At 63.0% G+C, this 112,383-nt stretch carries 104 protein-coding genes (1 of these 104 cut by a window edge); 55 read left to right on the top strand and 49 right to left on the bottom strand.

What is annotated here, in order from left to right; all coding sequences use genetic code 11:
* From motB to msrB, 4 genes are all read right to left on the bottom strand, one after another.
* Positions 1-874 carry the 5' portion of a flagellar motor protein MotB gene (motB, locus tag XpruCFBP8353_RS05310; RefSeq protein WP_101362220.1) on the bottom strand. Its footprint begins 266 nt before the window's first position, so only the first 874 of its 1,140 coding nucleotides appear in the window; the start codon lies at positions 872-874; its stop codon lies beyond the left edge, outside the window.
* Positions 875-884: 10 nt separating this feature from the next.
* Positions 885-1,739 (bottom strand): flagellar motor stator protein MotA, encoded by an 855-nt coding sequence (gene motA / locus XpruCFBP8353_RS05305; protein WP_101362219.1) that lies wholly within the window; start codon positions 1,737-1,739, stop codon positions 885-887.
* A 97-nt stretch (positions 1,740-1,836) separates the two neighbouring features.
* A complete protein-coding gene (locus tag XpruCFBP8353_RS05300) occupies positions 1,837-2,328 on the bottom strand; it encodes an MliC family protein (protein WP_101362218.1) in 492 nt (163 codons plus the stop codon).
* A gap of 307 nt (positions 2,329-2,635) precedes the next feature.
* Positions 2,636-3,100 carry a peptide-methionine (R)-S-oxide reductase MsrB gene (msrB, locus tag XpruCFBP8353_RS05295; RefSeq protein WP_101362217.1) on the bottom strand — a complete coding sequence of 155 codons (465 nt, stop codon included), beginning with the start codon at positions 3,098-3,100 and terminating at the stop codon, positions 2,636-2,638.
* Positions 3,101-3,381: 281 nt separating this feature from the next.
* On the opposite strand from msrB, the gene XpruCFBP8353_RS05290 reads away from it, so the two are divergent.
* Positions 3,382-3,810 carry a hypothetical protein gene (locus tag XpruCFBP8353_RS05290; RefSeq protein WP_101362492.1) on the top strand — a complete coding sequence of 143 codons (429 nt, stop codon included), beginning with the start codon at positions 3,382-3,384 and terminating at the stop codon, positions 3,808-3,810.
* A gap of 36 nt (positions 3,811-3,846) precedes the next feature.
* Here XpruCFBP8353_RS05290 and XpruCFBP8353_RS05285 read toward each other — a convergent pair whose 3' ends face one another.
* Entirely contained in the window at positions 3,847-4,326 is a 480-nt protein-coding gene (locus XpruCFBP8353_RS05285) for an Lrp/AsnC ligand binding domain-containing protein (RefSeq protein WP_101362216.1), read from the bottom strand.
* 148 nt (positions 4,327-4,474) lie between these two features.
* On the opposite strand from XpruCFBP8353_RS05285, the gene XpruCFBP8353_RS05280 reads away from it, so the two are divergent.
* Together XpruCFBP8353_RS05280 and alr are read left to right on the top strand one after the other, a co-directional pair.
* Positions 4,475-5,764, top strand: a complete 1,290-nt coding sequence (locus XpruCFBP8353_RS05280) for a D-amino acid dehydrogenase (protein ID WP_101362215.1) — start codon at positions 4,475-4,477, stop codon at positions 5,762-5,764.
* The gene (alr, locus tag XpruCFBP8353_RS05275) at positions 5,764-6,867 is read left to right on the top strand and encodes an alanine racemase (protein WP_101362214.1); all 1,104 of its coding nucleotides are present in this window, start codon (positions 5,764-5,766) and stop codon (positions 6,865-6,867) included. Before XpruCFBP8353_RS05280 ends, alr begins: the two co-directional genes overlap by 1 nt.
* A 363-nt stretch (positions 6,868-7,230) precedes the next feature.
* Here the strand turns inward: alr and XpruCFBP8353_RS05270 are convergent, their stop codons facing one another.
* The gene (locus XpruCFBP8353_RS05270) at positions 7,231-7,806 is read right to left on the bottom strand and encodes a DUF3016 domain-containing protein (protein ID WP_101362213.1); all 576 of its coding nucleotides are present in this window, start codon (positions 7,804-7,806) and stop codon (positions 7,231-7,233) included.
* Positions 7,807-8,055: 249 nt separating this feature from the next.
* Between XpruCFBP8353_RS05270 and XpruCFBP8353_RS05265 the strand changes: the two genes are divergently transcribed.
* The 3 genes from XpruCFBP8353_RS05265 (at position 8,056) to XpruCFBP8353_RS05255 (ending at position 10,921) form a co-directional block, all read left to right on the top strand.
* Entirely contained in the window at positions 8,056-8,502 is a 447-nt protein-coding gene (locus XpruCFBP8353_RS05265; RefSeq protein ID WP_162300946.1) for a hypothetical protein, read from the top strand.
* Positions 8,489-8,779, top strand: a complete 291-nt coding sequence (locus tag XpruCFBP8353_RS05260; RefSeq protein WP_101362211.1) for a hypothetical protein — start codon at positions 8,489-8,491, stop codon at positions 8,777-8,779. The genes XpruCFBP8353_RS05265 and XpruCFBP8353_RS05260 overlap by 14 nt, the downstream gene beginning before the upstream one ends.
* A gap of 105 nt (positions 8,780-8,884) precedes the next feature.
* Positions 8,885-10,921: a PAS domain-containing hybrid sensor histidine kinase/response regulator gene (locus XpruCFBP8353_RS05255; protein ID WP_101362210.1), complete on the top strand. Its 2,037-nt coding sequence runs from the start codon at positions 8,885-8,887 to the stop codon at positions 10,919-10,921.
* 90 nt (positions 10,922-11,011) lie between these two features.
* Here XpruCFBP8353_RS05255 and XpruCFBP8353_RS23345 read toward each other — a convergent pair whose 3' ends face one another.
* On the bottom strand, positions 11,012-11,218 hold the full coding sequence (locus tag XpruCFBP8353_RS23345; RefSeq protein ID WP_133125621.1) for a hypothetical protein: 207 nt from the start codon (positions 11,216-11,218) through the stop codon (positions 11,012-11,014).
* A 45-nt stretch (positions 11,219-11,263) separates the two neighbouring features.
* On the opposite strand from XpruCFBP8353_RS23345, the gene XpruCFBP8353_RS05245 reads away from it, so the two are divergent.
* Entirely contained in the window at positions 11,264-11,560 is a 297-nt protein-coding gene (locus XpruCFBP8353_RS05245) for a DUF3247 family protein (RefSeq protein WP_101362208.1), read from the top strand.
* Positions 11,561-11,660: 100 nt separating this feature from the next.
* Positions 11,661-12,998 carry a PQQ-dependent sugar dehydrogenase gene (locus tag XpruCFBP8353_RS05240; protein ID WP_101362207.1) on the top strand — a complete coding sequence of 446 codons (1,338 nt, stop codon included), beginning with the start codon at positions 11,661-11,663 and terminating at the stop codon, positions 12,996-12,998.
* 413 nt (positions 12,999-13,411) lie between these two features.
* Here XpruCFBP8353_RS05240 and XpruCFBP8353_RS05235 read toward each other — a convergent pair whose 3' ends face one another.
* On the bottom strand, positions 13,412-13,672 hold the full coding sequence (locus XpruCFBP8353_RS05235) for a hypothetical protein (protein WP_095522479.1): 261 nt from the start codon (positions 13,670-13,672) through the stop codon (positions 13,412-13,414).
* Between the two features lie 149 nt (positions 13,673-13,821).
* Between XpruCFBP8353_RS05235 and XpruCFBP8353_RS05230 the strand changes: the two genes are divergently transcribed.
* The 3 genes from XpruCFBP8353_RS05230 to XpruCFBP8353_RS05220 are packed head-to-tail and all read left to right on the top strand — an operon-like array spanning position 13,822 to position 16,276.
* Positions 13,822-14,889, top strand: a complete 1,068-nt coding sequence (locus tag XpruCFBP8353_RS05230) for a class I SAM-dependent methyltransferase (RefSeq protein ID WP_101362206.1) — start codon at positions 13,822-13,824, stop codon at positions 14,887-14,889.
* Entirely contained in the window at positions 14,886-15,599 is a 714-nt protein-coding gene (locus tag XpruCFBP8353_RS05225) for a pseudouridine synthase (RefSeq protein WP_101362205.1), read from the top strand. Before XpruCFBP8353_RS05230 ends, XpruCFBP8353_RS05225 begins: the two co-directional genes overlap by 4 nt.
* Positions 15,596-16,276 carry an HAD family hydrolase gene (locus tag XpruCFBP8353_RS05220; RefSeq protein WP_101362204.1) on the top strand — a complete coding sequence of 227 codons (681 nt, stop codon included), beginning with the start codon at positions 15,596-15,598 and terminating at the stop codon, positions 16,274-16,276. Before XpruCFBP8353_RS05225 ends, XpruCFBP8353_RS05220 begins: the two co-directional genes overlap by 4 nt.
* A gap of 295 nt (positions 16,277-16,571) precedes the next feature.
* Here the strand turns inward: XpruCFBP8353_RS05220 and XpruCFBP8353_RS05215 are convergent, their stop codons facing one another.
* From XpruCFBP8353_RS05215 to XpruCFBP8353_RS05190, 6 genes are all read right to left on the bottom strand, one after another.
* The gene (locus XpruCFBP8353_RS05215) at positions 16,572-17,378 is read right to left on the bottom strand and encodes an SDR family oxidoreductase (RefSeq protein ID WP_101362491.1); all 807 of its coding nucleotides are present in this window, start codon (positions 17,376-17,378) and stop codon (positions 16,572-16,574) included.
* Positions 17,379-17,800: 422 nt separating this feature from the next.
* Entirely contained in the window at positions 17,801-18,361 is a 561-nt protein-coding gene (locus tag XpruCFBP8353_RS05210; protein WP_065468479.1) for a DUF1415 domain-containing protein, read from the bottom strand.
* Positions 18,362-18,521: 160 nt separating this feature from the next.
* Positions 18,522-19,349 carry an alpha/beta hydrolase gene (locus XpruCFBP8353_RS05205; protein ID WP_101362203.1) on the bottom strand — a complete coding sequence of 276 codons (828 nt, stop codon included), beginning with the start codon at positions 19,347-19,349 and terminating at the stop codon, positions 18,522-18,524.
* On the bottom strand, positions 19,336-21,072 hold the full coding sequence (locus XpruCFBP8353_RS05200; RefSeq protein ID WP_101362202.1) for an ATP-binding response regulator: 1,737 nt from the start codon (positions 21,070-21,072) through the stop codon (positions 19,336-19,338). Before XpruCFBP8353_RS05200 ends, XpruCFBP8353_RS05205 begins: the two co-directional genes overlap by 14 nt.
* Positions 21,065-21,526, bottom strand: coding sequence for a hypothetical protein (locus XpruCFBP8353_RS05195; protein WP_101362201.1), 462 nt, complete (start codon positions 21,524-21,526; stop codon positions 21,065-21,067). The genes XpruCFBP8353_RS05200 and XpruCFBP8353_RS05195 overlap by 8 nt, the downstream gene beginning before the upstream one ends.
* Before the next feature lie 145 nt (positions 21,527-21,671).
* Entirely contained in the window at positions 21,672-22,157 is a 486-nt protein-coding gene (locus tag XpruCFBP8353_RS05190) for a YajQ family cyclic di-GMP-binding protein (protein WP_101362200.1), read from the bottom strand.
* 107 nt (positions 22,158-22,264) lie between these two features.
* On the opposite strand from XpruCFBP8353_RS05190, the gene XpruCFBP8353_RS05185 reads away from it, so the two are divergent.
* From XpruCFBP8353_RS05185 to XpruCFBP8353_RS05165, 5 genes are all read left to right on the top strand, one after another.
* Positions 22,265-23,161, top strand: coding sequence for a DMT family transporter (locus XpruCFBP8353_RS05185; protein ID WP_101362199.1), 897 nt, complete (start codon positions 22,265-22,267; stop codon positions 23,159-23,161).
* A 233-nt stretch (positions 23,162-23,394) separates the two neighbouring features.
* Positions 23,395-24,402 carry a methionine ABC transporter ATP-binding protein gene (locus XpruCFBP8353_RS05180; protein WP_101362198.1) on the top strand — a complete coding sequence of 336 codons (1,008 nt, stop codon included), beginning with the start codon at positions 23,395-23,397 and terminating at the stop codon, positions 24,400-24,402.
* Positions 24,399-25,094, top strand: a complete 696-nt coding sequence (locus tag XpruCFBP8353_RS05175) for a methionine ABC transporter permease (protein ID WP_101362197.1) — start codon at positions 24,399-24,401, stop codon at positions 25,092-25,094. Before XpruCFBP8353_RS05180 ends, XpruCFBP8353_RS05175 begins: the two co-directional genes overlap by 4 nt.
* A 214-nt stretch (positions 25,095-25,308) precedes the next feature.
* Positions 25,309-26,109 (top strand): MetQ/NlpA family ABC transporter substrate-binding protein, encoded by an 801-nt coding sequence (locus tag XpruCFBP8353_RS05170; RefSeq protein ID WP_101362196.1) that lies wholly within the window; start codon positions 25,309-25,311, stop codon positions 26,107-26,109.
* Between the two features lie 344 nt (positions 26,110-26,453).
* A complete protein-coding gene (locus XpruCFBP8353_RS05165; RefSeq protein ID WP_101362195.1) occupies positions 26,454-27,011 on the top strand; it encodes a DUF1453 domain-containing protein in 558 nt (185 codons plus the stop codon).
* Between the two features lie 275 nt (positions 27,012-27,286).
* Here the strand turns inward: XpruCFBP8353_RS05165 and XpruCFBP8353_RS05160 are convergent, their stop codons facing one another.
* Positions 27,287-27,973, bottom strand: a complete 687-nt coding sequence (locus XpruCFBP8353_RS05160) for an OmpW/AlkL family protein (protein WP_101362194.1) — start codon at positions 27,971-27,973, stop codon at positions 27,287-27,289.
* A gap of 140 nt (positions 27,974-28,113) precedes the next feature.
* On the opposite strand from XpruCFBP8353_RS05160, the gene XpruCFBP8353_RS05155 reads away from it, so the two are divergent.
* From XpruCFBP8353_RS05155 to XpruCFBP8353_RS05130, 6 genes are all read left to right on the top strand, one after another.
* Positions 28,114-28,674 (top strand): DNA-deoxyinosine glycosylase, encoded by a 561-nt coding sequence (locus XpruCFBP8353_RS05155; RefSeq protein ID WP_101362193.1) that lies wholly within the window; start codon positions 28,114-28,116, stop codon positions 28,672-28,674.
* Positions 28,675-28,901: 227 nt separating this feature from the next.
* Positions 28,902-29,660 (top strand): DUF2884 family protein, encoded by a 759-nt coding sequence (locus tag XpruCFBP8353_RS05150; protein WP_101362192.1) that lies wholly within the window; start codon positions 28,902-28,904, stop codon positions 29,658-29,660.
* Positions 29,661-29,789: 129 nt separating this feature from the next.
* Positions 29,790-31,568, top strand: a complete 1,779-nt coding sequence (gene aceF, locus XpruCFBP8353_RS05145) for a dihydrolipoyllysine-residue acetyltransferase (RefSeq protein WP_101362191.1) — start codon at positions 29,790-29,792, stop codon at positions 31,566-31,568.
* Positions 31,565-32,212 (top strand): hypothetical protein, encoded by a 648-nt coding sequence (locus tag XpruCFBP8353_RS05140; protein WP_101362190.1) that lies wholly within the window; start codon positions 31,565-31,567, stop codon positions 32,210-32,212. Before aceF ends, XpruCFBP8353_RS05140 begins: the two co-directional genes overlap by 4 nt.
* A gap of 16 nt (positions 32,213-32,228) precedes the next feature.
* Entirely contained in the window at positions 32,229-34,052 is a 1,824-nt protein-coding gene (gene lpdA, locus XpruCFBP8353_RS05135) for a dihydrolipoyl dehydrogenase (protein WP_101362189.1), read from the top strand.
* 112 nt (positions 34,053-34,164) lie between these two features.
* Positions 34,165-34,677 carry a hypothetical protein gene (locus XpruCFBP8353_RS05130; RefSeq protein ID WP_133125620.1) on the top strand — a complete coding sequence of 171 codons (513 nt, stop codon included), beginning with the start codon at positions 34,165-34,167 and terminating at the stop codon, positions 34,675-34,677.
* Positions 34,678-34,942: 265 nt separating this feature from the next.
* Here the strand turns inward: XpruCFBP8353_RS05130 and XpruCFBP8353_RS05125 are convergent, their stop codons facing one another.
* Positions 34,943-35,755 carry a hypothetical protein gene (locus XpruCFBP8353_RS05125; RefSeq protein WP_162300945.1) on the bottom strand — a complete coding sequence of 271 codons (813 nt, stop codon included), beginning with the start codon at positions 35,753-35,755 and terminating at the stop codon, positions 34,943-34,945.
* Positions 35,756-36,389: 634 nt separating this feature from the next.
* Here XpruCFBP8353_RS05125 and XpruCFBP8353_RS05120 point away from each other — a divergent pair.
* The 10 genes from XpruCFBP8353_RS05120 to XpruCFBP8353_RS05075 all read left to right on the top strand — a co-directional run bounded on the left by XpruCFBP8353_RS05120 (position 36,390) and on the right by XpruCFBP8353_RS05075 (position 44,664).
* Entirely contained in the window at positions 36,390-36,755 is a 366-nt protein-coding gene (locus XpruCFBP8353_RS05120) for a hypothetical protein (RefSeq protein WP_101362187.1), read from the top strand.
* A 25-nt stretch (positions 36,756-36,780) separates the two neighbouring features.
* Positions 36,781-37,581, top strand: coding sequence for a F0F1 ATP synthase subunit A (atpB, locus tag XpruCFBP8353_RS05115; RefSeq protein ID WP_016901015.1), 801 nt, complete (start codon positions 36,781-36,783; stop codon positions 37,579-37,581).
* Between the two features lie 72 nt (positions 37,582-37,653).
* The gene (atpE, locus tag XpruCFBP8353_RS05110; RefSeq protein WP_002814105.1) at positions 37,654-37,956 is read left to right on the top strand and encodes a F0F1 ATP synthase subunit C; all 303 of its coding nucleotides are present in this window, start codon (positions 37,654-37,656) and stop codon (positions 37,954-37,956) included.
* A 114-nt stretch (positions 37,957-38,070) separates the two neighbouring features.
* Complete coding sequence (locus XpruCFBP8353_RS05105; RefSeq protein WP_016901014.1) at positions 38,071-38,541, top strand: F0F1 ATP synthase subunit B; 471 nt, start codon at positions 38,071-38,073, stop codon at positions 38,539-38,541.
* A gap of 3 nt (positions 38,542-38,544) precedes the next feature.
* Positions 38,545-39,072 (top strand): F0F1 ATP synthase subunit delta, encoded by a 528-nt coding sequence (locus tag XpruCFBP8353_RS05100; RefSeq protein ID WP_101362186.1) that lies wholly within the window; start codon positions 38,545-38,547, stop codon positions 39,070-39,072.
* Positions 39,073-39,119: 47 nt separating this feature from the next.
* A complete protein-coding gene (gene atpA, locus XpruCFBP8353_RS05095) occupies positions 39,120-40,667 on the top strand; it encodes a F0F1 ATP synthase subunit alpha (protein WP_101362185.1) in 1,548 nt (515 codons plus the stop codon).
* A 193-nt stretch (positions 40,668-40,860) separates the two neighbouring features.
* A complete protein-coding gene (gene atpG / locus XpruCFBP8353_RS05090) occupies positions 40,861-41,724 on the top strand; it encodes a F0F1 ATP synthase subunit gamma (protein WP_101362184.1) in 864 nt (287 codons plus the stop codon).
* A 143-nt stretch (positions 41,725-41,867) separates the two neighbouring features.
* The gene (gene atpD / locus XpruCFBP8353_RS05085) at positions 41,868-43,274 is read left to right on the top strand and encodes a F0F1 ATP synthase subunit beta (protein WP_101362183.1); all 1,407 of its coding nucleotides are present in this window, start codon (positions 41,868-41,870) and stop codon (positions 43,272-43,274) included.
* A 166-nt stretch (positions 43,275-43,440) separates the two neighbouring features.
* Entirely contained in the window at positions 43,441-43,863 is a 423-nt protein-coding gene (locus XpruCFBP8353_RS05080; RefSeq protein WP_101362182.1) for a F0F1 ATP synthase subunit epsilon, read from the top strand.
* A 231-nt stretch (positions 43,864-44,094) separates the two neighbouring features.
* Positions 44,095-44,664 (top strand): chorismate mutase, encoded by a 570-nt coding sequence (locus XpruCFBP8353_RS05075; protein WP_101362181.1) that lies wholly within the window; start codon positions 44,095-44,097, stop codon positions 44,662-44,664.
* 509 nt (positions 44,665-45,173) lie between these two features.
* On the opposite strand, the gene XpruCFBP8353_RS05070 is transcribed toward XpruCFBP8353_RS05075, so the two are convergent.
* Complete coding sequence (locus tag XpruCFBP8353_RS05070) at positions 45,174-45,557, bottom strand: GtrA family protein (protein ID WP_101362180.1); 384 nt, start codon at positions 45,555-45,557, stop codon at positions 45,174-45,176.
* Between the two features lie 143 nt (positions 45,558-45,700).
* Here XpruCFBP8353_RS05070 and glmU point away from each other — a divergent pair, with 143 nt between their 5' ends.
* On the top strand, positions 45,701-47,065 hold the full coding sequence (glmU, locus tag XpruCFBP8353_RS05065; protein ID WP_101362179.1) for a bifunctional UDP-N-acetylglucosamine diphosphorylase/glucosamine-1-phosphate N-acetyltransferase GlmU: 1,365 nt from the start codon (positions 45,701-45,703) through the stop codon (positions 47,063-47,065).
* A 113-nt stretch (positions 47,066-47,178) separates the two neighbouring features.
* Positions 47,179-48,129, top strand: coding sequence for a right-handed parallel beta-helix repeat-containing protein (locus XpruCFBP8353_RS05060; protein ID WP_243391059.1), 951 nt, complete (start codon positions 47,179-47,181; stop codon positions 48,127-48,129).
* 133 nt (positions 48,130-48,262) lie between these two features.
* Here the strand turns inward: XpruCFBP8353_RS05060 and XpruCFBP8353_RS05055 are convergent, their stop codons facing one another.
* The 6 genes from XpruCFBP8353_RS05055 to XpruCFBP8353_RS05030 form a co-directional block, all read right to left on the bottom strand.
* On the bottom strand, positions 48,263-49,615 hold the full coding sequence (locus tag XpruCFBP8353_RS05055) for a sensor histidine kinase (RefSeq protein WP_101362489.1): 1,353 nt from the start codon (positions 49,613-49,615) through the stop codon (positions 48,263-48,265).
* 8 nt (positions 49,616-49,623) lie between these two features.
* Positions 49,624-50,967: a sigma-54-dependent transcriptional regulator gene (locus XpruCFBP8353_RS05050; RefSeq protein WP_101362177.1), complete on the bottom strand. Its 1,344-nt coding sequence runs from the start codon at positions 50,965-50,967 to the stop codon at positions 49,624-49,626.
* A 227-nt stretch (positions 50,968-51,194) separates the two neighbouring features.
* Positions 51,195-52,421, bottom strand: a complete 1,227-nt coding sequence (locus XpruCFBP8353_RS05045; RefSeq protein ID WP_101362176.1) for an ABC transporter permease — start codon at positions 52,419-52,421, stop codon at positions 51,195-51,197.
* Positions 52,422-52,484: 63 nt separating this feature from the next.
* Positions 52,485-53,783, bottom strand: a complete 1,299-nt coding sequence (locus XpruCFBP8353_RS05040) for an ABC transporter permease (RefSeq protein WP_101362175.1) — start codon at positions 53,781-53,783, stop codon at positions 52,485-52,487.
* Between the two features lie 83 nt (positions 53,784-53,866).
* Positions 53,867-54,589 (bottom strand): ABC transporter ATP-binding protein, encoded by a 723-nt coding sequence (locus XpruCFBP8353_RS05035; protein ID WP_101362174.1) that lies wholly within the window; start codon positions 54,587-54,589, stop codon positions 53,867-53,869.
* A 102-nt stretch (positions 54,590-54,691) separates the two neighbouring features.
* A complete protein-coding gene (locus tag XpruCFBP8353_RS05030; protein WP_101362173.1) occupies positions 54,692-55,963 on the bottom strand; it encodes an efflux RND transporter periplasmic adaptor subunit in 1,272 nt (423 codons plus the stop codon).
* 205 nt (positions 55,964-56,168) lie between these two features.
* Here XpruCFBP8353_RS05030 and glmS point away from each other — a divergent pair, with 205 nt between their 5' ends.
* Complete coding sequence (glmS, locus tag XpruCFBP8353_RS05025) at positions 56,169-57,998, top strand: glutamine--fructose-6-phosphate transaminase (isomerizing) (protein ID WP_101362172.1); 1,830 nt, start codon at positions 56,169-56,171, stop codon at positions 57,996-57,998.
* A 191-nt stretch (positions 57,999-58,189) separates the two neighbouring features.
* Here the strand turns inward: glmS and XpruCFBP8353_RS05020 are convergent, their stop codons facing one another.
* Positions 58,190-60,541 carry a hypothetical protein gene (locus tag XpruCFBP8353_RS05020; protein WP_101362171.1) on the bottom strand — a complete coding sequence of 784 codons (2,352 nt, stop codon included), beginning with the start codon at positions 60,539-60,541 and terminating at the stop codon, positions 58,190-58,192.
* A 781-nt stretch (positions 60,542-61,322) separates the two neighbouring features.
* Between XpruCFBP8353_RS05020 and XpruCFBP8353_RS05015 the strand changes: the two genes are divergently transcribed.
* Positions 61,323-61,796: a hypothetical protein gene (locus tag XpruCFBP8353_RS05015; protein WP_162300944.1), complete on the top strand. Its 474-nt coding sequence runs from the start codon at positions 61,323-61,325 to the stop codon at positions 61,794-61,796.
* A gap of 233 nt (positions 61,797-62,029) precedes the next feature.
* A complete protein-coding gene (locus tag XpruCFBP8353_RS05010; RefSeq protein ID WP_101362169.1) occupies positions 62,030-63,169 on the top strand; it encodes a hypothetical protein in 1,140 nt (379 codons plus the stop codon).
* Between the two features lie 131 nt (positions 63,170-63,300).
* Here XpruCFBP8353_RS05010 and XpruCFBP8353_RS05005 read toward each other — a convergent pair whose 3' ends face one another.
* Both XpruCFBP8353_RS05005 and XpruCFBP8353_RS05000 read right to left on the bottom strand, forming a co-directional pair.
* Positions 63,301-65,166 carry a peptidoglycan-binding protein gene (locus XpruCFBP8353_RS05005; RefSeq protein WP_101362168.1) on the bottom strand — a complete coding sequence of 622 codons (1,866 nt, stop codon included), beginning with the start codon at positions 65,164-65,166 and terminating at the stop codon, positions 63,301-63,303.
* A 106-nt stretch (positions 65,167-65,272) separates the two neighbouring features.
* On the bottom strand, positions 65,273-66,031 hold the full coding sequence (locus XpruCFBP8353_RS05000; RefSeq protein ID WP_101362167.1) for a hypothetical protein: 759 nt from the start codon (positions 66,029-66,031) through the stop codon (positions 65,273-65,275).
* On the opposite strand from XpruCFBP8353_RS05000, the gene XpruCFBP8353_RS23790 reads away from it, so the two are divergent.
* On the top strand, positions 65,961-66,368 hold the full coding sequence (locus XpruCFBP8353_RS23790) for a hypothetical protein (RefSeq protein WP_162300905.1): 408 nt from the start codon (positions 65,961-65,963) through the stop codon (positions 66,366-66,368). The two genes, XpruCFBP8353_RS05000 and XpruCFBP8353_RS23790, sit on opposite strands and share 71 nt — an antisense overlap.
* A gap of 9 nt (positions 66,369-66,377) precedes the next feature.
* Here XpruCFBP8353_RS23790 and gloA read toward each other — a convergent pair whose 3' ends face one another.
* From gloA to XpruCFBP8353_RS04975, 4 genes are all read right to left on the bottom strand, one after another.
* On the bottom strand, positions 66,378-66,902 hold the full coding sequence (gloA, locus tag XpruCFBP8353_RS04990) for a lactoylglutathione lyase (RefSeq protein ID WP_101362165.1): 525 nt from the start codon (positions 66,900-66,902) through the stop codon (positions 66,378-66,380).
* A 156-nt stretch (positions 66,903-67,058) separates the two neighbouring features.
* On the bottom strand, positions 67,059-68,165 hold the full coding sequence (locus XpruCFBP8353_RS04985; protein WP_101362164.1) for a copper resistance protein B: 1,107 nt from the start codon (positions 68,163-68,165) through the stop codon (positions 67,059-67,061).
* Positions 68,162-69,997 carry a copper resistance system multicopper oxidase gene (locus XpruCFBP8353_RS04980; RefSeq protein WP_101362163.1) on the bottom strand — a complete coding sequence of 612 codons (1,836 nt, stop codon included), beginning with the start codon at positions 69,995-69,997 and terminating at the stop codon, positions 68,162-68,164. Before XpruCFBP8353_RS04980 ends, XpruCFBP8353_RS04985 begins: the two co-directional genes overlap by 4 nt.
* An 86-nt stretch (positions 69,998-70,083) precedes the next feature.
* Complete coding sequence (locus tag XpruCFBP8353_RS04975; RefSeq protein ID WP_101362162.1) at positions 70,084-70,497, bottom strand: CopL family metal-binding regulatory protein; 414 nt, start codon at positions 70,495-70,497, stop codon at positions 70,084-70,086.
* Positions 70,498-70,628: 131 nt separating this feature from the next.
* Between XpruCFBP8353_RS04975 and XpruCFBP8353_RS04970 the strand changes: the two genes are divergently transcribed.
* The 3 genes from XpruCFBP8353_RS04970 to XpruCFBP8353_RS04960 all read left to right on the top strand — a co-directional run bounded on the left by XpruCFBP8353_RS04970 (position 70,629) and on the right by XpruCFBP8353_RS04960 (position 74,762).
* On the top strand, positions 70,629-71,732 hold the full coding sequence (locus XpruCFBP8353_RS04970; protein ID WP_101362161.1) for a PLP-dependent cysteine synthase family protein: 1,104 nt from the start codon (positions 70,629-70,631) through the stop codon (positions 71,730-71,732).
* 94 nt (positions 71,733-71,826) lie between these two features.
* A complete protein-coding gene (locus XpruCFBP8353_RS04965; protein WP_101362160.1) occupies positions 71,827-73,851 on the top strand; it encodes a M3 family metallopeptidase in 2,025 nt (674 codons plus the stop codon).
* Between the two features lie 140 nt (positions 73,852-73,991).
* Positions 73,992-74,762 carry an SH3 domain-containing protein gene (locus tag XpruCFBP8353_RS04960; protein ID WP_101362159.1) on the top strand — a complete coding sequence of 257 codons (771 nt, stop codon included), beginning with the start codon at positions 73,992-73,994 and terminating at the stop codon, positions 74,760-74,762.
* Positions 74,763-74,980: 218 nt separating this feature from the next.
* Here the strand turns inward: XpruCFBP8353_RS04960 and fabB are convergent, their stop codons facing one another.
* Both fabB and fabA read right to left on the bottom strand, forming a co-directional pair.
* Complete coding sequence (fabB, locus tag XpruCFBP8353_RS04955) at positions 74,981-76,189, bottom strand: beta-ketoacyl-ACP synthase I (protein WP_101362158.1); 1,209 nt, start codon at positions 76,187-76,189, stop codon at positions 74,981-74,983.
* A complete protein-coding gene (gene fabA / locus XpruCFBP8353_RS04950; RefSeq protein WP_101362488.1) occupies positions 76,189-76,704 on the bottom strand; it encodes a 3-hydroxyacyl-[acyl-carrier-protein] dehydratase FabA in 516 nt (171 codons plus the stop codon). Before fabA ends, fabB begins: the two co-directional genes overlap by 1 nt.
* 344 nt (positions 76,705-77,048) lie before the next feature.
* On the opposite strand from fabA, the gene dinB reads away from it, so the two are divergent.
* Entirely contained in the window at positions 77,049-78,128 is a 1,080-nt protein-coding gene (gene dinB / locus XpruCFBP8353_RS04945) for a DNA polymerase IV (RefSeq protein WP_101362157.1), read from the top strand.
* A gap of 142 nt (positions 78,129-78,270) precedes the next feature.
* Positions 78,271-78,921: a phosphoglycolate phosphatase gene (locus XpruCFBP8353_RS04940; RefSeq protein ID WP_101362156.1), complete on the top strand. Its 651-nt coding sequence runs from the start codon at positions 78,271-78,273 to the stop codon at positions 78,919-78,921.
* Between the two features lie 310 nt (positions 78,922-79,231).
* Here the strand turns inward: XpruCFBP8353_RS04940 and XpruCFBP8353_RS04935 are convergent, their stop codons facing one another.
* Both XpruCFBP8353_RS04935 and XpruCFBP8353_RS04930 read right to left on the bottom strand, forming a co-directional pair.
* Positions 79,232-79,630 carry a TfoX/Sxy family protein gene (locus XpruCFBP8353_RS04935; RefSeq protein ID WP_101362155.1) on the bottom strand — a complete coding sequence of 133 codons (399 nt, stop codon included), beginning with the start codon at positions 79,628-79,630 and terminating at the stop codon, positions 79,232-79,234.
* Positions 79,627-80,109: a GAF domain-containing protein gene (locus XpruCFBP8353_RS04930; protein WP_101362154.1), complete on the bottom strand. Its 483-nt coding sequence runs from the start codon at positions 80,107-80,109 to the stop codon at positions 79,627-79,629. Before XpruCFBP8353_RS04930 ends, XpruCFBP8353_RS04935 begins: the two co-directional genes overlap by 4 nt.
* Positions 80,110-80,430: 321 nt before the next feature.
* On the opposite strand from XpruCFBP8353_RS04930, the gene bioD reads away from it, so the two are divergent.
* A complete protein-coding gene (gene bioD / locus XpruCFBP8353_RS04925) occupies positions 80,431-81,105 on the top strand; it encodes a dethiobiotin synthase (protein ID WP_101362153.1) in 675 nt (224 codons plus the stop codon).
* A 114-nt stretch (positions 81,106-81,219) separates the two neighbouring features.
* On the opposite strand, the gene XpruCFBP8353_RS04920 is transcribed toward bioD, so the two are convergent.
* The 3 genes from XpruCFBP8353_RS04920 to XpruCFBP8353_RS04910 form a co-directional block, all read right to left on the bottom strand.
* Complete coding sequence (locus tag XpruCFBP8353_RS04920) at positions 81,220-81,555, bottom strand: phasin family protein (RefSeq protein WP_101362152.1); 336 nt, start codon at positions 81,553-81,555, stop codon at positions 81,220-81,222.
* A gap of 192 nt (positions 81,556-81,747) precedes the next feature.
* Positions 81,748-82,101, bottom strand: a complete 354-nt coding sequence (queD, locus tag XpruCFBP8353_RS04915) for a 6-carboxytetrahydropterin synthase QueD (RefSeq protein ID WP_101362487.1) — start codon at positions 82,099-82,101, stop codon at positions 81,748-81,750.
* A 117-nt stretch (positions 82,102-82,218) separates the two neighbouring features.
* Positions 82,219-83,604, bottom strand: a complete 1,386-nt coding sequence (locus tag XpruCFBP8353_RS04910; protein WP_101362151.1) for a DEAD/DEAH box helicase — start codon at positions 83,602-83,604, stop codon at positions 82,219-82,221.
* 306 nt (positions 83,605-83,910) lie between these two features.
* Here XpruCFBP8353_RS04910 and XpruCFBP8353_RS04900 point away from each other — a divergent pair, with 306 nt between their 5' ends.
* Both XpruCFBP8353_RS04900 and maiA read left to right on the top strand, forming a co-directional pair.
* On the top strand, positions 83,911-84,969 hold the full coding sequence (locus tag XpruCFBP8353_RS04900; protein WP_207759596.1) for a fumarylacetoacetate hydrolase family protein: 1,059 nt from the start codon (positions 83,911-83,913) through the stop codon (positions 84,967-84,969).
* A 43-nt stretch (positions 84,970-85,012) separates the two neighbouring features.
* Complete coding sequence (gene maiA / locus XpruCFBP8353_RS04895; RefSeq protein WP_101362150.1) at positions 85,013-85,675, top strand: maleylacetoacetate isomerase; 663 nt, start codon at positions 85,013-85,015, stop codon at positions 85,673-85,675.
* Between the two features lie 400 nt (positions 85,676-86,075).
* On the opposite strand, the gene XpruCFBP8353_RS04890 is transcribed toward maiA, so the two are convergent.
* Positions 86,076-87,209: a PilT/PilU family type 4a pilus ATPase gene (locus tag XpruCFBP8353_RS04890; RefSeq protein ID WP_101362149.1), complete on the bottom strand. Its 1,134-nt coding sequence runs from the start codon at positions 87,207-87,209 to the stop codon at positions 86,076-86,078.
* Positions 87,210-87,308: 99 nt separating this feature from the next.
* Here XpruCFBP8353_RS04890 and XpruCFBP8353_RS04885 point away from each other — a divergent pair, with 99 nt between their 5' ends.
* The 8 genes from XpruCFBP8353_RS04885 to XpruCFBP8353_RS04850 all read left to right on the top strand — a co-directional run bounded on the left by XpruCFBP8353_RS04885 (position 87,309) and on the right by XpruCFBP8353_RS04850 (position 98,463).
* On the top strand, positions 87,309-87,692 hold the full coding sequence (locus XpruCFBP8353_RS04885; RefSeq protein ID WP_010371890.1) for a DUF4398 domain-containing protein: 384 nt from the start codon (positions 87,309-87,311) through the stop codon (positions 87,690-87,692).
* Positions 87,689-88,579, top strand: coding sequence for a coiled-coil domain-containing protein (locus XpruCFBP8353_RS04880; protein ID WP_101362148.1), 891 nt, complete (start codon positions 87,689-87,691; stop codon positions 88,577-88,579). Before XpruCFBP8353_RS04885 ends, XpruCFBP8353_RS04880 begins: the two co-directional genes overlap by 4 nt.
* Positions 88,580-88,929: 350 nt before the next feature.
* The gene (locus XpruCFBP8353_RS04875) at positions 88,930-89,148 is read left to right on the top strand and encodes a YdcH family protein (RefSeq protein WP_003484103.1); all 219 of its coding nucleotides are present in this window, start codon (positions 88,930-88,932) and stop codon (positions 89,146-89,148) included.
* Positions 89,149-89,387: 239 nt separating this feature from the next.
* Positions 89,388-90,758, top strand: coding sequence for a pyridoxal-phosphate dependent enzyme (locus XpruCFBP8353_RS04870; RefSeq protein ID WP_101362147.1), 1,371 nt, complete (start codon positions 89,388-89,390; stop codon positions 90,756-90,758).
* 88 nt (positions 90,759-90,846) lie between these two features.
* Positions 90,847-92,043: a cystathionine gamma-synthase gene (locus tag XpruCFBP8353_RS04865; RefSeq protein WP_101362146.1), complete on the top strand. Its 1,197-nt coding sequence runs from the start codon at positions 90,847-90,849 to the stop codon at positions 92,041-92,043.
* The gene (locus XpruCFBP8353_RS04860; RefSeq protein WP_101362145.1) at positions 92,043-92,885 is read left to right on the top strand and encodes an ABC transporter permease; all 843 of its coding nucleotides are present in this window, start codon (positions 92,043-92,045) and stop codon (positions 92,883-92,885) included. Before XpruCFBP8353_RS04865 ends, XpruCFBP8353_RS04860 begins: the two co-directional genes overlap by 1 nt.
* Positions 92,875-94,194, top strand: coding sequence for an ABC transporter ATP-binding protein (locus XpruCFBP8353_RS04855; RefSeq protein ID WP_165786137.1), 1,320 nt, complete (start codon positions 92,875-92,877; stop codon positions 94,192-94,194). The genes XpruCFBP8353_RS04860 and XpruCFBP8353_RS04855 overlap by 11 nt, the downstream gene beginning before the upstream one ends.
* Positions 94,195-94,215: 21 nt before the next feature.
* Positions 94,216-98,463 carry a glycoside hydrolase family 99-like domain-containing protein gene (locus tag XpruCFBP8353_RS04850; protein ID WP_101362144.1) on the top strand — a complete coding sequence of 1,416 codons (4,248 nt, stop codon included), beginning with the start codon at positions 94,216-94,218 and terminating at the stop codon, positions 98,461-98,463.
* A gap of 129 nt (positions 98,464-98,592) precedes the next feature.
* Here XpruCFBP8353_RS04850 and XpruCFBP8353_RS04845 read toward each other — a convergent pair whose 3' ends face one another.
* From XpruCFBP8353_RS04845 to XpruCFBP8353_RS04800, 11 genes are all read right to left on the bottom strand, one after another.
* Entirely contained in the window at positions 98,593-100,155 is a 1,563-nt protein-coding gene (locus XpruCFBP8353_RS04845; RefSeq protein ID WP_133125619.1) for a hypothetical protein, read from the bottom strand.
* Between the two features lie 19 nt (positions 100,156-100,174).
* Positions 100,175-102,154, bottom strand: a complete 1,980-nt coding sequence (locus XpruCFBP8353_RS23340) for a hypothetical protein (protein WP_133125618.1) — start codon at positions 102,152-102,154, stop codon at positions 100,175-100,177.
* Positions 102,154-102,555: a GtrA family protein gene (locus XpruCFBP8353_RS04840; RefSeq protein WP_101362484.1), complete on the bottom strand. Its 402-nt coding sequence runs from the start codon at positions 102,553-102,555 to the stop codon at positions 102,154-102,156. The genes XpruCFBP8353_RS23340 and XpruCFBP8353_RS04840 overlap by 1 nt, the downstream gene beginning before the upstream one ends.
* Before the next feature lie 8 nt (positions 102,556-102,563).
* The gene (locus tag XpruCFBP8353_RS04835) at positions 102,564-103,871 is read right to left on the bottom strand and encodes an NAD(P)/FAD-dependent oxidoreductase (protein ID WP_101362142.1); all 1,308 of its coding nucleotides are present in this window, start codon (positions 103,869-103,871) and stop codon (positions 102,564-102,566) included.
* 23 nt (positions 103,872-103,894) lie between these two features.
* The gene (locus XpruCFBP8353_RS04830) at positions 103,895-104,839 is read right to left on the bottom strand and encodes an NAD-dependent epimerase/dehydratase family protein (RefSeq protein WP_101362141.1); all 945 of its coding nucleotides are present in this window, start codon (positions 104,837-104,839) and stop codon (positions 103,895-103,897) included.
* A 1-nt stretch (position 104,840) separates the two neighbouring features.
* The gene (locus tag XpruCFBP8353_RS04825; protein WP_101362140.1) at positions 104,841-105,569 is read right to left on the bottom strand and encodes an SDR family oxidoreductase; all 729 of its coding nucleotides are present in this window, start codon (positions 105,567-105,569) and stop codon (positions 104,841-104,843) included.
* A gap of 2 nt (positions 105,570-105,571) precedes the next feature.
* A complete protein-coding gene (locus XpruCFBP8353_RS04820) occupies positions 105,572-106,873 on the bottom strand; it encodes an FAD-binding oxidoreductase (RefSeq protein ID WP_101362139.1) in 1,302 nt (433 codons plus the stop codon).
* Complete coding sequence (locus tag XpruCFBP8353_RS04815; protein WP_101362483.1) at positions 106,873-108,261, bottom strand: UbiA family prenyltransferase; 1,389 nt, start codon at positions 108,259-108,261, stop codon at positions 106,873-106,875. Before XpruCFBP8353_RS04815 ends, XpruCFBP8353_RS04820 begins: the two co-directional genes overlap by 1 nt.
* A 102-nt stretch (positions 108,262-108,363) precedes the next feature.
* Complete coding sequence (locus tag XpruCFBP8353_RS04810) at positions 108,364-109,350, bottom strand: lysylphosphatidylglycerol synthase transmembrane domain-containing protein (RefSeq protein WP_101362138.1); 987 nt, start codon at positions 109,348-109,350, stop codon at positions 108,364-108,366.
* A 15-nt stretch (positions 109,351-109,365) separates the two neighbouring features.
* Entirely contained in the window at positions 109,366-110,310 is a 945-nt protein-coding gene (locus tag XpruCFBP8353_RS04805; protein WP_101362137.1) for an electron transfer flavoprotein subunit alpha/FixB family protein, read from the bottom strand.
* Positions 110,310-111,056: an electron transfer flavoprotein subunit beta/FixA family protein gene (locus tag XpruCFBP8353_RS04800; RefSeq protein WP_101362136.1), complete on the bottom strand. Its 747-nt coding sequence runs from the start codon at positions 111,054-111,056 to the stop codon at positions 110,310-110,312. The genes XpruCFBP8353_RS04805 and XpruCFBP8353_RS04800 overlap by 1 nt, the downstream gene beginning before the upstream one ends.
* 225 nt (positions 111,057-111,281) lie before the next feature.
* On the opposite strand from XpruCFBP8353_RS04800, the gene rfbB reads away from it, so the two are divergent.
* On the top strand, positions 111,282-112,337 hold the full coding sequence (gene rfbB / locus XpruCFBP8353_RS04795) for a dTDP-glucose 4,6-dehydratase (protein WP_101362135.1): 1,056 nt from the start codon (positions 111,282-111,284) through the stop codon (positions 112,335-112,337).
* The last annotated feature ends 46 nt before the right edge of the window (positions 112,338-112,383 follow it).

Raw genomic sequence — 112,383 nt, 5'->3', positions numbered from 1 at the left:
CTTGCCCCGCACCGGCCAGGGCCGCGTTTTCGGCGTCCTGGGTCATCACCACGATGCTGATGCGGCGGTTGATCGGGTTCTGCGGGTCGGTCTTGTCGAACAGCACCGACGACGACAGCCCCACCACGCGCGTGACCTTTGCATCGGACATGCCCCCGCCCACCAGCGCGCGGCGGGCGGCATTGGCACGATCGGCGCTGAGTTCCCAGTTGGTGTAGCCGGCATCGCTGCTGTAGGCAGTGATGTCGGTGTGGCCGGTGATGCTGATGTGGTTGGGCACTTGATTGATGAAGTTGGACAGCTCGTGCAGGATCGCGACCGTGTACGGCTTGAGCTGGTCGCGGCCGATGTCGAACATCGGGCGATTCTGCTTGTCCACGATCTGGATGCGCAGGCCATCCGGCGTGAGATCCAATAGCAGCTGGTCCTTGAACGGCTCCAGCGCCTGGCTCTTGTCGATGGCCTCTTTCAGGTCCTGCATCAGCGCTTCCAGACGCTTTTTGTCCTTGCTGCGGCTGTCTTCGTTGGTGTCCGCAGCGTTGTCGCGCTTGCGGCCCATTTCGTCCTTCTGCCCCTTGGCCATGTCGGCGGTGCCGCCGAGCTTGATCATCGAGGTGCTGGCGCCGCCAGGGCCGTTCATGCCAGGCGAGGGCGCGGGCGATTTGCCCGACAGCGGGCTGGGGTTGCGGAAGTATTCGGAGATCGCCGCGCGCTGTTCCTTGGTGGTGGCCGCCATCAGCCACAGCACCAGGAAGAACGCCATCATCGCGGTCACGAAGTCGGCGAACGCCACCTTCCAGGCGCCGCCATGATGGCCGCCGCCTTGCACCTTCTTGACCCGTCGGATGACGACGGTGGATTTGGCCTCGGGCATACCCGCAGCCCTACTTGATCGTCTTCAGGTGCGTTTCGAAATCGCCGAAGCTCGGACGCACATTGGAGGGCAGGGTCTTGCGGGCGAATTCGAGCGCGATCTTCGGGTTGTAGCCACGCAGGCAGGCCAGCAGCGCGGTCTTGACCGCTTCATAGATGCGCCCGTCCTGCTCGGCACGCGCTTCCATCGCCGCCGACAACGGCGCCACGAAGCCATACGCCAGCAGGATGCCGAGGAAGGTGCCGACCAGCGCGGCGCCGACGTGGTGGCCAATTTCTTCGATCGGACCGCCGATCGAGCCCATGGTGATCACGATGCCGAGCACCGCCGCCACGATGCCGAAGCCAGGCAGGCCATCGGACACCTTGCTCAGCGCATGCGACGGCGCCAGGGCTTCGTGATGGTGTTTTTCCAGTTCCAGTTCGAGCAGCGGTTCCAACTCGTGCGGCTCGATGTTGCTGCCGATCATCAGGCGCAGGCAGTCGGTGATGAAATCCAGCAGATGATGGTCGGCCACGACCTTGGGGTAGTTGCCGAAGATGGTGCTGTCCTGCGGCTTTTCGACATGGTCTTCCAGCGCCATGAAGCCGTCGCGGCGGGCCTTGTTCAACAGCTCGTAGATCAGGCTCAGGGTGTCCTTGTAGTCGTCGGACTTGTACTGCGGGCCCTTGAACACGCCCATGATGCTGCTGAAGGTCTCTTTGACGATCTTGCCCGGGGTGCTGACCAGAAACGCACCGAATGCCGCGCCACCGATGATCATCAGCTCGTACGGCTGCCACAACGCGCCCAGCTTTCCGTGCGACAGCACATAGCCGCCGAGGACACTGACGATGACGACGATGAAGCCGATGATGATGAGCATGGCGCAGCCGAAAGCAAACTGGGGTTGCTAATGGTTTCGGCTTGCGCAGCCGATTCTTGAAGCGCGCGGCGTGAAGAGGTGCCCTGTAACTGAACACTTAGCCGATTGTCATGGCGGCCTCATGCACGCATTTGATCGCTTCGCTCCCCGCCAGCGACAGCGTCGCTTCGCCCGCATGTTCCCAGAACTGGTTGCCCTGGGCATCGGCAAAACGTGCCCCGGATGCCGCCTGGGCACTGAGCAGGATCAGCCTGCGGTTGTCGAGCGTCAGCTGTAAGGCATCGGTGGCCGAGTCGAACCGTGTGGTGATCAGGCGCTGGCCGCAACGCCAGGCCATCACGTGCGCCGGAAGTGGCGGGGCGGCAGCAGGCGTGGTTTGGACCGGCGGCTTACCGGTCCGGGGCAGCGGGCCGGTCACGCTGGCGTCCGTACTCACGGCAGGTGGGCGGCTGTCGGCGCGCTTGGCGGTGGCTGGCTGGGTGTCTGCGGGCTTGGCCGCCTCTGCTGCCGGCGGCGGGCTGCCTGCGTTGCAGCCGGCGAGGGCGGTGGCCAGCAGGACGGTGAGCATCAGGGATGAGGACGTGTGCATCTGCGTACTCCTGCCTGGATGGGACCGACGCCGTACTGGCGACGGTTGGAATGTCGATGGCTGGGTGCCGGCGTTGCCCATATCGCTCGAAAAGATGTGCCGGGTCCGGTCAGGCTGCCTGCGGAAGACTGAACAACCTACAGCGTCGCGGTGGACCTGGAACCTGGTCTGCGTGTGGCCGCCCGTTTGAAAATCGAGCGCTGCGCGTGGCCCGCCCTGCCTGGCCTGTCGCGCAAAGCGCAGGGAGGCGTTCTTCAACACCTCCCAGGCACCACCATGGCCGTTGCCTGGCGGGCAGACGATGCCATCAGGCCGGCTGCGTCTCGGCGCCTTCGCGGTGCAGCGGGTTGGGCAATGCCTGGCCGTTTTCGGTGAAGCCCAGCGAGACCGAGTTCAAGCAGTGGCGCTCGCCGGTCGGCGGCGGGCCGTCCGGGAACACATGGCCCAGATGGCTGTCGCAGCGTGCGCAGACGATTTCGGTGCGGATCATGCCGTAGCTGGTATCGCGGATCTCGCGCACGTGCGCGGGATCGTAAGGCGCGAAGAAGCTCGGCCAACCGGTCCCGGATTCGAATTTGGCGCTGGACCGGAACAGCGGCAGGCCGCACAACCGGCAGGTGTAGACACCGTCCAGCTTGTTGTCCAGAAACACCCCGCAGAACGGCGCCTCGGTGCCATGCTGCAGCAGCACGCGCTGTTCCTCATCGCTGAGCCCGGCGATCAGGGTATCGCGTTGGGCGGGGGAGGGAGGGGTCAGATCGAACTGGCTCATGGGGCTCTCGCATGCGCTCGCCAGCGGGGTGCCGGCGCCTGCTCCAGTGATGTGGGCATTGTCGGGGTGGTTCAACCGGTGAGGGCGATCATCATGGTGCTGCGGAGGTGGCATCGCTGCATGCATAAAACTGCTGGCGTGTGCCCTTGCAATGGGTGGTGACGTTCTTCGCATCGCAACGACTTGGCGAAAGCGTTCATCCCCCGGCCGGTCGCGCGCATTGCCCCGGCACATCCGCGCCCCCATCGACGAAGTACCCTCGAACACGCATGGTGCCTGTCATGGCGATCCATCCATCAACCCGTCGCATCCTGCTGTGCGTGCTGCTGACGACGGCCGGAGCGGCAGCGGCGCAGTCGGCCACCACCACGCGCTCATCTACGACCTTGCAGCCCATCACCACACCGACGCCAGTGCAGCCCACGGTGACGCCGCCGCGCGCGCTGCAGCCGGCGCCTTCCGCCGCACCCGTGCCCTCGCAGCTTGGTCAGCGCCCGGTCGCGCCGACCATTCCGACGCGCGGGCCGGCACAGACCCCTGTCGCGCCTGCCGGCAGCCAGGTGGCGCCGACGAAGCCGATGGTCTACGACCGTAATGGCCGCTTGCTGCAGGGCATGCAGCCGGCCGGCGCCAACCGGGTGCTGGATACCAAAACCGGTCGCTACTACGACGCGGTACCGGCGGGCGATGGCATGCGCGTGGTGCGCTGATCGCGGCGCTGGGGTCTGTTGTCCCCAATCCCCGCTTCAATCGACGATCGGCAACGCCAGTGTCTCCTTGACCTCTTCCATCACGATGTAGCTCTTGGATTCGCGTACATGCGGCATGGTCAGCAAGGTGCTGCCGAGCAACTTGCGGTACGAAGCCATCTCGCTGATGCGCGCCTTGAGCAGGTAGTCGAAATCGCCGGAGACCAGATGGCACTCCAGCACGTTGGGCAGCTTCAGCGCGGCGCGGCGGAATTCTTCGAAGATATCGCCCGATTTGTACGCCAGGCTGATCTCGACGAAGACCAGCAGGCTGGCTTTGAGATAGTGCGGGTCCAGCCGCGCGTAGTAGCCGGTGATGGCGCCATCGCGCTCCAGCCGGCGCACACGCTCGGTGCAGGGTGTGGTCGACAGGCCGACCCGCTCGCCCAGTTCGGTAAACGAAATCCGCCCCTCCTGCTGCAGGATGCGCAGGATCTTGCGGTCGATCTTGTCCAGCTCACGGGCGCGGGTGGTCATGGCGTTTGTCTCGGCAAGATTTGGCAGGAAGTTTCACTGCAAAAGCGCCTCGATTCCAGAAATGGCACTGCCTGGCTCGCAATATACTGCGTCTAACCATCCCCATCAGCGCGTGGTTGTGGGGGAATGCCCTTTTCAGGAGAACGACATGCGTGTGCTCATTCTCGGCAGCGGCGTCATCGGCGTGACCAGTGCGTGGTACCTGGCGCAGGCCGGTTGCGAAGTGACCGTGGTCGACCGCCAGCCGGCTGCCGCGCTGGAGACCAGCTACGCCAACGCCGGCCAGCTGTCGTTCGGCTATACCTCTCCCTGGGCCGCGCCTGGCGTGCCCGGCAAGGCGGTGAAGTGGCTGTTCGAGCAGCATGCACCGCTGTCGATCCGCCCCACCCGCGACCTGCGTCAGCTGGCGTGGCTGAGCCAGATGCTGCGCAACTGCACCGCCGAGCGCTATGCGGTGAACAAGGCGCGCATGGTGCGCATGTCCGACTACAGCCGCGATTGCCTCAATGCATTGCGTGCCGAGACCGGTATCGAATTCGAAGGCCGCCAGCTCGGCACCACGCAGCTGTTCCGCACCCAGCAGCAGCTCGATGCGGCGGCGCAGGATATCGACGTGCTGGCCCAATACGGCGTGCCGTACGAGCTGCTGAGCCCGGCGCAGATTGCGCAATTCGAGCCCGGTTTGGCTGGCGGCGGCGCGCAGATGGCTGGCGCGCTGCGTCTGCCCGAAGACCAGACCGGCGACTGCCGGCTGTTCACTCAGCGTCTGGCCGAACTGGCCGCGCAGGCAGGCGTCAGGTTCCGCTACGGGCAACAGATCGAGCGGCTGGAGCATGCTGGCGGCCAGGTCACCGGCGTGCAGATCGATGGCCGCATCGAGACCGCCGACCGCTACGTGCTGGCGCTGGGCAGTTATTCAGCCGACCTGCTGCTCTCGCTCGGCCTGCATCTGCCGGTGTACCCGCTCAAGGGCTACTCGCTCACCATTCCGATCGTCGATGCGCAGCGCGCGCCGACCTCCACGGTGCTGGACGAGAGTTACAAGATCGCGCTCACCCGTTTCGACGACCGCATCCGCGTCGGCGGCATGGCCGAGGTGGCCGGCTTCGACATGTCCTTGAATCCGCGTCGTCGCGCCACCCTGGAAATGGTGGTCAACGACCTGTTCCCAGGCGGCGGTGATCTGGCCCAGGCCGAGTTCTGGACCGGCCTGCGCCCGGCCACCCCGGATGGCACGCCGGTCGTCGGCGCTACGCCGTATTCCAACCTGTTCCTCAACACCGGCCACGGCACGCTGGGTTGGACTATGGCCTGCGGCTCCGGACGCTACCTGGCCGACCTGATGCAAGGCCGCACGCCCGAGATCGATACCGAGGGTCTGGACGTGTTCCGGTACCTGTCGCCACGCAGTGCGCGCCCGCAGCGGGAGGCCGCGTAGTGCGTCCTGCGCAAGCGTCGATCGATCTGGAGGCATTGCGCCACAACTATCGCCTGGCCAAGCGGCTGGGCGGCAGCAAGGCGCTGGCGGTGGTCAAGGCCGACGCCTATGGGCACGGCGCGGTGCGCTGCGCGCAGGCCTTGGAACCAGAGGCGGACGGCTTTGCGGTGGCCTGCATCGAAGAGGCGCTGGAACTGCGCCAGGCCGGCATCCGCGCGCCGATCCTGCTGCTGGAAGGTTTCTTCGAACACGACGAATTACGCCTGATCGCCGAACACGATCTGTGGACGGTGGCAGCCACACCGCAGCAGGTACGCGCGCTGGCCGAATTCCAGAGCCCGCGGCCGTTGCGGGTGTGGTTGAAGATGGACAGCGGCATGCATCGGCTGGGCCTGTCGCCAGAAGATTTCCGCGCCGCATGGTTGCGCCTGCGCGGGTTGCCGCAGATCGCCTCGCTGGTGCTGATGACCCATCTGGCGCGTGCCGACGAATTGGACTGCAGCCGCACCGATGAACAGGCCGTGGCCTTTGCGCTGACCGCCGGCGGCATGCGCGCGGAAACCAGCCTGCGCAATTCGCCTGGCCTGCTCGGCTGGCCAGCGCTGCGCAACGACTGGTCGCGCCCGGGGCTAATGGTGTACGGCGCCAACCCGTTCGCGCAGGACACCGAGAACACTGCGCAATTGCGCCCGGTGATGACGCTGCGCTCGCGCATCATTTCGGTCCGCGACCTGCCGATCGGTGAGCCGGTGGGATATGGAGCCCGCTTTGTCGCCGAACGACCCACGCGCGTGGGCGTGGTGGCGATGGGCTATGCCGACGGCTACCCGCAGTTCGCGCCGAATGGCACCCCGGTGCTGGTGGATGGCCAGGTCTGCCCGCTGATCGGTCGCGTTTCGATGGACATGCTCACCGTGGACCTCACCGATCACCCGCAGGCCGACATCGGCACGCCGGTGCAACTGTGGGGCGATGCCCCGCAAGTCAGCCCGCTGGCCGCGCAATGCAATGTCAGCGCATATCAGTTGCTGTGCGGACTCAAGCGGGTGCCGCGGGTGTATGTTGGCGGTCTGCAGCAGTTTGAACGATCTTCAGCAGTTTGAACGACCCGAAAGCTTTGCCCCCAACCCCCGCTCCGCGCCCCAGTCCGCGTTCGCGACGCGGGCGCTCCAATGCACACGCGCCAGTGGCGCGCAAACCGTGCCTTGGAGCCCCCGACGGGAGAGGGCTTCAAGCGGCAGCTCGACTGCTTGTTCTTCTCCCGCCCGGCGGGAGAAGGTGGCGCGCAGCGCCGGATGAGGGTGCGCGCGAGGCCACCTGCAGCTTGAACGACACGAAAGCTTTGCCCCCGACCCCCGCTCCGCGCCCCAGCCCGCGTTTGCGACGCACGCGCTCCACGGCACACATGCCAGTGGCGCGCAAACCGTGCCGTCTCGCCCAGACGGGAAAGGGGCTCAAGCGGCAGCTCACACCCCAGCCGTACGACGATCGCCGCGGAACTGCTTGCGCACCCAGTCGTCGATCATCGCCTTCTCGAAGCGCAGCGGGTCGCTGTCGGTGAGCCGCGGGCCGCTCATCAGGAAGGCCGAGTCCACCAGCTTGCGTTCGCCCTGATCGATCACCCGGCCGCCGGCGTCAGTGAGCGTGTAGGTGAAGCTCATGCGCGGCGGGTAAATGTCCTTGACCACACGTACGTCCTGCAGGCGCGGCCCGTGCCAGGGCTCGTACTGGCCGGCGCGGCGGATATCGGTAATGGTGACGCTGAGGTGCTGGCCATCGGGCAGCTGGCGCGCTGCGCTCTGCTGAAAGTGGGTTGCCAGCTGGGTCACCCAGTCGCCGCGCTGCGCCTCCCATCGGTTGCCGCTGAAGCGCACTTCGGAGAACTGCGCCGGGTCGGTCCAGCGCACGTCCACCCTGCCATTGCTGCTCAGTGCGCGCGGCGCGTCGGGGTCTGTGACGTTGCGTACCCGGGCCTGCACACCGGTCGCCGCGAGCAAGCCAGCCAGCAGCAGGCCGGCGCCGGAAAGATTGGAAAGTTTCATTGAAAGCCTCCAAGCGGAAGGTACATGACGTACCGGGCATTCCCGCAGTGTGGGGGTGCGTCCGAGCGCCTGCAACGCGCCGCACGCCTGGGCACGCGACCACGTTGCCGCGCGGTTAATCCGCCCACAGCGCACCATGACGGCGGGTTCACTGCACCTGCGCCCGCGCTTCACGGCACAGCCCGGAAGATCGCCGGCATGGACACGCATTCTTTCCGCACAAAATCAGCGTCTTCGGCGCCGGCACACATGCCGTCTGACGTGCGTCTGCAATTCATCGACTGGGCCAAACAGCACGGGCATAACCCCGCATCCGGTGCGGCCGCCTTCGTTGCCCTGCAGAGCGAGGTCGACCTGGATCTGGCAACCCGTGCGCTGCACCTGGAGCCGGGCGCCGATCCACGCGCTGCGCTGCGCGAGCATCTGGCTGGGCTGGCGCGGCAGGTAGATGTGGCGGTGCAGTTTCCGCCGGTCTATACCTACACCGCTGCCAATGGCCTGGAGTATCGCTATTCGCTGATGCTGGTCATTGCCGAAGATTGTGTTGAGTGGACCGGCCGGGTCTGGCAGGACCTGGACTACCAGGGGATGCTCACCGGCCGTGGACAGGGTCCACGTGCTAACTACACCCAGCTGGCGCGCATGGCGCTGGAACATGAGCTTGATCAGGAGCGCCCCCGTTATGTCCAGGCATGAACTCGAACTGCAATTGCCGATGGACGTGCAGATCGCCAGCGGCGAAGACGGCTTCAGCCAGCGCTGCCGCGACGAATGCGCCCAGATGGGGGTGTCGCGGGTCCGCCTGTTGCTGCTGGATTCGGATTACGCACGCTCCACCGCGTGGCGCGAGGAAGCGCAGCGCTGGATGGACGAACAACTGCGGCGTGAGGGGGAATGGGTGTTTCGCGGCGTGATCGCCGGGATCGTGGTGCTGGCAAGCTGCATCGGATTCGCTGCCACCACCTTGTGGTGAGCGTGGAAATGGGCAATGAAAGCGTGAACTCAGGACGCCTGTCGTGCACCCGCTGACGACATCGGGCATGGTTTCATCTGTCCGTCATCCGCTCCGGCAGCATCCGTGGTTTCCGATTTGAGCACTCCTACTCCCAGCCCTTCGCTGGCTGCCGCCCTGCCGGCCGCCATTGCCGAGCCGTTTCTGGACCCGGCGATGTATCACGAAATCTTCCACAACATCGATGCTGGTTTCTGCGTCATCGACATGGTGTTCGATGGTGGGCAGGCGGTGGATTATCTGATCCGCACCACCAATGGCGCCTTTGAGCGCTACACCGGTCTGTCCACCAACGCGCTGAACGTTTCCATCCGCGACCTGCTCCCTGAGCAAGAGCAGGAATGGTTCGATCGCTATGGCCACGTCGCGCGCACGGGCAACCGCATCCATTTCGAAATGCAGGCCAAGGCGCTCAAGCGCTGGTATTCGGTGGATGCGTTCCGGGTCGGGCAACCGGAGCAGGGGCGGGTGGCGGTGCTGTTCATGGACATCACTGAGCGCAAACGCGTCGAACGCGAGCTGGCCGAAAGCGAGGCACGTTTCAGTGCGCTGGCCGATGGACTGCCGATGCCGGTGTGGGTGCTGGACGCGCAGGGCGTGGTGCGCTTCGTCAACAGCGCGTATGGCGAATTCTTCGGCCTGGATATTTCCAGCGGCACGGTGTCGGCGTGGAGCGAATTGCTGCATCCGGACGACCTGCCGACGTTCCAGTTCGAGCTGGCGGCATCGCTGCAAGAACAACGCGGCCTGCGCGCGCTGGTGCGCGCACGCCGCCATGATGGGCAGTGGCGCTGGATCGAGATGACCGCTACACCGCGCTACTCGGCCGATGGCCGCTTCATCGGCCTGGCCGGCAGCAGCCCGGACGTGACCGAACAGCGCGAGATCGAGCTTGCCCGCGAGCAATTGCTCGAATCCGAGCGCAGCGCACGCAACGAAGCCGAAAGCATGGCGCGGCTCAAGGACGAGTTCCTGGCCACGCTCTCGCACGAACTACGCACCCCGCTGACCACCATCCTGGGCTGGAGCGAGTTGCTGCTGCAGCGGGTGGAAGAAGGTCAACCCAATTACAAGGGCTTGTCGGTCATTGCCAGCAGCGCACGCGCGCAGAAGCGGCTGATTTCCGACATGCTCGATCTCAGCAGCATGTTGCTGGGCAAGGTGCAGCTGGAAGTCGAATCGCTGGATCTGGCCGAGCAGGTGCGCGAAGCCTTGAACACCCAGGAACTGGCCGCCGAAGGCAAGGACCAGATACTGGAACTGCACGTGCCGTCCACGCCATGTCTGGTGCTTGGCGATGCCACGCGCCTGCAGCAGGTGTTGTGGAATCTGCTTTCCAACGCGATCAAGTTCACCCCGGCGCATGGCCGTATCGACGTCAGTATCGAGCGCGACGAGGGGCATCTAGTGGTGTCGGTCTGCGACTCCGGCGACGGCATTGCAGCTGAATTCCTGCCGCATCTGTTCGGCCGCTTCCGTCAGGCCGATGGCACCACCACGCGCCAGCATGGCGGCCTGGGCCTTGGCTTGGCGATCGTGCAACAGCTGGTGGAAATGCATGGCGGCCAGGTCGGTGCGACCAGTGGCGGTCGCGGCAAGGGCGCCACCTTCACCGTGCGCCTGCCAGAACATATTCCCGATCAAGCCAAGCGCCCGCGTCGCGAATTGCGGCGGCGCCTGATGTCCGAACAGATCGTCGAAGCGCGCGCGTTGAACGGCCTACGCCTGCTGGCAGTGGAAGACCAACCGGATATGCTCGATTATCTGCGGCGCTTGCTCGAAGAGCAGGGCGCCGAGGTGGTCACCGCCGGCAGCGCCACCGATGCATTGGCCTTGATCGATCATCGCGGCCACGCCCGCTTCGACCTGATGCTGACCGATATCGGCATGCCGGGCATGGACGGCTACGGGTTGATTCGCACCGTGCGCGACAACCTTGGATTGGACGCCACCGCGCTACCGGCCGTGGCGGTGACGGCGCTGGCGCGCGAAGACGACCGCAAACGCGCGCTGGCGTCCGGGTTTCAAGAACATCTGGCCAAGCCGTATAGCGTGGCGCAACTGGTCACCGCCGTGCGTGCTGCGCGCCAAGCGGTGGAGTAACCCGCGCGCGGCGTGATTACCGCGCATAGGACGGGTACTGGCGAGTGGTGGACAGCGACACCGTCGGATGCCTGCAGCAGGCCGTCCGGATCAGGTGTGCTGCAGCGTCACCGCCGCCGCTACATTCGCAAGGAAAACAGCCGGCCGTTTCGCAACGGCCGGTTTTTTATGGATCTGTCGTCTCAACCGCCGCTCCGATCTGTCTGCGACGATGAAGACCACCTGCCGACGCAGGCACAGTGCGAACGCGATGCAGAAGCAGTCGCCAGCCAATGACGCGTTTTCTGCCTCTTTCACGTCGGCTGGCCTAGCGTGATGCGCTTTACTGGTGGAGATAGCGCAATGCCAAAACATGCCCCGCATGTGTATTCCGAACAGGTCCAGATCGCCACGCTCGAACATTGGGTGTCCCTGCTGGATGGTCAGGAACGCGTGCAGATCGAACTCGACGACGGCAGCGTGATCAGCGGCACGGTAGCCGTGCGTCCGAGTCTGCAGACCTACCTCGACGAACACGACAACGAAGGCGTCAACGGACAACTGCGCCTGGATCAGCTGGATGCCTCGCAAGAGCCGCACTGGATCTGGATGGACCGGATTGTCGCGGTGCACCCGATGCCGCTTGGCGCTGATCGATAACTGATGCCGTGAAGGCGGCGTGTTGACGATGTGTTTACTTCTCACCGTCGCGTTGGCGGCATGATGCTCAGCTGCCGCAGCCGTTCAGGATTCCGCCGCAATGAATGCACCCCCGTTGAAGTTTGCTCGCTGGCCGCTGTCGTTGATGGCGGTCGCCGTTCTTGCTGCATGTGGCGATACCGCTACCTTGGCCATCGAACAGGGGACGGGGCCGAATCCGCAATTGCCCGAGCCGGTGAAGCGGCTGATTCCCACGGTCAAGATAGCGCCAGTCACACGCTGGGCAGCCAATGCCAAGCCTATCGCTGCCGATGATCTGCAGGTTGCTGCGTTTGCGCGCGACCTGGATCACCCGCGGTGGATCTATGTGCTGCCCAATGGCGATGTGTTGGTGGCCGAAACTGCCGAGCCGGCCAAGCCCGAAGATGCCGAAACGGGCGGTGGACTGCGCAAGAAAGTGCAGGGCGCGATGATGCAAAAGGCCGGCGCGGCGGTGGCCAGCGCCAATCGCATCACGTTGCTGCGCGATGCCGATGGCGACGGTGTCGCGGAGGTGCGTACGCAGTTCGTCAGTGGCCTGTTTTCGCCGTTCGGCATGGCGCTGATTGGCGACCGTTTCTATGTCGCCAACGCCGATGCGCTGGTGAGTTTTCCGTACACGCCTGGCGACACACACATCACCGCCAAGCCAACCTTCGTGGCCAATCTGCCTGGCGGCATCAACCACCACTGGACCAAGTCGCTGCTGGCCAGCCCGGACGGCAGCAAGCTGTACGTGGGCGTCGGCTCCAACAGCAACGTCGCCGAAAATGGCATGGAAGCCGAGTTGAATCGCGCAGCGATTCTGGAAATCGCCCCGGCCACCGGCAACAGCCGCGTGTTCGCCAGCGGCTTGCGCAACCCGGTCGGCACCGCGTGGGAGCCGCAGAGCAAATCGCTGTGGGTGGTGGTCAACGAGCGCGACGAGATCGGCAGCGATCTGGTGCCGGATTACCTGACCTCGGTGCGCGACGGCGGCTTCTACGGCTGGCCGTATAGCTACTACGGTCAGCACGTGGACGAGCGCGTCGAACCGCAGAATGCCGAGCTGGTGGCCAAGGCGATCAAGCCCGACTACGCGCTCGGCCCGCATACCGCGTCGCTGGGCCTGGCCTTCGCCAACGGCACCTCGCTGCCTGAGCGCTTCCGCCAGGGCGCCTTCGTCGGCCAGCATGGCTCATGGAATCGCGACCCGCCCAGCGGCTACAAGGTACTGTTTGTCCCGTTTGCCAACGGCAAGCCTAGCGGTACGCCGATCACGGTGCTGGACGGATTCCTGGATGCCGAGGGCAATGCACAGGGGCGGCCGGTCGGCGTAGCGTCTGACACCAGCGGTGCGCTGTTGGTGGCCGACGACGTGGGCAATGTGATCTGGCGGGTAACCCCGAAGGCGCATTAAGCGCAGGCGACAGTGCGATGTGCATCCAGCTGCACATCCTGATCTGTGGCCCCGGTCGCTTTGAATACCCCCTGCTTCCCGAAGGTGCGGATGAAGTGAGGGGCGCAGCTCGAAATCCGGGCAGCAGATCAGTCGTTGCTCCTCGCATCGCTTCGCGCGGCATGCACTAGCTCCAACGACCACTAGCTCCAACGACGCTTCTCATCTGCATCTTCGAAGAAACGAGCCAAGCATCCCTTCTTCAGAACAAGTTCTTGTGCGATCAGCACCAGAAACCGGGCACAGGCCCGGTCCATGGTTGATCAGCGTGCCCGCAATCGTCCAGACACGCTGCAGAGGATCGCGGTAGACGCCGTTCTCGCCGATACGTCGCATCCGAAGACGGTTAGCCTTTCTGCACCACTCACATCCACTTACCGAGGCGCTTCCGGCGATGCACTGAAGCGCCGCGCATAGCCACGTTCTTCGGTAATGCGGCTGATGTCGTCGTCGGCCATTTCCGGGGCGCCATAGACCGCATAGGCCACGGTGCCATCATCACGCTCGCCGACCTGATGCAGGCGATAGCGAGGCCGGCCGGCGCCAGTGTTTTCGGGGTAATGCATTGGTGGCGGTGTGTCGTCCAGATCCATTTCGCTGTTGTCGACAACTCCTCCTACGAACAAGGCTCGCATCGCGTCTCTCCGCTGTGGGCTTGGATTCCAGCCTAGGCGCGCGGATGTTGCGTGCGCATCAATAGTCCGTATAGACAATGGAAGGGAGTGCGACGGCCATGTGGCACAGGTCACTTACAATGGCAGCCTGTTCCCGACCCGATGATCCGATGGCTGGCCCGCACGATGCCCCGCTTCAAGCCCTGTTCCTGCCCTTCGCCCAAGGTGCGCTGCCGTGGCCGGAAGGGCCGGTGTTGTTCCTGCGCGCACGCGACGGTTTTCCGCTGCGCGAGCAGGCGGTGGCCGAAACGCTGATCTGCGAGCAGAGCTTCCGCCCGTTTGCCGAAGCGCTGGAGCGCAACGGCTGGAACGTGCGCGACGAAAGCGAGATCGAGGCCGACAGCACGCGCTATGCACTGGTGCTGGTGCTGCCGCCGCGGCAGCGCGAAGAAGCGCGCGCGCTGTTCGCACGTGCAGTGGCGCTGACTGCGCCCGGTGGTCGCGTGGTGGCCTGTCAGTCCAATAACGAGGGCGCCCGCTCCGGCGAAGCCGACCTGCGCCAGCTCACCGGGCTGGCCGGTAGCCTGACCAAGCACCACTGCCGCACCTACTGGAGCGCGCCGCTGCCGGCCGACACCGATGCCGCGCTGCAGGCACGCTGGGCCGCGCTGGATGCGCCACGCAAGATCCTGGACGGCCGCTTCGTCAGCCGCCCCGGCGTTTTCGCCTGGGATCGCATCGACCCGGCCTCGGCGCTGCTGGTCGAGCATCTGCCCACCACGCTGGCTGGCCATGGCGCCGATCTGGGCGCGGGCTTCGGTTATCTCTCTGCCGAAGTGCTGGCGCGGTGCCCCAAGGTCACCGCACTGGATCTGTACGAAGCCGAGGCGCGCGCGCTGACGCTGGCGCGGCGGAATCTGCAGGACATCGCGCATCCGGCGCAGCTGCACTACCACTGGCGCGATGTCACCGCCGGGCTGGTGGCGCAATACGATTTCATCGTCAGCAATCCGCCGTTCCACACGCCGTCGCGTGCCGACCGCCCGGATATCGGGCAGCGCTTCATTGCAGTGGCTGCACAGGCGCTGCGCCCAGGTGGGCAACTGTTGTTGGTGGCCAATCGGCATCTGCCCTACGAACAAGTGCTCAACGACAGTTTCGGACAGGTGCGCGTGGCTGCCGAGCGCGATGGTTTCAAACTGATCTCGGCGATCCGCGGCCGCGGAGCGCGCGCATGAAGCTGGTCAAACACATCGCCAATCTCGGTTATGGCAGCCGTAAGCAGGTCACCCAGCTATTCCGTCAGGGTGCGGTCACCGATGCGCAGGGCGAGGTGCTGTATGCCGACGACCAGGTGGAGCACGACGCCATCCGTATCGATGGCGAACCGCTCGACCCGCCACCGGGTTTCAGCCTGTTGCTGCACAAGCCCAGCGGCTACACCTGCTCGACCAAGGACACCGGCCGACTGATCTACGAGCTGCTGCCGCCACGTTTCCGCGCGCGTGCGCCGGTGCTGGCGCCGGTAGGTCGGCTGGATCGGGAAACCAGCGGCATGCTGTTGATGACCGACGACGGCGCACTGCTGCACCGGATCATTTCGCCCAAATCCGCCCTCGACAAGGTGTACGACATCACCCTGGCCGAAGACCTGCGTGGCGACGAAGCCGCGTTGTTTTCCAGTGGCGCCTTGCTGTTGGAAGGCGAAACCAAGCCGTTGCTGCCGGCCGAATTGGAGGTGCTTGGCCCACGCGAAGCGCGGCTGACCTTGCACGAAGGCCGCTATCACCAGGTGCGGCGCATGTTCGCTGCCGCCGGCAATCACGTGGTGGCCCTGCATCGCAGCCGCATTGGCGGGTTGTCGCTGGATGGATTGCCGTCCGGGCAATGGCGTGCGCTGGAAGCGCGTGATCTTGAGGTGTTGTTCGGTCGCGGCGCTGTCGCATGACGCAGATCGCAGCGCTGCCGTTCCGCCCGCAGGCGGTGATCTTCGACATGGATGGTTTGATGCTCGACAGCGAGCGCGCCATCACCGCCTGCCTGGCCCAGGCCGCCGACGAGCTGGGTCTGCAGATCGAGCCGGAGTTCTGGTTGCGCATGGTGGGCACCGGCGATGCGGCCTGCCGGCTGTTGCTGGGCGAACGCATCGGCGACGCCGCTGCCGGCACCATGCTGACGCACGCGCAACAGCTCTATGGCGCTGTGGTCGAACGCGGCATCCCGCACCGCCCCGGCATCATTGCGCTGCTGGAGTACCTGGCCGCGCAGGGCATGCCGCGTGCGGTGGCCACCTCCACCCAGCGCCCGCTGGCGCTGCGCAAGCTGGAAGCGGCCGATCTGCTGTGGCGCTTCGATGCGGTGTGCACCGCGAGCGATGTCGTCCATCCAAAACCTGCGCCGGACATCTATCTGCTGGCTGCGCGCACGCTGGCGGTGGACCCCACGTACTGCCTGGTGCTGGAAGACTCGCCCACCGGCGTGCGTGCGGCATTGGCGGCCGGCATGACACCGATCCAGATTCCGGACCTGCTCGAACCCGATGCCGCCGTACGCGCGCTCGGCCATCGCATCCTGCCCTCGCTAAGCGATGCGCACCGCTTGCTGGAAGCGCGCTTGTCGGGGTGATGCGCCCGGGTGGAGCACTCGGGCGGGGCTTACAGCACCAGCCAACTTCTGGCCACGGAGGCCTAATGGGACATCCAACGCGCGCGATCGACCAGCGCTATTTACGCGGGTGACAGCAATCAACGGTTTTGTGCGTCAAGGCGTGCGCGTTGCAGGACACCACCTGAAAACCCGCTCACCCTGCGCGACACGTGTGCAGGGCAGCGCTCGCGCTGGCAGCAACGTTACTGCATGGCACGCATGCGTGTTCGCAGCATCGTGCACGTGCATCATGCATCGACAATCCAGTCCGCACTCAGACGTACTGCATCTTGCGCGACATGCCACCGTCGACGATGAAATCTTGTCCGGTAACGAAGCCGGACAGCTGCGGTGCGAGTAGATAGATCGCCAGCTGCGCGATATCTTCCGGCGTGCCGACACGTCCGGCGGGATGCTGCGCATGATCGCGACGCGACAACTTGGGCGCACGCCGACGCTGCGGCGCGCGCCATGCATCGGTGCTGATCCAGCCGGGGCTGATGCTGTTGACGCGCACTTGCGGGCCTTCGCTCAGTGCCAATGCATGCGTAAACGCCATCAAGCCGCCTTTGGCTGCAGCATAGGCTTCGCTATGCGGCTCCGATTGCCAGGCGCGGGTGGAGGCGATATTGACGATGGCACCGCCACCGGGCGCCTGTGTCAGCGCAGGCAGCGCATGCTTGCTGCACAGGAAGGCACCGTGCAGGCTGGAAAGGCGGCGGTTCCACTCATCCCAGTCCAGTTGCGGCAGTGCTGCGATATGCGGATCCGGCACGCCGGCATTGTTGACCAAGCCGTCGATGCGGCCGAACCGCTTGAGCGCCGTGGCGATCAGGCGCGTGGCCTGCGCTTCACGCGCGGCGTCGCAGCGCACGAACGCACTGCGACGTGGCAGTGCCCATTCCTGCAGACAGGCCTTGCCGGCGTCGGCATCCAGATCGCCGATCACCACGCTGCCGCCGGCGCCCAGCACCGCCTGCGCAATGCCGCGGCCGATGCCTTGCGCGCCACCGGTGACCACCACCACGCGGTCCTGCAGCGGAGACGGGTTCCATGCGGAAATTGCGGGAGTCAGGGCCATGGCATGCTGCACATCGGTGAAGGTGGCCGCACTGTAGCGTGCAGGCTGTCGTCGTCGCAGCAAGACCGCGCGCATGCGAGCGCTCAGCGCAGTGAGGGCGGCCCCTTCGATGGTGTTATCCACGTTGGATTGGATGGATTGCGCTTTCGTCTTCGCAATGCCAAGCAACAGGCATCGCACACGGTCGTTGCATCGCCAAGTGCTGCTCTGCGCCCAATCAATGGCCGCCGAGCACACGATTGCTCAGTGCCAGGCGTGCGCAGCGTGTCCGGTGTGGCATGGATCACTCAACGACTTCGATATTGGGCACGTAGTCCCCACGCAGCTGATGACTTCCCGTTGCGTGTTGCGCCGACTCCCTGCCGAGCACAGGTGGGCGATGAGTTGTTGTCGTCCGCAGCAACGCGCGGCAGGCGCAGCGCTCAGTGCTCGGCGCCGTTCAACACGCGCTCCCAGCCATCGCGGCCCAGGCGTTCGAGCGTTTGGATATTGCGTTCGACGATCACGTCCGGGTCCGGAAACGCGGCTACCGCCCGCTCTACGCTGTCTTCGCGCAACAGGTGCAAGGTGGGGAAGGGCGAGCGGTTGGTGAAGTTGGCCACATCGTCCAGCGCGGCACCTGCGAATTGGTAATCCGGATGGAAGCTGGCCACTTGCAAGACACCTTGCAGATCCAGTGCTTCCACCGCTGCATCGGCGTTGTCGAGGAAGTCGTTGTAGTCCAGGAAGTCAGTGAGGACGTCCGGGTGCACGATCAGCGTGGTGTCGATCTGTTCGGCCGGCGTGTCGCGCAGCAGCACCAGTTCCTCGGCCAGTTGTTCCAGCAAGGCTTCGGGCGTGCTGGCATCGCTGAGCACCAGCCGCACCTGATCCTTGACGTACACCGCCTTGGCGAACGGGCATAGATTCAATCCGATCACCGCGCGTTCGATCCATTTGCGGGTGGCGGCGATTGGATCGGGTGTGGCAGGCGTGGTGGTCATCGTGGCGGCAGCGGGGATGGTGCGCCAGTGTATGCGATCGCTATGCAGCGAGCCCCGAGCGTGGTTGCGGGTTGCAGCGGCAAGCGCTAGCGGCGCGTGCTCGCCAAGACGTACGCACGGCGGTTCGCGCCTGCGGCGACCGTCGCGCACTGCGTTGTGCTCAAGCATTGTCGGCGTGCGGCGCAGTGCCAAGCTGCGCCTGCAAAAACACGATGGACGCCTGCATGACGGCGCCCGCCAGCGGCGTCTTGTGCGGCGATCCGATCGCATGCGCGCCACTATCGAAGGCGAGCGCTTGCTTGTGTGTGGGCGCAGTGCCCAGCGCCGCAAACATGTGCAGCATTGCCGGAACCGAGGCGGTCGCGTCTTCGCGGCCATCGGCGGCGCGGTAATAGCCCAGCAACACCGGGCAGCGGACCTGTGGCCAAGGTGGGGCGGAGGCAACCATCTGAAATAAGCTGCGCAAGGCACGAAATCCATCCGGGTGGATGGTCTCCGACCAGAACGCGCGCGCGGCAGGCGTGCGTTGGCGCGGGTCCGTCAGTGGCGCCTGCGCGGCACAGACCTGGTCGAGCAATGCCGAGTCGGCGGGCTGGATACCGGGCGACCAGGCGACCACTGCGGCAATCGCGTCCGGACGCTGCGCGGCCAGCCACAAACCCAGCGTGGCGCCCATCGACGAACCAACAATCGCAACCCGTTCGCCCATGCGATGTGCCTGGGCCAGTGCCTCCAGCGCCGAGGTCTGCAGCACCGCCACAGTGAGCCCCTGCATGGCATCGGGGGTGCTGAGTCCGTGCCCCGGCCAGCGATGCACGTAAGCATTGGCAGCTAGCGCATCGGCCATTTGCTCAGGTAGCGCCCCCGCTTCGCCCGGGCTGGCACTGAAGCCGTGCAGGTATAGCAGCGCCAGCGGCGTGCGGATATCGGCCGCATGCTGCCAGTGGCAGCGCGCGGCATTGCCGGGTTTGAGCTCAGGGGCGTGCATGGCTGGCGTGCTGGGCGAGCAATGCCAGCAGTTCGTGCGCGTTGATCGGTTTGGGCAGATAGCCGGCCACACCGGCCGCGCTGGCCTCGCGCATCGAATCGGTGCGCGTGTCGGCGGTCAGCACGATGATCGGCGGCAGCGCCGACATCGCATCGCGCGCTTCGCGCAGCGCATCCCAGCCGGACGTGCCGGGCATGTGCAGATCCAGAAACACCATGTCCGGCGCTGCCTCGCGGATGCGCTGCACCGCATCGGTGCCATCGACATGAAAGCTCACGCGATGCCCGGCGCGGGTCAACAGATTGCCGATCACCAAGCGATTGGTATCCATGTCCTCAAATACCAGGCAATGCAGCGAAGGAACATGTTGCGCGTGCTGCGCCAGTGCATCGCGCAGCGCGAGCGTGTTGCTGCCGGCTGCGGCGCCAGGCAGCTCGAAGATCCAGCGGAAGATACTGCCGCCGGCGGGGTTGTCGCTCACCGTCAGACTGCCGCCCATCGCATCGGACACCGACAGCGCGATGTACAGCCCCAGGCCCACGCCACCTTCGACGCGACTGAAGCCAGTGCTGAGTTGGGTGAACGGGGTAAAGATATAGGCCTTCTGGTCGTCGGGCACGCCGATGCCGGTGTCGATGACGGTCACCTCGATGCTCCAACCCTCCTGCACCTGTGTCGCATCGATCAGCAGCGCCACCGTGCCACCGGCCGGGGTGAACTTGATGGCGTTGATCACCAGATTGCTGATCACCTGTTCGATGCGACCCTCGTCGCCCATCACATGCGGCGCTTGCGGGCTATCCACACGCACGTTGAGCGTGACCCCTTTGCTGGACGCTGCGGTCGCGCACACTGCCTTTACCGTGGTGACCACGTCCAGCAGGTTTAAGGGCTTGCTATGCAGCTGCAGGCGTCCGCCATCGATGCTGGCCACATCCAGGACTTCGTTGACGCGATGACGCAGTGCGCTCGCATTCACCGTCACCGCCTGCAGCAGTTCGCGTTGTTGCGGCGGCATCTGCTCGGTGTCGATCAACTGCGCACAGTTGATCACCGCATTCAACGGCGTGCGTAATTCGTGACTCATGGTGCTGATGAACCGGCTTTGCGCATCGCGCGAGGCCAGTGCCTGCAGCGCCACTTCCTGCATCGCAAGCACGATGCGCGCCACCAGCAACGGCAGCACGATGATGAGCGCCACGGCATAGACGAAATACGCCGGCCGCGACAGCCAGTAGCCCGTCGGCGCCGTCAACAGCATCAACACGAAGGTGGTGAGCAATACCGGAAATATCGCGCGCTGCCCATAGCGCGCCACCGCAGCGATGGTGATGAACGGCAAGAATGCGTTCAACGACATCAGCAGGATGAAGGCCAGGTAGGTCTGGATGCCGATGAACAGCAAGTTCATCGCAAAGCCCATCGCATCCAGCCATTCGCTAGGTGGAATGATCCGGCGGCGCACGAGCAGCATCCACACCACCGATAGCACCCACAGACTCACCGCGGTGGGAAAGACGTGGTGTGCGTCGGTGACGAGCACCGGTTGCGGTCCGTACAGCCAGCCCAGGCACCACGCGGTCACGATGGTCTGCACGATCACGCGGCCGACGCAGGCGCGGTATTCCAGGAACGACTCGAACAGCCGCACCAGTCTGTCGTTGCGCAACTGCCTGGCGGCGAGGATCAGGCCGGGCGCTGCGCGGTTGGGAGTGCTACGCATGAGGGTCCGCGTTGTCGGAGGGCAGGGAACGACGGTAATGCTTGACCAGTAGACCAGCAGCGTTCGCCACCGCAGTGAAGCGCTGCGCAAGCGTGTCGCCCAGCGCGTTGTGGCTGACGGCATCGCGCAATTGGTCGCAGGCTTTCAGCAGTTGCTGCGAGCCAGTCAGCGAAATGGTGTTCTTCAGCGAATGGATCTGCTGCAAGGCCTGCGCCTGGAGCGTGCCGGCATCGCCGAGCGTGCAGGTGTCGATGGCGTGTTCGATCTCGACCACGAAGGCATCGGCGAAGGCCGCTGCCGCCACCGGGTCCAGCCCGGCCATGGTGTGCAGCGTCGAACCGACTTCGATACGTGGTTGCGCGTGGGCGAGGCTGTTGCTCGCACGATCGCCGGGTGCGTTCGTCGGCCTGTGGATGCGCAGGCGTTGCAACAGGCTGGCAAATGGGCCGCGCACGATCGCCTGCTATGCCAGCGCGGTGAGGTGACGATTGCAGCCGCCACGCATGCGCCATGCAGCCCGAATGCGCCAACCCGGCGCATCCCGCTGCACTGCACGCATGGACGGCGCCGGCCTGATCGTTGCAATCACCCAACCGCACTCAGTCGCGGAAGTTGTCGAACTGCAGCGGCAGCTCGAAATCTGCCTTTTTCAGCAGCGCGATCGCATCCTGCAGGTCGTCGCGCTTCTTGCCGGTGATACGCAGCTTGTCGCCATTGATCTGCGCTTCGACCTTGAGCTTGGCTTCCTTCAACTTGGCGACCAGCTGCTTGGCCTGCTTCTGCTCGATGCCTTGCTTGACGGTCACTTTCTGCCGCGCGCCGGCCAGGTTGGTTTCCATATCGCCAAACTCCAGGCAGCGCACATCGATACCCCGTGCCAGCAACCGCGTGCGCAGGATGTCGGTCATCTGCTTGACCTGAAAATCGCTGGGAGCGGACTGGTTGATCACCTTGCCGTCTTCCAGTTCGAACTTGGCCTCGACTCCCTTGAAATCGAAGCGCGTATCCAGCTCGCGGTTGGCCTGGTCCACCGCATTGGTCAGTTCGTGCTTGTCGACTTCGGACACCACGTCGAAGGAAGGCATGCAAAGATCCTGCTATTGGAAAACAGCCGCCATTCTAGGGCATCGTACCGCGCCGGCCGTCATCCGGGCCTTGGCGGGCGTGCCAGCGCCGCGGCGATAATGCACGCATGCCCACCTCCCGCTCTCCGCTTCCCGCCATCGTCTGGATGGTGGCCGCCGTGGCCTGCTTCTCGCTGATGGATGCGGCAATGAAGCTGCTCTCGGCGCATTACCCGCCGTTGCAGGTCACTTTGTTGCGCGGCGCCGCCTCGCTGCCGTTCGTGCTGGTGTGGGTGTTCGCCACCGCCGGGCCGCGCGCGATCGTGCCGGTGCGCTGGGGCCTGCATCTGCTGCGCGGGGCGCTGGGCATGGCGATGATCGGCTGCTTCGTCTACGGTTTGAAGCGAATGCCGTTGTCCACCGCGTACACGCTGTATTTCGTGGCGCCGCTGCTGGTGGCCGCGCTGTCGGTGCCGCTGCTGGGCGAGCACGTCGGCCCGCGCCGCTGGACCGCGATTGGCATTGGCCTGGTCGGGGTGATCGTGGTGCTGCGTCCGGGCGTGGACGGGCTGATCTCTTTGCCGGGGCTGATGGTGTTGCTGGCAGCCACGGCCTATGCGGTCGCGGCGATCACCGTGAGCCTGCTCACCCGCACCGATACCCCGCAGGCGATGGTGGTGTGGTTTCTGCTGTTCATGGCGATCGGCGCCGGGCTGCTGGCCATCCCCGGCTGGGTGCCATTGCGGGGCGAGCACGCCTGGCTGATCGCCGGCATGGGCCTGGCCGGCGCATTGGGGCAGATTGCGCTGACCCAGGCCTTCATGCGCGGCGAGGCCTCGATGATCGCCCCGCTGGAATACACCGGGCTGGTCTGGGTGATCGGCTGGGACTGGCTGCTGTGGCAGACCCTGCCCGACGGCTGGACCTGGACCGGCGCCGGCATCATCGTCGCCAGCGGGCTGTATTTGCTGCGCCGGGAGCGGATTCGCAAGGCAGATCGCCCGCTGCCGCTCGAGCGGCCGTGAGCGGGGGCGGCAGTGGGGAGTCGTTAGAACCGAGCGCGCGCGCTCCGACAAATCCCGGGTCTACCCTGTCGCAGCGGGGGAGACCGGACATTCGGGATTCGAAACGGTCCCAGCGCCTGCGCCGTTGCGAATGCCGAATCCCCACTCCCGAATCCCTACTCTTAGAACCTAATGGAATGACGGCCCCAAACATTGACTGTTAGGCTTCACGACCCCCCAATCGGCCACGCGCGGTGATCCAGTTTCAGCGCCTGCACAAGTCCTATTCCGTTGACGGTCGCCAGATCGTGGCGCTGCATCCACTCGATCTGCGGATCGGCCCCGGTGAGGTGTTCGGCATCATCGGCCATTCCGGTGCCGGCAAATCCACGCTGATCCGGCTGATCAACCGGCTGGAAGAGCCCAGCGGTGGCCGCCTGCTGATCGGCGAGGAGGACGTCACCGCGCTGGACAGCCAGGGCCTGCGTGGTCTGCGCCGGCGTATCGGCATGATCTTCCAGCACTTCAACCTGCTGTCCTCGCGCACCGTGGCCGGCAACGTGGCCTTTCCGCTGGAACTGGCCGGCACCGCACGCGTCGAGATCGATGCGCGGGTGGCCGAGCTGCTGGACCGGGTCGGGCTGCAGGAGCACGCCAACAAGTATCCGGCGCAGCTGTCCGGCGGCCAGAAGCAGCGCGTGGGCATTGCGCGCGCGCTGGCCACCCGGCCGCAGATCCTGCTGTGCGACGAGGCCACCAGCGCACTGGACCCGCAGACCACCGCCTCGGTGCTGCAGCTGCTGGCGCAGATCAATCGCGAGCTGGGCCTGACCATCGTGCTGATCACCCACGAAATGGACGTGATCCGCCGCGTCTGCGACCGCGTGGCGGTGCTGGACGCCGGCCAACTGGTGGAAACCGGCCCGGTCACCGAGGTGTTTCTGCATCCCAAACATGCCACCACGCGGCGCTTCGTGTCCGAAGCCGAGCACGTGGACGAAGCCGAGTTGCACCGCGATTTCGCGGCGGTCGGCGGGCGCATCGTGCGGCTGACCTTCCTGGGCAACGGCACCTACGAACCGGTGCTGGGCCGCATCGCCCGCGAGACCGGGGTGGACTACAACATCTTGTCCGGGCGGGTGGATCGCATCAAGGACACGCCCTACGGCCAGCTCATCGTCGCGCTGACCGGCGGCGATCAGAACGCTGCACGCGCCGGTTTCGTCGCCGCCGGCGTGCAGGTGGAGGATCTGCGCGTATGACCCCGATCGTTGCTGCCGCTGGCGGTTTCTTCCGCAATCTCGATGCCGCCAAGTGGGGCGATATCGGGCAGGCGACCCTGGACACCTTGCTGATGCTGGCCGGTGCGCTGCCGCTGACCTTGCTGATCGGCCTGCCGCTGGGCGTTGCGCTGTTCCTGTGCGGGGCCCCACAGTTGCGCCGCCGTCCGGTGCTGTATGGCGCGCTGGCGCTGGTGATCAACCTGCTGCGCTCGGTGCCCTTCATCATCCTGATGATCGCGATGATTCCGCTCACCCTGGCGCTGATGGGGACCTCGCTCGGTGTGCGTGGCGCGATCCTGCCGCTGGTGGTCGGTGCCGCACCGTTCTATGCGCGCCTGGTGGAAACCGCGCTGCGCGAGGTCGACCGCGGGATCATCGAAGCCAGCCAGGCGATGGGCGCCACCACCCGCCAGCTGGTGCTGCGGGTGCTGTTGCCCGAAGCGCGCCCCGGCCTGATCGCCGGCGCTACCGTGACCACCATTGCGCTGATCGGCTTTACCGCGATGGGCGGTGCCATCGGCTCCGGCGGCCTGGGCGATGTGGCCTACCGCGAGGGCTACCTGCGCTCGCATTCGGACGTGGCGCTGGTCACCGTCATCGCCTTGCTGGTGCTGGTGCAGGTGCTGCAGATGCTGGGCGACCGCCTGGTGGCCCGCTACAGCCGCCGTTGAGTCAGACGCGCCGCTGCGGATGCAACCGGTGGCCGCAGTGCATGCCGCATCGGCGGCCATCGCTGCGGTGAGCTGCAACCGGATACGCTGGCATCTCCCCGACGTTTGTCTTGCCTGCGCGGCCGGTGCGGACTGCCACATCGCCGCTGCACCTGCGGTCTGCTAGGTTTAACGCCTGCGGCCCGTCCGCATTCCTCCTCCCACGGACCCTTTCATGAGCACATTTGCGTTTCGTTCCCTTCTTGCTGCGGCCACGCTTGCGTTGGCGTCCTGCGGCGGCAATGGCGGCGGCGGTGGCGACACCCTGACCGTGGCCGCCACGGCGGTGCCGCATGCCGAAATCCTGGAAGTGGTCGAACCGCTGCTGGCCAAGCAGGGCGTCAAGCTCGATGTGCGCGTGTTCAACGACTACGTGCAGCCGAACGACCAGGTCGTGCAGAAGCAGATCGACGTCAATTACTTCCAGACCGAACCCTATCTGGACGCCTACAACCGCGACCGCAAAAGTCAGCTGGTGACCGTGGTCGGCGTGCATATCGAACCGTTTGGCGCGTACTCGCGCCGCTTCAAGGCCCTGACCGATCTGCCGACCGGCGCCGACGTGGTGATCCCCAACGACCCAAGCAACAACAGCCGCGCGCTGATCCTGCTCGACAAGGCCGGGGTGATCAAACTCAAGGACCCGAGTAACGCGCTGTCCAGCCAGCGCGACATCGTCGAAAACCCCAAGCAGCTCAAATTCCGCGAGCTCGATTCGGCCATGCTGCCGCGCGTGCTGGATCAGGTCGATCTGGCGCTGATCAACACCAATTACGCACTCGACGCCGGGCTCAATCCCACCCGCGACGCACTGGCGATCGAAAGCAAGGACTCGCCATACGTCAACTTCCTGGTGGCGCGCGCCGACAACAAGGACGACCCGCGCGTGCAAAAACTCGCCAAGGCCTTGACCAGCCCGGAAGTGAAGGCCTTTATCGAGCAGAAGTACAAGGGCGCGGTGCTGCCGGCGTTTTAAGCGCAACTTCTGAACTGACTGCGCCCTCCGCCAGCTGGCCGCGGCCGGTACTCGGTGCGGTATGGATCACGCGTCCACTGCCTCCTGCGCGCCGGCGAGGTCCGTCTGACGACCGCTTGCTACGAGGGTGTAGCGTTCCTGCTCAACAGCGTCCGGATCGACAGCACTGCGCCCACGTTGCCGATGATTTGCGTGTTGTCCTCGATCGCGCGCATCAAGCCGCCTCGATCACAGTCGGGCGAGCGCGGTCGCGGCACCGGAGTTCGGCATCGCTAGCGCCGAACACACGCCGCTGCGCGCCTGCGTAGTAGCGTCATCGGCCATCTTTCTCCGGCAGTCTTCCGATGCCTTTGCTGCTTGCCATTCCGCTGGCCGTGATCATTGCCCTGGCCGTGTTCGCGGTGGTGTTCCCGTTGTCGCTGCTGCAGCGGTTTCGCATGGGCACTGCGCGTCGTCAGGCGCGCGGCTGGTTGCTGATGATCAACCTGGCGTCGGCCGGCATCTCCAGCGTGCTGTTTGTGATCTTCAGCCTGATCGCGGCGGCATTCTGGCCCGGCGCGATCAGCCACGCCGCATTCGGGTGGGCCTGCGGGTTGGCGTTGGGGGTGTTGGCGCTACGTCTGACCCGCTTCGAGCGCACCACGCAAGGCCTGTTTTACCGGCCCAACCTGTGGCTGGTGTTGGCCTTGACCGCGTTGGTCGTGGTGCGGGTGATCGCCGGGTTGGTGCAGGGCTGGCGTAGCGCCTGGCAGGGTGTCGCCTGGCCAAGCGAAGGTTGGCTCAGTCATGCCAGCCTGCTCGGCGCGGCTGGCGTCTTGCTCGGTTACGCGCTCGCCTATGCCACCTTGCTGTGGTGGCGCTGGCGCAGCGCGCGTCTGCGCGGCAGCGTGTATTGGCGTTGAGGGCGTGTGGCGCTGTGGCTGGGTGGCGATGTTTCAACCACGCACGGAGGTGTGCCGCCGCTTGCGCACGTGCGCAGCAACGACATGCTGCGTCGAGGAATGCGTCGGAGGTCAGCAAGGCACGCTGCTCCGGCAATCGCGTATGGACAGGCGATCTACCAGTTCGTAGCTTCGCTGCGTCGTTCTGCGATCTCGCAGTCGCACACGTCGCGCACAAAAAACGGGCCTTGCGGCCCGTTTTTCTTCAACCGAAACCTGGGTTGGCAGGTGCGTGCTTAGAAGCGCGCGCCGATGCCGAAGCCAACGGTCCACGGATCCAGTTCCAGCTCGCTGCCGGTGCCCTGGCCGCCTACGCGCAGTTCCGGACGCGAACGCATGTAGCGGGCGTCGGCGCGTGCGAACCAGGTGGAGTTGATGTTCATGTCCACACCCACGGTGCCGATGACACCCTTGGCGGTGCTCAGGCCCACGTGATCGCCGGTGGTCGACGCCGCATCGATCTTCTCGTTGCTGAAGTTCGACTCGTAGTAGCCCACGCCCACGAACGGACGGAACACGTTGTCGGCTTCGCCGAAGTGGTACTGGCCGCTGATGGCGATCGGCTGCTGCTCGACGGTGCCGACCTTGCCCACGCCGTCGGCGGTGACGCGGTGGTTGAACTTGTCGGCTGCGCCCCACAGTTCAACGGCCCAGTTGTCGTTGATGTAGTAGCTGGCGCTCAGCGTCGGTGCCGGGCCGCCATCGACGTCCAGGCCCGGAGCCGGGTTGTTCTTCGGGTTCAGCAGCGCCACGCCGCCGACCACGGCCCAATGCTTACCCGAGGCGGTGTCGCCGCTGGTGGACATCGTGCTGGAGGAAGTCGAGGAGGTGTCGCCGGTATAGGTGGTGTCCTGCGCGAACGCGGACGGTGCAATCGCAAGTGCAGATACAGCAGCCAGGCTCAGGATGGAAATGGAACGCATGAGGGTCTCCTCGTCTTGTTGTTAGGCCCGTGGAGTGGGCCGCGCCAAAACTATTCCTAAAAATCTGAATCCACGCCCACCTGTGGCTCGCTAAAATTTCGTTTGTTCAGGAAGTCCCCCAAGAAGGCCGCCGTTACGTCATGCAAGCTGAAAAAGACATTCACGCAGATGCGATGGCCGTGACGAAAAAACACGTCAACCAAGGTCTGCCAGCGCACATTCGCAGCGATTGCAGGGTATTGCTGCTTGGTTCGATGCCTGGTATCGCATCGTTGGAAGCGGCGCGTTATTACGCGCACCCACGCAATCGTTTCTGGCCGTTGATGCATGCCTTGTTGGGCATTGATACAGCCGCAAGCTATGCATCGCGCTTGCAGGCATTACTCGACCATCGTGTCGGGTTATGGGATGTCATCGGCCAATGCGAGCGGCGCGGCAGTCTGGATACGGCCATCGTGGCGGCCAGCATCGTGGTCAATCCGCTACCTGCGTTGCTGATCACGCTGCCGCAGCTGCGCATGGTGGCCTGCAATGGCACAGCGGCAGCGCAGGCGTGGCGCCGGCATGTGCAGCCGCTGCTATCGGCGGAGCTGCGCGCGCTGCCAGTCGTCGCCTTGCCGTCCACCAGCCCCGCCAATGCCGCCTGGTCGCTGCCGCGGCTGGCGACAGCCTGGCAACCGGTGTGCGAAGCGGTGCGTTAGCTGAGGTGAGATGACGTGGGGTCAGTGTGGAATGCGAGCGCCGTGCATTGAACGATGCGGCTGTCGCGACACCTGGCTCTGATTGCGGATGTACGCCGCTGGCACAGCTGCCGACGCGCGCGCTGTGTGCATCGGGGCCACGGGCCAGAAGTCATGCCTGCGTCCGGCACAGGCCTGCCGGCCACACCAGCAGGCATGCTGCAGCCAGCGCACAACGGAGTGGCGACATGACGATCAAGCCCGCAATCACCATGGCAGCCGGCCTGCTGCTCGGCCTGCTGGGCGCCATAAGCGCAGCCAGTGCAGACGACATGCACTGCGAGGTCAGCAGCGATTACGAGCTCACGCTCAACCCACGCAGCCTGATCCTGATCCGCGAATCAGGCACGCCGCAGCGGTTGGTCATGCGCCAGGGAGCCTTGTTCGTCGACGACCGCTGGGTGGAACTGAGTGCCGACGATCGCACCCGCCTGATCCAGTTCGAGCGCCAGACCCGCGATGTCGTCCCCTTGGCGCAGGCAGTCGGGCGCGAAGCGGCCGATATCGCAGTCACCGCAGTGGGCGAGGTGGCAGCCGGCTTCAGTCGCAGCCCGGAAGCCACGCGCGCGCAGTTGAGAAAAGTGCGCGAGAAGATCGATGTGCGCTTGAAGCAGGGTCTCAGCAAGAGCCAGCTGACCCTGGTCGATATCGACGACGACATCGGCGCGCTGGTGGCCGAGTTGCTGCCGCAGCTGATCGGCGATGTGGTGGCCGGCGCGGTGCAGTCCGCCATGACCGGAAATGACGTGCAGCTGCGTTCGCTCGATGGCGTGGAAGCGCGCATCGAGCGCCTGATCGAGCCACAGGCGCGCGCATTGCGGCCGCGCGCGCAGCAGTTGTGCGAACGCCTGGAAGCACTCGATGGACTCGACAATGCGCTGGCGTATCGTTTGCCGTCAGGCGAGCCACTGCAACTGTTGCGGGTCGATCCACGCGCGGCGAAATGATCGGGGCATGCACGCATGCGGACGCTGCATCCCGCCGGGCGTGCGATTTTTTGCACGGCAATGGTTGGCGCTGCGGCCCGCAGCCGGCCACAATAGGGGTTTCCCCATTCTGTTGCCGGAGTTCCCCGTATGGCCGAAATCAAGGAAGCACTTGTCCCCGATATCGGTGACTACAGCGACGTCCCGGTAATCGAGGTGCTGGTGTCTGTCGGCGATACGGTCAGCAAGGACCAGAGCCTGGTCACGCTGGAATCGGACAAGGCCACCATGGAAGTGCCCTCGTCGGTGTCCGGCGTGGTCAAGGAGATCAAGGTCAAGGTCGGCGATTCGCTCTCGCAGGGTGCGCTGGTGGCGTTGATCGAAGTCGCCGATGCCGGCGCCGATGCCGCCAAGCCCGCAGCTGCCGCGGCGCCCGCCGCACCGGCCAAGGCGGCCGCTCCCGCGGCTGCTCCGGCACCTGCCGCCAAGGCTGAAGCTGCTGCGCCTGCGGCATCCTCGGGTGGCGGCCTGATCGAAGCACGCGTGCCCGATATCGGCGATTACACCGACATTCCGGTGATCGAAGTGCTGGTCGCCGTCGGCGATACCGTCGCCAAGGACCAGAGCCTGGTCACGCTGGAATCGGACAAGGCCACGATGGAAGTGCCGTCCTCGGCTGCCGGCGTGGTCAAGGAGCTCAAGGTCAAGGTCGGCGATACGTTGTCGCAGGGCAATGTCGTGGCGATCATTGCAGCCAGCGATGGCGGCGCGGGTGCGGCGCAGTCGTCCGCCAAGCCCACCACCGACACTGCCGAGACGGCAGGCAAGGTCGAGCCGGTTGCGGTGTCGGCCGAGCCGGACAAGCTGGCCCAGCGCGAAATCGCGCAGGTGCAGGGCGGCCGTTCCGGCACCGGCACGCAGGTAGCGCAGGCTGGTCAGCCATCGGCTGGCCACCCGAGCAGCCCGCCGGTGACCTTCGATGCCGATAGCGTGCTTCCCTCCAAGGTGCCGTACGCCAGCCCGGTGGTGCGCGTGTTCGCACGCGAGCTCGGCGTGGACCTGAACCAGCTCAAGGGCAGCGAAAAGGGCGGCCGCATCACTCGTGAGGACGTGCAGCGCTTCGTCAAGGCCGCACTCAGCGGCGGCGCGCCTGCCGCAGCCGGTGCTGCGCCGGCCGGTGGCGGCAACGGCCTGAACCTGCTGGCCTGGCCGAAGGTGGACTTCAGCAAGTTCGGCGAGACCGAGACCCAGCCGCTGTCGCGCATCAAGAAGATTTCCGGTGCCAACCTGGCGCGCAACTGGGCGATGATTCCGCACGTCACCCAGTTCGAACAGGCCGACATCACCGACCTGGAAGCCCTGCGCGTGGCCCTCAACAAGGAAAACGAGAAGGCCGGCATCAAGCTCACCATGCTCGCCTTCCTGGTCAAGGCCAGCGCCGCGGCGCTGAAGAAATTCCCCGAGTTCAATGCATCGCTGGATGCTGCCGGTGAGAACCTCACGCTGAAGAAGTACTTCCACATCGGGTTTGCGGCCGATACCCCGAACGGCCTGGTCGTGCCGGTGATCCGCGACGTCGACAAGAAGGGCGTGCTGCAGATCGCGCAGGAAAGCGGCGAGCTGGCCAAGAAAGCGCGCGACGGCAAGCTGGGCCCAGCCGACATGAGCGGGGGCTGCTTCTCGATCAGCTCGCTCGGCGGCATTGGCGGTACGGCGTTCACGCCGATCATCAATGCGCCGGAAGTGGCGATCCTGGGCGTGTCCAAGTCGGCGATGCAGCCGGTCTGGAACGGCAAGGAGTTCGCGCCGAAGCTGATGCTGCCGTTGTCGCTGAGCTACGACCACCGCGTCATCGACGGCGCGCTGGCGGCCCGCTTCACGACCTACCTCAGCCAGGTGCTGGCCGACATGCGTCGCGTCCTGCTGTGAGGGCTGTGCTGCTGACCATCGCCGTGCTCGGCGTGCTGCCGTGGACAAACGCGGCCGCACGCGAATGCGAGAGCACGCTCGGGCGCGGCTGGCCGCCGGCCGTGGGCAACTACGGTACTGCTGTCACCACGTTGCTGGATGGCGGCAGCAAACCGGCATTGTCGTTGCTGACGCTGCCCACACATGGTGTGGAGCGTGCAGTGTCGCTGGTGCCGGGCAAGGACGGCGCTGACTGGACCCTGCGGCACAGCCGCGCCGACGAGCGCGTCTACAGCTGGGTCAGCCAGACCGACCGCGGCAGCGTGCAGTTCCGCACCGAGCAGACCCCGGAAACGGTCGAGATCCCGATTCCGGCGGCCCTGGCCAAGCGCTTGGTCAGCAACTGGACCAACGCGCTGACCCAGCTCGCACCGAACGGACGCACTGCGCCGGTGAGCGAGGGCGAAGTGCTCTCGTTCCAGGTCGATGGCGTGCGCTACAGCGGTGCTCGCCCGAGCTGCGGCGCCGGCGAGTTGCTGTTGCAACAGGCCGCGCTGTTGATCGAAGCCAGCGAAGGCAAGGAAAAGAAGCGCGACAAGCGCTGGACCCAAATCGAATCGTCGCTGGATGAACTCCAGCAGACGCTTGCCGGCACGGCCGGTTGAGCTACAGGAGAAGCAAATGGCGGTCATTGAAATCAAGGTTCCCGACATCGGCGATTACAGCGATGTCCCCGTCATCGAAGTGCTGGTCGCCGTGGGCGACAGCGTGGCCAAGGACCAAGGCCTGGTAACGCTGGAATCGGACAAGGCCACGCTGGAAGTGCCGTCCTCGGCGGCCGGTGTGGTCAAGGAACTCAAGGTCAAGGTCGGCGACACCCTCTCCGAAGGTGCGCTCGTGCTGTTGCTCGAAACCGAAGGCGAAGCCGCTGCGCCGGCCAAGGCCGAGACCAAGGCTGCCCCGGCCGCTGCAGCGCCTGCCGCCGCACCGGGCAGCAAGCCGCCGGTGACGCCGTCGCATCGCGCTCCGGCCGAACCGGTGGCGTCCAAGCCGGCCCTGGCGAGCGGCAAGCCGGCCGACATCGAATGCAAGATGGTGGTGCTCGGCGCCGGCCCCGGTGGCTACACCGCCGCCTTCCGTGCGGCCGATCTGGGCCTGGATACGGTGCTGATCGAGCGCTACGCCAGCCTGGGCGGGGTCTGCCTCAACGTCGGCTGCATTCCGTCCAAGGCGCTGCTGCATGCCGCCGCGGTGATCGATGAAGTGGCCCATGCGGGCGACTTCGGCGTGGACTTCGGTCAGCCCAAGATCACCCTGGACAAGCTGCGCGAGTACAAGGAAAAAGTGGTCGGCAAGCTCACCGGCGGCCTGGCCAGCATGGCCAAGCAGCGCAAGGTGCGCACCGTGACCGGTGTGGCCAGCTTCGTCTCGCCCAATGAACTGGAAATCGTCGGCGACGACGGCAAGACCCAGCTGCTGCGCTTCGAACATTGCATCATCGCGGCCGGCTCGCAGGCGGTGAAGCTGCCCAACTTCCCGTGGGACGACAAGCGCGTGATGGACTCCACCGACGCGCTGGAGCTGCACGACATTCCCAAGACCCTGTTGGTGGTCGGCGGCGGCATCATCGGTCTGGAAATGGCCACGGTGTACAGCGCGCTCGGCAGCAAGGTCACCGTGGTCGAGTTCATGGACCAGCTGATGCCGGGCGCCGACAAGGACCTGGTCAAGCCGCTGGCCGACCGCCTGAAGAAGCAGGGCGTGGAGGTCCATCTCAAGACCAAGGCCACCGACGTCAAGGCCGACAAGGCCGGCATCACCGTGTCCTTCGAAGCGGCCGTGGAAGGCGAGAAGCCCGGCCTGCAGGCCACCGCGTACGATCGCGTGCTGGTCGCCGTGGGCCGCACCCCCAATGGCAAGAAGATCGGCGCGGAGAAGGCAGGCGTGGCCATCACCGACCGCGGCTTCATTCCGGTCGATCGGCAGATGCGCACCAACGTGCCGCACATCTTCGCTATCGGCGACATCGTCGGTAACCCGATGCTGGCGCACAAGGCCACCCACGAAGGCAAGCTGGCCGCTGAAGTGGCGGCCGGCGAGAAGAAGGAATGGGTGGCGCGGGTGATTCCGTCGGTCGCCTACACCAATCCGGAAATCGCCTGGGTCGGCGTCACCGAGACCGAGGCCAAGGCCAAGGGCCTGAAGGTCGGCGTGGCCAAGTTCCCGTGGGCCGCCAGTGGCCGTGCGATCGGCATCGGCCGCACCGAAGGCTTCACCAAGCTGATCTTCGACGAAGACACCCACCGCGTGATCGGTGGCGCCATCGTCGGCGTGCATGCCGGCGACCTGCTGGCCGAGATCGGCCTGGCGATCGAGATGGGCGCCGAGGCCGAAGACATCGGCCACACCATCCACGCCCATCCGACCCTGAGCGAATCGGTCGGCATGGCCGCCGAGGTCTACGACGGCACCATCACCGACCTGTACATCCCGAAGAAGAAGTAAGCGCTCCCCCGCTGCGCTGCTGACAACGCCCCGCCTTGCGCGGGGCGTTGCCGTTTGGGCGGGCTGCACAGTACGGCGATGGATTGCAGCCGATCACATGGAGAGAGCTGTCATGCGCCACGGAATGTTGCAAATGTTGCTGCTGTGCAGGGTCGCCGCGGTGTCTACCGCCCGCGCGCAAGGACCCGACGATCCCTCACTGGCTGCCGCGTTGGCCGAATGCCGGCGTGCCGAAACCTTCGACCGTGCGCAGCGGTGGGCCAGGACGCGTGCCGAGGCAGCGCGCGCATCCGAGATTGCGTCGCCGACCGATCCTGCGCTGCGTCCAAGTCTGCTGGAGATGAAACGCGTCGACCGACAGGCGTCCACTGGCGATTGGTCGCCGGCGAGCATGACCAAGATGGCTGCCGTGGATGCGACGCATCTGCCGCAGATGCGTCGCATCGTGGCCGAGCACAAGGGCCTGCCGGGCGCGGCGCAGGTTGGTCGCGATGGTGTCGCTGGCGCGTGGCTGCTGGTGCAGCATGCCGACGCCGACCCTGCATTCCCCAGGAACAGGTGGTGGGCACGCTGGTACCGCACGTTGCACTCGGCGCGATCCCTACGCGCTTCGTGGGGGTGTTGACCGAACGCGTGGTGGTCGGCAACGGCAAGCCGCAGCGCCAGTGCATCGAGCTGGTCCCGCAGCAGGGCCATTGGGTGCCCGAGCCGATCGAGGATCCAGGCTACGTCGATGAAAGGCGGGCTGCTGTCGGGAGATGCCGCTTGGCGATTCCATTTGCGTTGCCGCGCGGCGGTTTCCCGCACCGTAACTGTCTTTCATGGCAACCCTGCCAGAACGCAAAAAGGCCCGCAAAAAGCGGGCCTTTCGTGTGCAAGAGTGGGGCGGATCAGAACGCGAACGTCACGCCTGCCACCGGGCCCTTGAACTCCTGCTTCAGGCCGATCAGGCCGTCGCTGCCGCTCTTGTCGACGTCCAGCTTGAACCAGTCGTAGCCGGCAAAGATGCCGAAGTTCTTGGTGAAGCGGTATTCGGCAATTGCGTTGGCGCGGCTCAGATCGCCTTCGTAGTCGCCGAAGTCGCCCCAGCTGGTGTTGAGGTACTGGCCCTGCACGTTGAACAGCCAGTGTTCGCTCGGACGCGCGGTGAAGCGGATGCCGACGACCGGCGCAACGCCGTCTTCGCTTTCGTCCACGACGTCGCCAGTGAACGCGCTCCCCAGGTCGGCATACGCATTGGCTTCGACCTTGGCGTACTCGGCGCCGATCTGCAGGCCCAGACTGAATTCCGGCGAATCGACCACCGAGTAGTCGTACACGAAGGTCGCAACCTGATATTTCAGCTCGCCCTTGATGAAGCTGCCGCTCGGCACGGTCACACCGCCGGCGCTCAGATCCTGGGTCAGGGTCTCGCGGCGATCCTTGTCGTACTTGAAGTAGTCGAAGATCAGACGCTGACGGGTGCTGATGCGGAACACGCCATCCACGCGCGGCTCCCATTCCTTGCCGCCCAGCTTGAAATCTTCGTTGACCGACACGTTGTTGCCCGCCAGCAGCGTGTTGCCGCGGATGGTGTTGTCGTTGTCCACATTCATCGCACCGAGGCGAATCTGGAAGCGGTCATCGGTATCTTCAGCGTGTGCGGGCGCGACGTAGGCGACGGCCAGAACGCACGGGATCGCCAGTGCGAGGAGGTGTTTCATGGGAGCTCCGAATTCTTGGAATGGTCAGGCCGTTGGGCCTGTGGCGCGCACTATCGATAAGGTGACGTCTTCCAGAAGTGAAGGACCTGTCGCACAGCTGTGAAGGCGGAGATAGCAATCGGACAAAACGGTCCGCATGTCCAATAGGCATGGGCGCCGCACTCCGGCGACGGCAAGTTCGGCGCTGAAAACGACACGTGAAAAGTGTGGCGTAGTGCATACCTTCAGGTACGGTCGCCGCTGCCCATTGCGCAACCGGTGCAGCGCCATGCGGCAAGATGGCCGCCATCGCGGCGCCGCAGGGATCCAAACGAGCGTGCGCTGCAGCGGATTGGACCGCCGATGGGAAAGTGTCAATGTGCGACAAAATGCGTACGAAAAGCAGGAGCCCCGGTCTCCCAGGGCTCCCAGACGCGGCCTGCGGCGTTACCTTTCGACGAGGATGTGCAGGCCTCGCAAGTTCTGACCGCCGGTTTGTGGCAAAGTTCCCACCCGCTGCGGCGGCCGCCACGTGGTGCATCGCAGCAAGTGATGACCTCTGCCGGTTGTCTCGCAATTTGTCCCATTGCTATACTTTCGCGGCTCGACGAGGCGCAACTGCGCTTCCCACCCATTCACACGTAAGGTAACCGTAGTGCTGAACTCCGTTGACGCGGGTCGGCGGTTGATGCTGCGCGCTGCGGTATATCCGCTTGCCGCCGTAGCTATAACCAGTCTGGGGTTGCTGTTGGTCGGTCCCCGTTACTCTGCAGGTCTGGCATTGACCGGATGTGCGACGGTGCTGGGCGGTTGGGTTGCGGCACGTACCGCGCTAGGTGGCGGGATCCAGGCAGCGGGCATCGCCATGGTGCGGCTGATCCTGGCGATGGTGCTGAAGTGGGTGTTGGTTTTCGTGGCGCTGGCGCTCGGCTTCGGCCTGTGGCGGCTGCCTCCTCTGGCTTTGTTGGCGGGTATCGCCATCGGGCTGATTTTTCAGGTTCTGGCTCTGGCCAGGCGTTGATTCGAACTTAAAGGGCTCCGGACACATGGCGGGCGAGGCAGCAACACCTACCTCCTATATCCAGCATCACTTGCAGAACCTGATCTATCCGGTTCGTGAGGGTGGCGGCACGTTTTGGACCATCCACGTCGATACCCTGGTCATGGCGGTGTTGATGGGTCTGGTGATGGTCTTCGCGTTCTGGACGGCCACGCGCAATGCCACCGCCGGCGTGCCGGGCAAGTGGCAGGCATTTGTGGAAATCTGCCTGGAATTCGTCGATCGCCAGGCCAAGGACACTTATCACGGCAGCAGCAAGCTGGTGACGCCGATCGCGATCACCATCTTCTTCTGGATCCTGTTGATGAACCTCATCAAGATGATCCCGGCCGATTTCATCGCCATCCCGCTGGGCTGGGCCGGCATCCACGCCTGGAAGCCGGTGCCCACCGCCGACGTCAATGCCACCTTGGGCATGTCGATCAGCGTGTTCTTCCTGATGATCGTGTTCTCGCTGCGCTCCAAGGGCGTGGGTGGCATGACCAAGGAATTCCTGACGGCGCCGTTCGGCAAGTGGATGATGCCGTTCAACCTGCTTTTGAACATCGTCGAGTGGCTGAGCAAGCCGATTTCGTTGGCGATGCGATTGTTCGGCAACATGTTCGGCGGCGAGATCGTCTTCCTGCTGATCTGGGTGCTGGGCGGTGCGGGCATCGCCGGCATGGTCGCTGGCGGCGTATTCGGCCTAGGCTGGATGCTGTTCCACCTGCTGGTGATTCCGCTGCAGGCCTTCATTTTCATGATGCTGTCGATCGTGTATCTGAGCCTGGCCGAAGACAGCCACTGAGTTTGCGTCACCCTTCATCTGCTTCATTCCGCTTCATCCATCACCCTTAGAAACTTTCGTTCGGAGATCACCATGTACCTCGCCGTCCTGACCAACCTCGCTCAAGTCCAGAGCTCCACCGTCCTCGCCGTCGGCATCATGATCGGCCTGGCCGCGCTGGGTGCCGGCCTCGGTCTGGCCATCATGGCTGGCAAGTTCCTGGAATCGGCTGCGCGCCAGCCGGAACTGATCCCGGTGCTGCAGGTTCGTATGTTCATCACCGCCGGCCTGATCGACGCCGCGTTCATCATCAGCGTCGCTGTCGGCCTGCTGTTTGCCTTCGCCAACCCGCTGGCCCAGGTGTTCATCGAGCGTCTGTCGCAGGCTGCCGGCTGATCCAGCGGTAGCAGGATGTGGATGCAGCCGCGAGCGGATGCATCTGCGGATGAAGGTCGGAAAGCGCCGCCCCTGCGGTGGCGCTTTCACCCCTAAACAGCGATTGAGCGACCCATGGATATCACCCTTACCATCTTTGCCCAGGCGCTGGCCTTCGCCGGTCTGATCTGGATCGTCGCGACCAAAATCTGGCCGCCGCTGCTGCAGGCGATCGAAGAGCGTCAGCAAAAGATCGCTGAAGGTCTGGCTGCGGCCGATCGCAGTCAGAAGGATCTGGCGCAGGCGCAGGAAAAGGTCAACGAAGCACTGAAGGACGCACGCACCAAGGCCAACGAGATCATCGATCAGGCCCATGCGCGCGCCAACCAGATCATCGAAGCGGCCAAGCACGAGGCAATTGCCGAAGCTAACCGTCAGAAGGATCTGGCGCAGACCGAGATCGATGCATCCGCCACGCGTGCCCGCGAGGAGCTGCGCAAGCAGGTCTCGGTGCTGGCTGTCAGCGGTGCAGAAAAGCTGCTCAAACGCGAAATCGATGCCAACGCCCACAAGGCGCTGCTCGACGAGCTGGCGGCGGAGATTTAAGCGATGAGTCAGGCCCTCACCCTTGCCCGTCCCTACGGCCGTGCCGCGTTTGCGATCGCGCGTGAGGGCGGCAACTTCGCGCCCTGGTCCGATGCGCTGGCGTTTTCGGCGCAGGTGGCCGGCGACCCGCGCGTGGCCGCGCTGCTGCTCAACCCGGCCCTGGGCCAGGAACAGGCAGTGACGCTGTTGGAGCCGCCGCAGGCGGGCGAGGACTATCTGCGTTTCCTCGGCGTGCTAGCCGATGCGCAGCGGCTGTCGCTGCTGCCGGAAATCGCAGGCTTGTACGAACAACTGCGTGCCGATGCCGAACACGTCGTCAAGGCGACGGTGACCTCGGCTGCGGCAATGAGCCAGACCGAACTCGACACGATCGCTGCTGCGCTGAAGAAGCGCTTCGGCCGCGAAGTGGACATCACCACCGCAGTCGATGCGTCGCTGATCGGCGGCGCGGTGATCGACACCGGCGACGTGGTCATCGACGGCTCGCTGAAGGGCAAGCTTGCGCGTCTGCAAAGCTCGCTCGCCCACTGAATTCACATAAACGCATGGCCCCTGCGGCCGGCACCTAGGACTGAACGATGGCAACCACGCTCAACCCCTCCGAAATCAGCGACCTGATCAAGACCCGCATCGAGGCGGTCAAGCTGTCCGCAGAGTCGCGCAACGAAGGCTCCGTGACCAGCGTGTCCGACGGCATCGTGCGCATCTTCGGCCTGGCCGACGTGATGCAGGGCGAAATGATCGAACTGCCGAACAACACCTTCGCGCTCGCACTGAACCTGGAGCGCGATTCGGTCGGCGCCGTGGTGCTGGGCGATTACGAGAACCTGCGCGAAGGCGACGTGGCCAAGACCACCGGCCGCATCCTGGAAGTGCCGGTCGGTCCGGAACTGCTCGGTCGCGTGGTCAACGCGCTGGGCGAGCCGATCGACGGCAAGGGCCCGCTGGGCGCCACCCAGACCGCACCGGTGGAGCGCGTTGCGCCCGGCGTGATCTGGCGTAAGTCGGTCGACCAGCCGGTGCAGACCGGTTACAAGTCGGTCGATGCGATGATCCCGATCGGCCGCGGCCAGCGCGAGCTGGTCATCGGCGACCGTCAGACCGGCAAGACCGCGCTGGCGATCGATGCGGTGATCAACCAGAAAGGCACCGGCATCAAGTGCGTGTACGTGGCGATCGGCCAGAAGGCCTCGACTGTCGCCAACATCGTGCGCAAGCTGGAAGAAAACGGCGCGCTGGCGCACACCGTGGTGGTGGCGGCGACCGCGTCCGAATCGGCCGCGATGCAGTACATCAGCCCCTACGCCGGCTGCACCATGGGTGAGTACTTCATGGACCGCGGCGAAGACGCGCTGATCGTGTACGACGATCTGTCCAAGCAGGCCGTGGCCTACCGCCAGATCTCGCTGCTGCTCAAGCGCCCGCCGGGTCGCGAAGCCTACCCGGGCGACGTGTTCTATCTGCACTCCCGCCTGCTGGAGCGCGCAGCGCGCGTGTCCGAGGAATACGTGGAGAAGTTCACCAACGGTGCGGTGACCGGCAAGACCGGTTCGCTGACCGCGCTGCCGATCATCGAAACGCAGGCCGGCGACGTCTCCGCGTTCGTGCCGACCAACGTGATCTCGATCACCGACGGCCAGATCTTCCTGGAAACCGACCTGTTCAACGCCGGTATCCGCCCGGCCGTGAACGCCGGTATCTCGGTGTCGCGCGTCGGTGGTGCAGCCCAGACCAAGATCATCAAGAAGCTGTCCGGCGGCATCCGTATCTCGCTGGCGCAGTACCGTGAGCTGGCGGCGTTCGCGCAGTTCGCCTCGGACCTGGACGAAGCCACCCGCAAGCAGCTCGAGCGCGGTCAGCGCGTCACCGAACTGATGAAGCAGAAGCAGTACGCGCCGATGTCCATCGCCAACCAGGCGCTGTCGATCTATGCCGTCAACGAGGGTTACCTCGACGAGGTGCCGGTCAACAAGCTGCTGGCGTTCGAAGAAGGCCTGCACGCGCACTTCGCCAACACCCAGGGCGAGCTGATCAACAAGATCAACAGCACCGGCGGTTGGGACAACGACATCGAAGCCGGCTTCAAGAAGGGCATCGAAGAGTTCAAGACCACGGGCAGCTGGTAACAGCGCCGGGAGTCGGGATTGGGCATTCGGGATTTGTAGGAGCGGTGGTTCGGGTCTCGGCTGATGCCGAATCCTCGCTCTTAAATCCCAAAAGTTAGGCATCCGGGGTTCGCGGAAGCGGTGAGGTAGGGGGGCTTTAGCCAACCCCGAATCCCGATTCCCGAATCCCACTAAGCGAGCGAAGCGAGCGAGTATGGCAGGCGGACGCGAAATCAAAACCAAGATCAAGAGCGTGCAGAACACCCGCAAGGTGACGCGTGCGCTCGAAATGGTCTCGGCCTCCAAGATCCGCAAGGCGCAAGAGCGCATGAAGACCTCGCGTCCGTATGCGCAGGCGATGAAGCAGGTGATCGGGCATCTGGCGCAGGCCAGCACCGATTTCCAGCATCCGTTCCTGATCGAGCGTGAGCAGGTCAAGCGGGTCGGTTACATCGTGATCTCTTCCGACCGCGGCCTGGCCGGCGGTCTGAACAACAACCTGTTCCGCAAGATGCTGGGCGAAGTGCGCCCGTGGCAGGACAAGGGCGCCGAGATCGACGTGGTGACCATCGGCCAGAAGGCGTCGGCGTTCTTCCGTCGTATCAAGGTCAACATGGTCGGCAGCGTGACCCACCTGGGCGACAGCCCGCAGGTCGAGCAGCTGATCGGCGTGATCAAGGTGATGATCGATGCCTACATCGACGGCAAGGTGGACCGCGTGTATCTGGTCTACAACCGCTTCGTGAACACGATGACGCAGAAGGCCAGCTTCGATCAGCTACTGCCGCTGCCGGCCGCCGAGCACAAGGTGGCGCACCACGATTGGGACTACCTGTACGAACCCGATGCCGCGACCGTGCTGGAGCACGTGATGACGCGTTACATCGAGTCGCTGGTGTACCAGGCCGTGCTGGAAAACGTGGCCTCCGAACATGCCGCGCGCATGGTGGCGATGAAGGCCGCCAGCGACAATGCCAACAAGATGATCGGCACCCTGCAACTGGTCTACAACAAGGCGCGTCAGGCGGCGATCACCCAGGAAATTTCGGAAATCGTCAGCGGCGCGGCCGCGGTATAAGCACGGCCGGGATTGGGGATTCGGGATTGGTAGGAGCGCAGCGGACTGCGCCCTTGCGAATCCCCAATCACGAATCCCAAATCACAAATTCCACGAGATGGCATTTGCCACTCGGACAGAACAAAGCTAACCGGAGCAGCAAAATGAGTCAGGGCAAGATCGTTCAGATCATCGGCGCGGTCGTCGACGTCGAATTCCAGCGCAATGAAGTGCCGAAGGTCTATCACGCGTTGAAGGTCGAAGGCACCGAAATCACCCTGGAAGTGCAGCAGCAGCTCGGCGATGGCGTGGTGCGCACGATTGCGCTCGGCTCCACCGACGGCCTGAAGCGCAACCTGCTGGCCACCAACACCGAGCGTGCGATTTCGGTGCCGGTCGGCGCCGGCACGCTGGGCCGCATCATGGACGTGCTGGGTCGTCCGATCGACGAAGCCGGCGACGTGCAGGCCGCGGACCATTGGGAAATCCACCGCGCCGCGCCGTCGTATGAAGACCAGTCCTCCAGCACCGAGCTGCTGGAAACCGGCATCAAGGTCATCGACCTGATGTGCCCGTTCGCCAAGGGCGGCAAGGTCGGCCTGTTCGGCGGCGCCGGCGTCGGCAAGACCGTCAACATGATGGAACTGATCAACAACATCGCCAAGGCGCACAGCGGCTTGTCCGTGTTCGCAGGCGTGGGCGAGCGTACCCGTGAGGGCAACGACTTCTACCACGAGATGAAAGACTCCAACGTGCTGGACAAGGTCGCGATGGTGTACGGCCAGATGAACGAGCCGCCGGGCAACCGTCTGCGCGTTGCGCTGACCGGCCTGACCATGGCCGAGTACTTCCGCGACGAGAAGGACGAGAACGGCAAGGGCAAGGACGTGCTGCTGTTCGTGGACAACATCTACCGCTACACGCTGGCCGGTACCGAAGTGTCCGCGCTGCTCGGCCGCATGCCGTCGGCAGTGGGCTACCAGCCGACCCTGGCCGAAGAAATGGGCGTGCTGCAGGAGCGCATCACCTCGACCAAGAGCGGTTCGATCACCTCGATCCAGGCCGTGTACGTGCCTGCGGACGACCTGACCGACCCGTCGCCGGCGACCACCTTCGCCCACCTGGACTCCACCGTCACGCTGAGCCGTAACATCGCCTCGCTGGGTATCTACCCGGCGGTGGATCCGCTGGACTCCACCAGCCGCCAGATGGACCCGCTGGTGATCGGTCACGAGCATTACGACACCGCCCAGCGCGTCCAGCAGACCTTGCAGAAGTACAAGGAACTGAAGGACATCATCGCCATCCTGGGCATGGACGAGTTGAGCGAAGAAGACAAGCAGTCGGTATCGCGCGCACGCAAGATCGAGCGCTTCTTCAGTCAGCCCTTCCATGTGGCCGAAGTGTTCACCGGCTCGCCGGGCAAGTACGTGTCGCTCAAGGACACCATCCGCGGCTTCAAGGCGATCTGCGACGGCGAATACGACCACCTGCCGGAGCAGGCGTTCTACATGGTCGGCAGCATCGAAGAAGCCGTCGAGAAAGCCAACAAGATGAGCGCCAAGGCCTGATGTGACTCCAGCCGCTAGGCGGCTGGAATCGGGAATCGGGAATCGGGAATCGTAAAGGCGGGTTATAGGCGAGTCGGAGTGCGGGAACAGGAAGCGTGCGCAGCCAGTCGCTCTTCCCATTCCCGATTCCCGACTCCCGATTCCCGCCTCACTTAAGTGAGGCAAAATGAGCACTATCCGTTGCGACATCGTCAGCGCCGAGAAGGAAATCTTCCACGGTGAGGCGACGCTGGTCGTGGCCACCGGCGAGTTGGGCGAGCTGGGTATTGCACCCAAGCACGCGCCGCTGATCACACGCCTGAAGCCGGGCAAGGTGGTGGTGACCACCGCCAGCGGCGAACATCTGGATTTCGCTATTTCCGGCGGCATCCTGGAAGTGCAGCCGCAGGTGGTGACCATCCTGGTCGACACCGCAGTGCGTGCACAGGACATCGACGAAGCCGCCGTGCGCAAGGTCAAGGAAGAGGCCGAGCGGCTGCTTGCCAACCGGGGTAGCACGGTGGACGTGGCCGAGGCGCAGCGTCGGCTGGCTGAAGCGACGGTGCAATTGCAGGCGCTGGAGCGCCTGCGTCGCAACCTCAAGCACTAAGTGGCTGCGTGCCGACCCGATGGGCGGGCGTGCACTGCAACCCGCTGCAAGGTCATCTTCAGAGAAGACGTTCGAAACGCCGACCCTCGTGTCGGCGTTTTCGTTTTTGGGGATCCGCCTGCGGGTCCGCGAATCGGTCGTGGTGCGCGGCAGGCACACTGCCTGCCTTGGCGCACCGCTGCCCGGCAGTGGTGCATGGCAACGTTATCCAGCTACGTTAAGGAACATGGTATGGCCCGCTCGATCGATGGCATTCGCGCTTACATAGTGACCGGCCTGTTGGCCGCCGGACTGCTGGGGTGCGCATTGCCGGCGCGCAGCCAGCCGCCGCTGGATCTGTTGATGGACCGCATCGTGCAGCGCAATGCCATTGGCGATGCGGTGGCGCTGAGCAAGTGGGACAGTGGCAAGCCGGTGCTGGATCAGGCACGCGAGGCGGCGGTATTGCAAAGCGTGCGCGACCAGGCGCCCGCGCATGGGCTGGATGCCGACGACGCGGCGCGTTTCTTTGGCGCGCAAATTGAAGCCAACAAGTCGGTGCAGTACGCGCTATTGAACCGTTGGCACGAGCGCGGACGTGCACCGAACACCGCACGTCCGGATCTCACCGCGCTGCGTGCACGCCTGGATCAACTGCAGGGCGAACTGCTCGATGCGTTGGCCGATGTGGCATCAGCGCGTAGCGCGCCTGACTGCCCGGCCAGCACGGCGCGTGCGGCATCGCATTACGCCGAGCAGTGGCAGCTGGATGCACTGCATCACGCCGCGCTGGTGCGCGGCCTGGGCGATTTTTGCCACTGATTGGCGCGGTGGAATGGGGTTACGCTGAACCGCTCGCTGTCATGCGGTTTAGGGTGACTGACAAAACCGATGAGCGCTCGCCTGGTGGTGAGTGCGGTGTTTTTGTCGGCCGCATCTTGGTGGATGCAGTCAGACGCCCAGGTCGAACGCTGCGTGTGTCCAAAGCGCGGTGCCCACACCGCTCGCGGGACACGCAGTGAAGCCGTCCATGGGAGCTCGATGGCGGCATCCATGCCGCCAATGGCCCCGCAATCGGCGAAGACACCGCCCTAGAAGTTTTATTGAAAGCCATGCACACCGGCCAATGCGACGGGTCCTTGCCCGCCTGCCGGTACGGGACCTGACGCGGCATGGATGCCGCATCAGCGCTGACAAAGACGTACGTCCCATCGATCAGCACGTGGGAAGATGCAGTTACTCCGCTGCGGATGTCTGCGCGCAAGCGGTGCCCCAATTCTGCGTCATGTCCACACGAGCGAACAATCGCTCACGGCCTGCGCATGCTTGGATCAGCGATACACCACGTGTCGGTTCAGGAAGAACGACACGATCGCCAGGCCGCCTTCGACCAGCGGTTTTGCCAGCCAGGCCTGACGTAACCCGAGCAGATCGACCGTGGTCGAGAGTAGCCATGTGCTGATCACGGTCAGTGCCAGCCACATCAGCGCGAAGCGGCGGAAGCGTTGCCAACCCAGCCGCGCATCGCCCTGCTGGGCAAAGGTGTAGCGGCCATTGAGCCAAAAGCCGAGCATGGCGCCGCCGATGCGTCCCAGCAAATTGGCCGGCACCGCAGGCATGCCTGCGGCGGTGGCGGCGATGAAGATGCCGCAATCCACAGCCAGCTGCAGGGCGCCAATCATCATGAACTGGCGGCCTTGGCGGAACAGACTCATGCGTGTCGGAGCAAAGAAAGGGCGCCCATCCTAGCGGCAGTGAGGCGCAAACTCTGTCATCGCGGACGAACACCGCATCCGGACAACGACGCGACGGGGTGCAACGACTAGAATTTAGCCATCTATATGCCTGGAATGTCTTGATGACTCTGCCCCTGCACGTTGTGATACTGGCCGCGGGCGAGGGCAAGCGCATGCGCTCGTCCCTGCCCAAAGTACTGCAGCCGCTGGCGGGCCAGCCGATGCTGGCGCATGTGATCGCCACCGCGCGGCAGCTGCAGCCGGCGGCGATCCATATCGTGTACGGGCACGGCGGCGATCAGGTGCAGGCAGCCTTCGCCGATCAAAGCGATCTGCAGTGGGCCGAGCAGCGCGAACAGCTGGGCACCGGACATGCAGTGCAGCAGGCGATGCCTGCGATTCCCGACGCGGCGACGGTGCTGGTGTTGTACGGCGATGTGCCGCTGATCCGCAGCGACAGCCTGTTGCAGTTGCTGCATGCACCGGGTCGCATGGCGGTGCTGGTGGCCGAACTGGCCAATCCAACCGGCTATGGGCGCATCCTGCGCGATGCGGAAGGCAAGGTGGCCGCCATCGTCGAGCAGAAGGATGCCAACGACGAACAGCGCCGCATCCGCACCATCAATACCGGCATCCTCACCGCCGAATCCACCGCACTGCGCCGCTGGTTGGGTGGCTTGTCCAACGACAATGCGCAGGGCGAGTTCTATCTCACCGATGTGTTCGCCAGCGCCGCCGCCGATTTCACGCCGGCCGACATGGTGCATGTGGCCGACCCGCAGGATGTGGAAGGTGCCAACGACCCGTGGCAGCTGGCCCAGCTCGAACGCGCCTGGCAGTTGCGCGCTGCGCGAGCGCTTTGTCTGCAGGGCGTGCGGATGGCCGATCCGGCGCGTGTGGAACAGCGTGGCAGCGTGCAGGTGGGCCGCGATGTGCAGCTGGATATCGATGTGATCCTGGAAGGCAATGTGACGCTGGGCGACGACGTGGTGATCGGCCCGTTCGTGCGCCTGCGCGACGTGACGCTGGGTGCCGGCACGCAGGTGCGTGCGCACAGTGATCTGGACGGCGTGGTCACCGAAGGCGCGGTGCAGATCGGCCCGTTCGCGCGCCTGCGCCCCGGCACTGTGTTGGCCGATGGTGTGCACATCGGCAATTTCGTGGAGACCAAGAAGGTCACCATGGGCGTCGGCAGCAAGGCCAATCATCTGACCTACCTGGGCGATGCGGTGATCGGCAGCAAGGTCAACATCGGTGCCGGCACCATCACCTGCAACTACGACGGGGTGAACAAGTCGCAAACCACCATCGGCGATGGCGCGTTTGTCGGCTCCAACAGCGCGCTGGTGGCGCCGATCGAGATTGGCACCAACTCCACCATCGGTGCCGGGTCGGTGATCACGCGCGATGCACCGGCAGGGCAGCTCAGCGTGACGCGTGCGCGGCAGACGGTGATCGAAGGCTGGGAGCGGCCGACCAAGAAATAGCATGGAGCGGTGTCGCGATGCGGGTGGGTGACGCAGCGCAGCCGTGCTGCGCGGCGATGGTTGGCCGTGCTGCGGATAACGACTGAAGGTGCACGATGCAGCGACGACTACATATGGTGTTGATCCTCCTCCTTGGCGTGCCGATGCTGCAGCCAGGCGTTGCAGCGGCGGCCAGTTATCGGCTGTATCTGGCGCCCGATGGCAACGATGCGGCGGCAGGCACCGCGCCTTCGACGGCATTGCGCAGTCTCGACGCCGCGCAGCGACGTCTGGTCGAACGACGACCAGCGGGAGACGTGGAGGTGGTGATCGCCCCGGGGACCTATCTTCAACAGTCGGTGCAATGGACCTTTGCCAACGGCGCGCCGATCCGCTTCATTGCCGCTGCTGGCGCTGCCAGCCCGCCGGTCTTCGATGGACGCGGTGGCGCGACCTGGTTCGCGTTGAAAGGTGGACGCAATGCGCCGACGCGGCTGACCTTCGAGGGATTGAAGGTCAGCAACTACTGGATGGCGCTGGATCTTGGCAGCAGCAAGGCGGCCGAGGACGGCAATAGCGACAACACGATCCGCAACATGCAGTTCGAGCGCATCGGTGGACGCTACGGCCGTAGCACCGAGGCCGCGTACTCGTTTGCGGCGATCCGGCTGCAGCAGTCGCGCGACAACCGCATCGAGCACAATCGCTTTGTGTCGATCGAAAACGACACCGACACCTCGGGCTTCATCCATGCGCTGTATCTGGCGCGGCACTCGTCCGGTAACCGAATCGAAGGCAATACGTTCGTCGACGTCAACGGCGATGCAGTGCGGACGCGCGATGCGTCCGACCGGACCTATGTCGGCGGCAACCACTTCCTCAGGGCTGGCAAGTACGCGGCGTTTTCAGACTGGTTCAAGGCCGGTGGAGAGTGCCCCTCGCAGGGGGGCGAGTTCGTTGGCAATACCGTGGGCATCGGGTATTACCGCGCCATCGATGCGACCAGGACCACCGGCGCAGACGATGCGTGTGGCGCGCTGAAACTACCGCGCATTGCAGAGCGCGGCACGCTGAAATCCGATTGACGGCGCCATGGCAGCAGGGCGAGCGCGGGCGTTCCTGCGGGTGGTGCCCGCGCGCCAGCGTGGTCTTGCCGGGTCTGGCGAGCGATCAGTGAGCTGCGATAGACGAGGCGTTCGACGTGTTGAAAGTGTCTGACTACGCAGCCGATGCCGACGGCAGCAACAAGGTTACGCACAGGCCGCCTTGCTGGCGGTTGTGCAGCGAAATACGCCCGCCATGCGCTTCGGCGATCTCGCGGGTGAGCGCAAGCCCCAGCCCGGTTCCGTTGCGTTTGGTCGAATAGAACGGCATCAGTGCATTGTGCAGCACCGCTTCATTCATGCCATTGCCGCGGTCGAGCACTTCGATCCGCAGCCACTGCGGTAAGCGTGTCACGCGCACTGCCACCTCGCTATTGGGCGGCTGCGCTTCGCTGCAGGCCTCGTGTGCGTTCTTGAGCAGATTGAGCATGGCCTGTTCGATCTGCGCTGCATCGATGCGGCTGCTGACGCTGCTGATCTCGCCCTGCAACTGGAACGGGATCTGTTGCCGCAGCCGTTCGAGAAACGGTGCCCATTCGATGGTCTGCAATTGCGGCTGCGGCAATTTGGCAAAGCGCGCGTAGCCGCGAATAAAGCCTTCCAGATGACGCGCGCGTTCTTCGATGGTTTCGAAGACCGTGCCCAGGCGATCGGTGCGCTCGCGGCGCAGCAGCTCGGCGCCGGAATGCGCCAGCGAGGCGATCGGTGCGAGCGAGTTGTTCAATTCGTGGCTGATCACGCGGATGACCTTTTTCCAGGTCTGCACTTCCTGCCGTCGCAACTCGGTGGTCAGGGTGCGGATCAGCAGCAACTCGTGGCTGCGGCCATTGAGGTGGAAGCTGCGCCGCGACAGGTGATAGATCTGCTCGTCGTCCTCGTCATCGCCGTCCTCGCGCACCGCGAACAGGCAGTCGCCGCCGCGCGCCAGCGCATCGCGCAGTTCGCCTGGCATGCGTTCGAGCACCTCGTCCAGATGCTGGCCTTCGAGCTTGCGTCCGTCATGCAACAGCTTGCGCGCGGCGTTGTTGGAAAACCCGATGCGGCGTAGGCCATCGCCGCCGGCCACCACCAGCAGCATCGCCACGGGGGTGTTCTGCAGCATGGTGTCGAGCATCAACTCGCGCTGTACCAGATGGCTTCGCTGTGCACGCAACACATCGCCAAGTTCGGCATGCGCATGCACCAGTTGCGCCAGCTCATCATTACCGCGCCAGTACACCCCGAAGTTGTACTCCCCATCGCGATAGCTGCTGGTGGTGCCGGCCAGCGCACGAAACAGCGAGCGCATCGGCGCGGTGGCGCGGGTGAGGCTAAACCACATCGCTGCCAGCAGCACGACGACCGAAATCGCCGCTACTTGCCAGCCGCGGTCCAGCCAGTACGCCATGAACCACGGCAAGGCGGCCGCCAAGGCGAGCACTGGCAGCAAGCGTAGAAATAGCGAAAACGTGAAGGAGCGGTTCCACATACGCATGCTCATTCCGAGGTGATGCCGTAGCGGTCCATGCGCCGATACAGCGCCTGGCGGCTCAACCCCAACTCGGCGGCGGCTTGTGCGATCACGCCTTGTGCGCGCGCCAGCGCCTGTTCGATACGCGCGCGATCCGGCTCGCCTGCCGCGGGCGTTGGCGGCCGTGGCGCAGCGGCACGTGGCAGATTCAGATCGCTCGCTTCGATGCGCGCACCCTGTGCGAGCAAGGCGGCGCGTTGCAGCACATTGCGCAGCTCGCGCACGTTGCCAGGCCAGGCATGCCGTTGCAATGCATCGCGCGCCTGCGTGGAGAGCGGCTTTTCACCGGCGAGAAAGTGCTCGGCCAGCGGGCCGATGTCGCCGGGGCGCTCGGCCAATGCGGGTAGCGCAATTTCCACCGTGTTGAGTCGGTAGTACAGATCCTCGCGGAAATTGCCATCACGGATCATCGCCGACAGATCGGCATTGGTGGCGCTGATCACGCGCACCTTGGCGTGGCGCTCGCGGTTGGAGCCCAGCCGCTCGTAGCGACCGGTTTCCAGCACGCGCAACAACTTCATTTGCCCTGCCAGCGGCAGGTTGCCGATCTCGTCGAGGAACAGCGTGCCGCCATCGGCCGCTTCGAACTTGCCCTCGCGCGCCTTGTTGGCGCCGGTGTAGGCGCCGGCTTCTGCGCCGAATAATTCGGCTTCGATCAATTCGCCTGGCAATGCACCGCAATTGAGTGCAATGAACGGCCCGTGTTTGGATGCCGAGTTGGCCTGAATGATTTCGGCAATCTTTTCCTTGCCGCTGCCGTTGGGGCCGGTAATCAGCACCGGCAAGTCTGAGCGCGCGACCTGGCAGGCGAGGGCGATTGCACGCTCGCTCGCTGGATCGGCGAACACCGCACCGCGCAGATCGTAGCGTTGGGTCAGTTGCTCGCGGCCGCGCCGCTCGCGTTCGCGACGACGTTCCAGTTCGCGGCGTGCTTCGGACAGTTCCAGCAGGTTATTGACCGTGGTCAGTAGCTTGGTGTCGTCCCAGGGTTTGGCGATGTAATCCGCCGCGCCGGCCTTGACCAGGCCCACCGCGCTGCCCAGATGGGTCCACGCGGTGAGCAGAATCACTGGCAGGTCCGGGTGACGCTGACGGAGTTGGGTAAATAGCGCCTCGCCTTCTTCGCCGGAGGTGGTATCGGCGGTGAAGTTCATGTCCTGGATCACCAGATCGAACGCCTGCTCATCCAGCAGCGCGAGCCCGGCCTGCGGCGAATGCGCGTGCCGCGCTTCGATGTCGTGCAACGAAAACAGCACTTCCAACGCGGTGGCAACGGCCGTGTTGTCGTCGATGATCAGGATTTGCGGCATCGCATTGCTCGAGAGGGCGCGAAGGTAGGTCTATCAGAACAGCATTCGTTGCATGGCGGAACTGCGCGCGTGGCCGGATGTCGGACAGGCGTCAGCCATCCGGCTCGGATCCCGGCCAGTCTGGATCGCTTGGCTGGTGCAGCATGCCGCAAAGCCGCAGGCTCAAGCGCTGTGCGCATCCATGCGCACATGCCATATAGGCGCCGGCCGTACCCAGCCCTTAACTCTCACGCGCTCCGCGTCGCCACCGCCGGTGGCACCAGCGCGGCGCGGCGTGCCGGCCAGTACACCGCAATCTGGCCCAGTGCCCACAGCAGCAGCGCACCGATCGGGAGGTAGATCAGCGGCAAGCGTGGTAGTTCGTAGCGGGCCATCAACCAAACATTGATCGAGTACGCCAGCAACATGCCGAGCACGATGCCGATCGAGGCAAGCAGGAAATTCTCGATCTGGAAATAGCGCAGGATCTGGCCGCGTGTGGCACCCAGTGCACGGCGGATACCAATTTGTTTGGTGCGTTGTTGTACCCAGAAGCTGGCCAGGCCAACGATGCCCAGCGCGGTCACGATCAGCAGCGCGATGCACACAGCACCGAGCAGCCAGACCATCGCGCGGTCACTCTGGAAGTATTCGTCGCGGATCTCGGCATAGGTCTGCTGTTTCAGCACCAGGCGGCTGCTGTCCACCTTCATCAGCGCCGCAGTCGCCGCGGTGAGCACTTCCTGGCGCCGCGCCGGGTCGGTGACGCGCAGCACGTACAAGCCCTTGGTGTAGTTCAGGCGCAGCGGCAGCAGCATCGCGTAGTCGATCTCGGCCAGGCCGCTGGTCGCGGCCGGCCGCGCCAGCGTGTCGACGATGCCGACCACGCGCACCGGGATCTGTCCGATATAGAGGGTCTTGCCGAGGGCATTCTGCCCGGGGAACATCTTCTCCGCGGTGGCGCGATTGAGAATGATGGCGGTCCCTTTTTTCTGCGCGTCCCTGTCGGTTTTCGCGATTTCCAGATCGAGGTATTCGTCGGGCGTGAAGTCGCGCCCGCCCACCAACTGCAGCCCCAGGGTCTGCAGCGTGCCTTCCTCGGCCATGTACTGCGCCCCGTTGAGGGTTGGCCGCTCCTGGTCCGGGGTCAGCGACAGGCTGGTGTTCGAGGAGTAGTGCACGAACGGCACCTGGTTGAGCACGGTCGCGTTGCGCACGCCCGGCACGGCGCGCAACGCGGCCAGATCCTCGCGAGTGCGCGCGGCCGCATTGACCTGCTGGCCGATGCCGCCGAGCGAGACCGTCACCAGTTCCGACTCGGCGATGCCGCTGGGCCGGTGCAGGGTCTCGATGCGGTTGCCGATCAGGAACAGCGCATTGCAGACGATCGCGCAGGCCAGCGCGATCTCGAGCACGATCAGCGCGGCGGCGGTCTTGTGCCGGCGCAGGGTGGAAAGGATGGGGCGGATGTCCATGGCGATAACCTTGTGAGGGACCTTCGTTGGCGGTCTGCCCGCCGCCGTGCGGCGGGGCGATGATCAGGACGATTTGAGCTGCAGCGCCGGCGCCACCTGGATCGCGCGCCAGGCCGGCAGCAGGCCGGCCAGCAGACTGGCGGCCAGGGCCAGGGCGAAGGTCAGTGCCAGCATCGTAGGGTCCAGATGGGCGAGCTTGGCGTAGCTGGAGGGCTGCTGGCGCACGGCCCACAGGCCGAGCACGGCCAGGCCGAGACCGGCGATGCCGCCGGCCAGGCCGATGGTGCCGGCTTCGACCAGACACTGCGCGAAGATCGCACGGCGCGAGGCGCCCAGCGCGCGGCGCACGCCGATCTCGCCGCTGCGGCGCAGGAACTTGGCCAGCAGCAGACCGACGGTATTGAGCAGGCATACCAAAAGAAAACCCATCGCCAGCCACAGCTGCAGGCGCACGTCGCCCGGCACCACTTCGTTGTGGTCCAGCCACTGCATCACGTTGCGCAGGCGCACGTTGTTCGGACGCTGGAAGCGGCCGGCGGCGCGCTGCTGGTTGGAGTAGTTCTCTAGGTATGCCTTGTAATCGGCGGCCTGCGCCGGGCTCTCCAGTTCCGCCCAGTACTGCATCCAGGTGCAAGGCGCATTGAGCGAGGTCTGATCGCCGTTGCTGTCGCCGAAGCAGTTCATGTTGCCGTTGCGCTCTATCTTCAGGTCCATCGCCACCGAGAACGGCAGGTAGGCCTGTTCGTCCGAACCGTAGGTGTTGGTGATGTCGTAGAAGCGCGGATTTGGAGCCCAGGTGTCGAGCACGCCGACGATGCGGAAGGTGTTCTGGTCCATGCGCAGTTCGCGGCCGACGCTGTCGGCGCCGTCGTACAGTTTTTCGTTGAGCTTCTTGCTGATGACCGCCACACGCTCGTGCCGCTCGTCTTCCGTGCCGGTCCAGCCGTGGCCGTACAGGAACGGCGTGTCGAACATCGGGAAGAAGTCCGCCGAGGTGAAGCGCACTTCCGACTTGAACGGTTTCAGCCCGCTCTTGAGTGGTTCGATCGCCGCCGATCCGCCGCTCATCATCGCCTGCCGCTTGGCGCGTTTCTCGCGCAGCAGCGTCTCCGCGTCGTAGCGCGTGTTCTGGAAGTCCGGCTCCTCGCCGGGCTGGAAGCCGGCCTTCGGCTGCGCATCGACCTGCACGTAGAACAGTCGGTCGCTCTTCTGCGGGATCGGATCGCCGGAGAGCACGTAGAACACGGTCAGCGTGGTCATGCTGGCGCCGATGCCAAGCGCGATGGCCAGCACCATCAGCGCGGTGAGGACCTTGTTGCGGCGGAAGCTGCGCAAGGCGAGGCGGAAGTAATAGCCGAACATGAGGTGGCTCCGGGTCGGGCGCTGCAGGTAGCGACGATGGGTGGGATGGCGATGGCGCGCAGCGCCGGGCCGGTTGCGTTCGCTCAGCGCGCGACGTTGGGGTTGGCGCCGATCGCGGCGTGCCCCAGCACCGGTTCGCGCTGCAGGTCGGTGGCCTGGCCATCGACGATGTGCACGTTGCGCTGCGCGCGCGCGGCCAGTTCCGGATCGTGGGTGACCATGACGATGGTCGAACCTTGCGCGTTGATTTCTTCCAGCAGTTCCATCACCCCGCGCGCCATCTGCGAGTCCAGGTTGCCGGTCGGTTCATCGGCCAGCAGCAGGCGCGGGCTACCGGCCAGCGCACGCGCGATCGCCGCGCGCTGTTGCTGGCCGCCTGACAGCTCGGACGGGTAATGCTTCATCCGCGAACCCAGCCCGACCCGGCCCAGCGCGTCCTCGATGCGCCGCTTGCGCTCGGCCGCGGCCATGCCGCGGTAGCGCAGCGGCACATCGACGTTGTCGAACAGGTTGAGATCGGGGATCAGGTTGAAGCCCTGGAAGATGAAGCCGATCTTCTGGTTGCGCAGGCGCGAACGCGCGTCGTCGGACAGATGGCTGACGTCTTCGCCGTCCAACAAGTACTGCCCGCTGGTGAAGGTTTCCAGCAGTCCGGCCAGGTTGAGGAAGGTGGTCTTGCCCGAGCCGGAGGGGCCAGTGACCGCGACGAATTCGCCTTCGCGTACATGCAGGTCCAGCGACCGCAGCGCATGCGTTTCCACCTGTTCGGTGCGGAAGACCTTGGAGACCGATTGCATCTTGAGCATTGCCGATTCCTTTGCGAAAGAGGTGTGTGCGAAAGAGCGTTAGCGTGACGACTGCAACGTGGCGCAGTCGTCGGAGGTGTGGAGGCTGCAGGGTGATCGTTTCTAGTGCACGGTGACGCGCGGTGCATCGCCAAAGTTGTCTGCGCCGGACACCACCACGCGGTCGCCGACCTGCAGCCCGAACAGCACCTGCACCTCGCCCAGGCTGCTGACGCCCATGCGCACGGGGCGGCGCACCGCGGTGTTGCCGTCCATCACGTAGGCGTAGCTGCCGCCGGATTGTTCGACGAACGGGCCGCGTTCGACCTTGAGTACGTTGCGGCGTGTGTCCATCACCACGCGTGCGCTCATGCGCTGGCTCTGGCGCAGGCCGGGCGGCTGCTTGTCGGTGAAGCGGATACGTGCGGTGACTTCGCCATTGACCACTTCCGGCGACACCGCCGAGATGGCGCCCGGAAACGGCTCGCCGCTGCCGCTGGTGAGCTGCGCGGGCATGCCGATCGCCAGATCGCGCGCGAAGCTTTCCGGCACCTTGATCTCCACTTCGAAGTTGGACAGATCCACCACGCCCAGGATCGGCGCGTTAGCGGCGACTTGTGTGTGCTGCACCGCTTGTACCTGGCCGACCTGACCATCGAACGGCGATAGCAGCGTGAGCGCATCTACCTGGCGCTGCACCTCGGCCACTACCGCGCGTTGGCGATCCGCCAGCAGGCGCTTGTTGCGCGAATCCAGATCCGCGCCCTGGCTTTTCAGTGAGGCATCGCGCTGGGCGTGCTGCAGGTCGATGTCGGTCTTCTTCAAGGTGTCCTGCGCCTTGGCCAACTCCACTTGCGGCACGGCGCCACCGTCATAACCGCGCTGGTAGCGTTCCAGGTCGCGTGCGGCTGCCTGCTTGTCGATCTTGGCCTGGTCGGTGAGCTTGCTGGCGTTGGCACGCGCCAGGGTGGCATCCAGGCCGGCGCGGCTGGATTCGGCTTCCAGGCCGGCCAGCGTGGTCTGCTCCTGGGCCAGCTTGCTGCGCAGCTCCGGGCTGTCGATGCGCGCCAGCTCCTGACCCTGCTTGACCACGTCGCCGGCCACCACGCTCAGCGTCACCGTGCCGGCCGAGATGGCGTACAGCACCGGGCTGTTGGCGGCGATGACGCGGCCGTCGGCGGCGATGTCGCGTACCAGGTCGCCCTGGCTCACCGTGGCGATCCGTACCCGGCTGGCGTCGAAGGAGCGGCTGCCGGCGCTCCAGGCACTGATCGCCCAACCGATACCGGCCAGCACCGCCACGGTGGCGACGCCGGGCCACAGCCAACGACGCCACCGCGGCTTGCCGGCGGGTGTACGAAGAACCTGGTCCTGGGCAGAGGTGTCACGAATCATGGTCGGCGTGCTCGGTGGCGTCATGCTGACGAAGCAGACTGCGTGCCAACTTCCAAGTGGCTGATATCAAAGGTATTCGGGTCAATGCGGCCAGTGTCCGCAGTGTCCGCGGACACCGGTGGCGGACACGCTGTCCGGGCAGGGTCATGCAGCGGACAAGAGCGGACACGCTAAAATGTCCGACTTCTTTTCTGAGAGCTGTCCTATGTGCGGCATTGTCGGAGCGATCGCCGGGCGCGATGTGGTCCCGGTCCTGATCGAGGGACTCAAGCGCCTGGAATACCGCGGCTACGATTCTTCCGGCATTGCAGTGCTCGACGGCGCGCAGGTACGCCGGGTGCGTCGCACCGGGCGGGTGGCCGAGATGGCGCAGGCCGCGCAAGCCGAACAGTTCGGCGCCACCCTGGGCATCGGCCACACGCGCTGGGCCACCCATGGTGGCGTGACCGAAGCCAACGCGCATCCGCACATCAGCGCCGGCGTGGCGCTGGTGCATAACGGCATCATCGAAAACCACGAAGAGCAGCGCGAAAAACTGCGCGCGCTTGGCTACACCTTCGAGTCGCAGACCGACACCGAGGTCATCGCGCATCTCATCCATCATCATCTGGGCAGCGCGAGCGACCTGCTGACCGCGCTGCAGCGCACCGTGAAGGAACTCACCGGTGCCTACGCGCTGGCAGTGATGAGCCAAGCCGAACCGGAGCGTTTCGTCTGCGCGCGCATGGGCTGCCCGCTGCTGATCGGGGTGGGCGAGGGCGAAAACTTCGTCGCCTCCGACGTGTCGGCCATCGTGCAGGCCACGCGCCAGGTGATCTTCCTCGAAGAAGGCGACACCGCCGAACTGCGCCGCGATGGTGTGCGCATCTTCGACAGCAACGATGCGCCGATCGAGCGCCCGCTGCATTTGTCGGACGTGTCGCTGGCCTCGCTGGAGCTGGGGCCGTTCCGGCATTTCATGCAGAAGGAAATCCACGAGCAGCCGCGCGCACTGGCCGACACCATCGAAGCGGCCATCGATGCCAAGGGCTTTCCTGCATCGCTGTTCGGTGCCAACGCAGAAACGGTATTGCGCGATATCGAAGGTGTGCAGATCCTGGCCTGCGGTACCAGCTACTACGCCGGCATGACCGCGCGTTACTGGATCGAAGCCATTGCCGGGCTGCCGTGCAGCGTGGAGATCGCAAGCGAGTACCGCTACCGCACCGCGTATGCAAATCCCAAGCACCTGATCGTCACCATCTCGCAGTCCGGTGAAACGCTGGACACGATGGAAGCGCTGAAATACGCCAAATCGCTCGGGCATCTGCACACGCTGTCGATCTGCAACGTGCCGGAGAGCGCAATCCCGCGCGCCAGCGAACTGGTCTGCTACACGCGTGCCGGCGCCGAGATTGGCGTGGCATCGACCAAGGCATTCACCACCCAGCTGGCGGTGTTGTTCCAGCTCACCATGGTGCTTGGCAGGTTGCAGGGCCGCATCAGTGACGCCGAAGAAGCGGAGTATCTGGAGCAACTGCGCTTTCTGCCGGGCAGCGTGCAGCACGCGCTGAATCTGGAGCCGCAGATCATGGCCTGGGCCGAGCGGTTTTCGGCCAAGGAAAACGCATTGTTTCTCGGCCGCGGCCTGCATTACCCGATCGCGCTGGAAGGCGCGCTCAAGCTCAAGGAAATTTCCTATATCCACGCCGAAGCGTATCCGGCCGGCGAGTTGAAGCACGGCCCGCTGGCCCTGGTGGACGCGGCGATGCCGGTGGTGGTGATCGCGCCGAACGATCGCCTGCTGGAAAAGGTCAAATCCAACATGCAGGAAGTGCGCGCGCGCGGCGGCGAGCTGTTCGTGTTTGCCGACCAGGACAGCCACTTCAGCGACTCCGAAGGCGTGCATGTCATCCGCACCCCACGCCATGCCGGCGTGCTGTCGCCGGTGATCCACACCATTCCGGTGCAGTTGCTGGCCTACCACACGTCCCTGGCGCGCGGCACCGATGTGGACAAGCCGCGCAATCTGGCCAAGTCGGTGACGGTGGAGTAAGCGCGGCGCGTCGAAGGGCTGCGCTCAGCGCAGGCTGGGCGCAGTCAATGCTTGATATCCTGCTGGCGATTGTTTACCAGATGGTGTTCTCCACATCTGCGATTTCAGTGCAATGCGCGTATTGTCTCGGCCACGCGAACCAGCCGGTACGCTGCTACCCGGTGGGCAACAGCGTAACGGCGCTTGTGTGGCTACGGTACGATCAGATTGCCATTTTCCGGCCGAGGCTCATTCACGATCACCTGTGACTTTTCCCCGTTTGCGGTGCGGTTGCCGCGCACCAATGAGTCTTTGACGTTTTCATTTTGAATGCGGACCTCTGGCGTGATGTTGTGTTCGATCAGCGAGTTCTTTACTCGATCCCACAAGCCCACGCTTCCGGTTGCGCCGACAGCGAAGCGGTTATTGCGGATGATGCCGGTGTTGGTGACCGCATCGGTGTACCAGGCGTTTTCTCGATTGCCTTCGCTGATCATCAGGTTGCTTCCCTGCAGGTTGAATACTGCCGTCTGGCCACCGATCGAGGACGGGTTGGCAACCGCATCTGCAGTAATTTCATTATTGAGCATCTGCGAATGCCAGCCTGCCAGTAGTGAGTTGGCATCGGTATAAAATCCGGTGGGCTGCACGATTCCAGCACCAAAGCGATGCAGCCGGTTGTATGCATGGATGACGTCGGCGGAAGGAAAGAAGTTGGTGATCGGGCCAGCGCCACCATGGTCGTTATTGACAAATAACATCCGCCCGTTAGTGGTCACGATGGTGACGATGGAGCTCTGGTCGGGCGGGATGTCCCATGCACGGTCCAGGTTCACGCGGTTGCCCAGCGGCGATGCATTGCCCATCAAGTAACGCATCTGGCCGGCGCCCTTGCCGGAGACAATCATCACTGAGTTGCCATCGGGATCGCACAGATACGGAACGTCTTTCGCATTGCTGGCCAACGTCAGTGTCGTTCCTGAACTGGCAGCGACCTTGCCAAGATAGTTGCCGATGCCTTCGTCCATCGTCAGCTGCCAGGTCTGCTGCGCATCCTGCGGATACTGGCTGGCATTGTCTGCGTAATACACATCACGACCAGGCGCAGCAAAGCCCAGTTCCGACGGCGTCTTGTGGTACGGCGCACCGGCGGAGATGTGCTGGTTGTGCGTGATGAGCGCGTTCTGCACATCGTGATTGAAGGTCAGTGCCAGCTCGTGCCAACGCAGTGTGTTGTTTTGCACGGTGGCGCCGTACACATGCTTATCCATGGTGATCGGCTTGCTGGCGGTGATGTCGTTTCCGCTGATCTGCAGGTTGGAGATATTGCTCGCCTGGATGCCGGTCGTCAGCGGCCCGCTGGCCGTGCGATCGGTTTGCCTGCCGAGGGTGAGCCGGATATCGCGCACGAAGGGGACCGAGCGCAGATCCGTCAGCGGCATATGCTCGAACACGATGCCGGTTCCTTCGCGCATGGCGGGCGCTTCGATGGCCAGGTCGCGTATGCCAAACAGGTTGGTGGCCCAGTTGATCTGCTGATCGCACTTGGGTTGACGTGGCGGCGTGTAAAAGATGCCGTTGCCCTTGAACAACGTGGTGTTATTGGCAATCGGAAAGGACAGCACCGTGGCGTCCTTGCCCGCGCCCGCGATCACCACGTGGTTAGGAATCGTCTGATTGAATCCTTGTGCGTATTGCTGCGACAAGGTGTATCTGCCGGCGGGAATCGACACCACACCGCCGTTGGCCGCGCAGGCGAATGCTGCGGCAAAACTCGCATCGTCCGGTGCGCCATTGCCGCTCGCCGGGGCCACCCTGCACTGGATGTTCGGCCAGTTGGTCGGATAGGCAATGCTGACGGTGGTGATGGTGCGACGTGGAGCGGTGCGATCTGCGCCGACACCGAAATTCTGATAGCGGCTCCATGCGCTTGGGCCGCCGGAGCCGTTATGCAAATACAGCTCGTAATCGCCTTCGGGCATGTCGGCCGGAATGGCGAAGCTCTGTGCGTACATGCCTTCTTTGGGGTTGGATTCGTCGGCGATCAGGATGCGTTGCACGGTGCCATTCCTGACCAGCGCAAGCTGCACAGGCTGGTTCGATGCCGACATCCTGCCCAATGCGGTGCCGAACACATTGAGCCTGCCACGCGGCGATGCACCACTGCCGACGTTGCCCTGCACGAACCAGATGTCCGGGGCATTCACCAGCGTCGTCGCACCCGTACCGTTGCCGGTGACGATCTGATACGCGTAGACGCCACGCGCGATATCGGGAAGTTGGAACTTGAGCGATTGCTCGGTAGCCTGGATCGGAGTCACGCTGCTCCAGCCATTGTTGGCGCTGTCTGCTGTCTCCAGCGGATTGCCTGCCGCGCTATCGTCGAGCCGGGTAAGCCGCACTGTCGCGGTGGGACTGATGTTGCCGCCGCTGACCACCACCGTCTCGTCGCGATCGACCGGTTGTGATGCCCAGAACGTGATCGCGGTGCCGGCAGGTACTTCTGCCGGGCCTGGATAGGCCGCAGATGCAGGAGAGATCACCGCGCCTGCGCGTGCACGCATGCCGGGCGCGCCTGATTGTGGCGACGCATCGCCATCGCTACTTGAAAGGAATAGTGTCGATGCGAGTAACGCAATGAACGTGGACGTTTTTACAACCATCTCGAATGACTCCTGATACGGAAGCGAACATCTTCCGGAAGGCGCGAGCGCGCGCAAAACACGCGTCGTGATCTCGCATGGCAGTTTTGCGGCCGTCGATGGAGGAAGGCACAGGCTGGGCGTCATGCATGCGCATGTTGCCGCTGCAATCGCAGAACTATGGTGTCCAGTTGCGTGGGGCTCGCCGGGCAGCGGCCATCCTAGAGATACGCACGCGTTTGAATGCGAACAGGGATCACACAGTTGGGTTCGTTTGACGCCAATGTCTCACGGCGCGAGCCAAGTCACTTTTTCGGACCGATCATGCGGTGGTGACGGTTTCGCCAACATGCCGAGGCATCGGTATAGCGAGGTGGGACAGAACCGCACGGTCATTGCGATGGGGATGCGGTTTGATGCCACTGGCATGGTGCATGCGCCACCAGCTGGCCTACCTCGTGACAGGAGCCGTGTTGTGTGCCTTGTGTTCCAGCGGTATGTGCAAGTAAGCGGCGCGTCGCGGGGGGTAACATCTCCCGTCTCGCTGCAAGGATGTCGCAAATGCGGATGGCATGGCTCCTCGCTATCGATTGCTCAGGATCGTGGGCACTGCTCGCGTTAGCGCTCGGTAACCGGCAGTGCTAACAGTTTGGCTCGGAATATGCTTCTGTCTTGCCGAGGGTCCCACCACGCAGGAGGACGTATGCACGAGTCTTTCAAACAGGGCGCGCCGGCCGAGTTGTGGCAAGCGTTGGTACGTGAGGCGGGGCAGCGGATTGCACGTCCGCTGGACGAATCACGCGAGCACTATTTGGTGTTCGTGTTGCTGCGCTTCCAGCGCGATGCGCATCTGCTTTCGCGGACGCAGGCGCTGGCATGGCTGCATGCGCAGGATCAGATCGGTAGCGTGCGTGCCGACGCGTTGCGCGATGTGGGCGACGGCTGCTTGCTGATTGCAGGCTTGTTCCCAGGCGTGGCGCAACGCCGTCGGCTCAGTGTGGATTACTTCATCGACCTGGGCAGAGGCGCGTATTCGGAAGTGGCCGATACCCGCTGCAGCGACGCAGGTCTGTTCGCGCAACTGGCCGAGAGCTATCGCGAACTGGTGCGCACCCTCGCCGCACTGCGCACCCCGCGCGATTGGCAACCGAGCGCGGGTGGAATTCTGCATGCCTGAGCAGTGAGCATCTGAGGGGCGGTCCCCACATGCGTCGGGACCGCCCCGACTGCGATGGCTGCCTTGTGCGGGCACACTATCCCTGCAGGACGATCGGCCGGGTGCGTTGTGCCATTACCCGTCAATCAGAACCCTGCATGTTGTTGGGGCCAGCGCGTGCAAGCGTTGGTGCATCGGTCGCGCTGCATGGGGGACATGCAGCGCGTCGCACTGATCCATAGGGACAGGGATTCATGAAGACGTGTATCGCGGCGGCGCTATTGGCCCTGCCCGGGCTTGCCGTTGCGCAAGACGTGCCGCTGGGCTATGCCGGTCAGGGCGGAATGACGTTGCAGGAGATCGACCCTGCCATCTACGCGTATCACTACGACCACGGATTCGTGGGCGAAGATGCGATGGGCTGGGATCCCGCGCTGCAATTTGCCTGGTCGCGCATCGCAGCCGCCAAGGTCTGCGCACAGCAATCGCCGTCCGATGCATTGATCGGCAAGCTGGTGGAGCAGTACGGCAAGGATGCCGTGGTGCACCAGGTCAACGGCATCGGCTTCCATGAAGCGCAGATGCGCGCGGCTGGCACGTTCTGTACGCCTGCGCGCGTGACCGAGGCCACTGCAGTGACGCCAGCGTTTGCGGCTGGTGATTTTTCGACAGCAACGGCCTATGCCGCTGCTGCAGTTGCAGGCACTGTGTCAGTCGCTGCAACAGGCGAGCAGCCAAGTCTGCAGTCCGATGCAGGCGCGGTCGTTGCCCCATCGGCGGATTGGGCCTTACAGCTCCCGTTGCATTCCAGCATGCGTGTGGGCTCGAACGGTCTGCCCAACGGTGACGAAATGCTGCGTGTCGTGCGCCGCGGTCACACCGGGGTGGCGGTAGGCTTGCAAATCGCGACCAGCCTGTTTGCGCGTGGCGTTGCAGTATCGGCTTTCGGAAAAGATCAGCTGAAAGGCGAAAAGATGGAAGGCCTGGGGAATCCTGGCTATCAATTGCAGCGCGATGCAGTCAACGCGCATTTGAAGACCTACTTCACCGGACATCCGGCCGCACTGCCAGCGGACCCGTTCCCGTTGCAGGTACTGATGTCTGACTGGCTGCTCGTTTATCAGAGCCTGGCCGATACCAAATCGCCTTATGAGCTGCGCTATGCGGTGACGATTGGTGGTGAGCGCAGCGGCTTCCTGAAGCGCAAGGCGAACCCGATCAGTCTGGACTGTGCGCCGACACCGCGCACCGCCTCACTAGAAGAATGGGAAGCCAACGATTACGCGTTGGTCAAAGAGGCTGCACAAGCCTACAGCGACGAATGCGCAGCGAAATTCGCCGAGCGGTTGCCGCAATGGTTCCCTGACAGAGAGGCTGTTGCGGCGTCCAATTGACGGATCAGATCTGTAGGCGCCGGATATCCGTCGCCTGATGTGATTCGAGAAAATCGAGTCATGCGGGCTTAAACCAGAAGGGGCACCGATCCATCGATCGGTGCCTCTTCTGTGTTTCCATTGCGCGAAGATCAACCGACGCTGCGCGCCTGGTTGCGTTGCTGCTCATGCTGATCTTGAACCTGCGTTTGCGTTTGCGCTTCCTGTCGCACGGCATTGCTGCTTTGCTCCAGCGGACGTTCCGCAGCGGTTGCCTTGTCGGTGTAGATCCGCTGATGCGCCGGGTCGTTGAGCTGACCCTGTACGCCAAACAGTCCATTGCCATCCTTGCTTGGCGCCACCATGTCGATGCGCTGCAAACCGCTGACCTTCGCTTCGAAGGTCATGTGGCCAGCAGCATTCACCAACTGCTGCCGGTTGGCGAAGGCATTCGGGCCGAGCTGTTCGAGCTTACTGACGGCTTGATTGAATAGCGGGTGGTCCGGGTTGGTTTTCTCGGAGAGCAGAGGCGTTTTTTCCGCCTGCTTCAGCGCAGCAAGCGTGTCGCGGCCAACCACGCCGTCGTCCTGCAGCCCATGCGCACGCTGGAACGCCTTGACCGCGTCAATCGTGCGCTGGCCATAGGCGCCGTCGGGCTTGAGTTCGTTGCCGCCCGCGTCCTTGTAACCCAGTTGCTGCAGCGTCTGCTGCAATGTGCGTACTTCCGCGCCATGTGCATTTTCGCGCAGGACACTTGGCGCATCGCCGGCGGCATGTGCCTGGCTGGGCTTGTGCTCGGTCGCTGCGTGAGATTGCTGCTTGTTCTGGCTGCGCTCCTGCAGCAGGTCGCGCGCCTCAGACAGCGGGTCGCTGGCGTAGAGCTTGACGCCCTTGGCGTGCTTGCGCTCAAGGTAGGCATCCAGCGAGCTGAGTTCGACACCCTCACCGCCACGCGATTGGCTGATCTTGAGCTGGCCATCCTTGGGGTCGCGCACCACCATGGTGATGTGGTCGATGCCCTTGTAACGCCCCTTGTCCCAACTCTGGGGGCCATTGTCCTCGCCAATGATCATGCCCTCTTTGAGGGTCTGGGCAGTGACGTCTTTGCCTTGGATCAGGACACCAGAGCGCTGCTCGGCCTTGCGCAGCAGCTCCGAGGCACTGTCGAAACCAGGGCTGAACTTTTCGTCCTTGGTAAAGACGGCCTTGCCGGCGCCCTTGTTGATTTCATCCATGGTCGCGTTCTGCATCTCGACCACCCAGCCAGAACAATCGACCCTGCCTTTGTCCGGATCTTTTGCGCCCAGACCGTATTTGACGTGGTCGTACTTGTTGGTGAGGTCATAGGCCGCGTGGAGCGCGATACCGTGCGCTGCAGCTTTCTCCGGCTGGGCAGGCGCGGACTGCGACGGCGCAGACTGCGTCGATGTCTGCTGCGTGGCCGAAATGGGCTCGATGCCTTTTTCAGGAATACGGATACGGTCCATCTTCGTATCCCAGTACTGCACGAACGTCTGTGCCATGTCCTTGTCGGACATGCGCCGGAACGTCGCCGAATCGACACCGGTCAACGACTTCAGCTCTTTCTCGCCGACATTGTTGAGGATGTTGGCGCGTGTGCTTTCGAGACCAAACGTCCCCGTGGCGATCGCCGTCTGAAGAGAGCGGTAGCCACCGGCGCCCTGCTGGTGGGCCAGGTACATGTCCAGGCCGTCGGGCTCGGGCTTCCCCGAAAGATACGGCCGCCCATCACGTTCGTGCCGATTAACCAGACTCGTCCGGTTGTCCAGATACAGCTGCGCGGCTGCGTCGGTATTGACCACGGCGTCCAACTCGCGTCCAGCAATGCCGTATTGCGCGGCGGTCGGAGGAGTGAACTGAAATAGCCCCTTTGCGCCACCGGCTCCGCGGCTGGCCAACTCGTCGAAGGCGCCGCCAGTCTCTACATGGGCAAAACGCAGGAAGTCGTCACGCGGAATATTCCGCTCGGCCGCCTCGCGTTCAATGATGTCGAGCACTTGGGCTCGTGAGTAATTCGTTGGCATCGCTCAAGGTCCTTGATTGAGTGCTGCAGCCACGCGGCTGCAGCGGTACGCCGCCCGAACCAATTCCTTTGGTCCTGTATTAAGGGGTCGGCAAATACGATTTGTGGGCCGCATCGTAGCGGTATTCAAGCGTCTCGTCACCCCCGCTCGTCGGCGGATCTGCAGAAACGCTCACCCGCAGCGCAGGCAGGCCGGGCTGCTTAACGAACGCGAGCGTGCTGCTGTTCTTGACGCAGGCAATCTTCCCAGGCGCATCCTCGCCACAATTTGCACTGTTGTCCTGCCCCGCTGGCACATTGCCGATATAAGTCCAATGCTTGTCGTTGACGTTATCGGTGTCCTTCGGGTTGAACACGAGCGTGTCGTAGGAAAGGATGCGCACGCCCGACTGCAGGCTCCACGTCGGCACGGCCAGGACCAGCCGACCGTCGTCGGTGACAAAGGTCTGCGGCTTACGTTTCGTGTCGACGGTGTTGCCTTGTTCCATGCCGCCGAATTCGCCGATGTAGGGCTCTGCGCCAAGCAGCTTCCAAGGGGTCTTGCTCCCCGGCTCGCTGGTCACGAAGGTGGCATGGGCCAACGTCACCTTGGTGCCAGGCGCGGGATAGTGATTTTCGCTTTCTGCGCCAAAGCGCTCGGGCGTTTCCCACGCAAAGCCGGTGTAATAACGCGTACCGCCAAGTTCGAACTGAAAGCCGTACCAATAATTGATCCAGCTGCCATTGGCGACCTCGTAAGAGGTGGCGCCATCGCCGTCCACGTTGCTGATGAAATACAGCACGCTATCGGGCCGCGGCGGCTGCAATTGCTGGGTCGATCCCTGGGTTGCGTCCTGCATGGGAGATGCATCCTTGTCTGAAGGGGGTGTGGTGGTGCTGGCCGCGGCTGCGGCAGTCTTCGGAGGTGTGGTGTCCGGTGTCGCCGGCTTGCAGGCGGCGATGGTTGCTAGCGCAAGGACCAGTGAAATCTTCCTGACGAGCATTGGGGTGCATCCATTGCGGAGGGCGGCGAAAGTCTACTCCAGCCCGGCGGTGTGTCCAGTCGTTGCGCCGGGTATGGCGGTGCCCGTGCGCTTTGGCGACGTGGGGCTTTCGGGCAGCGGATGCGTGGCCTTTCGCCTCCGCATCCGCTGGTTTCCATCTCCATCCCCGGTCATGCGCCAGCTTGCCGGATGAGCCGTGCACTTACGCCAATGGCGTATTGGAAATGATCTCTACCCAGTAACCATCCGGATCCTTGATGAAGGCCAGGTGCTTCATGCGGCCATCTTCCAGGCGTTTCTGGTAGGGCACGTTGAGGCTGTCGAAGCGCGCGCAGGCGGCATGGATGTCCGGCACTGAAACACAGATGTGGCCGAAGCCGCGCGGGTCGTTGTTGCCGTCGTGGTAGACCGGGCCGTCCTGGGTTTCGGTGCCGTGGTTGTGGGTGAGTTCAAGCACGCCGGGGATGCCAGCCATCCACAGGCGACGCTGCGCGTCGTCATCGGGAATGGCGGTGCCTTCCGGCAGCAGCGCGAGAAAATACAGGCTGAATTTTGCGTCGGCAAAATCGCGTGCGTCGAGCAGGCGGAAGCCCAGCACGCGTGTGTAGAAATCCAGCGACTGCTTGGCATCCTTGACGCGCAGCATGGTGTGGTTGAACACGAAGCCGTGCGTGTCGGCGGGCGCGGCGGTGGCACCTGGCACGCGTTGTAGATCGTTCAAAGACATGGCGGTCTCCTGGTTTTAATAAGGGCGCAGCGTGCTGCGAGGGTGTTGATGTTAGCGAGGGCGGGGTGGTTGGCGTGTCATGGCCAGTGGCCGCGCTTCTGATGCATTGGCGGTGATGACGGTGCCGAATGTAGCGGCCTGCACGATGCCATTGCCTCAAAACCACACGCGTACACCGACAACGTAGTGGCTGTCGCGTGCGGGTGCAGCCTCCATCGCCGCACGTGCTGGGCTATCGCCGAAGCGGCGGCGATGCACCCAACCGATGTATGGCGCGAAACGGCGAGTGATTTCGTAGCGCAAGCGCAGGCCAAGTTCGGCGTCTTCCAGGCCGCGACTGATCCCGCGGCGGTTGTCGTCGGTGAGCGCGATGTCGGCTTCCACGCGCGGTTGCAGGATCAGCCGGTTGGTCAGCAGCACCTCGTATTCGCCTTCCAGTCGCAGTGCCGCGCGGCTGCCGTTACCCACATACAACGCGGCTTCGGTTTCGAACTTGTAGGGCGCCAGTCCCTGCACGCCGAATGCCGCCCAGCTGCGATGGTCGCCTGCGCCGATGTCCTGACGTGCGCCGACGAGCAGATCCCACCACGGCGAGATGGCATGGCCGTAGAAGGCTTCCAGCGAGGCGGGTTCGGTGCGTCCGTCGTGCCGCTCGCCTTCGCTGCGCAGCCATAGCCGATCGATGTCGCCGCCGATCCATGCGCGTGATTCCCATGCCTGGCCGCTACCGCGTTCGGTGCTGGAAGCTTCCATTCGATCGAGCAGGACATAGTGGTTGATGCCTGCCGAGTGCATCGTATGCGCTTGCAATGGGACGAATGCGGCAGCGATTTCTTCCGCAGTGGGTGTCGGGATGGGGGTGCGTGGGAGTGCGGTACTGCGTGTATCGGCGAGGTTGCCGGTGATTGTGGTGTTGGTGGGCGATGCAGGAATTTGCGCGGCATTGGTGGGCTGCGTGTGGTCCATCTTCGAGTGATCCATCGCCTGGTGGCTCATGGCTGCATCGTCCATGGATCCATGCTTCATCGCCTCCTGGTCCGTGGTTCCAGTCTCCATGGCAGCGTGCGACATGTGGGCGTGGTCCATGTGTGCGGTCCGAGATGAGGCGGGCGTCTTCTGCGCGCCATCGGTCATCTGCATCGCATGGTCCCGCATGTCCTGTGGTGAGTGCTCCATCGCATCGTGCTGATGCTCTTGCGCACCCGCAGATGCACTCGCCAAGAACGCGGCCGCCAACCAGGCCTGGGTGCGAAAGCGGCTCATGCTTCCACCCGCACTTCGCGCATCATGCCTGCTTCCATGTGGTACAGCAGATGGCAGTGATACGCCCAGCGACCGAGCGCGTCGGCGCGCACGCGGTAGGTGCGGCGGGTGCCGGGCGGCATGTCGATGGTGTGCTTGCGCACCTGGAAGTTGCCGTCGGCATCTTCCAGATCGCTCCACATGCCATGCAGATGGATGGGGTGCTGCATCATGGTGTCGTTGACCAGCACGATGCGCAGCCGTTCGCCGTAGCGCAGCCGCAGTGGGTCGGCCGAGGCGAAGGCGATGCCATCGAACGACCAGGAAAATTTCTCCATATGCCCGGTCAGATGCAGCTCGATGTCGCGGCCGGGTTCGCGCCCATCCGGATCGTCGAACACGCTGTGCAGGTCGGCGTAGCACAGCACGCGGCGTCCGTTGTCGCGCAGGCCCACGCCGGGATCGTCCAGGCGTGGCGCTGTGGCGTTGCTGCGCATGTCGATCAACGGGTTGCCATCTTCGCTGGCTGGATGATGCAGTGTCTTGCGCTTGGCCTCATCGCTGGCATGGCCATGCGACTGCATTTCCGGCATCGGCATTGCCATCGTGTGTGCCGTATGCAGGTCGCTTTGCGCTGTACCGCTGCCATGCGCCGCGTGTTCGCCATGTCCCATTGCATCGCCATGCCCCATGTCTTGCATGGTCAGAATGGCGCGTGGATCCAGCGCAGGAATCGGCGCCTGCAATCCGTGCTGCACTGCCAGCGTGCCGCAGGCGAATCCGGTGCGGCCCATGTCCTGCGCGAATAGCGTAAACGCATCCTGGCCGAGCGGTTCGATGATCACGTCGAAGGTCTCGGCCGCGGCGATGCGTAGTTCGTCCACGCTGACAGGATGCACGTATTGCCCATCGGCGGCCACCACAGTCATGCGCAGGCCGGGGATGCGGATGTCGAAGTAGGTCATCGACGAGCCGTTGATGAAACGCAGCAACACCTTTTCGCCTGGCTTGAACAACCCGGTCCAGTTGCCTGCCGGTGCAACACCGTTGAGCAGGTAGGTGTAGGTAGTGGCGTTGACGTCGGACAGGTCGGTGGGCGTCATGCGCATGCGGCCCCACATGCCGCGGTCGGCCAGCGTGGCGCGCAGGCCGTCTTCGCGCGCATCGCGTAGAAAATCGCCGACGGTGCGCTGCGCGTAGTTGTCGTGGCTGGGCATCTGTTTGAGCCGGCGGAACAGCGCCGCCGGGTCGAGGTCGGTCCAGTCCGACAACAGCACCACATGTTCGCGATCGTGGCGGTACGGCGGTGGCGTCAATGGGTCGATGACGATCGCGCCATACAGCCCGGCCTGCTCCTGGAACATCGAATGGCTGTGGTACCAGTAGGTGCCGGACTGGCGCAGCGCAAAGCGGTAGTGATACTCCTGGCCCGGCGCGATGCCATCGAAGCTCATGCCGGGTACGCCATCCATGTTGGCCGGCAGCAGCAGGCCGTGCCAGTGCACCGAGGTGGGCTGGCCGGTCAGCGCGTTGCGCACGCGTACGCTCACCGTGTCGCCCTCGCGCCAGCGCAGGGTGGGCGCCGGAAGGCTCTGGTTGACGGTGATCGCGGGACGGGCGCGTCCGGTGACGTTGACCGGCATGCGGCCGATCTGCAGCGACTGGCTGCTACCGCGCAGCACCGGCGTATTTGCCGGCGTCGCTGCGCGCGCATCGCGGCGCCACAGGCCGCCCGCAGCAGCAACACCGCCCAGGGCCAGGCCTTGCACGAAGCGGCGCCGGCTCAGGCCGTTGCTGGATGAGGTAGTGGAAAACGGGGAATCGAAAGACATGACATCTCCGGCGCGCTCCATCGGCAAGACGGACGCATCGCACAGCTGAGAAAACCCGCGCAATACACGCGCGGGGCCGATGACGGCCAAGGCAAGGCCGTCAGCGCTCAGGCGATAGGAGGTCGCACCGGTTGTTCGGGCAGCGGGCTGCTGCGCCCTTCGGCCAAGGTGGCCGGTAACGCCAGGTGGCCGGGCTGGCCCGCGGGTACCGCAGGCAAGGTCAACAAGGCGAGGCTGCAGTGCTGCAGGCAATCGCAGCTGCCCAGCTTGCAGCAGTCCTGTGCGTGCGCGTGCGTGGCCTTGTCGTGCAACTGCGCTGTGGCTGGCGGCGTGGCGTCATGGCACGCAATGGCTGCCGGCATTGCCGCGTGCAGGTTTGCTGCCGCGTTTACCACTCCAACAGCGGGCATCGCGCTGGATGCCATCGCCGGCATCGCCATGCCCACCGACGCCCACGCGCCGGTGGCCGTATTGGCAACCAGGCACAGGCACAGCAGCAGGCGGAGCAGGCGATGCAGCACGAGCGCTCGGGGCAGCGGACAGGTGCGGTGAGCATAGCATCGGCCCCTAGCTGTCCGCCCGATGACCTGGCTGCGTGGGCGCGCGGGCGACAGCGGTAGAATTGAGGCCACTTTCGCAGCCAAGTCCTGCCATGTCGCAGCGCCAGTGGGTGGCCGCCGCCATCCAGAAGATCGAAGCCGATTTTAATCGTTCGGCCGACACCCATCTGATTCCGATGAACCTGCCGGGTTATCCGGGCATCGACCTGTACTTCAAGGACGAGTCCAGCCACCCGACCGGCAGCCTCAAGCACCGTCTGGCGCGCTCGCTATTTCTGTACGCGCTCACCAATGGCTGGCTGCGTGCCGGGCGCCCGGTGATCGAGGCGTCCAGCGGCTCCACCGCCATTTCCGAGGCCTATTTCGCGCGCTTGCTGGGGGTGCCCTTCATTGCGGTGATGCCGGCCTCGACCTCGCCGGAGAAGATCGCCGCGATCGAATTCCAGGGCGGCCGCTGCCACCTGGTCGAGCGCGCCTGCGATCTGGACAGCGCCTCGCACCAGCTTGCGCACGAGACCGGCGGGCACTTCATGGACCAATTCACTTACGCCGAGCGTGCCACCGACTGGCGCGCCAACAACAACATTGCCGAATCGATCTTCAAGCAACTCGCCGAGGAGCCGCACCCGATTCCCGACTGGATTGTCTGCAGCCCCGGCACTGGCGGCACCAGCGCCACATTGGGGCGCTATGTGCGCTATCGCCGGCATCACACTCGCATCCTGTGCGTGGACCCGGAAGTGTCGGTGTTTTTCGACGGTTATTGCCGTGCGGTGGACGGGCAATGCCCCAAGGAGCTGGCGATCACCGGCGGCTCGCGCATCGAAGGCATCGGCCGGCCGCGGGTGGAATCGAGCTTCATTCCCAGCTGCGTGGATGAAATGATCAAGGTGCCCGACGCCTTGAGCCTGGCGGCGATGCGCCACGTCAGCGCCACCCTGGGCCGTCGCGTGGGCGGCTCCACCGGCACCAACTTCATCGGCGTGCTGCACGCCGCGCAGCGGATGCGCGAGGAAGGCCGCCAGGGCTCCATCGTCACCATCCTGTGCGACGCCGGCGAGCGCTACGCGCACAGCTACTACAACCCGGCCTGGTACGTGGAGCGGGCGATCGATGTCACCGACAGCGATGTGGCCATTGCCGACGCGGTCAACGGCGGCGCATTGCCGCAGCTGCCTTGTGCTGCGCTGCAATGATCGCCATATCGGAAGCGTGCTGACGCGCCGAGCGTCGGCACCTGTCACCAGACATCTTTGTCATCCCTGATCCAGTCCACCGCCGGAGCGCCCCATGACCAACCCGCTGCTCGATCTGTCCGGACTGCCGTCCTTCGATGCGATCCGCCCCGAACACGTGGGCCCGGCGATCGACCAATTACTCGCCGAGGCCGAGGCGGCGGTGAAGGCGGCCGAACAGGTCAGCCCCGTGCGCTGGGACAGTTTCGTGGTGCCACTGGACGATGCCACCGAGCGCTTGTGGCGCGCATGGGGCCAGGTCGGCCATCTGCAGGCGGTGATGAACACGCCCGAACTGCGCGAGGCCTACAACAGCAATCTGCCCAAGGTGAGCCGCTTCGGCAGCGCGCTGGGCCAGAATCTGGCGCTGTATGCGCAATACAAGGCGCTGGCGCAATCGCCGGAAGCCGCACACGTCGATGAAGCGCGTCGCAAGGTGCTGGAAAACGCGCTGCGCGATTTCCGCCTGGGCGGTGCCGAGCTCGATGACGACGCCAAGGCGCGGTTTGCGCAAATCCAGGAAGAACTGTCCGCATTGGCGGCCAAGTTTTCGCAGAACGTGCTCGACGCCACCGATGCATGGTCTTACGTGACCGAAGACCAGGCGCAGTTGTCCGGCCTGCCGGCCGAGGTGATCGCCGCTGCACGCGCTGCCGCTGAAAAGGATGGCGTACCAGGCTGGAAGTTCACCTTGCAGATGCCGTGTTATCTGCCGGTGCAAAGCGATGCCGACAGCCGCGAACTGCGCGCGCTGCTGTATCGCGCCAACGCCGAGCGCGCGTCCGAATTCGGCGCTGCCGCGCTGGACAACAGCGCCAATATCGATCGCATTCTCGCCCTGCGCGCGGAGCTGGCGCAGTTGCTTGGATTTGCAAGTTACGCCGACTATTCGGTCGCCACCAAGATGGCGCAGAGCCCCGATGAGGTGATGGGGTTCCTGCGCGATCTGGCCGTGCGTGCCAAGCCGTACGCGCAACGCGACCGTGCCGAACTCGAAGCCTTCGCACGCGACGAACTTGGCCTGGACGAACTACAGGCCTGGGACCTGGCCTACGTCAGCGAAAAGCTCAAGCAGGCGCGCTACAGCTTTTCCGAGCAGGAGGTGAAGCAGTATTTCACCGAGCACAAGGTGCTGGCTGGCCTGTTCGATGTCATCCACAGCCTGTACGGGCTGCGCGTCAAGCCGGACAGCGCGCCGGTGTGGCATACGGACGTGCGTTTTTTCCGGCTGGAAGATGCCCAGGGTGCGCTGGTTGGCCAGTTCTACCTGGATCTGTACGCGCGCGAAGGCAAGCGCGGTGGCGCGTGGATGGACGATTGCCGCAACCGCCGCGAGACCGCCAATGGTACGCAGACGCCGCTGGTGTATCTGGTGTGCAACTTCGGCCGCGGCAGTGGCGATACACCAGCCACCTTCCGGCATGGCGAGGTCACCACGCTGTTCCATGAAATGGGCCATGGCCTGCATCAGTTGCTCACCCGCATCGGCGAGCTGGGTGTGGCCGGCATCAATGGCGTGGAATGGGACGCGGTGGAGCTGCCCAGCCAGTTCATGGAGAACTTCTGTTGGGAATGGGAGCGCGTGCAGGCGATGACCGCGCACGTGCAGACCGGCGAACCGCTGCCGCGCAACCTGTTCGATCGTTTGCTAGCGGCACGCAATTTCCAGAGCGGCATGTTCACCGTGCGCCAGCTGGAATTCGCCTTGTTCGACATGCAGCTGCACAGCAGCTTTGATCCAACGCAAGACAGCGTGCTGCAACTCATCGAACGTGTGCGCGATGAAGTCGCGGTCAATCGGCCCCCGGCGTGGAATCGCTTCACTCACCAGTTCAGCCACATCTTCGCGGGCGGCTACGCAGCCGGCTATTACAGCTACAAATGGGCCGAAGTGCTCAGTGCCGATGCCTATGCAGCATTCGAAGAGGCGCCCGAACAGGTCGCTGAGACTGGCGCACGTTTTCGCCATGAAGTGTTGTCGCGCGGTGGCAGCCGCAGTGCGGCTGACAACTTCCGTGCTTTCCGTGGGCGCGCGCCGAGCATCGACGCATTGCTGCGGCACAACGGCATGGCGGGCTGATGGCGCCCACTGCGCAGTCGTCACCTGCTACCGGCCGCTAAGGTGTTCGCATTGCATTGAGGTGAGCTGTCTTATAAACGCGAGGTGAGGCCTCTCCGTGAGGCGCAGCGTGCAGTGGAGTAGGGCACAAGGAGAGCGCAATGCAGCGACGTTTGTCATGGGGCGTGCTATGGCTGATGGCTGTGGCCATGCCGGTTTGGGCGCAACACGCCGGCCACGCCAATGCTCTGGTCGGCCTGCGTGCCGGGCCTGCTGCAGAATATCGGCGCGTGGGCGAAGTTCAGCCCGGCACTGCGCTTCAGGTCTATGGTTGTCTCGACAGCGGCACCTGGTGCGACGTGCGTTCACCGGAGGCACGCGGTTGGGTTCCTGCGACGTCAATCGTGCTCAATCACGGTGCCCTGACGCGCGTGGTGCCGAAAGTGACGTTCTCGTTGGACGCCTACTGGGACACACACTATCGCGGCCGCGAGTGGACGGTCGAGAGCGAGCGTGCGTTCTGGCGTGATCACACGCCTGGGGACGCGCTGCCACTGGAGCTCCTGGCACCTGGCGAGGGCGTGCCGGCGGACGGAGTGCAGTCCATGGCAAGACGCGCCAAGGCCGAAACACGGGCAGAGACCGAGCGCACCCAACGCGAGCGCGCCGTGATCGATCGGGCTGCGCTGAATCGGTTAGACGCCGATAGGCGGGACGAAAAAATAAATAGGTGCGAACGCTCAGGAAGCCAGGACAGTGCCGTGCAGAGTTGTATCTCCCAGGCACGCAGCGACTACGATCAATCGGTCCGGCAACGGTGTGAAAGCTCACCAAGCCAGAACAGTGGCTTACAGAGTTGTATCGACCAGGAACGCATCGACTACGAGCAATCGGTTCGGGAACGAAAAAGTCGCGACCAGCAAGATCGCTAGCCGGCTGTGCGTCGAACGAGGTCTGGCGTGCACTTGGCAGATCCGTGTGGCGGGAGCCTGGTGGCGGTACGCACTGCGCAAACCTCAGTCTGCCGCGCCTGGCCCACAGTCTCGCCCGATTGCGTGCAAGACCATGTCCGTCACTGCGTTATCGGCGCGTTTCTATCACCGCCGCAACCGGCGCCACCGCAGCGTGATCGCGGCGGTGGCGCCAGCCATTACACCCGCCCGAACACCAGCGTGCCGTTGGTGCCACCAAAGCCGAAGCTGTTGGACATCACCGTGTTCAAGGTCGCTTCCTGGGTTTGCCGCAGGATCGGGAAGCCTTCGGCGCGTGGATCGAGTTCTTCGATATGCGCCGATCCGGCCATGAATCCATCGCGCAACATCAGCAGGCTATAGATCGCCTCGTGCACGCTGGCGGCGCCCAGCGAATGCCCGGACAGCCCCTTGGTCGACGATAGCGGCGGTACGTTGTCGCCGAACACTTCGCGCACCGCGCCCAGTTCGGTGACATCGCCCAATGGTGTGGAGGTGCCATGCGTGTTGAGGTAATCGATCGGGCGATCCAGCCCCTGCATGGCCATGTGCATGCAGCGCACGGCACCTTCGCCGCTGGGCGCCACCATGTCGGCACCATCGGACGTCACGCCATAGCCGAGCAGTTCGGCATGGATGCGTGCGCCGCGTGCGATGGCGTGGTCGTAGTCTTCCAGCACCAGCATGCCGCCGCCGCTGCCGATGACGAAGCCATCGCGCTGCGCGTCGTACGGGCGCGAGGCCACGGCGGGGCGATCGTTGAAGCCGGTGGACAGCGCACCCATCGCATCGAACATCACGCTCATCGTCCAGTGCAATTCTTCACCGCCGCCGGCGAACATCACATCCTGTGCGCCATGCCGGATCAGATCCGCCGCCGCGCCGATGCAATGCGCCGAGGTCGCGCACGCAGCCGATAGCGAGTAACTCAGGCCGCGGATCTTGAACGCAGTGGCCAGCGATGCGGACACCGCCGAACACATCGTGCGCGGCACCATGTACGGGCCCACCTTGCGCACGCCCCGGTTGCGCAGCAGATCAGCAGTTTCTACCTGCCACTGGCTGGAACCGCCGCCGGAGCCGGCAATCACACCGGTGCGCAGGCCGCTGACGTGCTCGGCATCCAGTCCGGCATCGGCGATCGCATCGCGCATGGCCAAATAGGCGTAAGCCGAGGCGTCGCCCATGAAGCGCTTGAGCTTACGGTCGATCAGGCTGTCCAGATCCAGCGCCACCGCACCGCCCACTTGGCTACGCAGCCCTGCCTCGGCGTGATCGGGGAGCGCGGTGATGCCGGAGCGGCTCTCGCGCAGTGCGCTGGAGACGGTATCCAGATCGTTGCCCAGGCACGAGTTGATGCCCATTCCGGTGATGACGACGCGACGCATCAGAAGTTCTCCGTTGAGGTAAACATGCCCACACGCAGATCCTTGGCGACGTAGATCTCGCGCCCATCCACCAGCATGCGTGCATCGGTCTGCGCCATCACCAGCTTGCGGTTGATCACGCGGCTGACATCGATCTCGTAGCTCACCAGCTTGGCGCTGGGCAGCACCTGGCCAGTGAACTTGACCTCGCCGCAGCCCAGCGCGCGACCACGGCCCGGCGCGCCGATCCAGGTGAGGAAAAAGCCGGTGAGCTGCCACATTGCATCCAGGCCCAGGCAGCCTGGCATCACCGGGTCGCCGATGAAGTGGCAGCCGAAGAACCACAAGTCTGGGCGAATATCCAGTTCTGCACGAATCACGCCCTTGCCATGTGCGCCGCCGGTGTCGCTGATCTCGGTGATGCGGTCGAACATCAGCATCGGATCGTTGGGCAAGCGGCCGCTGTCGGGTGCAAACAGTTCCCCACGCGCGCTGGCCAGCAATTGGTCGCGCGAGTACGTGCTTTGACGAGTCATGACGAACGTTTCCTGCAAGGAGCGAAAGGCGAGGCCGGGAAGGGTGCATGAGATCGCGCGGTTCAATCAAACGTTTTATCCGTACGCATGCGTGCTGTTTTCAGCCCATTGCGCAGTGCGGTGCGTCGTGCTGTAGGCGAAACCGCAGCGCTCGGGCCAGCGGAGACGGGTTGGCGGTGGGCGTGCGTGGCCGGCTGTGCCGTTGGTGGAATCGATGCGTACTCGTTGGCATTCGATGCGCGGTCGCGCTCGTTTTTCGACCGTGTCGTGGTCCATCTCGGCTCAAGGTGTGAGACAGCGCTGGCTTATCATGGGTACAGGCCTGCGGAAGAGAAACCAGCTTGATGCGCAAGATCGTGCACGTGGACATGGATGCGTTTTACGCGTCCGTGGAGCAACGTGACGACCCCAGCCTGCGCGGCAAGCCGGTGGTGGTGGCCTGGCGCGGTGCGCGCTCGGTGGTGTGCGCTGCCTCCTACGAAGCGCGCACGTTCGGCATTCGCTCGGCGATGCCAGCCGTGCGCGCCGAGCGTCTGTGCCCGGATGCGATCTTCGTGCCGCCGGACTTTGCGCGCTACAAGGCGGTGTCGCGGCAAGTGCGCGAGATCTTCCACCGACATACGGATCTGGTGGAGCCGCTGTCGCTGGACGAGGCCTATCTGGATGTCACGCAAGCCAAAACCGGCATGCAGCTGGCCACCGAGATCGCGCAGTTGATCCGCACGCAGATCCGCGAAGAAACCCAGCTCACCGCATCGGCCGGCATTGCGCCGAATAAGTTCCTGGCCAAAATCGCGTCCGATTGGCGCAAGCCCGATGGCCAGTTCGTGATCGCACCCAGTCGCATCGATGCATTTTTGCTTCCGCTCAAGGTCAATCGCATCCCCGGCGTGGGCAAGGTGATGGAGGGCAAGCTGGCAGCACTGGGCATCGTCACCGTGGCCGATCTGCGTCAGCGCCCACTGGAAGAACTGCAGGCGCATTTCGGCAGTTTCGGGCAGAGCCTGTATCGCCGCGCGCGTGGCATCGACGAGCGTCCGGTCGAGCCGGACCAGGAAGTGCAATCGGTCTCCTCGGAAGACACCTTCAGCGAAGATATCGCGCTTGATGCACTGGATCCGCACATCCTGCGGCTGGCGGAAAAAACCTGGCTCGCCACGCGCCGCACTGAGCGCATCGGGCGCACCGTGGTGCTGAAATTGAAGACCTCCAACTTCCGTATCCTGACGCGCTCCTACACGCCTGAGCAGCCGCCTGCCTCGCAGGAGGCGCTGGCACAGATCGCGCTGTCACTGACCCGCCGCGTGGAGTTGCCTGCGCAGACGCGCTACCGCCTGGTCGGTGTAGGCCTGAGTGGTTTCAGCGATGTCGAAGAAGGCGCGGTGCAGGGGCAGTTGTTCGGCGACATGCCACAGGCGCAGTGACTGCGATCCACCGTGCATTGCGGGCAGCATGTGTCGCTGACCGCATCAACTTATTCAGCGAGCAATCCACAGCGCTCGCGGTGACACGCGCTGAATCCTGCGCTGCGTACACTGCCACTCCCCCACACACGAGGCCGTCCGAATGTTTCCGTATTCGCTGGTGATCTTCGATCTGGACGGCACGCTCGTGGACAGCGCGCCCAATATCGCCGAGGCGCTCAACGGCACCTTGCAGGAGCTGGGGCTGCAGCAGTTCGGCGAAGCCACGATCCGTCGCTGGATCGGCGAAGGCGTGCATGTGTTGCTGGCCACCGCATTGCGCGAAGCCGGCAGTACGCGCGACGCCGATGCGGCAATGCCGGTGATGATGCGCCATTACGAGGCGAGCCTGCTGCACAATCCGCAGTTATATCCCGGCGTTGCCGAAGCGCTGACGGGCTTGCGCGACGCCGGCGCCACGCTGGCGTTATGCACCAACAAACCCGCGCGTTTTATCGCGCCGCTGCTGGAACATCTGGGCATCGCCGCACACTTCAGCAGTGTGCTTGGCGGTGATTCCTTGCCGCAGCGCAAGCCCGACCCGGCGCCGCTGCTGCAGCTTGCCAAACACTTCCAGCGCAGCCCGCAGCAATGCCTGATGGTCGGCGATTCGGCCACCGATGCCGCCGCCGCAAACGCCGCGAACATGCCGCTTGCGATGGTGCGCTACGGCTATTTGCGCGGTTTCGATGTGCAAAGCTCCGGTGCGGTGGCCATCGTCGACGACATGCGTGAGCTGCTTGCGTTGCAGTAATCGATGATCACGCCATGCGTATGATCGATGTGACGTCTGCATACGTCACCGCATCAGGCGCAAGCGCAGGCGTTGGCACTGAGTCGGATAACGATTCAATACGCGCCTGCTCCACGCAGCGGCTCGCAGACTTCACCGCGATAAGCCCACGCACAGCCAACATGTTGATGTGATCAGCAGGCACGATCGGGCTTCAGACTCTAGACCGGCTACGCGATTGCGAAGCAATGCTGCATGCATTAGCGCGTGCATGCAGCCGGACAAAATCGGACTGCATCGATCAACCGATCACTGAGCGGCGACAGCTACATTAATCGTCCCGTGCTTGGTCCGCATCCGCAGCGTCATCGGCGTCAGACGCGGCGTCTGCATCGCCGTGCGTATCGTCGTTGTCGGCGCGCGCGTAGTGCACGGTTTCCACCGGTCCGCCGACGGCGCGGCCTCGCACAGGCAGCAGTGCGCTAGCGGCTTCGTATTCGGCCAGCAATGCATGACGTCGTGCTTCCGGCACATCCTGCCAATGACAATCGGACAACGCGCCTTCCAGCGAATACAGCAGATTGAGGCTGGGCTTGAAGCCCGCGCGCCGCACCTTGACGAACGCGCCCACCGCACCCACCGCTTGCAGGTCCTGTTGCGTGCGCAGTCCGACCTGGCGCAGCCACGCCGCGCTCTTCGGGCCGATGTTGCGCATCCGCTCGGTGGTCACGCCAACGCGCCGACGAAGACTTGCGCAAGCGCTTCCAGGCCGCGCTGATCGTCCGCGTCGAAGCGATTCAGCTCCGGACTGTCCAGATCCAGCACGCCGATCAACGCATCGCCCTTGACCAGCGGAATCACCAGTTCCGAGCGCGATGCCGAATCGCAGGCGATATGCCCGGGAAACGCGTCCACGTCGGCAATACGCTGGCTTTGCCGGGTGCTGGCAGCCGCGCCGCACACACCCTTGTCCAGTGGAATGCGCACGCACGCCGGTAGACCCTGGAAAGGCCCCACCACTAGCTCGCGGCCATCGTAGAAATAGAAGCCGGCCCAGTTGAGCGACGGCAGCGAATTGAAGATCAGTGCGGCCAGATTGGCGGCATTGGCGATCCGGTCCGGCTCGCCGTGCACCAGTGCCTGGGCCTGGGCGGTGAGCTGGGCGTATTGTTCCGGCTTGCTGCCGGTCAGCGAAGAGGTTGCGAACATCGGCGAAGTTTAGCAGCGGCTGTTTGCAGCGTGGTTGCGACGGTGCGGCGCACGCGCAACGCCCTGTCATCCGCGGACCGCGTCGGCCTGCCGGCAACACGACGCGCAGACCTCGTCAGGCGCAGCACGGCACCTCCGCTGTAGCGCCTGGATATCCCTGGACATGACGGCGGGTGTCGACGCGTCCTCACCCAGCAAGCCTGCTGATAGGCAGCACATCCCGCAGACAAGTGAGGAATAACCGACCTCAACCGCATGTCCGATGCGCGCGTTATGCTGCGCGCCCCACGGCAATGGCGGCGCGGCCGCAGGACCAGGCGTATGCAGCACCCGGCTTTTTATGTCACCGGCACCGATACCGGCATCGGCAAGACCATGGGCAGTACCGCGCTGCTGCACGCGTTGCGCGCACATGGGCGTACCGCGGTGGGCATGAAGCCGGTGGCCAGCGGCTGCGAGCACACGCCGCAGGGCTGGCGCAACGAGGACGCGCTAGCGCTGCAGGCGGCCAGCAATCCGCAGCCAGCGTACGCCACGCTCAATCCCTACGCCTTGCCCGCGCCGCTGGCACCGGAACTGGCCGCAGCTGACGTCGGCGTGACGCTGTCGCTGGAGCCGATCGCGCAGGCCTTCGCGCAATTGCGCGCGCAGGCCGAGGTGGTCGTGGTGGAAGGTGTCGGTGGTTGGGCCGCGCCGCTGAGCGCGACATTGGATCAAGCCGATCTGGTGCGTGCATTGCAGTTGCCGGTGGTGCTGGTGGTCGGCGTGCGGCTGGGTTGCATCAACCATGCGCGCCTCACCGCTGCTGCCATTGCTGCCGATGGACTGCAATGCATCGGCTGGATCGCCAATGAAGTTGATCCGCAGATGGAGCGTGTCGAAGAGAACATCTCCATGCTGCGCCAGCGGCTGGCAATGCCGTGCTGGGGACGGATCCCGTGGCGACCGGGCGCCGACGCAGCTGCCCTGGCACAGGGGCTGCAGCTGCCGCGCTAGCTGTCACTGCGCGCAGCGCGCAGGCAATAAAAAAGCCCGACAGAGGGAGGGATCTGTCGGGCCGGATTGCATGGGGGGAGGGACCCATGCAAAGACGCTGAATTTTATTGGCGGTTACTTGCGCCGGGTCTTGCTTGCTGCGCCGGCCTGATCGCTGCCGTTTTCGAACTGCTGCTTGGTGAATTGCCCAAGCGCGTTGGACATCTTCAACCCCAGCCCGACCACTTCCTGATTGGCCGACGCCAGCCGTTCCAGGTTGTCGCGGGCCAGTTGCAGGCCTTTCGGCCAGAGCGTCTGGTAGGCACCCAGGTCGCGTGCCTGCGCAAACTCACCGAAGAACGTGGTGGTTGCGTTGACGTTCTGCTCCAGCGTGTCCAATGCCAGCTGATTGGCACGTGCTGCGGCAGAGGCGAACTGACGGGTAAAGCCGTTTTCGAACTGCGCCGACATTGCAAACCCCTTGGGGGAAGCCGTGACCGTTTGTTGCGTCGCAGCATACGCCGTTCTTGCTGCGATGCAACGCGTTTTCTGAAGATTTTCCAAACGGCTGCAGAAGTGCTTTTCCATCAACAGGTTAGCCGGCTCCTCAAATGACAAAAGCCGCCTGGTTGGCGGCTTCAGGTCACAGGATTGCGCTACCGATCAACCGCGATAGCGACACCCGGAGGTGCAGGTTTCATGCACCACGATTTCGCTCAACTGCGGCAGCGCCGGCTTGAGCTGCTGCCAGATCCAGATCGCCAGCCGCTCGCTGGTCGGGTTTTCCAGCCCCTCGATGTCATTGAGGTAGTGGTGGTCCAGGCGGTCGTAGATCGGCTGAAAGGCGGCCTTGATGTCGCCGAAATCCATGATCCAGCCGGTGTCGGCATCCGGTTCGCCGCTGACATGCAGCTCGACCCGGAACGAATGCCCATGCAGCCGGGCGCACTTGTGGCCGGGCGGCACATTGGGAAGCCGATGCGCGGCTTCGAGCGTAAAGACTTTGAAAATATCCATGACGGTGATCGGCAAGCGGTAACGAGAGGGAAGGGCAGGCGCCGGCCGGTCCGGACCGGGCGTGCCCGATGCAACAAGGGCCGCATGGCGGCCCTTGTGCTCAGCAGACGGTGCCTATCAGGCGCCGCGGTTGGCCGGACGGCCTGCGCCGCCACGGCCGTCGCGCCGGCCTGCACCCGCGCCCGCATTGGCCTGACGCGGCCCGCTGCTGCGCTGGCCACCTGGCTTCTTCGGGCCGGCATGGGCGTGCGCCTGACGCGGTGCATCGCCATGCGGACGACGGGCGTGGCTCTTGCGCGGGGCGCGATCGCCACCCGGCTGCTCGGCACGGCCCGGCGCGCTATTGCCCCAACGGATCGGGGTCTGCGGCTCGTAGCCCGGCACGTCGCGGATTTCCACGTCGCGGCCCAGCATGCGCACGATCTGGCGCAGCAGCTTGGCTTCGTCCTGCGCCACCAGCGAGATCGCCTCGCCGGTGGAACCGTTACGGCCGGTGCGGCCGATGCGGTGCACGTAATCCTCGGCCACCATCGGCAGGTCGTAGTTGATGACCTTGGGCAACTGGTCGATGTCGATGCCGCGCGCGGCGATATCGGTGGCCACCAGCACGGTCACTCGGCCGGCCTTGAAGTCGCTCAGCGCGCGCATGCGCTGGCCCTGGCTCTTGTTGCCGTGGATCGCCGCGGTCTTGATGCCGGACTTCTCCAGGAACAGCGCCAGCTTGTCGCTGCCGTGCTTGGTGCGGGCGAACACCAGGGTCTGCTCGCGGCTGTCCTGCGCCAGCAGGTGCAGCAGCAGATCGCGCTTGCGCGCGCCATCGACCGGGTGCACGCGGTGGGTGATGCTCTCGGCCACGGTGTTGCTCGGGGTGACCTGGATCTGCATCGGGTTGCGCATGAATTCCAGCGCCAGCTGCTTGATGTTCTCTTCGAAGGTGGCCGAGAACAGCAGGGTCTGACGGTCCTGGCGCGGCAGCTTGGTCAGGATGCGCTTGATCGACGGCAGGAAGCCCATGTCGAGCATGCGGTCGGCTTCGTCCAGGATCAGCACTTCGATGCCGGACAGGTCCACGCTGCGACGCTCGATATGGTCGATCAGCCGGCCCGGGCAGGCGATCAGCAGGTCCACGCCACGACGCAGCGCATCGAGCTGGTTGCCCATGCCGACGCCGCCGTAGATCACGGCACTGGGAATGCGCAGGTACTTGCTGTAGCCGCGCAGGCTGTCGTGCACCTGGGTGGCGAGCTCGCGGGTCGGAGTCAGGATCAGCGCGCGCGGCTTGCGCGGGCCGTTGACCGGCTGCGGGCTGGTGCCCAGGTGCTGCAGCAGCGGCAGGCCGAACGCGGCGGTCTTGCCGGTACCGGTCTGCGCGCCGGCCAGCAGGTCATGACCGGCCAGCACCAGCGGGATCGCCTGCTGCTGGATCGCAGTGGGGGTTTCATAGCCCTGCTCGGCCAACGCGCGCAGCAGGAAGGGCGCCAGGCCCAGGGATTCAAAAGACATCAGGAAGCTCCAAGTAAAGCGTCGCCACCAAGCCAAGCCCGGAGCGCAAACGCATTGCAGATGCAAAAGTGAGGCTCGGAGCGTTCCCGTGAACCGCGCTGCGAGATGGTGGATCAACCCGATCAAAGAGCGATGGGTTTGTCGGCACCACGAAAGGCGTCGGGTGGGGCGGGCGAGCGGATCGATCGATCCTGGCCTCGCCGGCTGTCCCTAAGGGAAACGGACGGCCGCATGCAGACCCGGCAAGTGTACTCGCGTTTGGCGCGCTGCACAAAATCCCGTCCCTGCGGTTGTGGTCACGGTCAGTTGTTTCAGGTGCAACTACTGTTGCGGCAGGCCGTACAATCGACCGATCAGCCACAGCACAGGATGGTCATGAAGCTAGGTTCCCTGAAGGAAGGCGGCCGCGACGGCAGCCTGATCGTGGTCGCGCGCGACCTGCGCACCGCCGTGCGCGCCACTGGCATCGCGCCGACACTGCAGCGCGCGCTGGAAGACTGGAGCAATGTGGCGCCGCGCTTGAACGCCTTGTCGGCCTCGCTCAACGACGGCAGTGCCGACGGGGTCTTCGACCTGGATATGCAGGCCTTGGCCGCCCCGCTGCCGCGCGCATACGAATTCGTTGATGGCAGCGCCTACCTGCCGCATGTCGAGCGCGTGCGGCGCGCGCGCAATGCCGAGGTGCCGGAGAGCTTTTACACCGACCCGCTGATGTACCAGGCCACCAGCGCCGGCTTCTACGGTCCGCGCGATGCCATCAAGGTGATCAGCGAGGACCACGGCATCGATCTGGAAGCGGAGATCGTGGTGATCACCGACGACGTGCCGATGGGTGCATCGCCCGAACAGGCGGCCACGCATATCCAGCTGATCGGCCTGGTCAACGATATCTCGCTGCGCAACCTGATTCCGGCCGAGCTGGCCAAGGGGTTTGGTTTTGTGCAGTCCAAGCCGCGCTCGGCGCTGTCGCCGGTGTTCGTCACCCCCGACGAGCTGGGCGATGCCTGGCGCGACAGCAAGGTCCATCTGCCGCTGGTGACCCATGTCAACGGTGCCTGGTTCGGTGCGCCGGAAGCGGGCAACGACATGCAGTTCGATTTCGCCCAGCTGATCTCCCATGCCGCCAAGACCCGCCCGTTGTCGGCCGGCACGATCGTCGGGTCCGGCACCATCGCCAACGAAGACACCACGCTGGGCGCGTCGTGCTTCGCCGAACAGCGCGTGGTCGAGACCTTGCGCGATGGCAAGCCGAGCACGCCGTTCATGGCGTTCGGCGATGTGGTGCGGATCGAGATGTTCGATGCCGGCGGCGCCAGCGTCTTCGGCGCGATCGAACAGCGCGTCGAACGGCAGCCCTTGCCATGACGCGTAGCGTCCTGCCGGCGGGCGCGGTCACCGGCGGGCGCGCATGAGCGCGGCGCTGGAGCTGTTTTCGTACTGGCGTTCGAGCGCAGCGTATCGCGTGCGCATCGGGCTTCAGCTGAAGTCGCTGGCCTATGTCACCCATCCGGTGCATCTGGTGCGCGACGGCGGGGAGCAGCATGCTGCGAGCTATGCGCAGCTCAATCCGCAGCAGCTGGTGCCGACGCTGCGCCACGGTGCGGTGGTGATTCCGCAGTCGCTGGCGATTCTGGAGTATCTGGAAGAGGCGTTTGCAGACAGCGCGCGGCTATTGCCGGCAGCTCCGGCCGACCGCGCCCGCGTGCGCGCACTGGCCCAGGTCATCGCCTGCGATGTGCATCCGCTCAACAATCTGCGCGTCACCCAGTTCCTTGAACGCACCTGGCAGGTGGATGCCGCGCAACGCCAGGACTGGACGCAGCATTGGATGCGGCAGGGCTTTGCGGCGCTGGAATCCCGATTGGCCAGCGATCCGCACACCGGCACGTTCTGTCATGGCGACATGCCGGGCTTGGCCGATTGCGTGCTGATCCCGCAGCTCTATAACGCGCATCGGTTCGGGGTGGATCTGACGCTGTATCCCACCCTGCGACGCATCGAGCAGGCCTGCCTGGCGTTACCGGCCTTCGATGCGGCACGGCCCGAGATGCAGGTCGATGCGGTGGCGTGAGGGTAAACACGCTGCAGCCCTCATCCGCCCTTCGGGCACCTTCTCCCGTGGTACGGGAGAAGGGCAGCCACCCATCCGCCCTTCGGGCACCTTCTCCCATGGTGCGGGAGAAGGGCAATCAACCACTCATCCGATCGGGCGGATGTCGCGATGCCTGGCCGACGTCGCAATGCAAGTTTGAAGGGCTCGTAGCCGGCGTTCCAGAAGCATTGCACGGCCGCCGATCTGCCTTCTCCCGCAAGCGGGAGGCCATCAATCATCCTTCTCCCGCACGCGGGAGAAGGTGGCGCGCAGCGCCGGATGAGGGAGCTTGTGCAAGCGGCAACACGCTGGGAACACGCAGCGCCGACAGCCAGGGCTGATCCGTGCGGCCGCCTATCGTTTCTGGCGACCCGACCGATCAAATGAACCCGTGACTGATCTTCGGCGCCGGGGCCACTTCGTAATCCGCATACGGGTCGTGCTCGCCGGAGCCGCCTTCGGAGAGGCGGAACTTCAGCGCCAGGCCGTCGCGCGAGTCGGCGGCACGCAGCGCTTCCTCCTGCTCGATCTCGCCGGATTTGACCATGCGGAACAGACATTGGTCGAAGGTCTGCATGCCTTCTTCCAGCGACTCTTCCATCGCCGCCTTGACCTCGTGCACCTGGCCGCGCCGCAGCAGGTCGCGGATCATCGGTGTATTGAGCAACACCTCGGTAGCGGGGCGGCGGCGCCCATCCACACCCTTGACCAGGCGCTGCGAGACCACGGCGCGCAGATTCAGCGCCAGGTTCATCAGCACGTTCTTGTGCGCGCTTTCCGGGAAGAAATTGAGGATGCGTTCGATGGTCTGGTCGGCGTTGTTGGAGTGCAACGTGGCCAGGCACAGGTGACCGGTCTCGGCGAAGGCGATCGCCGCCTCCATGGTCTCGGCATCCAGGATTTCGCCGATCAGGATCACGTCCGGCGCTTCGCGCATCGCGTTCTTCAGCGCGCTCTGGAAGGCGTGGGTGTCCAGACCCACCTCGCGCTGGTTCACGATCGACATCTTGTGCTTGTGCAGATATTCGATCGGGTCCTCGATGGTGAGGATGTGCCCGGTGGTGGTGCTGTTGCGGTGGTCGATCATCGAGGCCAGCGAGGTCGACTTGCCCGAGCCGGTCGAACCGACCACCAGCACCAGCCCGCGCGGGGTCATGATGACGTCCTTGAGCACCTGCGGCAGGTTGAGCTCTTCGATGCTCGGGATCCGGCTGCGGATGGCGCGGATCACCATGCCCACCTCGCCGCGCTGCTTGAACACGTTCACGCGGAAGCGGCCGGCGTCGGGCAGGGCGATGGCCATGTTGAGCTCGAGCTCGCGCTCGAACTGCGGCACCTGGCCTTCGTCCATCAATGAGTAAGCGATTTTCTTGACCATCCCCGGCGGCAACCCCGTATTGCCGAGCGGGTAGAGCTTGCCTTCGATCTTGATGTACACCGGCGCGCCGGTGGTCAAGAACATGTCCGAGGCATTCTTTTCGGTCATCAGCTTCAGGAAGTAGCCGATATCCATGCGCAATGGTTCCCCAACAAACAGCAGCGTCTCGTTGCAAGTCCGCCGCAGGCTTCCGACAATGGCCGTGCTCGAGACTTCCTCGCTACGGCTCCCCTAATGACGGCTAGCTTCGCATACTTGCGGCGATCCCTGTATGGCATCGCCTGTTTCATGGTTCTTTCCTCTCCGGCCGCCGCCCAGGTGGCACCGGAGCTCACCGCCGCCGAACAGGCTGTGCAACGCGCCACCCAGGCCGATGCCGACCAATACGCTCCTGATCTGGTCAACCTGGCACGTCAGGAGCTGATGCAGGCCCAGCAAGCGCAACTGGACAAGCGCCAGCGCAAGCAGGTGCCACAGATCGCCCTGCGCGCCGCCGCCGATGCCGACCTGGCCAAGGCACGCAGCGAAGAGGCGGTGGTCACCGCCCAACTGGAACAGCGCAAAAAGGAAGTGGCGCAGTTGCAGAACACCCTCAACACCGGGGAGAGCGGCCGATGAAACTGCGCCCCTTCCTGTATATCGGTGTGCTGAGCATGGCCACGCTGCCATCGCTGGCGATGGCGGCCAAGGACGACCCGCAGGCCGACGCGCTCAATCGGCGCCTGGCGGTGCTGCAGAACGACCCACAGACCAGCGACCTGGCCCGCTACGAGCGCTTGCAGGCCCAGCAGACCGTGGCCGCGCTGGCCGAAGCCAAGCGGCGCGACCGCGACGAACTGGTGTTTCTGGCCGACCGCCGGGTCGAGATCGCCGAGCTCACCGCCCGCACTGCGCTGGCGCGGCGCGAGCTGGACCGCCTGGACGGCACGCGCAACGATCTGCTGATCGAGGCCAGCCGCCGCGATGCCGCACGGGCGCGCCAGGAGGCCGAACGCTTGCGCGTGCAGGCGCAGATCCAGGCCGAGGCGGCCGAGCAGGCACGTCAGTCCGCCGAACAGGAAGCGCTCGCCCGCCAGGATGCCGAGTTGGCGTTGACCAGCGTGGCCGGCAAGCAGACTGCCAAGCTCAATGCCGCCCAGCAAAAAGCCCTTCAACTCGCTCATGAAGAAGCCGAGCTAGTGGCTGGCGCCAAGCTGCCGGCGTCCAAGGTGGATAACCGGGGTGAAGTGTTCTCCCTGGGCAGTGGCGCCTTCGGTGGCAAGGCGGCGTTGTCCGGCGATGCCGCAGGGCAGGCCAAGGCGTTGGCCGAATATCTGAACATCGGCAAGAAGGGCCGGGTCAGCATCGTCGGGTTTGACACCGACGCAGCCATCGCCAAGAAGCGTGCCGAAGCGCTGCGCGACGCCTTGGTGGCAGGCGGCGTGGCGGCTTCGCGGCTGCAGGTCACCGGCACCAAAGGCGCGGCCAGCAAGACACGCGCGGCCGAGGTCGTTGTCGCGCCCTGACGGCATTCGTTGCAAGTGATTGGAAGTTAAGGCCTTTTAACCCGGGTATGACGCCTGGTTGAACCGCGGTCACTGATTGGGGCAGGGAACGGCGGATGCAGCCGTTTCGGTCTTGAACCCCCTCCGCGACCGGCGTAGGGTCGTACCTCCGGGCAGCAACTTCGCCGCCCGGGAAGTACGGAGGGCCGGGCCAGTGATGCAGAGGCACGCAACGATGCAAGAGGGTGGAGTGGTTGTTGGTGGTTCCGCCCGTGTGTCGGCCTGTGCAACGCGTTGGTCTTCCATTCCCAAGCTCCGCCCCGTGCCTTCGCTGGCCGGGGCGTTCTTGTTTCAGTGAAGGAGGTAACGCCATGTTCGAAGGGCAACCGCAGACCGAAATCGACGCATTGATGAAGTCCGATCCCCAGTTCAAGCAGCTCTACCAACGCCACAAGCTATTGAACAAGAAATGCATGGATGCCGAACTCGGGGTGCTCCCGATCGACGACGTGACCTTGGGCCAGATGAAGCGAGAGAAGTTGCAGGCCAAAGAAAAGCTCACCCGCATGTACGACCAGCTCACGCACTGATTCCTTCCCCACCGTTAGAACAAGTTCACCGTCGCGGGCGGTGGCGGCCTCCTCGTCGGCTTGCCACCGTCCGCGTCTTTGTTTGCAGCGCTGCGTTCCTGGCCAAGGGCGGGTTTGCGTCGCGGTTGAGCCTGTTCGTTCATCGGCTGGCGCACTCGTTTCAAGGCTGAATGAGCATTCCCCGGCCGTTCGTCGGATAATGACCGGTCTAGCCCGCGTGGCGCAGCGACGATATCCCGATGGCGATTCATTCCTCCGTACTCGAACTGATTGGCAACACGCCGATCGTCAAGGCCCAGCGCCTGGACACCGGCGTCTGCGAGCTGTTCCTCAAGCTGGAGGCGAATAATCCTGGCGGATCGATCAAGGACCGCATCGGTCTGTCGATGATCGAAGCGGCCGAACAGCGCGGCGATCTCAAGCCCGGCGCCACCCTGGTGGAGGGGACTGCCGGCAACACCGGCCTGGGCCTGGCCCTGGTTGCGCAGCAGAAGGGCTACCAATTGATCCTGGTGGTGCCGGACAAGATGAGCCGCGAGAAGATCTTCAATCTCAAGGCCATGGGTGCCAACGTGGTGTTGACCCGCTCGGACGTGGCCAAGGGCCACCCGGAGTACTACCAGGACCTGGCCGCCAAGATCGCTGCCGAGACGCCGGGAGCCTACTTCATCAATCAGTTCGGCAACCCGGACAACCCGGCTGCGCACGAATTCGGCACCGGTCCGGAGATCCTGGCGCAGATGGACGGCCAACTGGATGCCATCGTGTTCGGTTGCGGCAGCTCCGGCACCATGACCGGCCTGTCGCGCGCCTTCGCCAGTGCCTCGCCGCATACGGAGCTGGTGCTGGCCGACCCGGTCGGCTCGATCCTGACCCAGTACATCGAAGAGGGGACGGTCAGCGAAAAGTCCGGCAGCTGGCTGGTCGAAGGCATCGGCGAAGACTTTTTGCCGGACATCTCCGACTTCTCGCGCGTCAAGAAGGCCTATTCCATCAGCGATGCGGAGAGCTTTCACACCGCGCGCGAATTGCTGGCCAAGGAGGGCGTCCTCGGCGGCTCGTCTACCGGCACCCTGTTGGCCGCGGCGCTGAAGTATTGCCGCGAACAGACCACGCCCAAGCGCGTGTTGGTGTTCGTCTGCGATACCGGCAACAAGTATCTGTCGAAGATGTACAACGACTACTGGATGCTCGATAACGGCTTCCTGGAGCGCCCGCAACATGGCGACCTGCGCGACCTGATCCTACGTCCGTACAACAAGCGCGATACCGTGGTGGTGGGTCCGAAAGATCTGCTGACCACCGCCTACCAGCGCATGAAGCTGTACGACGTGTCGCAGCTGCCGGTGATCGACGATGGCGAGCTAGTCGGCATCGTCGACGAGAGCGACGTACTGCTGCATGTGTATGGCGACGAGGCGCGCTTCCGCGACCCGATTTCCACTGCCATGGTGAGCAAGCTGGATCGTCTGGACGTCGCATCGCCGATCGAAGCGCTGTTGCCGGTGTTCGACCGCGGCCAGGTCGCCATCGTCATGGATGGCAATCAATTCCTCGGCCTGATCACCCGCATCGACCTGCTCAACTACCTGCGTCGCCGCGTGCAGTGACCCCGCGCCGCCGCGCGCTCGGATGAGACGCGCGGCACGGGCCGTTCAGACCTGCTTGTTACAATCGCCCACTTTTTCGGGAACCTCCATGTCCAATCGCACCACTCATAGCCATGACGGCGAGCGCGCGCTGTCGCTCGCAACGCTGGCGATCCATGGAGGGCAGTCGCCAGATCCGAGCACCGGCGCGGTGATGCCGCCGATCTACGCCACGTCCACCTACGCGCAGTCCAGCCCCGGCGAGCACCAGGGCTTCGAATATTCGCGCACCCACAACCCCACGCGCTTCGCCTACGAGCGGTGCGTTGCCGCGCTGGAAGGCGGCACGCGCGCATTCGCGTTCGCCTCGGGCATGGCCGCCACCTCCACGGTGATGGAGTTACTGGATGCCGGCAGCCACGTGGTGGCGATGGACGACTTGTACGGCGGCACCTTCCGCCTGTTCGAGCGTGTGCGCCGTCGCACCGCCGGTCTGGATTTCAGCTTCGTCGACCTGACCGACCCGGCTGCCTTCGAAGCCGCAATTCGTCCTGACACCAAGATGGTCTGGATCGAAACCCCGACCAACCCGATGCTCAAGCTGGTCAACATCGCGGCAATTGCCGCCATCGCCCGCAAGCACGGCCTGCTGATCGTGGTCGACAACACCTTCGCCTCGCCGATGCTGCAGCGCCCGCTCGGCCTTGGTGCGGACATCGTCGTGCATTCGGCCACCAAGTACCTCAACGGCCACTCGGACATGGTCGGCGGCATCGCAGTGGTTGGCGACAACGCCGAGCTTGCCGAACAAATGGCGTTCCTGCAGAACTCCATCGGCGGCGTACAAGGCCCGTTCGACAGCTTCCTCGCGCTACGCGGATTGAAGACCTTGCCGCTGCGCATGCGCGCGCACTGCGAGAACGCCCTGGCGCTGGCGCAGTGGCTGGAAACCCACCCTGCGATTGAAAAGGTCATTTACCCGGGCCTTGCCTCGCACCCGCAGCATGCGCTTGCGAAAAGCCAGATGTCCGGCTTCGGCGGCATCGTCTCGATCGTGCTCAAGGGCGGGTTTGAGGCAGCCAAGCGTTTCTGCGAAAAGACCGAGCTGTTCACCCTGGCCGAATCGCTCGGCGGCGTGGAAAGCCTGGTGAACCATCCCGCCGTCATGACCCACGCCTCGATTCCCGTGGCTCGCCGCGACCAGCTCGGTATCAGCGATGCGCTGGTGCGGTTGAGTGTGGGGGTAGAGGATTTTGGGGATTTGCGTGGGGATTTGGAGCGGGCGTTACAGCCTGAAGCTTTCTAATGACCGTAACTGCACCATCTACCCTGTCACGTGCCCGCGCTATTGCATTGGGGCCATTTGATGCCCTAATCGGGCGTAGGGATTTGACCAAAGAACTTGCCAAGCGTGAAGTTCTAGGGCGCTATCGCGGGGCTAGTTTCGGGTTGTTATGGTCGTTGATTAGCCCATTTTTGCTGCTGATCGTGTACACGATTGCATTCGGTTCAATTATGAAGAGCCGATGGCCTGAAGTGGCTGCAGGGCAATCGCATTTTTCCCTAGTGCTTTTTGTTGGCCTGATCGTGCACGGCTTCTTCGCAGAATGCCTGATGCGTTCCCCCCACCTAATCATGGGTAACCCCAATTTCGTCAAACGCGTGATCTTCCCGCTGGACATATTGCCTTGGCCAATGGTGGCTTCTGCTTTATTTCACGTATTGATGAATACCTTGGTCTTCGCAGTGCTCCGTTTGGTGCTGGACGGACAAATGGTGTGGACCATCGTGCTTCTTCCTATTGTGATGCTCCCTCTGGTCGTCCTGGGGCTCGGCGTCTCTTGGTTCCTAGCTTCTTTCGGTGTGTATTTTCGAGATGTCACGCAGGTGACGGGGGTTCTGTCAACTGCCCTGTTGTTCCTCTCTTCGGCAATGATTCCACCCCAAGCGATTCCGGAGAATATGAAGCTAGTGTTCCTGCTGAATCCGTTGACCTTCATCATTGACCAAGCGCGGGAAGTGGCCCTCTGGGGTAATCTGCCGGATTGGTCTGGGCTTGCTCTATATCTATTGCTAGCGATGATGGTTTTCTACAGCGGGTTTGTTTGGTTCAAGGCGACGCGGAAGGGGTTTGCCGATGTCATCTGAGCCGGTGATTGAAGTCAGAAATGTCGGTAAGGTCTTTCCAATCTATCAGAAAGCCCATCACCGTCTCATGCAGATGCTGAGTCCGCAGTCGCGCAAGGGAAAATGGTTCCGCGAGTTCCATGCGTTGCATGGAGTCGCATTCGAAGTAGGTAAAGGGGAAAGTGTCGGTATCGTTGGCCGAAACGGCTCCGGAAAGTCCACGCTTCTTCAAATAATTTGTGGAACCTTGTCGCCCAGTACTGGCTCTGCCAAAGTCAATGGGCGGGTTGCTGCGCTCTTGGAGTTAGGTGCTGGATTCAATCCGGAATTCACTGGTCGCGAAAACGTCTTCGTTTATGGATCTGTGCTCGGATTGTCTAGGCGTGAAGTCGAAGATCGCTTCAGCAAGATTGAGGAATTCGCCGACATAGGTCAATTTATTGATCAGCCCGTGAAGACCTATTCCAGCGGTATGTTTGTCCGTCTTGCCTTCGCGGTCGCGATCAACGTGACACCGGACGTGTTAGTTGTGGACGAAGCGCTAGCTGTAGGCGATGCTAAGTTCCAGTCAAAATGTTTCGCCCGCTTGCGCGAGCTACGCGAACAAGGAACATCAATCCTCTTCGTATCGCACTCCACCGAGCAAATCGTTACCCATTGCGACCGTGCCATCCTACTTGATGGCGGACATCTCTTGATGGATGGAGCGCCCAAGGCAGTTGTCCACCAGTATCTGGATCTTCTTTTCGGCACAAGTCGACCGTCACAGGGATCTGCATCGCGTGATGATGCGCTTCTAGACCAGCGCGATGGAGATAATCCATTTTTAGAACCACCAGCCGAGGGTGCCGACCCATTTTCGCACCACGCCAATTATAACCCCCACGAATATCGCTGGGGTGATGGCGGCGCAGTGTTGCAGGACTTTCATCTTCAGATTGGCGGGGCCAGCTTTCCACAGGTGGTATCTAGTGGAGAGTCAGCGCGCTTGAGCCTAGCTCTCCGCTTCGTGCAGGACATACAACGCCCGATCATTGGCATGACGCTGAAGAACACTGAAGGTGTAACGGTCTACGCAACAAATACCGAAATGCAGTCCGTCAAGGATATGGTGGGAATCGGAAACGCCGGTACATCGGTAAGGGTCGATATTGATTTCCAGTGTCTTCTGGGAAGTGGTGACTACTTTATATCTGTGGGCGTTGCAAGCCGAGTTGGAGATAATGTCATTCCCCATGATCGTCGGTACGATGCCATTCATTTTCAAGTTATATCCGAAGGCTTCGTTGGTTTTAGCGACGTGCGGGCCGCTATCCGTCCCGTGCTGTAGTCGAATAAGGAATGTCAATTAATGTCTAAGGTCTCTCCCGGCATCGAAAATAATTACACCTACAATGGTGAAGTGTGGGTTCCCAATAGTCGCTCCCAAGAGTTCGGCTATACGGATGGAGACGAAGCAGAAGAACGTATCGCCGCGTCTATTTTGGGTTGCGATGATGTATCGTTGTTTTCGCGACCATTACAGGAGTATCAAACAGACTGGCCCTCGCGTTACCACTTGAGCTCTGGGCGTGCGAACTTATTGCGCCCGATATCCGATCTGCTAAAAGGACGAGTACTGGAGGTCGGTTCTGGATGCGGCGCGATCTCGCGGTATCTCGGCGAGATCGGTGCATCGTTGACTGCGCTGGAAGGTAGCAGTCGCCGTGCGCGGATCACGGCATCTAGGTGCCGTGATCTGCCAAACGTGAGAGTTGTCAACGACGTGCTTGAAAACTTCTCGGCGCAAGAAGGGTTCGATGCTCTAACGTTAATCGGAGTGCTGGAATATGCCAACGTCTACGGTCAGTCCAATGCGCCGGCGCAAGCTTGGCTGCAGAAAGCACACTCGTTGCTTGCAGACGATGGCTGCCTGATCGTAGCTATTGAGAATCAGCTTGGCCTCAAATACTTCGCGGGTATGCCGGAGGATCACGTTGGCAAGCCGATGCATGGAATCTCCGACAACTATGACGCAACAACCGTTGCAACGTACGGACGGTTGCAGCTTATGGAAATGTTGCAGTCCGCGGGCTTTGAAAGCTGCGAGTTGCTGCTTCCCTTTCCTGATTATAAATTTCCTACTGTGGTGCTTGCGCCCGGCGCTTACGACGGTTCACATCCGGAATTCGATGCAGGTACATTAGCTGCTCAAAGCGCTATCGCTGATCCGCAGCTGCCGTATGCTCCGTTGTTCTCGCTCGAGCGCGCTTGGTCTGTTATCGCTCGTAACGGTCTTCTACCCGATATGGCGAATTCCTTTCTCTTCGTTGCTAGGAAAAAAGCTAAGCCGGCAGACAGCGCTTCATCCGGCAATACGCTGGCGCATCACTTTGCCACCAACCGACTCCCGGTGTTCTGCAAGCAGGTTCAATTTCAGGCCAAAAGCGATGGGGTTAGAATCGATGTTGTTCCCAAGCGTCTGCTAGATGACGACAGCCTAGAGCTGGCTCGTCCGATCAGTATGGAACTGAATGCCTCGGAATACGTTCTTGGTCATTTGCACACCCGGACGTTGGAAAAAATCGTGAGCCGAGATGGTTGGCGCGCGGCAGAGATTGCTGAGTGGCTTATGCTTTGGAAAGATACTCTGTTGCGAGGTGTTGCCGATTCGCAGGATGCATCTGATGTGTCAGGGTTGTTGCCCGGATGGGCGCTTGACGCGTTGCCGCGAAACCTCATGATCGATCAGAATGGCGCGGCAGAGTTTATCGATCTTGAGTGGATATGGCATGGTCAGCTTGAACTGTTGTATCTTTCCTACAGAGCCCTTGTAGGCTCAATGACGTCACTGGTTGCGGTCGGCATTCCGGAAGATATTTCCCATCTCCATGTGCCTGTCTTGCTGCGGACTGTAATGCAAATCATCGGGTCGCCGGTTGACGACGCAGACATTGAGCGATTCATTGAGTTGGATGGGGTTGTGACGCGTCTCGTGTATGGCCGAGACAGCGGCTTAATCTTTAAAAACTTTATGTGCCTGTACCTCCGTTCGATTCCTGATATCGCAAAGATGTCGGGCGACTGGAACGCCGTTAAGGCAGATGCCGCTGAGCGCATCGCTAGCGTTTTTCACTCCGCGGAAAGCGAGCGTGCAGCCAACCAAGTCAAGGAAGCCCAATTTCATCAGGAGCGGTCCGAGCTATGTTCCAAGCTGGAAGAGAAAGTCGCAGAAATCAAGGAGTTGAGGGGGCAGCGAGCCGATCAAGAGCTAAAGCTGGAGCAGTTGGCACACCTTGCTGAGCAAGCTCGCGTGAATGAGCAGAGATTAGAGCGCGATCTAATACAATCGAAAGATACGATGGAGGCGTATGCGGAACTCGTAGCATTGGCGGCTTCGCGTGCCAATGAACTTAATGAAGTGTATTCCTCGACGAGTTGGCGCATTACCATGCCCCTGCGAGTTATGAGGAATGTTTTTCGCCCGCGGTTTGCTAGAAATAAACTATCGCGTGGGTTGCGCCAGATTTACTTGAAAGTTCCAGTTTCAAGTAAATCTCGACAGCTTTTTAAGACGACGTTGTTTAAGCTCTTTCCTTGGCTGTTTTCTAATACGAACGCTTACCGAAGCTGGTATGTCTATCGGCATCTTGGTGAGAAGCATCTAGCGCCGGCTGCTCCGCATGTAGAAGATCCGTCGAACTTGGAGACGGCCCGCACTCGCTATGTGCAATCGATACTTCAGCTTCCCAGCTCGCCTTCCAATGAATATGTGCCGATCGCCGAGATGGCTGATAAACGGCCATTTGCGTCGCGTGTGATTGCGTTTTACCTGCCGCAATTCCATCCTATCGCTGAGAACGACGAGTGGTGGGGTCGTGGCTTCACTGAATGGACTAATGTTGCCAAGGCTGTTCCGCAATTCATTGGACATTATCAGCCCCATTTGCCTGGTGAGCTAGGCTTCTACGACTTGCGCATCGTTGATGTGATGCGTAGGCAGGCAGAGTTGGCAAAACTCTATGGCGTCGAGGGGTTCTGTTTCCACTACTACTGGTTTGCCGGGAAACGATTGCTCGAACGGCCGTTAGATCAGCTGCTTGCCTCCGATATTGATCTGCCATTTTGTATCTGTTGGGCCAATGAAAACTGGACGCGTCGCTGGGATGGCCTCGAGAATGAAGTACTTATTGCGCAGGATTACGGTCCCGAGGACGATCTAGCGTTTATAAAGACGTTGGAGCCCTTGCTCCGCGATCCACGCTACATAAGGGTCGATGGGCGGCCGCTTGTGATCCTATACCGCCCGTCTTTGTTACCTGATGCAGCGAGTACTCTTGACCGATGGCGGGCTTACTGTCGCGAATCTGGCGTCGGTGAGTTGTTTCTGTGTATGGTCCAGTTCGATAAGCTCGATCCGCGGGAGTACGGGTTTGATGCTGCAGTCGAGTTTCCACCGCACAAGGTTGCAGCTGGTCTGCCCTCCATCAATCACGAGTTGGAGATCATCAATCCTGGCTACCAAGGCAGCGTGGTCGATTACGCCAATGTTGTTGATAAGGCACTGTCGGAGGCCAAGCCAGAGTTCGACCTGATACGCGGCGTATTCCCATCGTGGGACAACGACGCCCGTAAGCCAGGCCGTGGCTATACCGTAGCTCGTTCAACTCCTGCCCGTTATCGTACATGGCTGCGCGGAGCGGTAGATTACTCAAGAAAGTTCCCTGTACGTGGGGAATCGCTTGTTTTTGTCAACGCGTGGAACGAATGGGCCGAAGGAGCCCATCTTGAGCCTGATCGAAGGTATGGCTACGCTTACCTTGAAGCAACCCGGCGAGCGCTGCGGCAGCCAGCAACGCCTAGGACGCCTGAGCGAGTCGCTGTGGTTATTCACGTTTTTTATCCAGAGCTTCTTCCTGAGATGCTTAAGGAGCTTCAGTTATGGGACGTGCCTTACCTTCTAATCATTTCTACTGTTCCTGACAAGGAAGATGAGGTCAAGAGGCATCTTGCTGATTTGTCAGTTGTGGCAGATGTGCGTGTATTCGAGAATAGAGGGCGAGATATCTTGCCATTCCTTGAAATCATGAAGGATCTTCGCGGACGCGAAAGCCTTGTCCTAAAACTGCACACGAAGCGCTCCCTTCACCGTCAGGACGGTGAGTCGTGGCGGCGCGACATGCTAGAGAAGCTACTCGCACCTAAGATGGCATGCGATATTTTTGCTGCCTTTAGAGAGCAGGAACGCTTGGGCCTAGCAGCGCCGGAGGGGCACATCCTTCCGATGACAACGTACTGGGGCGCAAATGCTGACACAGTGCATAGGCTCTCCAAACAAATGCGTGTCGATCCGGTCAATCCGGTTTCCGCGATGTTCGCTGCTGGTTCAATGTTCTATGTCCGCCCTGAGGCTATCGACTCGATCATGGATCTAGATCTTCGAAAAGAGGACTTTGAGCCTGAGGCTGGTCAGGTTGATGGCACATTGGCACATGCGATCGAGCGGTGTTTCAGTCTCGCTGTCTGCTCTACTGGGTACTACATTGCTTCCAGCAATTTGCCAATGGTTGAGGCGTACGAGACCTTTGAAGCATACGCATATGCCGATCCGTCACCGTGACAGGATCTAGAGGATCCGCATCTTCTGCTCCGTGTTCGATTTGTGTTGTTTGAATGGTCGGTGATGTCAAGAAATAGAAATAAAAACGCCGGCGTCTGCCGGCGTTTTTATTTCTATTTCTTGACGGCCTCATTCCTGCTCTGCACGGCATGACTGAATTTCGTAACGGTTATTGAATAGCTTCAATGGTGTACATCGTTTACTAAGTCGAATGTAATCGTTGCCATCAGGTAGTGGTAAATGTCTGTCGATAAATAGCAGTCCCTCACCTTTCAAGGTAGCCGGGGTGATCGCAGTAAACCTGCCGTGGCCTGCTCCAAGATATTCCTGGCTAGCAACATGTGCCCACCATGGAGCGTAAACGACGCCGGAGTAGTTTGCCAAAAAATCCTTAACTTCTTGTTGCTGCTGCGCTTCCGTAATAGTGGCCGAGTCTGTGCTTCGAACTGCAGGTAACCAAACACCCATGATGTAGTTAGTGATGCTGGCGTGAGTCAGGGCGCACCACGCGATGATTGAAAGCAACGCCGGGATAGGTAGTTCCCCACGCCGCACATATAAGACAGGCATGCAGATCAAGGCGCAGCCATACAGGACCGCATTAAAAGCGTAACGTGGCCAGCCATTGGAGAGAAATATCCAGTAACCGAGATGTACAAAAAATGCTATCACTAGAAGCGAGGTCAATGCGCGGACCTTTATGTCTTGAGTTGACCAGAGCGTCAGCGCTGCGCTAAATGCTCCCCATACGATGAGCCAGCCCACGCCAATGTTAAAGCGTTCTTTGAAGGTGGCGGCACGACCTTGAATGAGCTGATCAAATGTTGACGATGCCGATCCGGTTCCTTGCGTGCGAATAAATTGGATATGATTGTCCCAGTTGGTGAGCCAATCAGTGCTTCCCAGGGAATGCCAACGGTAAAACTCGAATAGGGCGATCGGAATCAAAGTTCCGATTGCGGCTGCGCTGAGCAATACCAACCACCTTTTGGTCTCCTGCGGCGATCGTCTTCTCGCGACGGACGAACGGATGGCCATGTAAAGCGCCATCGACCCTAGAGGGATGACGTAGATTGCCGATAATTCCTTTGCTTCGAAAGAGGCTCCCAACAGTACACCCGACGCTAAAAAGGTAGTTATACGTGGATGGCAATAGGTTGCAATGACGAAGGCCGTAAAAGCGAGCAAGTAAGACTGCAGCTCGCCCAGGAAAGCGAACCACTGCTCGTGGTGCATGGTTGTCGTTGAGATTGCAAGTAGCGTGCTTGCAGCAGTAAACGCGCACCCACGAGCATGCCCAGACCGTCTGGAAATAAGCATCATCCAGAGGCATGTCAGCACAGCGTTGAAAATTATCAATGCCATGCCCGGAATCCATGGAGCGTTTCCAAACAAACGGATTGCGGCAGCGCCCAAAATGATTGTGCTAGGACCGGTCCCCAATGCAGGGTGAAATAGCGATCCTCGATGATCTAGGTTGCCGTAGTCTAGGCTAAGCAGGTAGCCGTCTCCTGCCGCAAGGTTCTTAGCCACTACAGCAAAAGATGCGTCGTCAAAGCAGCAGCTACCCCGATTGAACGCATTGATAAGAAGTTCTATCAATACAAGTGCCAAGAACAGTAGGCTTACGCTGGTGATCAGCTTTTTATGCCACTGCTGTGCGCGATTGCTTTGGTTGCCAATCATTTGCATGCGGCTGGTCTCAATGGGCTCAGAATGTTGCAAACGGGATACTGGATTTAGTCAAAATAATGTTGTGTCCAGTATCGCAATAAGCTTTGCTCTTGCCTGAAACAAAAACCCGGTACGTTTCTGCGGGGAGTTTGGAGGCGTTAATGATGGCGTCAAAACCAGAGCGCTCATAGTGGCTATTCTTTAGGGCGATGACGACGTCTGGCCGACTCGTTCTGCTGTAGCCCGTATCAAATTCGAAAGCCTTATCCTTTCCAACCAGCGCAATCTTCAAGCTAGGAAAATCCATCGGTCCGACACCGATAAGAGAAGGTGACGCCCATCCTGAAAGGCGTATGGGCGTTTGATCCATGGCAGTGAGCGGTTGGATAGAAGTGCTACGTTCGTTAAGTGAGTCTAGTGCGCATTCCCGCTCGGAAACCTTTGGTTGGTTGATCATATGTCCGCTGGGAAAAATCGAAATATCCAGTGCCTGCCTCACTTGCATCAGCCGGGCGGAAAGTGCGCCCGTCGGCATCACTATCGCTTGTCCAGTAAAGGGTGCAGCGCCGACATCAGAGCAATCCACCTCAACCTTTGAATAATTATCAGCTTTGCTGGCGCCGACCGAGCATCGTCCAGGAATCAGCGGAAGTTGATGCCCGGACAGTGCCCACGCGCCGAGAACTGAGGTTGGAAGAGTGTTTGTCTGGTCTTTGGCGCGCAGGCTCTGTGCCAACCGTATTGGATCTGGGTATGGTACGTGTGCATGTGGCTTGTTTTGAAAGGCGCTATCCTCTCCAGCAAGAAAGTATGCAGTATTTAATGTTGACATTCTTAGGAAATAAGCGCGCTCCCGTAATTTTGGAAGCTGGGCAGCGCTTTGCATTATGAGCGACCCTATAACAACAAAGTAGGCCAGGCATACCAAGAATCTATAAAGGCTTCTTCTATATCCGAAAACGCTGTTTGTTGTAGCGAGCCGTATGGCGAAATAACACGCAGCCATTGATGTCGGCAAAATGGTGTCAGTGTATCTGGATGTAACCTCTGCTAGATCGTGGCCCCGTGAATATGAAATGGCCACGGAATTAAGCAGTCCGAGGATGTTCAGGCCAAGGAAAAATAGGTCGCTTGTGCTCTTCTGCTGTCGACCTGTTTGTACAAGCCAGATCAGGACTGGCGCTATCAGCAAAACCTGGCCGATTGCAGGAGGCATCGGCCAGCTGCTGGTAATCCACAACGCGGAGATCCACTCGCCGATGTTTTGTGCCTTCAAAATTGCATGGTACGCAGGTGATGGTGTCAGGCCATATCCGATAACGCCGACCAAGCACATCAACACTGCCAGAATTGCCGCGCGGATGCGGATCCCTGCGTCGGTGAAAGATCGAAGAGAAAGCACGCCAGCACAGCAAAAGGCGGTAAGCACCCCGTTAGCCATGGCGAGCATTGATGCGCCGATTATCACCAGAGGCAAGATGCATACAGGACCACGGAAATTTGTATAGGCGCATGCGCCAATTGCTAAAAATGCTAACAACGAATTTATATAAAATTGACTTTGAAAGCCAACCAGAGTGTTTTCCCAGCCGAACGGAAGGGCGCCCGCAAGGATCATCGCGAGTGTCATCGCGATTGCTTTGAAGCGATTCAATGCTTGGGCTGCAAAAAAAACAGGGATCGTAAGCGCTGCGCAATAGATTCCACTGGATACAACTGCTTCGAGTTGATTGTCCCACTGTTGTCCGTTCATATTGAACAATATGATGGTCAGGAGACGAGTCCAAAAGATACGATGCTCGTTATGTGCGGAGAATAGTTGTTGCCAAGTCAAGCTGCCGTTCTGAAAGGCGCTGAAAATTGCATTCTCGCCTCCCCACTGATCCCAGAATGGAACCGAACTGCCTGCCGCCATTAGCAACATGAAGCGCAAGGTCGCCAGCAATATAAACGTTCCAATGCACAGCAGCGCGACTTTCTTGAAATGGTACTTTTGGCAAAGATAGGTAATAGACATCATGTCTTTTTCTGCGAAAAAGAAAGATATTTGTGGCCGATGTAGCTTGTCACCACTGGAACCGCAACACCGATCCCATGGGATAGGGTCTCGGTGTGGAAGTCGATCGCCAAGTAAGGAAAGATGATGCGGGCGAACGCAAGACTGATCAGCAGGGTTTGGATTGCTGCAGCGATATTAACAAGTACGAACCAGAGAATCTGCTTATGAATGTGCTTATCGCTTCCCTCGAATACGAAGAGTTTGTTAAGTGAAAAGGCGGTGAGCATGCCCAGGCAGTAGGCGATAATAATGGCGGAGACGTAATGGAGCCAATGGCTCAGTAGAATACGTGAGCCAAAATTGACGGCCGCCGCAGTTCCGCCTGCAATCAAGAACAAGGCAAACTGCCGCGACATCAGCAAGCGAGTCACGTTGGACGAGCTCCGTTGCAGGCTTGGGCCGCCAACGTAGCTCCAACCGAGATACTTTCATTGATCGAGCGATCTTCCGGGTAGTAGTACGCCGTATCTGCCATGAAAAATCCACGCAGCGGCGTCTTCATCGGCGGCAGCATGTCTTGGAAGCCCGGCGGGCATATGGTCTGCGCGTACTCATAGCGATGGCAATGAGTTGCGAGGATCCACTCCGGCTTGAACTCCGTGTTGATTATAGGTAAATAGCTGATGACTTCGTCGATCAGTTGCTGATTGCTCCACTGCCACTTCGGATGAGTCTTAGGCATGTAGTAGGGCGCGTAAACGATGTGTTCGCCCGCACCCTTGCCTGGATTGAGGTTGCTGTACTCGATCAGGCCGGGTATGGAGATCCGGTCGTCGCTGATGTTCATCCAGAAGTTTTCGCTGACCGGTTTGGACACCTTCAGGATCACGCAGGCGACCGGAATGTTCTCGATCGCGGCGACTTGGTCGGCGAAGGTCTTGGGCAGACCGGGGACCATGCCAGGCACATACTGGATCGGTGCCGTCGACACCACACCGTCGTAGGCATGATGGCCATCGCGGGTGCGGATGCCGGTGACCTTGCCGTCGGCGGAGGCGACCTCTTCGATCGGCTGCGACAGCAGGATGCGGCCGCCCAGGCGCGTCACTTCCGCGGCCATGCGTTCCAGCAGCACGGCCGAGCCACCTTCCAGATAGCCCATGCTTTCGTTGAACAGATTACGCCGCGACAGCGCCACGCGCTTGATGCGAGTGCCGATCCAGGAGGCGGAGAGTGCATTCTGGTACTCGAAAAACTTTAGCGCGAATGCTTTTTCCCACATCACCTTGTAGGCCTTAGGACCGATCCAGCGGGTGATCCAGTCGCGCGCATTTTCCTTGTCCAAGGCGGTCCAGTCGCTGATGCCCTTGGTATGCATGACGTGCAGGGCGTAGCGGATCTTGTCGATCAGTCCCAGGTGCGGGAAGCCGAGCAGCGCGGACGGCGTTCCCCACTTGTGCAGCTTGCCCTGGTAGTAGTACCCCATTTTGGTGTCCGTCCAGTGCAGGCGGTCGGACAGCTTCAGGTCCTCAAGCAACTTGAACAGCGGGAAATCGGTCTTGCAGATGAAGTGGTAATAGCGCTCGATGCGCAGGCCGTCGAAATCGAAATCTGCGGACATGCCGCCGATGCGGTCGTCGCGTTCGTACACGTCGACCTGGTGGCCCTTTTTCAACAGTTCCATGGCAGCCATCAGGCCCATTGGGCCGCTGCCGACGATCGCGAATGTACTCATAGTTCTAAGTCTCGTATGACGGTTCAGCGCTTTAGCACAATATGGCTGTAGCGCGGGTCGGTATAGCTTTCGCGGATCGCATCCTCGAACGGCGTTTGCCGCACGCCGAACACCGCTTCGGTATCGACGCCCTTGAAGTCGTCGCCGGCGCTGAGCGCCTTGAGCTGGTCGGCGGTGAATGGCGGCTTGGAACTAAAGAGCGAATACACACGCAACAGGAAGGCGAAGAAGCCGATCGGAATATGCACGATCAGGGTGTGCAGTTTCTTGACCCGCTTGATCGTCTTGATGATGTCGACGTAGTCCACGCGCGTATCGCCAACGATATCGTAGACATCCCCTTCAGGCTCGCGTTCGATGCAGGTGGCGATGCAACGGCAGAAGTCGCGCTCGTAGAGCGGCTGGCGCATGAAGCGGCCGTCGCCCGGAATCGGGAACACCGGCGTCCTGGCCATGAAGCGTGACAGCCAGCCGAGGTGCTTGGGATCGAACCAGCCGAACATCAGGGTTGGGCGTAGCACGCAGTGGCGCAGACCGCTGGCGACCACCATCTCTTCCTGTGCGCGCTTGGTGTTGGTGTAGTCGTCCTTGGCCACCGAGTTCACCACCGAGGAGCTGATGTGCACCAGATACGGCACCTTCGCCGCGCGGCAGGCATCGAGCACGTGCGCGGTCGCGGTCAGGTTGTTTCGGGTGAATAGATCGGTTGTCTTACCGGTGATCTGCGCGTGCAACTGGGCGACGCAGGCTGCACCCTCGAACTCGCGTGCCCAGTCGCCGGGCTCGGCAAGGTCCGCCTGCACCACGCGCACGGCCGGGTGCAGCTCGCGCAGGATCTGCAGGTTGTGCGCGTGTTTGTCGATCGCTACCAGCTGGGTGTAGCCCTGCTGTTCGAGTTCGACGATTAGGTTCTGGCCGACCAGGCCCGCGGCGCCGGTGATGACGATCTTGGCGTGTTTGTCCGTCATGTCAGAGCTTGATCCTGCGAAAAATGAATTCTGGGATGTTCTTGATCACCAACATGATCGCCCACCAGAAATTAGGCAGGTAGGCCACAGCGCGACGCTTGTCCACTGCACTGAGAATCCCCTTGGCGATCTGGTCCGGCTTTGCCCACAGTGCGCCCTTCTTGAACGCCGCAGTCATGGGGGTGTCGACGAAGCCCGGCTTGATCGTGAGCACGTTGATACCGTCCGGACGCAGCCGCTGACCCAACCCGCTGAGGTAGGCAGTGACAGCCGCCTTGGCGCTGCCATAGAGGTAGTTGCTGGCTCGACCGCGGTCTCCCGCCACGGAAGAAATGACTGCAAGCGTGGCGCCCGACGTCAGTCGCGGCACAATCGCCGCGCACAGGGCAATCGTGGAGGTGCCGTTGGTTGCGAATTCACGCAGCGACAATTCGACCGAAGCGTTACACGCAGCCTGATCTGGCAGCGTGCCATGCGCGATCAACACAACATCGACACCGCCCAACGCAGCCCAGGCCGCATCCAGGATGTCGCCATGATGTGCACTATCGTTGACATCCAGCACGCCGATGCTGCTTCGGGCACCGCGGGTCGTGAGGTCTGCCGCAATTGTTTGCAGGCGCGCGGCCTGGCGGCCGAGCAGATGGATGGCCGCCCCGCGTGCGGCATAGCGTCGGGCGGTTGCTTCGGCGATGGCCGAGGTGGCCCCGATGATGAGGACGCGTTGCATGTCTACTCCGTGACCCGGCGCCAGAAGCCGGAAGAAAAACGTGGATCGAGATAGCTGCCGAACTCGCGCCAGCGACCATAGGCGCGCTGGAACGACTGTGCTGCCATACGTGCGTCCTTGGCAGGGTACAGAGCGCCGCCTGCCTCGTCGACGATCCGGTCGAGTCGCTCAAGCAGGCGGAAGACGTCAGGACCAGTGTTGGGAAAGTCCAAAGCCAAGGTCGTTCCCGGCCTTGGGAAAGACAGCATCCCGATGGACGGTGTGTCGCCAAATTCTTTCAACACAGCCAGGAACGAGCCGCTGCCGCTGCGCGCGATCTCAGTGAGCAGCGCGTCGACTCCGTCCCGCGCGGTTGCAGGCGGCAAGACACATTGATACTGCAGAAATCCGGAAGGACCATACATGCGGTTCCAGTCACGGATGCCGTCAAGTGGGTAAAAAAACGGTAAGAGGTGGCTGACGAAGCGTTTGCGGGGTGCGGGCTGGCGCCAGTAGTAAAGCGCGTTGAAAGGTCGCAGGGATAACTTGTTCACCAACGAAATCGGTGGGGTGACAGGCATGGATAATCCAGCGCCCGGCGATTTCGGTCGCTCCTGGGCAAGCCCGGTGCAGTGATCGGCGCGGGTGAAGTGCCCACGTCCGCGTGCTGTGCCGCTTGCCAAACAGTCAATCCAGGCAACGCTGTACTCGTGGCTTCCTGCCGACGCCTTCGATAACTCGAAGAACTCATCGAGCGAGCCGAAGCGAATGTTTTCTGCTTCCAGTGTGGGACTGCCGACGCGGCGTAATTGGATTTCAGCCCAGGTGATCAGGCCAGTGAGCCCTAGCCCGCCGACGGTGGCTGCGAACCAGTGGTCGGCATCATTTGGCATGCACACTCGCCGCTCGCCGTCGCTACGCAGTAGCTCGAATGCGCGCACATGATGACCAAAATTGCCGGTGCGATGGTGGTTCTTGCCATGCACATCGTTGGCAATTGCGCCGGCAACGGTGACGTAGCGCGTGCCGGGCGTCACTGGCAGAAACCAGCCTTGCGGCAGAACTAGCTCGATGATCTCGTTAAGTGTGACGCCCGCCTCACAGCGAAGTACGCCACTGGCCGGATCAAACGCGATAAATCGATCAAGCCCACGTGCGCACAGCAGTGCACCGTCCGGGTTTAGGCAACTGTCGCCATAACTGCGTCCGTTACCACGCGGCAGGGCAAGGCCGTCGAATGTTGGTAGGCTTGCCGCGCGATCGTTGATCGGTAGCAGCGTTTGCTGCGCGCTGGGATAGCGGCCCCAGGACTGCCCCGCCGCCATCAGATGGCGCTCAGGGCGAACAACCCGCACAGCACCACAACGATCTGGCTAACGCGATCGGTGGCAGCGAACACGATCGGGTCATCGTGCATCTCTCCGCGATGAGCAATGATCCAGACCCGGCTCACCCAATACAGCAACACCGGGCATACCAGCCAGAGCAGTTTGGGATTGCGGTAGAGCTCCACACTCTCGGGACTGTTGATGTACAGCGCCATCACCATCACCGCGATGTAGCCAGCCGCCGCGCCCATGGATTGCAACAGCGAGAGATCCTCTACCGAATAGGCTCGGCCACTGGCCCTGGTCTTGCCGCTGCTCAACATGGCATGTAGTTCCGTGTAGCGCTTGAGCAGCGCAAGCGAAAGGAACATGAACATCGAAAATGCCAATAGCCAGAACGATAGCTCGATGCCAATCGCCACTGCCCCGCCGATGATGCGTACGGTGTAGAGCGCTGCGAGCAGCACCACGTCGATCATCACGATGCGCTTCAAGCGCAGCGAATACGCCAAGGTCATGACGTAGTAGGCAAGCAAGACCAAGGTGAATTCAATGTTGCACGCCAGCGACAGCAGGAGGCCTGCTACTGTCAGTGCCGGGGCAGCCAGCAGGCCCTGCAAAAGAGGAAGACGACCTGCCGCGAACGGACGCTTGCGCTTGCGCGGATGCTGACGATCAGGCGTCAGGTCCAGCAGATCATTGAGCACATAGACACCGGAAGCGCATAACCCGAACGCAACCAGCGCAATCGTGGATTGCAGGACCGATTCCAGATCCAGGAAGCGGTGCGCGGTCAGCAGCGGAACGAATACCAGCAGATTCTTCAGCCATTGATGCAGGCGCAACGCTTTCAGCCATGCACGGGCGCGCGGCGGAGCAGGCCAATGCGCATGCACAGTTGTCCGCTGCGAGGCCGCTTTAGCCAGGGCAAGGCCGTTGTTGACGACCCATGCGCCACCGGCCTTGTCCCATACGTGCAAATCCACGCTGCCGTTGCCCGCGTAATCAAAGTTGCCCTGACCAAACGCCTCGACCAGCACATCCGCCTTGTTGCGCCCAGACAGATTGCGCTTGCCATCACTGGCAATGACCTGCTCGAAGAGGCCTAGATGCTCTGCAATGGGCTGCACCAGGAGCTCGTCGGACGCCGTGCACAGCACACGCGGACGTTGCGTCGTGGTGCGCAACAGCTCTAGCACTTGGTGGTTGTAGGGCAAGGTCTCTGCAGGCAGGACGACGCGGGACGCAAGCTCCCGCTTTAGCGCAGCCTTCCCACGCATCAGCCACAACGGCAGCAAGAACAGGTACAGCGGGTTTCGTGCCAGCAACGCCAGCACGGACTCGTAGAGAATGTCCGAATTCAAAAGCGTGCCATCCAGATCCACGCACAAGGCGCGTCCCGAAACAACCGGACGGGTGGAGCTGCTGGTAGGGGCGGACATCGACTGCCTGGCGATCCATTGCGGGGCGCCGATTATACCTGCCGATCAACGCGCGCTCTTGCGAATGGCGAATTCTGCGGCAAGCAGAGACACAGCGCCCACGAGAATGGCGTACCAAAGCGTCACCAGGCGCGCCGCGACGGCGACTGCAATGGCGTCTGCAGTAGAAATTCCGAGCCGATTGAGCATCAATACGATAGCCAATTCGGTCGTGCCGACGCCACCGGGGACGAACGACAGCGCGCCGATCAGCATCGCAAGCGGGTAAATGCCGAACGCGACAATAGGATCCAGGTGCAAGCCCATGCCGACGCAAAGGCTCACGAAAACTGCCGAGGTCAGTCCCCAGGCGAGGAATCCGGCGAGCATGCTTTGCCCAAACGCTGGCACATCCAGGCAGCTACGCAGTTCCAAGGCTGCCGCAAGGCAAAAGTGCGCGAGACGTCGCAGCCAGCGGCCGGGAAGCCGCGCGGTCAAACCTGCCAAGTTGTCCAATAAGGCTGGCCAAGCGGCCGCACCGAACAGCACGCAGACAAATCCCAGCACTACTGCAGCTAGCGCGCCCAAGGTGGGAAATACCGATGCGGCCAGCAAAGACAGCGACAGGATGACCAAGAGGTCGGACGCGCGCTCGAAGACGAAGACACCCAACGTGCGCTCGGCCGGAATACCCATCCGCGCGAAGTAACGAATCCGCATCAGCTCGCCTGCCTTGCCGGGCGTGGCGGTCAGCGCGAAGCCTGCCAAATAGCCAGCCAGGCCAAGTCCCACTGGTACGTGATGTCCTTTGCGACCAAGCAGCCATTGCCAGCGCCAATACCGAAACAGGTACGTCAACGAGACTGGCACAATTGCAAGCAGCATCAGGTGCCAGACGTCATTCAGCCGCGAAAACGTTCCGTTCCCGTTGTCCACCCAGACCAAGACGGCGACGTAACTGGCGCAGAGCACGGCAACAAAGGCGGCCAGATAATCCAGACGGTGCCGCAATTTTGCGGCACCGTTGAGGACAGGGGGCGAGGGTGAGTCCATTGCAGCGGATGGACCTCAGCCCAGCGCAGTCTCCAGCTCCGGTAGCAGCGCAAACAAATCCCCGACCAAGCCGATATCGGCGATCTCAAAGATCGGCGACTCCGGGTCCTTGTTGATCGCCACGATCGTGCCGGCGTCCTTGATGCCGGTCAGATGCTGGATGGCGCCACTGATGCCGATTGCCATGTACAGTTCAGGGGCGATGATCTTGCCGGTCTGGCCGACCTGCAGTTCGTTGGGCACGTAACCGGCATCCACTGCAGCACGTGAAGCACCCACGGCAGCGCCGAGTTTGTCGGCCAGGCTGTAGATGTGCTTGAAGTTTTCTGCCGAGCCGACGCCGCGGCCGCCGGAGACCACGCGCTTTGCGCTCTGCAGGTCGGGGCGATCGGAGCTGCCTGCGGCCAAGCCAACAAAACGGGTATGGGTCGGTAGCGCAGCATCCACCGTGACCGACTCAATCGTGGCGCTTCCACCGCCGGCGGCTTCCGGCCATGAGGCACTGCGCACCGTGGCGACCACGACCTGATCTGCCGGGGCTGTCACCGTGATGATGGCGTTGCCGGCGTAGATCGGCCGCTTGAAGGTGTGAGCGTCTTCGACCGACATCAGATCGGAGATCTGGTTCACGCCCAGCAGCGCAGCCACGACCGGCATCAGGTCCTTGCCGAACGTGGTCGAGGGGCCGAACACGTGCGTATAGCCCTGGCCAGCCAGCTGGGCGATCTGCGGTCCCAGCACCTGCGCGATGGCATGCGCGTTGGCGGCATTGGCCACGGTCAGTACACGGGCGACGCCCGCCAGCTGCGCGGCTTGCGCCGCGACTGCGGCCGGGTCGGCTGCCAGTACAACCACATCGATGGAGTCGGCCGAGATCGCCAGCGCAGCGCTCAGCGTCTTGGCGGTGGCGGCGTTGAGCTGGCCATTGAGGTGTTCAGCGACAACGAGAATCTTGGCCATTACAGCAACCCCTTCTGCTTGAGTGCGGCCACCAGTTCGGCGGCGTCCTTGACCATCACGCCGCGGCTGCGCTTGGCCGGCGCCGCATAGTGGGTAGTGGTCAGACTGTCGTGCGCGTCGACACCCAGATCGGCGAAGGCCAGGGTCTCCAGCGGCTTGCTCTTGGCCTTCATGATGTCCGGCAGCTTGATGAAGCGCGGCTCGTTCAGGCGCAGATCGGTGGTGATCACCGCCGGCAGGTCCACTTCCAGCGTCTCCAGGCCGGCATCGACCTCGCGCGTGACCGTGGCCTTTCCATCGGCAACGACGAGCTTGCCGGCGAAGGTGGCCTGCGGCCGGCCCCAGAGGGTGGCGAGCATCTGGCCGGTCTGGTTGGCGTCGTCGTCGATCGCCTGCTTGCCGAGGATGACCAAATCCGGCTGTTCCTTCTCAACCAATTTGAGCAGCGCCCGCGCGGCGGTCAGCGGCTGAACAGCCGTGTCGGTGACCACATGGATCGCGCGATTGGCGCCCATGGCCAGGCCGTTGCGCAGGTGCGCAGCCGCATCGGCTGGTGCCAGGGTGGCGACCACCACCTCGGTGGCGGCCCCGGCATCGCGCAGGCGCAATGCTTCTTCCAGGGCGATTTCGTCGAACGGGTTGGGCGAAAGCTTGACGCCGTCGGTCACCACGCCGGAGCCATCCGGCTTGACCTGAATGCGGACGTTGTAGTCCACCACGCGCTTGTAGGCGACGAGGATTTTCATCGTGTACGAGATCCTTCAGCTATTGCGGGAAGGCCCGGCCGCGGCGGCAGGCTCGGGAGTGGGGCCATTCTAACCGGGCCCGGCAGACCATGCGATGGCGTATGGATGCTGCGGTGCAACATCTGGATGCTTGGTTGACAATGCTTACGCTCGGTATTGCTCCGACCGTATATCCTGTGTGGTTTGAAAATGCAGCGCGGCTTGCGCGCGACCAGGAGATCAGCAGTGGCAACTTGGCTTGTAACCGGCGGTGCCGGCTTCATTGGTGGCAACTTTGTTCTTGAGGCAGTGGCTCGCGGGATCCGCGTGGTCAATCTCGATGCACTGACCTATGCGGGAAACCTGAACACGTTGGCATCCCTGGAAGGCAATCCGGACCACGTTTTCGTCAAGGGCGATATTGGCGACGGTATGTTGGTCGCCCGTCTGTTGCAGGAACACCAGCCAGACGCGGTGCTGAATTTCGCAGCCGAGAGCCACGTGGATCGCTCGATCGAAGGTCCGGGCGCATTCATTCAAACCAATGTCGTCGGAACTTTAGCGCTGCTTGAAGCAGTACGCGACTATTGGAAGTCGCTGCCTACCGCGCGCAGCGATGCTTTCCGTTTTCTGCATGTCTCAACCGACGAGGTCTACGGCACGCTTGGCGAAACCGGTAAGTTCACCGAGACCACACCTTACGCGCCGAACTCGCCGTATTCGGCGTCCAAGGCGGCCTCGGATCACCTGGTGCGTGCGTTCCACCACACCTACGGTCTGCCGGTGCTGACCACCAATTGTTCGAACAATTACGGTCCGTACCACTTCCCCGAAAAGCTCATTCCGCTGGTGATCGCCAAGGCGCTTGCCGGCGAGCCGCTGCCGGTCTACGGCGACGGCAAGCAGGTGCGCGACTGGTTGTTCGTCAGCGACCACTGCGAAGCGATTCGTACCGTGTTGGCGAAGGGCAAGGTCGGCGAGACCTACAACGTGGGCGGCAATTCAGAACGCCAGAATATCGAAGTCGTGCAGGCGATCTGCGCACTGCTGGATCAGCATCGTCCACGCGACGATGGCAAGCCGCGTGCGAGCCAGATCACGTATGTGACGGACCGCCCGGGCCATGATCGCCGTTACGCGATCGACGCCTCGAAGCTGAAGAACGACCTGGGCTGGGAGCCTGCCTACACCTTTGAGCAAGGCATCGCGCAGACGGTGGAGTGGTATCTGACTAACCAGGCGTGGGTGCAGGGCGTGCTGGATGGCAGTTACCGGCTGGAACGGATCGGCGCCTCGGCGTAACGCGCCCCGCAAGAGCCCGCGCGGTCATGTGCGGGCCTCACAAGGA

The organism is Xanthomonas prunicola (assembly GCF_002846205.1).
GTDB lineage: Bacteria > Pseudomonadota > Gammaproteobacteria > Xanthomonadales > Xanthomonadaceae > Xanthomonas > Xanthomonas prunicola.
Note: the sequence above shows the minus strand (reverse complement) of the source record. Positions and strands in the feature narration are given on the sequence as shown.

Coding starts and splice junctions, on each gene's coding strand:
- XpruCFBP8353_RS04970 (WP_101362161.1), top strand. CDS start 70,629: ATGTCGCAGCGCCAGTGGGTGGCCGCCGCCATCCAGAAGATCGAAGCC.
- XpruCFBP8353_RS05130 (WP_133125620.1), top strand. CDS start 34,165: ATGCGCCACGGAATGTTGCAAATGTTGCTGCTGTGCAGGGTCGCCGCG.
- XpruCFBP8353_RS04930 (WP_101362154.1), bottom strand. CDS start 80,109: ATGTTCGCAACCTCTTCGCTGACCGGCAGCAAGCCGGAACAATACGCC.
- XpruCFBP8353_RS05030 (WP_101362173.1), bottom strand. CDS start 55,963: ATGATTCGTGACACCTCTGCCCAGGACCAGGTTCTTCGTACACCCGCC.
- XpruCFBP8353_RS05050 (WP_101362177.1), bottom strand. CDS start 50,967: ATGCCGCAAATCCTGATCATCGACGACAACACGGCCGTTGCCACCGCG.
- XpruCFBP8353_RS05075 (WP_101362181.1), top strand. CDS start 44,095: ATGGCCCGCTCGATCGATGGCATTCGCGCTTACATAGTGACCGGCCTG.
- XpruCFBP8353_RS05285 (WP_101362216.1), bottom strand. CDS start 4,326: ATGACCACCCGCGCCCGTGAGCTGGACAAGATCGACCGCAAGATCCTG.
- glmS (WP_101362172.1), top strand. CDS start 56,169: ATGTGCGGCATTGTCGGAGCGATCGCCGGGCGCGATGTGGTCCCGGTC.
- XpruCFBP8353_RS04985 (WP_101362164.1), bottom strand. CDS start 68,165: ATGAGCCGCTTTCGCACCCAGGCCTGGTTGGCGGCCGCGTTCTTGGCG.
- XpruCFBP8353_RS05040 (WP_101362175.1), bottom strand. CDS start 53,783: ATGTTCGGCTATTACTTCCGCCTCGCCTTGCGCAGCTTCCGCCGCAAC.
- fabA (WP_101362488.1), bottom strand. CDS start 76,704: ATGACTCGTCAAAGCACGTACTCGCGCGACCAATTGCTGGCCAGCGCG.
- XpruCFBP8353_RS05225 (WP_101362205.1), top strand. CDS start 14,886: ATGAAGCTGGTCAAACACATCGCCAATCTCGGTTATGGCAGCCGTAAG.
- XpruCFBP8353_RS04960 (WP_101362159.1), top strand. CDS start 73,992: ATGCAGCGACGTTTGTCATGGGGCGTGCTATGGCTGATGGCTGTGGCC.
- XpruCFBP8353_RS04890 (WP_101362149.1), bottom strand. CDS start 87,209: ATGGATATCGGCTACTTCCTGAAGCTGATGACCGAAAAGAATGCCTCG.
- XpruCFBP8353_RS05270 (WP_101362213.1), bottom strand. CDS start 7,806: ATGAAACTTTCCAATCTTTCCGGCGCCGGCCTGCTGCTGGCTGGCTTG.
- XpruCFBP8353_RS04820 (WP_101362139.1), bottom strand. CDS start 106,873: ATGGCGGCGGGGCAGTCCTGGGGCCGCTATCCCAGCGCGCAGCAAACG.
- XpruCFBP8353_RS05245 (WP_101362208.1), top strand. CDS start 11,264: ATGCCAAAACATGCCCCGCATGTGTATTCCGAACAGGTCCAGATCGCC.
- XpruCFBP8353_RS05035 (WP_101362174.1), bottom strand. CDS start 54,589: ATGCTCAAGATGCAATCGGTCTCCAAGGTCTTCCGCACCGAACAGGTG.
- atpG (WP_101362184.1), top strand. CDS start 40,861: ATGGCAGGCGGACGCGAAATCAAAACCAAGATCAAGAGCGTGCAGAAC.
- XpruCFBP8353_RS05215 (WP_101362491.1), bottom strand. CDS start 17,378: ATGGCCCTGACTCCCGCAATTTCCGCATGGAACCCGTCTCCGCTGCAG.
- XpruCFBP8353_RS04825 (WP_101362140.1), bottom strand. CDS start 105,569: ATGCAACGCGTCCTCATCATCGGGGCCACCTCGGCCATCGCCGAAGCA.
- atpD (WP_101362183.1), top strand. CDS start 41,868: ATGAGTCAGGGCAAGATCGTTCAGATCATCGGCGCGGTCGTCGACGTC.
- lpdA (WP_101362189.1), top strand. CDS start 32,229: ATGGCGGTCATTGAAATCAAGGTTCCCGACATCGGCGATTACAGCGAT.
- msrB (WP_101362217.1), bottom strand. CDS start 3,100: ATGAGCCAGTTCGATCTGACCCCTCCCTCCCCCGCCCAACGCGATACC.
- XpruCFBP8353_RS05300 (WP_101362218.1), bottom strand. CDS start 2,328: ATGCACACGTCCTCATCCCTGATGCTCACCGTCCTGCTGGCCACCGCC.
- XpruCFBP8353_RS05000 (WP_101362167.1), bottom strand. CDS start 66,031: ATGCAGGACGCAACCCAGGGATCGACCCAGCAATTGCAGCCGCCGCGG.
- XpruCFBP8353_RS05100 (WP_101362186.1), top strand. CDS start 38,545: ATGAGTCAGGCCCTCACCCTTGCCCGTCCCTACGGCCGTGCCGCGTTT.
- XpruCFBP8353_RS05280 (WP_101362215.1), top strand. CDS start 4,475: ATGCGTGTGCTCATTCTCGGCAGCGGCGTCATCGGCGTGACCAGTGCG.
- XpruCFBP8353_RS05055 (WP_101362489.1), bottom strand. CDS start 49,615: ATGTGGAACCGCTCCTTCACGTTTTCGCTATTTCTACGCTTGCTGCCA.
- XpruCFBP8353_RS04965 (WP_101362160.1), top strand. CDS start 71,827: ATGACCAACCCGCTGCTCGATCTGTCCGGACTGCCGTCCTTCGATGCG.
- XpruCFBP8353_RS05045 (WP_101362176.1), bottom strand. CDS start 52,421: ATGGACATCCGCCCCATCCTTTCCACCCTGCGCCGGCACAAGACCGCC.
- queD (WP_101362487.1), bottom strand. CDS start 82,101: ATGGATATTTTCAAAGTCTTTACGCTCGAAGCCGCGCATCGGCTTCCC.
- XpruCFBP8353_RS05160 (WP_101362194.1), bottom strand. CDS start 27,973: ATGCGTTCCATTTCCATCCTGAGCCTGGCTGCTGTATCTGCACTTGCG.
- bioD (WP_101362153.1), top strand. CDS start 80,431: ATGCAGCACCCGGCTTTTTATGTCACCGGCACCGATACCGGCATCGGC.
- fabB (WP_101362158.1), bottom strand. CDS start 76,189: ATGCGTCGCGTCGTCATCACCGGAATGGGCATCAACTCGTGCCTGGGC.
- XpruCFBP8353_RS05125 (WP_162300945.1), bottom strand. CDS start 35,755: ATGAAACACCTCCTCGCACTGGCGATCCCGTGCGTTCTGGCCGTCGCC.
- XpruCFBP8353_RS05240 (WP_101362207.1), top strand. CDS start 11,661: ATGAATGCACCCCCGTTGAAGTTTGCTCGCTGGCCGCTGTCGTTGATG.
- XpruCFBP8353_RS05290 (WP_101362492.1), top strand. CDS start 3,382: ATGGCGATCCATCCATCAACCCGTCGCATCCTGCTGTGCGTGCTGCTG.
- XpruCFBP8353_RS05265 (WP_162300946.1), top strand. CDS start 8,056: ATGCCGTCTGACGTGCGTCTGCAATTCATCGACTGGGCCAAACAGCAC.
- XpruCFBP8353_RS04910 (WP_101362151.1), bottom strand. CDS start 83,604: ATGTCTTTTGAATCCCTGGGCCTGGCGCCCTTCCTGCTGCGCGCGTTG.
- XpruCFBP8353_RS04865 (WP_101362146.1), top strand. CDS start 90,847: ATGTCCAATCGCACCACTCATAGCCATGACGGCGAGCGCGCGCTGTCG.
- XpruCFBP8353_RS05220 (WP_101362204.1), top strand. CDS start 15,596: ATGACGCAGATCGCAGCGCTGCCGTTCCGCCCGCAGGCGGTGATCTTC.
- XpruCFBP8353_RS04805 (WP_101362137.1), bottom strand. CDS start 110,310: ATGGCCAAGATTCTCGTTGTCGCTGAACACCTCAATGGCCAGCTCAAC.
- XpruCFBP8353_RS04800 (WP_101362136.1), bottom strand. CDS start 111,056: ATGAAAATCCTCGTCGCCTACAAGCGCGTGGTGGACTACAACGTCCGC.
- gloA (WP_101362165.1), bottom strand. CDS start 66,902: ATGTCTTTGAACGATCTACAACGCGTGCCAGGTGCCACCGCCGCGCCC.
- XpruCFBP8353_RS04885 (WP_010371890.1), top strand. CDS start 87,309: ATGACGGCTAGCTTCGCATACTTGCGGCGATCCCTGTATGGCATCGCC.
- XpruCFBP8353_RS04875 (WP_003484103.1), top strand. CDS start 88,930: ATGTTCGAAGGGCAACCGCAGACCGAAATCGACGCATTGATGAAGTCC.
- XpruCFBP8353_RS05260 (WP_101362211.1), top strand. CDS start 8,489: ATGTCCAGGCATGAACTCGAACTGCAATTGCCGATGGACGTGCAGATC.
- XpruCFBP8353_RS04845 (WP_133125619.1), bottom strand. CDS start 100,155: ATGCAAATGATTGGCAACCAAAGCAATCGCGCACAGCAGTGGCATAAA.
- XpruCFBP8353_RS05230 (WP_101362206.1), top strand. CDS start 13,822: ATGGCTGGCCCGCACGATGCCCCGCTTCAAGCCCTGTTCCTGCCCTTC.
- atpA (WP_101362185.1), top strand. CDS start 39,120: ATGGCAACCACGCTCAACCCCTCCGAAATCAGCGACCTGATCAAGACC.
- XpruCFBP8353_RS04810 (WP_101362138.1), bottom strand. CDS start 109,350: ATGGACTCACCCTCGCCCCCTGTCCTCAACGGTGCCGCAAAATTGCGG.
- XpruCFBP8353_RS23340 (WP_133125618.1), bottom strand. CDS start 102,154: ATGTCTATTACCTATCTTTGCCAAAAGTACCATTTCAAGAAAGTCGCG.
- XpruCFBP8353_RS04980 (WP_101362163.1), bottom strand. CDS start 69,997: ATGGAGCGCGCCGGAGATGTCATGTCTTTCGATTCCCCGTTTTCCACT.
- glmU (WP_101362179.1), top strand. CDS start 45,701: ATGACTCTGCCCCTGCACGTTGTGATACTGGCCGCGGGCGAGGGCAAG.
- XpruCFBP8353_RS05060 (WP_243391059.1), top strand. CDS start 47,179: ATGGTGTTGATCCTCCTCCTTGGCGTGCCGATGCTGCAGCCAGGCGTT.
- XpruCFBP8353_RS05155 (WP_101362193.1), top strand. CDS start 28,114: ATGCAAGCTGAAAAAGACATTCACGCAGATGCGATGGCCGTGACGAAA.
- maiA (WP_101362150.1), top strand. CDS start 85,013: ATGAGCGCGGCGCTGGAGCTGTTTTCGTACTGGCGTTCGAGCGCAGCG.
- XpruCFBP8353_RS05185 (WP_101362199.1), top strand. CDS start 22,265: ATGCCCACCTCCCGCTCTCCGCTTCCCGCCATCGTCTGGATGGTGGCC.
- XpruCFBP8353_RS04920 (WP_101362152.1), bottom strand. CDS start 81,555: ATGTCGGCGCAGTTCGAAAACGGCTTTACCCGTCAGTTCGCCTCTGCC.
- XpruCFBP8353_RS04835 (WP_101362142.1), bottom strand. CDS start 103,871: ATGAGTACATTCGCGATCGTCGGCAGCGGCCCAATGGGCCTGATGGCT.
- XpruCFBP8353_RS05080 (WP_101362182.1), top strand. CDS start 43,441: ATGAGCACTATCCGTTGCGACATCGTCAGCGCCGAGAAGGAAATCTTC.
- dinB (WP_101362157.1), top strand. CDS start 77,049: ATGCGCAAGATCGTGCACGTGGACATGGATGCGTTTTACGCGTCCGTG.
- XpruCFBP8353_RS04855 (WP_165786137.1), top strand. CDS start 92,875: ATGTCATCTGAGCCGGTGATTGAAGTCAGAAATGTCGGTAAGGTCTTT.
- XpruCFBP8353_RS04850 (WP_101362144.1), top strand. CDS start 94,216: ATGTCTAAGGTCTCTCCCGGCATCGAAAATAATTACACCTACAATGGT.
- XpruCFBP8353_RS05235 (WP_095522479.1), bottom strand. CDS start 13,672: ATGCGAGCCTTGTTCGTAGGAGGAGTTGTCGACAACAGCGAAATGGAT.
- XpruCFBP8353_RS05150 (WP_101362192.1), top strand. CDS start 28,902: ATGACGATCAAGCCCGCAATCACCATGGCAGCCGGCCTGCTGCTCGGC.
- XpruCFBP8353_RS23790 (WP_162300905.1), top strand. CDS start 65,961: ATGAAATACAGCACGCTATCGGGCCGCGGCGGCTGCAATTGCTGGGTC.
- XpruCFBP8353_RS04940 (WP_101362156.1), top strand. CDS start 78,271: ATGTTTCCGTATTCGCTGGTGATCTTCGATCTGGACGGCACGCTCGTG.
- atpB (WP_016901015.1), top strand. CDS start 36,781: ATGGCGGGCGAGGCAGCAACACCTACCTCCTATATCCAGCATCACTTG.
- XpruCFBP8353_RS05020 (WP_101362171.1), bottom strand. CDS start 60,541: ATGCGTGCACGCGCAGGCGCGGTGATCTCTCCTGCATCTGCGGCCTAT.
- XpruCFBP8353_RS05175 (WP_101362197.1), top strand. CDS start 24,399: ATGACCCCGATCGTTGCTGCCGCTGGCGGTTTCTTCCGCAATCTCGAT.
- XpruCFBP8353_RS05200 (WP_101362202.1), bottom strand. CDS start 21,072: ATGCGTAGCACTCCCAACCGCGCAGCGCCCGGCCTGATCCTCGCCGCC.
- XpruCFBP8353_RS05070 (WP_101362180.1), bottom strand. CDS start 45,557: ATGAGTCTGTTCCGCCAAGGCCGCCAGTTCATGATGATTGGCGCCCTG.
- XpruCFBP8353_RS04870 (WP_101362147.1), top strand. CDS start 89,388: ATGGCGATTCATTCCTCCGTACTCGAACTGATTGGCAACACGCCGATC.
- XpruCFBP8353_RS04860 (WP_101362145.1), top strand. CDS start 92,043: ATGACCGTAACTGCACCATCTACCCTGTCACGTGCCCGCGCTATTGCA.
- XpruCFBP8353_RS04880 (WP_101362148.1), top strand. CDS start 87,689: ATGAAACTGCGCCCCTTCCTGTATATCGGTGTGCTGAGCATGGCCACG.
- XpruCFBP8353_RS05010 (WP_101362169.1), top strand. CDS start 62,030: ATGAAGACGTGTATCGCGGCGGCGCTATTGGCCCTGCCCGGGCTTGCC.
- XpruCFBP8353_RS05165 (WP_101362195.1), top strand. CDS start 26,454: ATGCCTTTGCTGCTTGCCATTCCGCTGGCCGTGATCATTGCCCTGGCC.
- XpruCFBP8353_RS05190 (WP_101362200.1), bottom strand. CDS start 22,157: ATGCCTTCCTTCGACGTGGTGTCCGAAGTCGACAAGCACGAACTGACC.
- aceF (WP_101362191.1), top strand. CDS start 29,790: ATGGCCGAAATCAAGGAAGCACTTGTCCCCGATATCGGTGACTACAGC.
- XpruCFBP8353_RS05205 (WP_101362203.1), bottom strand. CDS start 19,349: ATGCACGCCCCTGAGCTCAAACCCGGCAATGCCGCGCGCTGCCACTGG.
- XpruCFBP8353_RS05105 (WP_016901014.1), top strand. CDS start 38,071: ATGGATATCACCCTTACCATCTTTGCCCAGGCGCTGGCCTTCGCCGGT.
- atpE (WP_002814105.1), top strand. CDS start 37,654: ATGTACCTCGCCGTCCTGACCAACCTCGCTCAAGTCCAGAGCTCCACC.
- motA (WP_101362219.1), bottom strand. CDS start 1,739: ATGCTCATCATCATCGGCTTCATCGTCGTCATCGTCAGTGTCCTCGGC.
- XpruCFBP8353_RS04830 (WP_101362141.1), bottom strand. CDS start 104,839: ATGACGGACAAACACGCCAAGATCGTCATCACCGGCGCCGCGGGCCTG.
- XpruCFBP8353_RS05210 (WP_065468479.1), bottom strand. CDS start 18,361: ATGACCACCACGCCTGCCACACCCGATCCAATCGCCGCCACCCGCAAA.
- XpruCFBP8353_RS05170 (WP_101362196.1), top strand. CDS start 25,309: ATGAGCACATTTGCGTTTCGTTCCCTTCTTGCTGCGGCCACGCTTGCG.
- XpruCFBP8353_RS05015 (WP_162300944.1), top strand. CDS start 61,323: ATGCACGAGTCTTTCAAACAGGGCGCGCCGGCCGAGTTGTGGCAAGCG.